This window comes from Roseobacter sp., assembly GCF_039970775.1.
In the GTDB taxonomy this organism is placed as follows: domain Bacteria; phylum Pseudomonadota; class Alphaproteobacteria; order Rhodobacterales; family Rhodobacteraceae; genus Roseobacter.
The window spans coordinates 56,215-170,313 of sequence record NZ_JBDVLG010000063.1; the positions used below are offsets into that span (position 1 = coordinate 56,215).

The following is a 114,099-nucleotide window of genomic DNA, read 5'->3' on the forward strand; positions in this document are numbered from 1 at the left end:
CGGCCAACAATGGCCCCGCGCGGCGGTCGTGGCGATCATGATGATGGGCACGTTGTTCGCGGTGGCTTTTGCGGGGATCGCATTGGCCTATCGCAAACGGAAGGGCTCGAAATGACCGGCAACCGCGCAATCAACATCGCGCTGGCCCTTTACGTGGGGCTGATCTTTGCATTCGTCTTTGCACCGATCCTCTTTAGCATGATGTTTTCGTTCAATTCCCAACGCTTCCCGACGATCCCGTTGGGCGATTTTTCCACCGAATGGTACGCAAAAATCTTGGCCGACCCCGATGTGTGGGAAGCCGCACTCAACAGTCTGATCGTCTCTAGCTGCACCGCCCTGATCGCGACGTTTCTGGGGTTTTGCACCGCCTATTCCGATTTCCGGTATAACTTTCGCCTCAAGGCGCCCTATCTGGCGCTGATCTTGTTGCCGCCGACCATACCGTTGATCATCATGGCGCTGGCGATGCTGGCGTGGTTTTCTAAAATCGGCATGTCGGGGCAGATCTATTCGATCATCATCGCGCATTCGGTGCTGACCGCGCCCTTTGCGATGGCGGTGATCCGGTTGCGTCTAAACCAGATGGACCCTGACCTAGAAGCCGCCGCATGGAACCTGGGCGGGTCCGAATGGCAAACCATGCGCCATGTGATCATCCCGTTTTGCAAACCCGCGATCGCGTCGGGACTGTTTTTAACGGCGGCTGTGTCCTTTGATGAATTCGCCGTGTCGTGGTTTGTGTCCGGCCTCAACAAAACCCTACCGGTGATCATTTTGGAGATCGTGCAGGGCAATATCGACCCACAGGTCAACGCCATCGGCACCTTTGTGTTTCTCATTTCCATGACCCTCGTCGTGCTGGCGCAAGTCTTCTTTGCCAGCCGCCAACTGAAAAGTATCCGATCATGACCGCACCGCTGGTTGTCTTTGACAAAGTTCAAAAACAGTTCGACGATTTCACCGCCGTCAAAGAGCTCGACTTCGAAATCCGCGAGGGCGAATTTTTGGCCATCATGGGCCCGTCGGGCTGCGGCAAAACCACGACCCTGCGCATGTTGGCCGGGCTAGAGGCCCCCAGCACCGGCGAGATCCGCCTGAACGGGCAGGTCATGAACGACGTCCCGCCCCACGCGCGCGATACACCGTTGGTTTGGCAATCACTGGCGTTGTTTCCGTTTTTGACCGCCCGCGAAAACGTGGAATTCGGCCTAAAAATGCGCGGTGTGGACGCGGCCGAACGCAAGGCCCGCGCGCTGCGATGGCTGGAAAAGATGGGCATCCTCGAATTCGCCGACCGCGATATTTCGACGCTGTCGGGCGGGCAAAAACAGCGTGTGGCGCTGGCGCGATCGTTGGTGATGGAGCCGCAGATCTTGCTGTTGGACGAACCTTTATCGGCGCTGGATGCGCATCTGGTCATCCGCATGCAGGCCGTGCTGACGGACCTGCAACGCGAATTGGGCATTACCTTTGTTTACGTGACCCACTCGCAATCCGAGGCCTTTGCCATGGCCGACCGCGTGGTCATCATGGGCAACGGCAAGATCGCCCAGATTGGCACGCCCAAAGACATTTACCGCGCCCCTGCCAACCAGTTTGTTGCCGAATTTGTGGGCCGCAACAATATCCTCACGGGCACCGTAAGCCGTGTGGCGCAAGATACCGCCCAGATCACCACCCCGTCGGGGGATTTTACCGTGCCGATGAACGATGTGACCCTAACACAGGGACAAACCGCCAGTTTCGTGATTTCGGCGGATCTGGTGCATATCGCCATGGACCACCCCACCGGCGACAACACCGCCCAGTGCCGCCTGATTTCAGAGGAATTCGTGGGGTCGATGGTGACGTTGTTTCTCGAAGACGCGCAGGGCCAAGATTTTAAGGTGCAGATGCAAGAACGCGAATTATCGCGGTTTGATCTGAAAGGTGCCGACGGCATTTGGCTGTCGTGGGATACCCAAAGCGCCCATGTCTTGAACGAAAGGTAACACCATGATCCGCAACCCGATCCCGTGGCCCAACGGCGCGAAATGTGCCGTGGCAATCACCTTTGACATGGATGCAGACAGCCTGATCCATATCGCCAAACCCGGTGACAGCCACGATAGGCTTTATCCGATATCGATGGGGCGATATGGCCCGATGGTGGCGATACCGCGCATTTTGGATACCTACCGGCGGTTCGGATTGAAGCAGTCGTTTTTCATCCCCGGTTGGTGTCTGGAAACCTATCCCGATGTAGCCGAAGCGATCCTGAAAGACGGTCATGAAATCGGCCATCACGGGTATTTGCACGAAGACCCCATCGCCACGCGCGGCACCCAACGCGAATGGTTTGAGCGTACGTTAGACGTGCACCAACGTATTTGCGGGCAGGCCCCACGGGGCTACCGTGCGCCGGTGTATAACATCACCCAAGAGGTTGTGGATTTGATGGTCGAACACGGGCTGCGCTATGACAGTTCGATGATGGGCGATGACATCCCCTATCAGCTCGATACGAGCGCCGGGTCGCTTTATGAGATGCCGGTGCATTGGGGCACGGACGACTGGCCGCCCTTTGCCCATTTCGACGAAATCGGGTATATGATGCCGGTCAAATCGCCTTCGCAGGGGCTTGCCGGATTTTGGGAAGAATTCGACGCGCAATACGACGCAGGCGGGTTTTTCATGCTGATCCTGCACCCGTTTTTGACTGGCCGGTTAGCCCGCTGGAAACAGGTCGAGGCCTGGATCGAAAAGACCCGCGCAGACAAAGACGTTTGGTTTGCCACGCTTGATCAGATCGCAGATCATATGGATATGCTAAAACGCGATGGCCTTTGGGCGCCCACCACACAAACGTTGCCCTACTACCCCGGCCCAATTTTAGCCGAAAAGGAAAAGACATGAACGCTGACGACACACGCTTGTTGCGCATCGCCTATGAAGAGGCCAAAGCCGGGTTTGACGAGGGCGGCTGCCCCATCGGGTCCGTTTTGGCACGGGGTGGCGCGGTGGTTTCGCAGGGGCGCAACCAGCGTGTGCAACAGGGCGACCCGATTGCCCACGGCGAGATGGATGCGTTGCGCAAAGCGGGGCGGCAAAAGACCTACCGCGACACCACGCTGTATACATCGTTGAGCCCGTGCATGATGTGCTCAGGCACCATCATCCAATTTGGCATCCCGCGGGTTGTGATCGGTGAAAACACCAACTTTGGCGGCAACGAAGATTTCTTGCGTTCAAAGGGCGTCGAGGTTGTGGTGGCTGACGATCCCGACTGCATCGCCCTGATGCAACGGTTCATTACCGAAAAGCCCGAACTTTGGGCCGAAGACATCGCAGATTAAAACACACCGACCCGCGCCATAGGGGGCGGGTCGGTGCATCCGTGACTTATTCAGATGCGTCGTCGATCAGCTCGGCCATATCCGCATAGGACATGTTAGAGTATCGTTTGCCGTTGATGACAAAGCTTGGGGTGCTTTCAATCCCGTCGGCTTCGGCGTTTTCCTGGTACCAAGCAACCAAAGTACGCGCCTCATCCCCATCCTGAAGGCAGGTTTCCATGGCGTCACCGTCCAACCCGGCCAATGCACCGATCTTGCGCAGTTCTGCAACAATGGCTGCAGGCTCGCCCGCGCGCGACCATGTTGATTGCTCTGCGTAGATCAGGTCTGTCATGCCAAAGAAGCTTTGCGCACGCCCCCCGCACCGCGCGATCATCGATGCCCACAGACCGAACCGGTCAAAATACACCTCGCGGTAGACAAAGTTGATCTTGCCGGTGTCGATATAGTCGGTTTTGAGCTGCTTAAAGGGCCCTGCGTGGAACGCCGCACAATGCGGGCAGGTGAACGACGCATATTCAACCACGGTAACTGGCGCATCGGGGTTGCCAATCGACATGTCCACGATCGTGGAGGTATCAATATCGGCCTCTGTGCCTTGCGCGAACGCCGCGCCTGGCAAGTCAATAGATGTGCCCGATGTCTGCGGGCCCGGCGTAGTCACAAAATACGCCCCCACTCCAAGCACAGCCACAGCGGCAGAGATAATCATCATTCGCGACATCAACGTTTCCTTTTTCAACGGTTTGTCTTGGTCAATATGTTTTCGCCCAGCCGCGCCAGCGCATCGCGCAGTCCATCGTCTTGGACCGGGCCCGCGGTTTGGGCGGCTTTTTGCCGGATATCAGGGTCAACGGGTGCGGCATCTGCGGCGGGTTTCGTCGCCTCAAACGACACCTTCCCATCGGCAAACCCAGTAGCGGCCGTTTGGGTGATCCGAACGCGCGCGATGGCGTTATAGCCGTAGACGGCGTTGACCTTGGCGCGCAGCTTTTCTTTTTGCATCTCTAACATTGGCGCCTGTGCACCGGTGGTCAGTAAGGTCAGCGTGGCGCCCATACCGCCGCGCCCATAGCTGACCTCGACGGGGCGGGAAATCGCCGCGATATCCGTGCCAACGACTTCGGTCCATTGGGTCAACAGGCGGCTTTGGGCGAATCCCCGGCTTTCTGACGCAGCCCGGATGCGACCGGTCAGCAAGCTGGCGGTGCGCGTAAACCCTTTTGTACTGGCGCGTCTGGGTGGCATTGCTATCTTCCCAAAGATCCTATGTCGCAACATAACCGGTCTCGACGACCACAACCAGCCTCAGCATATGGGTGATCATAAATATTGCGTGACTTAATCCAAACACCCGACACATTGAACGCCACGCTTTTGGGGTGGTACGACGTGCACGCCCGCGCGATGCCATGGCGCGTGCCGCCCCAGGCCCGCACCGCAGGGCAGATGCCAGACCCGTACCGCGTGTGGCTATCCGAAGTGATGCTGCAACAGACAACCGTTGCCGCCGTCAAAGAGTATTTCATACGGTTCACCACACGCTGGCCCACGGTGGCAGATCTTGCCGCCGCCCAAGATGCCGACGTGATGGGTGAATGGGCGGGCTTGGGGTACTACGCCCGCGCCCGCAATTTGCTGAAATGCGCGCGGGTTGTTGTGGCGGATCATGGCGGCGTGTTTCCCGCCGATCATGCCGCGTTGCTGACGTTGCCGGGCATCGGGCCTTATACTGCTGCCGCGATTTCATCCATTGCGTTCGATCTGCGGCATGCGGTTCTGGACGGCAACGTCGAACGCGTGATGGCGCGGATGTATGATGTGCACACGCCATTGCCCGCCGCCAAGCCTGACCTGATGCGGCTGGCCGATGCGCTAACACCACAGGCGCGACCGGGCGATTACGCGCAGGCCGTGATGGATTTGGGCGCGACGATCTGCACCCCAAAGTCGCCCGCCTGCGGGATCTGCCCGTGGCGCGACCCCTGTCAGGCGCGCGCGTTGGGGACCGCGCCCGATTTGCCCAAAAAGACGCCTAAAAAGGCCAAACCAACGCGGTCTGGCATTGTCTTTGTGGCCCGCCGTGCGGATGGCGCGTGGTTGCTCGAAACGCGCCCCGACAGCGGGCTGTTAGGGGGGATGCTGGGCTGGCCCGGATCAGACTGGGTAGACACCAGCACCCCATTGCCAGATATCACACCGCCCATCAGCGCCGATTGGACGACCCTGAACACCCAAGTGCGCCATACCTTCACCCACTTTCACCTACAGCTTGAGGTGCGCACAGCACTGTCTCGTCAAGAAACCGCACCCCTGCGCGGCCAATTCATCCCCCCCGTCACCTTTCGCCCCACCGACCTGCCGACAGTGATGCGCAAAGTCTTTGATCTGGCGCGTGGTCAGTTTTGAACGTGGCGTTACGCTTGGCTCTGGGTTGCGGGGGGGCGATAGGTTGCGCCAAACCTCGAGACATCGGACCATGACCGCACAAAGCACCGCCACCCTGTCGCGCCTACCCCACGCCCTGCCATTTTGGGTGTCACTGTTGCTGCTGCCACTGGCATGGCTCAGCGCGACCCAAGGCGGGTGGACCCTTGTGCTATTGCCGCTGGTCGCGTGGTGCCTGACCTCTGTGCTCGACGTGATCCTTGGCAACAACACCAGCAATCCCGACCCTAACACACCCGAGGCCGGGTTGTTTTGGCATCACGCCATCACGACCATCTGGGCCCCCGTGCAGTTTTGCCTGCTGTTCAGCCTGATCTGGTACGCGCCTCAGGCCGACCATCTTAGCACCTTTGAACGGGGCCTGTTGTTTTTTGGTGTCGGCGTGATCACCGGCACCATTGGCATCAACTACAGCCATGAATTGATGCACCAGAAAAACAAATCCGAACGCCATATGGCAGATATTTTACTGGCGATGGTGCTGTATTCGCACTTTCGGTCCGAACATCTGCTGGTGCACCACCGCTATGTCGGCACGCCAAAAGACGCGGTGACAGCCCGCTATAACGAAGGGTTTCACCAGTTTTATCCGCGGGTTCTGGTGCAATCTTTTTGGTCCGCATTTGGTGCCGAAAAAGCGATGCTGGCCCGGCGAAACCGCCCGTGGCATGACCGCAAGAACCCGTTTTTCAAATATTGGGCGCTGCAGGCGGGCATGCTGACGCTGGCGTTTGCGCTTGGCGGCGGGGCGGGTGTGGTGCTGTTTGCGATTCAAGCCGGCACCGCGATCTGGCAATTGGAACTGGTCAATTATATCGAACACTACGGGCTGACCCGCAAACATCTGGGCGGCGGTAAATACGAGCACGTGAAACCGCAGCATTCATGGAACGCAGACCACCGTATGTCCAACTGGCTGTTGATTAATTTGCAGCGGCATTCGGATCATCATTTCAAACCCGACAGGCGGTTTCCGGTATTGCAGACCTATTCAGACACCGACGCGCCACAGCTGCCGTTTGGGTATCCGGTTATGACCATGGCCGCGATGTGCCCCCCTTTGTGGCGGCGCATTATGAACCCAAAGGTAAGGCAGTGGCGCAAGGCCCACTATCCCGAAATCGGCGATTGGTCTGCGTATAATAAGGCGCAAAACCCCCTGCCGCGTTGAGGCGATCATGATATCTTAAATATTATACGCGTAATCTACGAAAGGTGGAGCTATGTGAGAACAGCATAATGTCGCAGCAAATTGCAGCACAACAAACAGGTGCCAATACGAAAACCTGCTTGATCGTCGAAGACAGTGAGTTTGATCAAGAACGGATCAAACGCATCATGAACAAGAGCTTTCAGGGCGTCTTTGTTGCGGTGGCAACAACGATCGAAGAAGCGCGCGAACATATGGCGCGCTATCAAACCAGCATTATACTGCTCGACAATCACCTACCCGACGGCACAGGGGCCAATTTTGCGATGGAATTGGCCGAAAACCCGACATTCGCGCGTATTCCCATTGTCATGGTCAGCGACTGGCCCACGCCATTCATGTTCGACAAAGCGGATTCAGCAGGCGTGATCGATGTGGTCAACAAATCCGACTTTGGCGCGCGCTATATTCACAATGCGCTGAATTATAGCGTCAAACCAAAACGCGTGAACTGACGGGTGGATCTTGGGTCCACATCAGGCCACAGCGCTGGTTGTTCAAAAACCACGCGAGTGAGATGAGCTTGTTCATAGCCAAACGGCCCATTTAGCGGGCTAGCGACACCTGGTATTGCGCACGTTTACGCCGCCCAGTTTCGCCACGCTCGGAACCACCCCAAACGACCGTTTGAACGCCTTGCTGAAATGCGACACATCAGAAAAGCCGAAATCAAACGCAAGGTTCGTGATCGACACATGCTGGTTTTTGGAAAGCTCCATATGTGCCCGATCCAAACGCGCCTGCCACAGCCAACGCATCGGCGTTGTGCCCTGCGCGCTGAATAACCGGTTGAGCGAACGCGCCGATATCCCGTGCTTTGTACAAATGAGGTTGATGTTCAGCTCAGCATTGCCCAAGTTTCGGATCATAAACGCCTGTATATCGCCAAGCTGACGTTCCTTGCGCGATGTTTCGGCAAAATCATCTGTGCAAAATCCATGGTCAATGCTGGAAAAAATCAGATCCAACGCTGATGCTTCGACGGTTTCGGCCAAAGTGTTGTCATGAGCCCCGCAGTTGGGTTGCAGTTGATCCAGAATAAGGCGGGTAAATTTGCCCGCTTGCGAATTCACCGGAACCTTGCGCGCGGTCAGGTCGCTAACACGGCTCAGCCGACTGGCCGCCTGCGGTCTGGGAATGGCGGCAACAAGCCCACGAACGTTACCGATAAAATTCATCTTAAATGCCTTGGACTGGTCATACAGAACCACATCACCGGGCCGCACGGTCACGCTCCTGTCCGATTGCAACAGGCCAATTTTACCGTGCTTGACCGTACAGATCATAATGTGGTCCCGTGGATCTCGGCGAATATCAGACGCGCGCCGCATCAACGGCATATCCGCATCGGATGAATTCGCGGTGATATCGCCAAGCGCGATGGACCCCGAATTCCAGGATTTCACTGTCCCCCTGAAATCAGGATTGTGGATGCTTTCGCATTCAGTTGTCGAAAAATCCCGACACGTCGACTGGTGCCAACTGTCAAATCCCGGAGCCAATCTTTTGGCAGAACCGCTTGTCCCTCCCTGCATCGCGCTCTCCTAACCAGCCTGTCACGTCATGGCCTACAAGAGAAACCAAATGGCACCGGCGCAAGGTTCATCGTCATTTTTAGGCGCGCGCCTTTTCGGCCAAATTTGGCAGTTTGAGACCATTTTTTGGCCAGCAGGTACAAGCGGCGCTCGCGATTTTCTTTTTTACTGCAAGACAATACAGCGCCTGATCACGACAAGGAGTCCCGTCCAACGCCCTGCTACACCGCGCGCGCACGCAGTTCACGACGACCGATTTCATGCATCACAACCGCGTTTTGCCTATTTTTTTGTCGTCTCAAAGCGCCAACGGACATGATTTTGCATATCGCCCCGGCCCGGCTGGATATCAAATTCGGCATCGCGTTACATGCCCGCACGACGAACTCGCCGCGTTCGTGTGGTCGATTTGAAGAGCAGTTCCGGCTGCACGCGTTTCTTTGCCCACCGTGGCAGGCCCCCCCGAAAGGTCGGGTGGAGTTCATAAAAATCTAAGTCTAGCATCAAGCAAGACACACCAACAGAAGGGAAAACCAATGTCAGTTTCACGCCGAAGCTTCCTTAGAAATTCAGTCGCGGGCGGTGTCGCGCTTGCCGCGCCCGCGTTGATTGCCAATGTCGCGCGCGCCGCTGACGGGCCGATCAAACTGGGCAGCCTGCATGACCTGTCCGGCCCACTTGCCGCAACGGGCGAACCGATGGTCTATGCCACCCAGCTGGCGGTCAAAGAAATCAACGCGGCTGGCGGTCTGTTAGGTCGCGAGGTCGAATTGATCAACTACGACACCCAATCCAACATCCAGCTGTATTCGCAGTTCGCCCAACAGCTTGCCGTGCGCGACAAGGTCGACGTTGTGCATGGCGGTATCACGTCCGCCTCCCGCGAGGCGATCCGCCCGATCTTCAACCGGTTCCGCACGCTTTATTTCTACAACACCCTCTACGAGGGCGGCGTTTGCGACCGCAACACCTTCAACTTTGGCACCACGCCGGCACAAACGGTCGAAAAACTGGTGCCTTACGCGATGAACCTGTGGGGCAAAAAGGTCTACATCATCGCGGCAGACTACAACTACGGTCAGATCACCGCGAAATGGATGCGGAAATACGTCGAGGACAATGGCGGCGAGGTTCTGTCCACGGACTTCTTCCCGCTGGATGTGACAAACTTCGGGCCTTCGATCTCGCGCATTCAGGCCGCCAAACCAGACATGCTATTGTCGGCCATGGTCGGCGGCAACCACACCGCGTTCTATCGTCAATGGGCCGCGGCCGGTCTGAAAGATGAGATCCCGATCGCATCCACGACCTTTGGTTTGGTCAACGAACCCGCAACCCTGGAAGCCGCAGAAAGCAAAGGCGTCCTGGGCAGCTACGGGTACTTCGAGGAACTGCAAACCCCCGCCAGCAAGGCTTTCGTCGATGCCATCAAGGCAGACAACGGGGCAAAAACGCCCTATATTGGCGAACCGGCAGCGGCAACCTACGAGGCAATTCACATGTGGGCCAAGGGTGTCACACTCGCAGGCACCGCTGATCGCATGCCGGTTGTAGAGGCGCTCGAAACGGGTGTGTCTTTCGACGGGCCAAGCGGGAACGTCTTGATTGATCCGATAACGCACCACGTGACGCGCAACGCCTTCCTCGCAGAGGTCGATGAAAAAGCATGGAACGTTCTGGAAACCTTCAACGCGCAGCAGCCGCTAGATACAGCAGCCGTGTGCGATCTTGAGGCCAACCCGAACGACACCACGCACTACGAAATCGACATTTAAGGATCTGCAAATGGATATCGCGATCATCGTTGGTCTGGACATCATCAGTGGCATTGCTTCGCTCTTGCTCATCAGCGCCGGGCTAGCGGTGATTTTCGGTATGATGAAAATCATCAACCTCGCGCATGGGGAATTCCTCATGCTCGGGGCCTACACAACCGTCCTGTCGGTGTCGGCAGGCGTCAATATCTGGATCGCTATGTTGGTGATCTCGCCCATTGTCGTTGGGCTCATTGGGGTTATCGTTGAACGATGCCTGATCCAGTTTTTGTATGGGCGCCTCGTCGATACAATGCTGGCGACATGGGGCCTTAGCCTTGTCATCGTGGGCGCAACGACAATGATCTTTGGCAACACGATCGTCGGCGTCGCCTCTCCGTTGGGCAGCTTTACGGTGGGGCAATATCAATCCAGCCTCTACACCCCGTTTCTCGCCGTCATGGCGGTGTTGCTCATGGTGCTTATTTGGGCCGTGATGCGGTTTACCCGCGCAGGTCTGATCGCGCGGGCCGTGATGCAAAACCCTGATATGGCTGCAACATTGGGCGTCGATACAGCCAAAATATACATGGCAACCTTTGGGGCAGGTGCTGCGATGTCCGGCCTTGCGGGCGGGTTGCTGGCCCCTGTTGCAGGCATCGTGCCCACCATGGGCGCGGCCTATATCGCAAAGGCATTTATCACCGTGGTCGGTGGCGGCACGTCCATTCTGTGGGGGTTGATCAGCGCATCAGGGCTGTTTGGCTTTATCAATCAAATAGCGGCTTTCCTCACCACGCCTGTCTTCGGCGAGGTCATATTGTTCGCAGCCGCCGTGGTCCTGATCCGACTGCTCCCGACGGGAATATCGGGTAAATTTTTCAAAGGACGTCTCTGATGCCTAACGTGAACGGAATGAAGGCCGCGCTGATCGGCTCTGCGATTGCGGCCCTGGGCGTGATCACCGCGCCGCTTTATGTTGACCTGTTTCAACTCATGCAACTGACCGTCTTTGCCGCCATGGCAATTCTGGCGCTCAGCCTCGGGTTCATCTGGGGCTACGGTGGCATTTTGTGCTTTGGTCAAACCTCGTTTTTCGGGCTGGGCGCATATGCATACGCCATCGCTGCGATCAACTTTGGCGACAGCACCCCCGCGCTGCTGATCGCGATCCTTGTGCCCGTCATCTTTGCGGCCCTTTTGGGGTATTTCATGATCTATGGTGGCATCAGTGACGTCTATCTTGGGGTGATCACCCTGACGGTGTCCCTTATTTTGCTCAATCTGGTGAATTCCACCGCGGGTGATTTTTACAAAATCGGCAAGGCGCGGTTGGGCGGGTTTAACGGCATTCCCGGCGTGCCAACCATCAATATGCCCGGAAATCCCGGCTATATCCTCAGTCCTGAACAAGCATGGGTGCTCACCGGGCTTGCGTTGATCGCCGTGTACCTCGGCCTGCGCGCATTGATCGCGAGCACCTTCGGCCGGGTCATCATCGCCATCCGCGAAAACGAAACCCGCGCCGCGCTGCTTGGATATGACCCCCGGATCTACAAGCTGTTGACCTTCATGATCGGCGGCGCCGTGGCGGGCTTTGCCGGTGCGCTTTATGTGAATTGGGGTGCATTTGTCAGCCCGACAATCTTTGCGCTGGGACTGTCGGCGCAGATCATCATCTGGGTCATTATCGGCGGGCGTGGCACGTTGATTGGCCCAATCATCGGGTGCTTGTTGGTGCAATGGATGGTCACCGAAATCGGCGCGCAACAAACGTTGGATGCGAATTTCATTCTGGGTGCTGTGCTGATCGGTTTTGTTTTGCTTGTGCCCAAAGGCATCGCCCCAACGGTACGCGATTTCGTCGCCTCGCGGCTGTCGCGCACCAAAAACGCCACCGCAATTGAGGACGTCAAACCATGACCCCGACGCCACTCTTAGAAACCAGCAATCTGACAATCCGTTTCGGCGGTGTCACGGCGGTAAACACTGTCAACTTTTCCCTCAAAGAGCAGGAACTGCGCTGCCTGATCGGGCCAAACGGGGCGGGCAAGTCGACGTTTTTCAAACTGCTCACCGGTCAACTGCAACCCACCGAAGGCCATGTGCATCTGCGCGGCCAAGATATCTCTGGCGCGCTGCCCCACCAGATTTCGCGGTTGGGCGTGGGTATCAAAACGCAGGTGCCCAACGTTTTTAACGCGATGACCGTCGCCGAAAATCTCTGGATCGCTGCGCGTCAAAAGCACACATCGCGTTTCGCGACAGATCTGGCCGACAGCATCATGACGCAGCTGCGCCTGACAGCCATTGCCAAACGCGAGGTCGGACAGTTGTCACATGGTCAGCGGCAGTGGGTGGAAATTGGGACGGTGTTGGCGGGCGAGCCCGATCTCATTTTGCTTGATGAACCCGCCGCCGGGATGACCCACGACGAAGTGGAACGGACGGCAGAATTGATCCTTGAGATCAACAAAGAACGCGCTTTGATCGTTGTGGAACATGACATGCAATTCATCAAGATGATCGCCAAAACCGTGACCGTTTTACACCAGGGTGCGGTGCTCATTGAGGATGATGTGCGCACCGTCCTGCAAGACAAGCGTGTGCAAGACGTCTATCTTGGCAAGGGGGTCGCGGCATGATGTTAGATGTTGACGGGCTCCGTTCTGGCTATGGCCGCATTCCGATCCTGATGGGGGTCACGCTGAACGTCACAGAAGGCGAATTTCTGGGCATTCTGGGCCACAATGGCATGGGCAAGACCACGTTGATGAACACGTTGATGGGGCATCTTCCCACAACCGGCGGCACCATCCGGTTTGCCGGGCAGGACATCACCAAGCTGAAGCCTCACCAAAGGTCCCGGACAGGTTTGGGGCTGGTGCCGCAGGGTCGCCAGATCTTTGCGGACCTCACCGTCTACGAGAATTTGCGCATGGGCATGGCGGGGCAATCGGCCGAAGACACCGCATTTATGGATGACATCCTGTCGTTGTTTCCGCGGTTGCAACGGCTGCTAGACAGGCGCGGCGGGGCGCTGTCGGGGGGTGAACAGCAGCTGTTGGCGCTGGCCCGCTGTCTGTGTTCACGGCCCAAACTGATGCTGTTGGATGAGCCGACAGAGGGTATTCAGCCCTCTATTTTAGACGAAATCATCGAGACCCTTTTGGTGCTGCGCGACCGGGGACTGTCGCTCATTCTGGTCGAGCAGAACCTTGAATTTATTGCCGCGTTGTCCAGCCGTGTTCTGACGATCCAAAAAGGGGCCATCGCAGGCGAAATGAGCCCGCAGGACCTGCAAAACCCAGAGGTCGTTGCCCAATTTGTCGGGATGACGGTTGATTGATGGGCGGACGGGCGGCACCGCCCAATCGCCTGAAAACACATAAAACCAGATCAAAACAGTGGAGAAGATCGTGACCGTAACCAGACCAAACATCGAGCAGATCATCAGCATCGGCGCTGATTTGGGGATGACCCTCACCCACGCAGAAGCCGAAGAATACCTCGGCCTTATGGCCGGTAACTTTGCCGCCTATGACGTCGTTGATGCAGAGCCCGATTTTACCCCACCAGTGACCTACCCGCGCACGCCGGGCGTCGCACTTGCCCCCGCAGACAACCCATTTGGGGCCTGGGCCCGCAAGGTGACCGTGCAAGGCGCCCCCGAGGGCAAGCTCAAGGGCAAATCCGTTGCGGTCAAAGACAACGTGGCCATGGCAGGTGTGCCCATGACAAACGGGGCATCAACGCTGGAAGGGTTCATCCCCGTTGCCGATGCCACCATCGTGACCCGTATGCTGGACGCCGGTGCGACAATCGAAGGCAAGTCTGTTTCTGAATATTTTTGCCTGTCCGGGGGCAGCCATACGTCGAAACCGGGCATGGTGCACAACCCACGCCGGGCGGGGTATTCGGCAGGCGGGTCGTCTTCGGGGTCTGCGGCGCTTGTGGGCGGCGGGCTGGTTGATATGGCAATCGGCGGCGATCAGGGTGGGTCCATCCGCATGCCCGCGTCTTTTTGCGGGATCTCGGGCATGAAGCCCACCCACGGGTTGGTGCCCTATACCGGCGTCATGCCCATCGAATCGACGATCGACCACACCGGCCCGATGACCAATTCGGTCGCGGATAACGCATTGCTGCTAGAAGTTCTGGCCGGCGCCGATGGGTTGGACCCGCGCCAATACGCCCCCAAGGTGGACACCTATACCAAAGGGTTGGACCGCGGCGTGAAGGGCATGAAAATCGGTGTTCTCAAAGAAGGGTTCACCGCCGCCAATCTGATGCCGGGCATCACAGATTCGGTCAAAGAAGCGGCCGAAACCTACCGTGGCCTTGGTGCCATCGTCGAAGAGGTGTCTATTCCCGATCACCTGCTGGCCGCTGCGATCTGGGCTCCCATCGCGCTTGAAGGTCTGCAATGGCAAATGATGCAGGGCAATGGCATGGGCATGAACTGGAAGGGCGCCTATGATGTCGGACTGGTGGATTACCACGCAGGCTGGCGCCAAAATGCCGACGATTTGTCCGAAAGCCTCAAGCTTGCCATGTTGATGGGTCAATACGGGATCGATCATTTCAATGGCCGCTACTACGCCAAGGCGCAAAACATCGCGCGCAAGGTCAAGGCAAGCTATGATGCCGCATTCGCCAACTACGACATTTTACTGATGCCGACCCTGCCGATCACCGCGTCCAAACTGCCCGAAGCCGGGGCGTCTATTACCGAGGTCGCCAACCGCGCCTTTGAGATGATTGCCAATACCGCGCAGTTTGACGTAACGGGGCATCCGTCCATGTCGATCCCCTGTGGTCAGGTCAATGGTCTGCCGGTTGGCTTGATGTTGACGGGCGCAGATTACACCGAAAGCACCATTTACACGGCGGCAGCGGCCTTTGAGGCAACGGTCGACTGGACAGCTGGGTCTGCGACCTAAAACCCACGCGACACCCCAGTGAACCGCATCAGGCCGGGCGGCAATGCCACCGGCCTGATGCCCCGTGCGGTGCCATACCCCGCAAAACTGTCTCGACAAAAAGAGGACCCCCCATGACAATCACCCGACCCACCGTTGAAGAAGTGCAAGCCGCCGCATTGGAGATCGGCATACATTTCGATGCCGCCGAAGCCGCCATCTATCATGAATTGATGCAAGGTCAGCTTGATGCCTACGATCTGGTTGATAGCCTCAAAGCAGATCTGCCCCACGTGGCGTATCCGCGATCTGCCGTGGAAAAACCAGCGCCCGAGGACAACCCCCACAACGCCTGGGCCGTCAAAACGACCCTCAAGGGGGCCGCCACAGGGCCGTTGGCAAACAAACGCATCGCCATCAAGGATAACGTCTGCGTGGCAGGCCTGCCCATGGCAAACGGTACCTCGATTTTGTCGGACTACACTCCCGACACGGACGCCACAATCGTCACCCGTATTTTGGACGCAGGCGGCGAGATCCTTGGGAAATCCAACTGCGAATTCTATTGCGCGTCGGGGGGCAGCCACACGTCCATCAACGGGTTTGTCGAAAACCCCACAGTGCCGGGGTTCAATGCGGGGGGGTCGTCCTCTGGGTCCGCAGCGCTGGTCGCGGCGGGGGTGGTCGACATGGCGACCGGTGGTGATCAGGGCGGGTCCGTACGGATCCCCGCGTCTTATTGCGGTGTCGTGGGGCTGAAACCGACCCATGGGTTGGTGCCCTACACCGGTATTTTCGCCGTGGAACTCACCTTGGATCACGCAGGGCCTATCACCCGCACCGTGGCGGATAACGCGTTGATGCTCGAAGTGATGGCCGGGCCCGATGGTCTGGACCCGCGCCAAAGCGGCGCCCCTTCACAACCCTATACCCAAGCGTTGGATCGTGGCGTCAAAGGATTGCGGGTTGGCATCGTGCCAGAGGGCTTTGGCACACCCGGTGCAGAACCAGAAGTGGATGCGCGCGTGACAGAGGCCGCCGAAAAGCTGGCTGCGGCCGGTGCGATTGTCAGCACGGTATCCGTCCCACTGCATGCTGTGGGCGCGGCAATCTGGACGCCGATCTTCCTTGAGGGTGCGTATGATTTGATGATGCGCCACAATGCACACGGCACCAACATGAAAACCGTGTTTCTTGAGGGCCTGCTAGACGCCCAAAGCGGCTGGAAAGACCGCGCCGACGAGCTGTCAGAAACCATGAAGCTGGGGATGCTGACGGGGCATTTCACGACCACGCGCACCCAAGGCCGGTATTACGGTAAGGCACAAAACCTCAACCGGCTGCTGACCGCAGACTACACACGCGCGCTGTCTGAAGTTGACGTGTTGCTGATGCCCACCACCCCGATGGCGACCACCCGTTTGCCCGCGAAAGATACAGGCCCGGCAGAGGTGATCGCGCGGGCCTTTGAAATGGTCGGCAATACTGCTCCGTCCTGTGCGACGGGCCATCCCGCCATATCGGTGCCTGTGGGAAACACCGCAGACGGTCGACCCATCGGTGCGATGCTGATCGCGGGGCATCACGACGAAATGACGTTGTTCAGCGCCGCGCAAGAGCTGGAAACAGCCTACGCCTAAAACCCCGCTCCGGCAGGCTGTTGCATCACCGGCAGCCTGTTGGGCCTGCACCCCACGGCATGTGTGTCCTGCTATGCCGAGGCCAAAAAAAACCCCGCCACAAAGGGCGAGGTTCAGGTGAGTGCCATCAATGGCCGCCTTTTTCAAAAGGCCGCAGGCACCGGCGGTGTTCGGTAAATGAATAGGTTAGTTGGCCATCTCCGACCGGATCTGCTGGCGCAGCACGTCAATGGGGACCCTCTTGCCATCTTGCTTGAAGGTCCAATACGTCCACCCATTGCAGCTTGGCGCGCCTTCCAGATGGGCGCCAACCTGATGGATAGATCCCTTGACGTCATTGCCGATCAACGTGCCATCGGCACGCACCTTGGCGATCTGACCCCGTGGGGAAAACAGCTCTTCGCCGGGGCGCAGCATACCGCGTTCGACCAATTGCCCAAAAGGGACACGCGGCTCTGCGCGTTTGGATGTCGACACCTGCAGTGCCTCACGGTCGAATTTGCGTACCTTTGAAAGACGTTTTTCTGCGACTTTACGGTAGGCGGCTTCGCGTTCGATGCCGATAAAATCACGCCCCAGCATTTTCGCCACCGCGCCCGTGGTGCCTGTTCCAAAGAACGGATCCAGCACGACATCGCCGGGGTTCGTTGACCCGACCAATACACGGTGCAGCAGGCTTTCTGGCTTTTGCGTCGGGTGCGCTTTGTCGCCCTTTTCGTTCTTGAGACGTTCATGCCCGTTGCAGATTGGTAAAACCCAATCAGACCGCATCTGAATGCCTTCGTTCAACGCCTTCAGGGCTTCGTAGTTGAAGGTATATTTGCTGCCTTCGGACTTACCCGCCCAAATCATGGTTTCATGGGCGTTGGTAAACCGCTTGCCCCGGAAATTGGGCATCGGGTTGGATTTGCGCCACACCACGTCGTTCAAGATCCAGAAGCCCGCGTCTTGCAACGCAGATCCGACCCGGAAAATATTATGATAGCTGCCGATAACCCAGATCGCACCGTTGGGTTTCAACAACCGACGTGCGGCTTTCAGCCACGCACGCGTGAATTTATCGTAGGCCCCAAAGCTCGCGAATTGGTCCCACGCATCGTCCACCGCGTCTACGCGGCTGTTGTCTGGGCGGTGCAATTCACCCTTGAGCTGCAGGTTGTAGGGCGGGTCCGCAAAGATCAAATCGACCGACGCCTCGGGCAGGCTGTTCATCATTTCGATGCAATCGCCGTCCAAAATCGTGTTCAGGGGAAGCGTCGTTTCGCTCTTGGTTTTTATCATATTCATCTGCCTCTGTGCCGGTGCTTTGTGCACTCGTTGCTTGGCCCCAGCATGAGTCATAGGCGATTCGCGGTCAAATTCTTTTTTGAATCAATACCTTAAGTTTTTATCTTGATACAACATATTGTGGACAGGTTTGAACGTACGTCTATGGTGTGGGGTGGGCCCAAGATTTTGAAGCGCCGACATGTGGCTTTTTGATCCATATCCCATGTTGGTTTCCCATCCATAACCCGGATGCTGTTGCGCTAAATCCACCATCAGCCTGTCGCGGGCAATTTTTGCAACAATCGACGCTGCCGAAATCGACAAACACCGGGTGTCTCCTTTGACCACAGGCTGGGCTGCAATGTTCATCCCGCGCGGGATCATCGACCCATCGATCAGCACATGGTCAGGGCCCTGCGCCAACCCCGCAACCGCGCGCATCATCGCAAGGTGACTGGCCCGCAAGATGTTGTGTTGTTCGATCTCTTCGACCGAGGCATGCGCGACTGACACTTGGGCGCAATCCATCAACTGCTCCGCCAGATAGATCCGTTTCTTGATCGATAGCTGTTTGGAATCGTTCAGACCTTCAGGGATCCGCGCGGGGTCCAGCACCACCGCCGCGGCCGTCACCGGCCCTGCCAACGGGCCGCGCCCCACCTCGTCAACGCCCGCGACGCGCAGCGCGCCTTTGTCATATACGGCCTGTTCAAATGCAAAATCTGGTTTCATGCAGAGGTGATCCAACGAACGGCTGCGCAGCACAACCCCGTTCGCGAAAAAACGCGCCCCCCGAAGGAGGCGCGCGGTACTGGTTAAAAATGCAAGAGCACGCCCGAACGCGCCCTATTTGACCAAGGTCAGATCAACCGAAGCCGCCAACCTTAGATCGGCCACGTCATTAGCGACGCGCCAATTGGTATCCCGATTGCCGCAGGCAGCTCAGCTCGTAGCCACGGCCCTGCGCGCCAGCCCCCTGAACGCGCACGGCGCAATGTTGTGGCAACTGCCGAACCTGGGCGTTGCTGTTGCGCAGACATTGGCTGCTGACATACCGGACCCGGCCCGTGTTTGCCTGAACCGACCGCACACAACCGCCCGGCAGTGCCCTTTGACTGGTGCGGTGCCGCGTCGTTTTCGGGGCCGACCGGATGACACGTGGGTTGGCGCGGGTGATCGGCGCGCTCTGATAGTGACGCGTGACGTTGCGATCTTCGGATTTCCGCGCGTTCCGGTCATGGATGACCTTACCCACAAACGCGACCCCGGCGATCGCGGCCAACGCTTTGATGGCATCACTGTCGGCGCGGGCCGGCGCACTGCCAATGACGGTCACGGTCAGGGCGGCGGCAATGATAGACGCGATGAATTTACGGTGCATGAGACGGCTCCTTACGATTGAACGGGACCACGTGCAGGGCGGGTGGCCTTGTCCTGAACCATATGGGCGCGCCCCCCGCAGACAGGCAATATCAGGGGGGTGTTATGCGATAACACGCGCCACAAACCCCTTTTGTTATTGAATATCCTGCCCGCACAGCACAGAATTACCCCATGAAACACTCCGTACGTATTGCCAGCCTGATGATCGCCTTAGCGCTGCCGCATACCGGGCATGCCGCCGACTGTTATGCCGATTACAAAGCCAAACAAGACAACCCGCTGCGCCTGCATTATGGTGTTGCAGCTGTGCGCAACTGTTCGCCAACGGGGGCGCAGGCAGAACTGTCTGCGCGGCTCGCGGCGCAGGGGTGGACGCTACTGAACATTATGTCTGTCTTTGACGACAGCGGGCTGGAAGAAAGGAAACAGAGTGCAGGATCCAACTTCCTCCGCTTCTGATATGCGGCGGTCTGGTGGGCGGATCGTGGTGTTTGGCCTTGCCGCGATTGTCCTGATCTTGCTGATCGCAGCCGTGATGTTGTTCTGGGCGCTGCCCGACGGCAACGCATTTGATGCGCGCGTCGAACAGCTGTTTGTGGAAAACAACGACCTGACCGCGCAGGCCGAGATCAAGCTACTAGAAATTCTGGCGCAATCGGGCACCGCCTTTTCCGACACCTTGATGAGCTACCGTTTGGTGATCTTTGTGCTGCTTATCTTCGCAACGGCGATGTTGATCGCGGCATTGGTGTTTTTGATCATGCTGGTCAGTTTCAACCGTCGCATGGCGCAGATTGAACGCGCGGGCATTCAGGTGAATTCGCTATTGATCAGCCGCGAGGAAAATACCGTTTATCTCAATAATCTCGGGTTCAAGTTGACCGACGCCGCAATGGAAACGATGTCGGTTCTGGCCGAGGCTCGCATGGATGACGACGTGCTGTCTGGCTCGCAGATCGAAGGCGTCATATCGGGGCGCAGTGCGACCGATTGCGAAGAAGCCGCAGGTGCCACCCGGATCAAACGCCTGCGCGACACGTTGGGCAACCAGATCGTATCAGAGCTGTTGGTGAAAAACATCGCGCGGCGCGGCTATATGTTGGCCATCGACAAAGACGTGATCAAGGTTATTTGATCCGCGGCGGCGCGGTGGGTCACGCGGCTGTGTCATCTGCGCACAAGGCGCCACGCCAATCTGGGTTCTGGTCATCCCGTGAAATCTGCGGTTAGTGTTGCGTAACGTATACATTGTCACCGGAGAACCCTGATGCCTGCGCCCCTCAATTCTTTCAAAAAAGCCTTGGCCGACGGGGAAACCCTATTGGGATGCTGGATGAGTTTCGCCGAAAGCATCACCGCCGAGGCCCTGAGCGGTGTGGGCTTTGACTGGCTGTTGATCGACGGTGAACATTCGCCCAACGACATCCGGTCTATCCGCGATCAACTTGTGACGCTGAAAGGCAGCGACAGCCATGCGGTTGTGCGCGTGCCCGTGGGCGAGACATGGATCATCAAACAGGCGTTGGATGCGGGCGCGCAGACAATTTTGGTCCCTATTGTCGAAACCGCCGACCAAGCCCGCGATCTGGTGCGCGCCTGCCATTACCCCCCCGAAGGGACGCGGGGCGTCGGCTATGCCGTTGGGCGCGTGTCGAATTTCGGCCAAATGGAAAACTACGGCCCGACGGCAAACGCGCAAATCTGCCTGCTGGTGCAGGTGGAAACCAAGACCGGCCTTGATAACCTTGACGAAATCCTCGCCGTTGAAGGCGTCGATGGCGTGTTCATCGGCCCGGCCGATCTGTCGGCCAGTCTGGGGTATTTGGGTCAGGCCATGCACCCCGACATGCAGGCCACTATCATGGCCGCGCTGCGCAAGATCAGCGCCAGTGGCAAGGCCGCAGGCATCCTGACATCGGACGACGGGATGATACAGGCGTCTTTGGATGCAGGCGCCCGGTTCGTCGCCGTGGCGATGGATATCGGGCTTTTGGTCAATTCCGCCAAGGCCGTTTGCACCAAGTGGAAGGCCAAGACCGGCTGAGGGTCTTCCCCTTAACCTCCAAGGGGTATAAGAGGCGCGAACCATCCCTTTAACTTGGAGTAAAACAGATGGGTTACCGCGTCGTTGTAGCGGGTGCCACAGGTAATGTGGGCCGCGAAATGCTGAACATCCTTTCCGAACGTCACTTTCCGGTTGACGAATTGACGGTGCTTGCCTCGCGCAAGTCGCTGGGTACGGAAGTGAGCTTTGGTGAGAAGACGCTCAAGACGAAGGACCTTGATACGTTTGACTTCACAGGCTGGGACATTGCGCTGTTTGCTGTAGGGTCCGAGGCCACGAAGAAATACGCGCCTGCCGCCGCCAAGGCCGGGTGCATCGTGATCGATAACTCGTCGCTGTACCGGTATGACCCGGACGTGCCGTTGATCGTGCCCGAAGTGAACGCAGATGCCGTCGAAGGTTACGCCAAGAAAAACGTCATCGCCAACCCCAACTGTTCGACCGCACAGATGGTCGTGGCCCTCAAGCCGCTGCATGACCGTGCAACGATCAAACGGGTTGTTGTGTCCACGTACCAATCGGTATCGGGCGCCGGCAAAGCAGGCGCGGACGAGTTGTGGGATCAGACCAAATCGATCTACAACCCGACCGATGACAAACCGCCAAAGACGTTTACCAAACAGATCGCGTTTAACGTGATCCCGCACATCGACATCTTCATGGAAGACGGCACCACCAAAGAAGAGTGGAAGATGGTCGCGGAAACAAAAAAGATCATTGATCCAAAGATCAAGGTCACGGCGACCTGTGTGCGGGTTCCCGTGTTTGTTGGCCATTCCGAGGCGATCAACATCGAATTCGAAGACCACCTGGACGAAGACGAAGCGCGCGAGATCCTGCGCGAGGCGCCCGGCATCATGGTGATCGACAAACGCGAAGACGGTGGCTACGTGACGCCGGTGGAATGTGTCGGTGATTTCGCCACGTTCATCAGCCGCGTCCGTCAAGACAGCACAATCGACAACGGGCTGAACCTGTGGTGCGTGTCTGACAACCTGCGCAAAGGCGCCGCGTTGAACGCCGTGCAAATCGCCGAACTCGTGGGCAATCGGATCCTGAAAAAGGGCTGATCGCCGCCCAAAACACAAGCCTCTCCTGACTTTCTCCGGGGGGGGCTTTTGCGTAGCCGCGATTATAAACCGACCAATCCAGACAGCTGCCTTAGGGGGTTTACCGCCCCCCCCGTATCGACCACAGATTTGCTGTGCGCGGGCGGGTAACGTCGTTTTGAGCCTTTGTTCTTTCAACTGTTTTTCAAGCGCCCCTACCCTCTAGCAGTGGCTCGTCGCATTTCAAATGTGACGAAACCCAAAGCCGAATGGTGAGTTAAGAGAACCACACAAAACCGAACTACTTTCGCCAATAGATAAATCATTCAAAAACAGTTGGTTACAGAATCCAACCACGCCCGCCCACCTGCCGCATTGCGCGTACAGATAAGGCACCACAAACGCTAGGGTTGGTTAGATTTCGCGGGGGTCTTTGGGTTTACCGGGCCCGAAACGACGCAGGAACGTCACATAAGAAAACCCAAGGTCCGCAGTGTTGCACAGCTTGTGCCCACTGGTTTCGGTATGCAGTGACAGACCGCCCCACGCGATTCTCAGGAAATACCCGTGACTGCGTAGGCGAGCGTCCAGGTCATCCCAATCCTTGGCTTCGGCCATGTCGCGGAACAGCAGCTTTTGCAATGCAAAGATCAATCTCTGATCAACAATTTCAGACTTCTTTTTCTCACCCCGATGCCTCGCGAGATGCGCAATCAGCACATCTTCGACAATCTTGGCGACAGTACCTTCTTGCTCGGTCGCCAAATCATGCACAGCAAGCGCAAGCTCTGCAGGCAATTGGATCGAGACAGTACGTCTGTTCATGCCGCAGAGCATTCCTTAATTTAGGTTTATAAATTGTTAAAACCGCTCGGCGCGGAGCACTTCGCAGTCCACAATTGTTACCACGCCAATGTGGCGGTCCACGACCCCAAAAGCGGCTTCGAGCAAATCATCGCATTTTTCGGGGCGCACGATGCAAATAACCTGCACCATACCGCTGGCTCTGCCTATTTCACCGGCGCGAGTCCAGGCCCCGGATCGGCCCGACCCGCCCAGCACAGGCAAAACCGTAAACCCCGTCACGCCCGCCTTGATCAACGCTTCGGTGAGGCGCGATTGCATGATGGCCTCGATGGTGATTTCAACCCGTTTGGCATGGTGCGTTTGCATGGTTCAGGCTCCTGTTAGCGCCGAGGCGACCGCAACATAAAGTGGGATGCCCAGCGTTAGGTTGAAGGGGAACGTCACGCCCAGTGACAGCGTGAGGTAGATAGAGGGGTTCGCTTCGGGCAGGGCCACGCGCATGGCGGCAGGCACCGCGATATAAGACGCCGAGGCAGACAGCACCATCATCAGCGCCACGCCCCCGGTGGACAGGCCCAATAGCAGCCCTGCCATCAGCCCGCATAGGCTGCCCACGATGGGCATCAATAGCCCAAACGCCAGCACACCGGGCCGCAATACGCCACTGCCCCCTCGCAGCCCGCGCCCCGCAACCAACCCCATATCAAGCAAAAACAAGCACAACACGCCTTTGAACGGCGCTACAATAAAGCTGGAAATTTCCGCCAGCCCGTCTTCGCCAGTGGCCCAGCCGATGAAAAAGGCGCCCACTAGCAGCACAATTGACCCGTTCAGCATGATTTCGCGCCATAGGTCGCTGTCCATGCGTTGCCCCTCGCCGCTGCGCGAGATGAGCCAAAGCGCCGATAAAATCGCGGGGGCTTCCATCGCCGCGGCGACGGCAACCATATAGCCTTCGGCCGCGATGCCGCTACTTTCCAGCACCGAACTGGCCGCAACAAAGGTCACAATAGAGATCGATCCGTAGTGCGCAGCCACCGCGGCCGCGTCCAGACGACTCAGTTGTGTCATCACGTTGAGCAGCGCAAAGGCAATCAACGGCAAGACCGCAGACAGGACAAGCCCGGCGACCAGTGTCAGCCCCAGTTTCAAGTCGATCCCGTGGGCCGATACGCTGACGCCTCCTTTGAAGCCGATAGCGAACAGCAAGTAGATCGACAAGGCTTTGGCGGCGGCTTCAGGGACGCTCAGATCAGACCGCGCCAAGGCAGCGGCCACCCCCAGAGCAAACGACAAGATAATCGGAGACACCAGGTTATTTGCCGCCAATGACAGGATCTGATCCACGTATTACTCCTTGATAGGTGCGGCCGTCACAAGCAGGGTTAGACGCGGTGGAAACTTTGCGTCGTGGAATCAAAACATTCCAGCCCGCCCTCGCCGATATCCGTCCACAGACCATGCAACGTCAATGCGCCCTCTTCCACCTTGTTACTGATGAACGGGAAGGTCATCAGGTTTTCTAGGCTCACCAAAATCGCTTGTTTTTCAAGCTTCTGCGCCTGAATTTTTACATCTGTTTCGGCGGCAACCATATCGTATTTGGGGCGCAGGATATCCATCCACCGCCCGACAAAACTATGCGGGTCTTCCAATTGCGGCGCGTTGCCTTGGCACATGTCGATGCACCCTTTCACGCCCCCACAACTGGAATGCCCCAGCACGATAACATGCGCCACGTGCAACATGCTAACCGCATATTCCACCGCAGCAGACGTCCCGTGGTGGTCGCCATCAGGTTCATAGGGTGGCACCAGATTGGCGACGTTTCGATGGGCGAAAAACTCACCCTGATCAGCGCCGAAAATCGAATTTACATTCACGCGGCTATCGCAGCATGAAATCACCATGGCACGCGGCCGTTGGCCTTCGTTTGCCAGATGCTTGTACCATGCTTTGTTTTCCGCATAGCCGGTCGCTTTCCAGCCATGATAGCGCTGTACCAGGTACTGCGGCAGCGGTTTTGCCTGATCCATATCCATCCCATTTTATCGTTCTGTGGACCGGAACTATACTGTATTCTCATAGAATTCGAGCGAAAATTAGATGCGGCCTCAACACTTTGGATAGGTTTCATCCTCATAAAGGTGCCATGCCGTGGGGGCATAAGAGGTGAGTGAAATGGATCAAGTCCTGAATATCAGGCTGAAAGAAACAGTGCGTGTCGATCAAGATCGACTGGCTGCGTTGTATTTGGAACTCGGCGAGGTCGGGGCCGAAGACGTCGTATGTCGCGCCATGGAAGAAATGGCGTTGCGCCTGTCTCACTGTGGCCGCATGCACACCAGTAGAAACATGAAAGAGCTGCGCAAATGCGCCCGCTCGCTGATCGCGATTGGCGACCAGATCGGGATGCACGCCCTGACCCGCGTCGCAGGCGACGTCACAAATGCGATCGATTCCAGCGACGGCCCCGCCGTATCAGCCACCCTGGCCCGTTTGATCCGGATCGGGGAACAATCCCTGACCGCTATCTGGGATCTACAAGACATCACAATCTGACACCTTGCACGCAGGGCGCGACAGGCTAGGCTGGGGCAAATCTTCCCTCGAAAGGCCTGCGCCCATGCCGCTCCCACTTTTTGCCGATGCAAATGATACCCTCCGCCCCTTGCACGTCGTTGACCAAGACCAGTTTGGCGACTGGCACAGCACGCAACCAGACGATCTAGTCGCGTGGCTTGACGTGCAGGGGTTCACCGGGGCTTTGGGCCAGGCCGTCCTCGTGCCCGGCGCGCCCGAAACCGCGGTGGTGGGGTATGGCACAGCCCGCACACGGGCGCGGGGCCGGTTTCATCTGGCCGCCGCGGCCGCGAAACTGCCCAAGGGCGCCTATGCCATCGCATCGGGCCTTCCCAAAGATCACACCGAAGTCGAAACATTGGGCTGGCTTTTAGCGGGCTACCGGTTCGACCGCTACAAAACGCAACCCCCGATGGCTGCCCAACTGGCCGCCCCAACCGGCATCGATGCACATGCCATCGCCGCCATCGCAACGGGCGAGGCCCTGACCCGCGACCTGATCAACACCCCTGCATCCGACATGGGGCCAGATGATCTGGAACAAGCCGCCCGTGATCTGGCAGTGCAACATGGCGCAGACATCCAAGTCATTCTGGGCGACGACCTGCTGGCCCAGAATTTCCCGATGATCCACACCGTCGGCCGCGCCGCCAATCGCGCGCCCCGGCTGATCGATATGCATTGGGGCACCGACGGGCCGCGCATCACGCTGGTGGGCAAAGGTGTCTGTTTTGACACCGGCGGGCTGAACCTCAAACCCGGCGCCTCTATGGGGCTGATGAAAAAAGACATGGGTGGCGCGGCGGCTGTGTTGGGCCTTGCCCATATGATCATGGCCAGCGACCTGCCCATACAGCTACGCGTCCTGATCCCCGCCGTCGAAAATTCGGTTGCGGGCAATGCCTTCAGGCCCGGTGACATCCTGACCTCGCGCAAGGAGCTGACGGTCGAGATTAACAACACCGATGCCGAAGGTCGCCTTGTGCTGGCCGACGCGCTGGCCTTGGCGCAAGAAGACACGCCAGACCTCATCGTGTCGATGGCCACCCTAACGGGGGCCGCCCGCGTTGCCGTCGGCCCAGATCTCGCGCCCTACTACTGCGATGATACGCAGTTTGTGCAACACCTCGAACAGGCCGCGACCCAACAGGCCGACCCGGTGTGGCGCATGCCATTCCACACCCCCTATGAACCCATGATCGAACCCGGCATCGCCGATCTGGACAACGCCCCCAAGGGCGGTTTTGCCGGTTCCATCACCGCCGCGCTCTTTTTGCGTCGCTTCGTCGAACAAACACCCTACGCGCATTTCGACATCTACGGCTGGCAACCCGGCGATGCCCCCGCGCGCGCCAAAGGCGGGGTGGGCCAAGCCACCCGCGCGTTGTTGAAAACCATCGCGGCACTGTCTGCCACATGACACATGACCCCCGCGATACACCTGATCCCGCGCTGGTGACCCGCGATGACCCGATGCAAATCATCGTCCCCGTGGCCGATCTTATGCGCAAACCCGGCGGCCCCCGTGACCGGCAACTGCTGCTTGGCGATGCGGTCACAGTGCTGCATCACCAACACGAATGGCGGCTGATCCGGGCACATAAAAACGGCTACTGCGGGTATCTTCACGCCACATCCCTTGGCGCGCACGGCAAACCCACCCACACGGTCACGGCGCGCGCTACCCACGCGCATTCCGCCCCCAATATCAAATCTCCCGAACGCACAAGCCTGTCTTTCGGCAGCCAACTCACCGTTCACACACTCACAGATACCTTCGCCGAAACAGACCACGGCTTTGTCCCAAAACAACACATAGATCTGTTGGAAAACACCGCCACAGACCCGGTCAACGTGGCCCACCTGTTTGTCGGGACCCCCTACCTCTGGGGCGGAAACAGCGCTTGGGGCATCGATTGCTCGGGCCTTGTCCAAACCGCGTGCCTGGCCTGCGCCATCCCCTGCCCCGGCGACAGCGACCAACAAGAAACCCACCTCGGCGCGCGCCAACCACCCAACACTGCTTATCGCCGCAATGATCTTCTGTTTTGGGCCGGCCACGTCGCATGGGTGGTCAACCCAACGACATTACTACACGCAAACGCCGGAGACATGGCCGTCGCACAAGAACCCATAGATGCCGCAATCGCCCGGATCGCAGCCCAAGGAGACGGCCCCGTCACCGCCCATAAACGTCTGAATATCGCCTGACACCACCACCCACGCCAAACGCAATCGCCGGAGGCGGTTGCAAATATCGTGTGGCCCGGAACGGGCCTCCGGTCTGCAAAATTCAGTCGACCGCGCGAATGAGCTTTCGCTCCAGCACCCGCAACACCGTCTTCAGGTCATGCCCGCGCCGCAAGATCTGACCATCCATGCCAATCACCGCATACATCCCTTGTTTGTCACGCATCTTTGGGCGTTTTTCGATCCGGTACATCGGGTTTTCCGCTGTCCGCCGAAACACCGAAAACACCGCCACCTCGCGCAGGCACGAGATGCCATAATCACGCCATTCCCCCGCTGACACAAAGCGACCATAGAGCGATAAAATCACCGCCAGCTCGGTGCGATGAAAGGCGACCTGCTGAGGCGGTAGCTGATGCAGGTTATTTGACGGCGGTACCGGGATATTCATAGGGTCAGATTTGCGCTCTTATGCGCACAAATCAAGCCCCCGCACGGGTTGGCCTGCATCCGGGCGCACCAGTTACACACCATAGCGCGCCATAAACGTCTGAACCGCACCATCCACAACCCGCTCGATATCCTCATCCGTCACAGTTTTGGTCATACCAAAGATCAACCGCGGCCAAACATCTGCTTTGCACAATTCGCCAAACTGATCCGCCGCTAGGTTGCGATCTGTGATGCGCAACTCGCCACGGGCCTCCGCCTGTTCAAAATACGCGGCCATTTCCGCGCGCATCACTGCGGGGCCAGAATTATAGAACTTTTGCCCCAATTCGGGAAATCGATCTGCCTCGGCCACACAAATCCGAAAAATCTGCTGGCCAAATTGCGATGTGATAAACCGCAAAAAGTGGCGCCCGGTCTGCTGCAACACTTCCTCGGGCGCGGCACTCATATCAATACTGTCCAGCGCATCGCTTGACTGGCGCTGGCATTCCGTCGTCGCCACTTCCATGAACAACAGCCGTTTATCCGGGAAATAACTGTAAAGCGTGGCCTTAGACACATTTGCCACCCGCGCGATCTTATCAACGCTGGCCCCTTCAAACCCGTCAGCCATGAACACCTGCCGGGCCCCTTCAAGCACCTGATCGAACTTGCGCCCTTTGCGAATAATATCAGCGTTTGATGCCATGGGGCCCTCATCTTGATCCGCCTACCGTATAAACTGAACGGTTCAGTTCCAAGGAAAAATTGCACATCGCGTCTCTTGCGCCGGGTCTTGCGGCCATGCCTCGGGCGCGCTAGCTCAACACATACACCCTCAGCAAAGGACAAAGCCCATGCAAACCCTTTCAGAAAACACCTGCTTTGGCGGCATTCAGGGGGTGTACACCCATACCTCCAAGGTTTGCGCCGGCGACATGACCTTTGGGCTGTTTCTGCCACAAGAAGCGCGCGATGGGCCGGTGCCTTTGCTATGGTTTTTGTCAGGCCTGACCTGCACCCATGACAACGCGATGACCAAGGCAGGCGCGCAGGCTTGGGCGGCCGAACAGGGTATCGCATTGGTGTTTCCCGACACGTCCCCCCGTGGCGACGATGTGGCCAATGATGATGCCTTTGATCTGGGTCAGGGTGCTGGGTTTTACGTGAATGCGACGCAAACGCCGTGGGCGCCGCATTTTCAGATGTGGGATTATATCACCCAAGAACTGCCGCATCTGTTGGGTCAGGAATTTGCATTAGACATGACGCGTCAGGCGATAACGGGGCATTCCATGGGCGGCCACGGGGCGTTGACCATGGCCATGTCCCTGCCGGGTCGGTTCCGGTCTGTTTCAGCCTTTGCGCCAATATCGAACCCCGTTGCAAGCGATTGGGGTCGCAAACAGTTTTCTGCTTATTTGGGCGACGATGAAACCAATTGGGCGGCGCATGATGCGACCCTATTGATGCGTAAAACGGGGTTTGACGGCCCGATGTTGATAGATACCGGCACCAAAGATCAATTCCTTGATTTGCTTATGCCCGAAGCGTTGGCGCAGGCCATTGCCGCGCGCCGACAGCAGGCGACCGTGCGGTTCCAACCGGGGTACGACCACAGCTATTTCTTCATCTCGACCTTCATGGAAGAACACATCGCGTTTCATGCAGACGCACTTTACGCATGACGGCCCTGTATCTGGATGCCGATGCCTGCCCAGTCAAATCCGAGGCAGAAAAAGTCGCAACCCGCCACGGCGTGCGCATGTATGTCGTGTCAAACGGCGGGTTGCGCCCCTCGCAAAACCCACTGGTCGAGACAGTCATCGTGGCCGACGGCCCAGACGTGGCCGACATGTGGATCGCCGACCGCTGCGGCCCCGGTGATGTTGTGGTCACCGGCGACATCCCTCTTGCGGCCAAATGTGTAGAAGCCGGTGCGCAGGTGCTCAAGCATAACGGCGAACCCCTGACCGGCGCGAACATCGGAAATGTTCTGGCCACGCGGGATCTTATGGCCGATTTGCGCGCGGCGGATCCGTTTCGTCAGGGCGGCGGCAAGGGCTTTACAAAGGCGGATCGATCGCGTTTCCTTGACGGGCTGGAACGGGCGCTGCGGACGGCCAAAGCAACCACCAGTCGGTAATTTCAAAGAGGTCCGCATGCCCCCCAAAGCAGTGATTTTCGACATCGGCAACGTGCTGATCGAATGGCAACCCGAACGGTTTTATGATGCCGCCATCGGCGAAGACCGCCGCCGCGCCATGTTCGATGCGGTTGACTTGCACGGCATGAACGAATTGGTCGACCTTGGCGCCCATTTTACCGACACGGTTTATGCGCAGGCTGATGCCACACCCGAATGGCGCGATGAAATCCGCATGTGGCATGACCGCTGGATCGAAATGGCGACCCCGGTGATTGATCATTCTGTCCGACTGATGGCGGCATTGCAGGCACGCGGCGTGCCGGTGTTTTCACTGACCAATTTCGGGATCGAAAGCTACGATTTCGCCGCCACCCATTACCCGTTTTTGCGCCAATTCGACCGGGATTTTATATCAGGCCACATGCGCCTGACCAAACCCAACCCCGATATCTATGCGCAGCTTGAACAGACCACCGGTTTAAACGGGGCGGATCTGATCTTTACCGATGACCGGGCCGACAACATCGCGGCCGCCGCCGCGCGGGGCTGGCAGACGCATCTGTTTGAAGGCCCGCAAGGCTGGGCCGACGCGCTGGTCGAACGTGGTCTTTTGACACCCGCCCAAGCGGTATGACACCGACGGTCATTCCCTTTGCCGAAGGGCAGGCGCACCTTGACTGGATCGCCCTGACGGATGCGTTGGCCGCCGGTCACAGCCTGCCAAAAGCTGAAATCGCAGATACGTTTTTGTACCGCGATCCTGACACGCTGTTGAACCGCGCCGCATGGATTGACGGGTTGGGGTTGGCGGTAAAATCCGCCACAATTTTCCCGGGAAACGCGGCGCAGGGCGGATCAACCGTCAACGGCGGGGTGATGTTGTTTTCCGACCGCGATGGCACCTTGCAGGCAATCGTTGATTTCCATCTGGTCACCAAATGGAAGACCGCCGGAGATAGTCTTTTGGCGGCGCGGCGGTTGGCGCGCCCAGATAGCAAACGCATCTTGATAGTCGGCGCCGGCACTCAGGCGCGCGGCCTGCATGCCGCCTATAGCGCGGCCTTTCCCGGTGCGCAGTTCACCGTGTGGAACCGTACCGCCAAGAACGCCGAAACAGTCGCGCAAGAGCTTGGCATGACCGTTGCGACGTCGCTGCAAGACGCCGTGGCGACCGCCGATATCATCACATCCGCCACCATGTCGACCGATCCGGTGATCCGGGGGGATTGGCTGCAACCGGGTCAACATGTCGATCTGATCGGCGCGTACCGCCCTGATATGCGCGAAGTTGACGACGCAGCCCTGCACCGCGGCACGCTGTTTGTCGATAGTATCGATACCACCATCGACCACATCGGAGAGCTTAAGATCCCGGTGCAGACAGGCGCAATTTCAGCAGATGATATCGTTGCGGATTATTATAATCTCGACGCGTTCCAACGGCGCAGTGACGATGAAATCACGATCTTCAAGAACGGTGGCGGCGCGCATCTGGATCTGATGACCAGTCGCTATATTCTGGACCGTTGGAGCACCCGGTGATCTTGTGGGTTTGCGCCATTGCGGCCCTGTTGATCACCGCGCCGATCCTGCGCGAACGGTTCAAACGCCCCGTAGATGACGCAACCCGCGCCGCAGCGCCGGGCCAATTTGCGCGATTGTCTCAAGGTGTCACTCACTATCAGTGGCACGGGTCCGATGGCCCGATGGTGGTCTGCGTGCACGGCCTGACCACCCCCAGTTTTGTCTGGCAAGCACTGGCGGCGGGGTTGGTGCAAATGGGATTTCGTGTGTTGGCCTATGATCTTTATGGGCGCGGGTATTCCGACCATGTGCCCGGCGCGCAGGATCATGCGTTTTTCCAAACCCAGCTGACCGACCTATTGGCAGATCAAGACGTGGGCGACAACATCACCCTGATTGGCTATTCCATGGGCGGCGCAATCGCGACCGTCTTTGCGGCGCAAAACCGCGCGCGGTTGCGGCGGTTGATCTTGCTGGCCCCGGCGGGGATGAGGCCGGTCGCCACCGGGTGGGTTGGGTCCATGATACGCACACCGCTGGTCGGGTCGTGGTTGATGCTGCTGACATACCCCCGCAGCCTGCGCGCCGGGCTCGCCGCCGAAGCAGACCAACTCACCCATGTGAAAAACATCTCCACCCTGCAAACCGCCGAATTGGGCCGCCGTGGGTTTGTGCCCAGCGTACATGCCAGCCTATGCGGCGCTTTGGCCACAACATTGCACACCGAACACCACGCCCTGCGCGATGCGGGCCTGCCGGTACTGGCGATCTGGGGGGCGGATGATGCGGTGATCCCGCTCGCGGCATCTAAACAGTTGCACCATTGGAACACGAGCGCCCAAACCGCGATCATCGACACCGCGGGCCACGGGCTGCCCTATACACATACGCCAGACGCGTTGGGTCATATCGCCCGGTTTTTACCGCATAGCTGACGACATGCCACAATTTCGCATGATATCCAAAGGTGGCCTTTTCTATGCCACATCGCCGCGCTATTGCGGATAAATGCAAACGCTTGATGACATTTACCAGGGCCTGATCGACGCGGGCTCGCTGCAACCAGATGGCGCGCAACTGACGGTCTTGCCAGAATTCGACCGCATTCGCAGTGCGCTTCATACCCCAGTGAAAAAGGGGCTGTTCCGCAAGGCGCCGCCGCCGCCCAATGGGCTATATCTTTGGGGTGGTGTTGGGCGCGGCAAATCCATGTTGATGGATCTGTTCGTCGAACATATGGGCGATGTACCCGCCCGGCGCGTGCATTTTCATGCGTTCATGCAAGAGATCCACGCCGCGATGCACGAGGTCCGCAAAACCGGGGTCGAAGATGCGATTGCCCCCGTGGCCGCTGATGTCGCCGCATCGGTGCGGCTGTTGGCGTTCGACGAAATGCAGATCACCGACATCACCGATGCCATGATCGTTGGGCGGCTGTTCGAGGCGCTTTTTGCGGATGGTGTGGTGGTGGTGACCACGTCCAACAGATTGCCGGATGATCTGTATTTAAACGGGTTGAACCGCGATTTGTTTTTGCCGTTCATCGGGCTGATCAAGGACAAAATGAACGTGGTCGAATTGGCCAGCCCAACCGACTATCGCCAAGATAGGTTGGGCGGCCAGCAGGTTTATTTCACGCCCATCAACGCAGCCGCACGCCAAAGCATGGATGCGGTTTGGGATGATTTGGCCGGTGGCACGGGCACGCCGCTGGTCCTGAAGGTAAAGGGGCGCGCGGTTGAATTGTCCGCGTTTCGCAATGGCGTCGCACGCACCACGTTCCACGATTTATGTGGTAAGCCCTTGGGCCCCGCAGATTATCTGGCGCTGGCAGAGGCGGTGAAGGTCTTGTTGGTAGACGGCGTGCCTAGCCTATCGCGGGATAATTTCAACCAAGCCAAACGGTTCGTCACCTTGATTGACGCATTATACGAGGCGCGCGTGCGGTTGATCTGTTCTGCCGCCGCAACGCCCGAAATGCTATACCTCGAAGGCGAAGGCACGTTTGAATTTGAGCGCACCGCGTCGCGGTTGCGCGAAATGCAATCAGACGGGTGGGGCGCCTAGCCGTTTTCGCGCAAGACCGCACCGGCCAGATACAGCGACCCGCAAATGAGCACGCGGGCATTTGCGGCACGCGCAGTGATAGCGGCCAATGCGGCATCGACTGTGTCTGCCGTTTGCGCATCAAACCCCGCATCACGCGCAGCCTGCGCCGTATCCGCCGCGGGCAAAGTATTGGCCTCACCGGGAATAGACACAGCGATCAACCCTTCGGTGCCCTTGGCCATGGGTCGCAAATAGCCGCCGATATCTTTGGTATTGAGCATCCCGCAAATCATATACGTTGGCCGACGCGGCAAGCGAGACAGATGGTCCGCCAAGGCCGCCCCTGCTGCGGGGTTGTGGCCACCGTCCAGCCAAATTTCGGCGCCTGGCGCGGCATCACACAGCGGCCCGGTTTTCAACCGTTGCATCCGCGCAGGCCAGTGCGCGCCCGTTACTGCGGCCTCGCAGCCGGTCGGTCCAACCCCCAAACCGCGCAATACGGCCAACGCAGCCCCTGCGTTCATGATCTGGTGTGCACCGGGCAAAATGGGCCGCGGCAGATCCAACAACCCATGATCGTCCTGATACACCATGCCGTCCCGTTCGGGGGTCGCATGCCAGTGCTGACCGTAGGCCAACAGCGGCGCGCCCACCCGCGCGACCACGTCTTCGATGACATCAAGACCCGCGTCTTGTTGCCGGGCCACGACGCACGGCACACCGCGTTTGATGATACCCGCCTTTTCAAATGCGATCTTGGTGATCGTATCGCCCAGAAACTGCTGGTGGTCGATCGACACCGGCGTGATCACTGTCATCGCGGGCTGCGCGATCACGTTGGTCGCGTCCAGCCGCCCGCCCAAGCCCACCTCAAGCAACGTATAATCCGCCGGAGTACGCGCAAACGCCAGCAAGGCCGCGCAGGTGGTAATTTCGAAATAGGTGATGTTTTCGCCAGCATTGGCGGCGTAACATTCGTCCAGGACGGCCGTCAGATCTGCTTCGGTAATCAACGTACCAGCGACCCGGATCCGTTCGTGAAAGCGGGTCAAATGCGGGCTGGTGTAGGCATGCACGGTCTTGCCCGCAGCCTCGAGCCCCGCGCGGATCATCGCCTGCGTCGACCCTTTGCCATTGGTGCCCGCGATATGGATCACGGGCGGCAAATCGGTTTGCGGATTGCCCAAGGCGTCCAGCAGGCGCCACATCCGATCCAACGTCAGATCGATGATCTTGGGGTGCAACGCCATCATCCGGTCTAGGATAACGTCGGACGTGGCCGCGTTCATTTTTTGTCGGTCTTGGCGGGGGGCTCTGCGGTATCAGACAGCGCATGCGGCAGCTCTGCACCCGGTTCTGGCGGCGGTAAATCGCCCCGTACCGCGGGCGGCAATCCCAACAACATCCGAGTTATGATGATAAGTTCATCCCGCATCTGCCCACGGGATGTCACGCGGTCTAACATACCGTGATCCAACAGATATTCGGCGCGTTGGAACCCTTCGGGCAGCTTTTCGCGGATCGTTTGTTCGATCACCCGTGGCCCCGCAAAACAGATCAACGCATTGGGTTCCGCGATATGTACATCGCCCAACATAGCATAGCTGGCGGTGACCCCACCCGTCGTTGGGTGCGTCAGCACTACGATATAAGGCAGGCCTGCTTCTTTTAGCATCTGCACGGCGACCGTCGTGCGCGGCATTTGCATCAAGCTTAGGATGCCTTCTTGCATGCGTGCGCCACCCGCGGCGGAAAACAGGATCAGCGGGCGGTTCAGTTTTACCGCTTCTTGCGCGGCGGCAATGATCGCATTGCCCACATACATCCCCATGGACCCACCCATGAACGAAAAATCTTGCGCGGCGGCCACGATTGGGGTGCGGCCAATTTCGCCACAAGCGACAAGCATGGCTTCGGTCTCGGTGGTTTTCTTTTGCGCTGCCTTCAGCCGATCCGGGTACCGTTTTTGGTCGCGGAAATTCAGCGGGTCGGCCTTGGGGACGTCCACCCCAACCTCAGAAAACACCCCGCCATCAAACAGCGCAGTGAACCGGTCGCGCGGCGTTATGTGCATGTGATGGTTGCAGTTGGTGCAAACATTCAGATTGTCGGAAATCTCACGATGGAACAGCATGGTCCCGCATTCGGGGCATTTCGTCCAAAGGTTATCCGGGGTTTCGCGACGCGAAAAGATCGAATTGATCCGAGGCCGGACGTAGTTCGTGATCCAGTTCATGGTGGTTCCTTTGGGCTGCCGTCCCCCTAGTTAATGCCGTCGTAAAGAAAGTGCAATCAACGGCGCAGGGCCAAACGGGCGGCCAGCCAACTGACAACGATAAATGCGAAATCAACCGGCATCCACGACTGAACGATTTCCGCATCTGCCAACGAAAATGGCGTGAGATACAGCGCAAGGCCAGACATGTCGTCGGGCAGCGAGACGATCAAAATAGCCGTGACGTTGTTGACGAAATGCACAGCAATCGCAGGACCCAACGTACCAGCCCGCGCCGTCAGGTCCGCCATGAGCACGCCAAAAACCGTGGCCCATACGGCGATGGCCTGGGCGTTGGTGCCCGCGTCGTCCGGGATGTAGTGGCCAAGCCCAAACAACACCGAAGGCAGCAATATCCAGACGGCCGGAGACCGGAACCGCGCCGCCAATTGTTGTTGCAGATAGCCGCGAAACAACACTTCTTCGGCGCTGACTTGCACCAACACCGACATCAACGACACCGGCAAGATAACCACCCAAAGGCCTGGGTTCACGTTGGGCACCAGCGGCGCACCCATCCCCCAAGGCGGTAAAATCCAGATCGCGGCGTTGATCACAATCAAGACCGTAAACACCGCACCAAACTGTGCACAACACTGGCGCAGGTTGCCCGTCAGAGTGGTGAATTCGCGTTTATGCGCCACCTTGAGGGCAATCGCGATGCCCAACACCATAAACCCAAAACTGAACAACAACAGATACATAGCAAACGGTGTATCGCCCCGCACCAGATTTTGCGCAAAGCGTTGCGCGTTCTGGCCCTGCCAGCCGTATAACGTTTGGAAAAACGTTTGATTGCACAGCAGATATACCCCTGCGGCGATGCTCATCCCCAGCACCAACCGCCAAATTTGCGCGGTCTCCCGAACCGGAGTGATCAGCGTTTCGTGGGCCCGATACGCACTGCGCCAGAACATCAACCGCCCACCTTAGCTATCATCTTGCGCTGAGGTATCAGTGCTTTGCGGCATGCGCACCTTGGCCTCGCGCAACATTTCCGCCGCACCGGTCAAGTGGCCCGCAACCGTGCGTAGCAAGATCATCAACACATTGGTGTCCGTTTCGATCACCGACCGGAATTCATCGGCGCCAATGCGCAGAAATTTGGTCGTGTCTTGCGCCACCAGATCCAACTGCCGGGGCTCATTCAAAATAATCGCCAGATCGCCAATCAACCGGCCCGGACCCACCGCAGACACATCCCGCCAAACGCCGTCGTCGTCGTGATACCCCATCATCGCAGAGCCCGACAAACACAGATAGGCCGCGTCCGGTTGTTCGCCCTGACTAAAGATACTGGTGCCCGATTTGGCCGTGTACCACTGCGCCGAAAAGGCCAGCAACCGTTGGGATTGCGAATCAAGCCGCCCAAAAAGATCTGTCCGCGAGATCACCTGAATTTTGCGGCGCAAATCATCCGATCCGCTGTCTTCGTAACTTGCCTCTCGTTGTTCGACCCCATCAATCCGGCCATTATTGATTTCGATAAACATGTCATAGGCCGTTGGGTTTTCGAATTTATTTTCCAAAAAGATCATCGTCGCATCGGGCAACAGATCCCGCAGTTTGGCCCGTGTGCGTTTGCGGTTCGCCCCGTCATGGCTTGCCAAAACCGTGTCGAGAATCAAGACATCAGGCCGTTTGATGCCCGCACGACTAAAGGCCGCACGTTCCAGAAACACGCCGGGCAAATTTGCGCCGCCAAGGCCGGTTTTGATATCCAATATCGTTTCCGCAACCTGCCGCTTAAGACCGGATTCCGTCAGCACCTCGGCGACGAGATCTTCGACCAGTTTGCCCCGGACCCCCGCAATGGCCGAAATGCGCCCATACAACGCATTTTCCAGCAACGTCAGGCGGGGCAGGTAGTTTTCCGGCTGAACGGGGATAAACAACTCGCGCATCCGCGTGCGCATTTCTTCGCCTTTGGCTTTGCGGATCTCGACGATCTCTTGCTTGAAACTTTCGGGAAAACCCGGCCCGATTTGTTCGGCGGTGAAAGCAAAAGGCACCGTCAACAACAGCGCAAATTCTTCTTCGCTCAATGCAACGTCGCCCTTATCCCGACGCCGCAACGCAATATCCACCAACTGTTCGTACAGGTCCTCTTCGATCCCCAACGCCGTGAAAAGCGGATGTTTGGTGCCGTCCATGCCGAAGGTCTGGTGCAATGTCTCGATCAATGTCTGCGAAATCGCGATGCCTTGTTCGGCCGCGCCGATTTCGGACAACAGCCCCACCAATCCGCTCTCGCTCACCAACCGCTGTTGCGAAATTTCCCGTTTGGGCGCGGCAAACAACAGATTGCCCCCCAGCGGAATGGACGGGTTAAATTCATCCGGGTGGAACCTGTTCACAAACCGGTCCAGCCCGCTTTCGATCAGCCGCTGGTGAACGCTATCGCGCAGGTCAACAATTGCGGCGGCCAGCTCTGGGTGCAGCTCGACATCCATCTGCGACGTCAGCGTTTTGCGGAACATCAGCTCGTCCACGCCCATCGCTTCCACCAGCTGGAACCACCACCCCCGGATTTCTTCGTTTGTGTTCAGCCCGGCAAGACCGGGGTCGACCCAATCGGCCTTGATACTGTCCAAACTGTTGCCGGAACGGCGCGCCTCAATGCCCTTGCGGTCCTTGCTGTTGGGGTCCCACAACACCGTCTTGGGGCTGGATTTGAGCGGCATCAGCAGGTTGTCCCCCAGGGTGCCGTCAAACAGGTAGGGCCGTGAATGGGCGTACCCGACGCGCGCCGCGATCACCGCTTGGTGCAGTTTCGACAGGTCATGCCCGGCGATCGTCACACTGCCACGTACGGGTAAAATTTCGCGGGTCAGCAGTTCCGCCAGCGCGGTCCGTTCCACCTGGCTGTTTGCTTGAATGGCCACCCGCGCCCCGGCGGGGATTTCGAGCGATAGGTTCTCCAGCACCGCATTGCCGTCAGAATTTCGGACCGTCACATTTTGCATGGAAATGACACCATTCAGATGCGGCACCTCGGTGGGCTCGCCTTCAAACAGGGCTTCGTCGATCATGCCTTTGGGCGCGAACCGCTCCGTCACGATTTCCCAGCGCAGCGACATATCCTGCACCTGATTGTAGTAGGTCAGCAACTCTTTCCACGGGCTCGACAGGTCTTTGTAAGCCGCCAACGCCGCCACCAACGCGCCCACCGTGATATCGCCGCGAATCGCCAGATACCCCCCCGCCGAATAGAAAAAGAACGGTGTAAGCTGGGTGATGAAGTTGTTGAGGAACTTCATAAAGAATTTCTTCTGGTAGATCTGGAACCGAATTTCGAACAACCGCCCCAGCCGGTCTGTGAACCCCGCCAACCGGTACCGCAGCCCGCCATTTGTGCGCAAATCCGCAATGCCTGCCGCCGTTTCGCCGATTTCAGACGAAAAACTGCGCACCTCGACGATGCGTTTCTTGTTCAGCAGGTTGATCTGCCGCTGCAACATCGGGATCAACCACGCCTGCACCGGTATAAGCGCCACACTCGCCAGCCCGAACCAAATGCTTTGCGCGAATAAGAACGCGACGATAATCACCATCTGACCGGCCTGAAACACCGGTTGGGCCACCGCATCCCCCATCAGGCCGCCCATAGGCTCGGCCTCGGACGTCACCATGGAGACCAATTCCCCCTGGCTGGTTTTGCGGAAATACGTGCGCGGAAACCGCATCATACGGTTGATCAATGTGTACCGAAACCGGCGCAGCATACGTTCGGCCAGCACACCTTTCATGGTGTTCAGCCGCATTTTCAGCAACCCATGCACCAGCACTGCGGCCAAATAGACCAAACACAGCGCCATCAGGAATTCCGTCTGACTTAGGGTCAGGCTAAACACCTTGATCTGATCGCTGGACGCGCCGATGGCATCATTGATGATACGCTTGGGCAATTCCAACGTGGCGTACAAAAACGGGAAAGTGAACAGCGTAAAGAACAGCAAAAACAGCTGTTCGCGTTTGGAATATTTCCAGATGAACGCAAACAGAGAATATTCCATGCAAGTGCTTTCGATTTCAGCTTGGCGTCACACCTCGTGCAGCGCGTCAGGCGTGCACAGATAGGCATTTTACAAACTTAGGGTCGCAGTTACGCCAATACAAGCACACATATGGTTAACGGGTTGTGCGTATCCGAACGCTTGTGCCTTGCGGGGCCGCCGACGGTTGGCTATTCGAAGGATACGTATTTGAAGGGGGGAACCAGCCCATGACTAGCCAGCGCTTTGACAAATCCAGATTGCCCAGCCGCCATGTGACCGAAGGGCCCGCGCGCGCGCCGCACCGGTCGTATTACTATGCCATGGGCATGACCGACGAAGAAATTCACCAGCCGTTGGTGGGTGTCGCCACCTGCTGGAACGAAGCAGCCCCTTGCAACATCGCGCTGAACCGTCAGGCGCAGGCCGTTAAGATGGGCGTCAAACGCGAAGACGGCACCCCGCGCGAATTCACTACAATCACCGTCACCGACGGGATCGCCATGGGCCACGAAGGCATGCGGTCGTCGCTGGCATCGCGCGAGGCGATTGCCGATACGGTTGAATTGACCATGCGCGGGCATTGCTATGACGCGATTGTGGGTCTGGCGGGCTGTGACAAATCCCTGCCCGGCATGATGATGGCGATGATCCGTTTGAACGTGCCGTCTGTTTTCCTTTACGGCGGGTCGATCCTGCCGGGGCGGTTGAACGGCAATGACGTGACCGTACAAGACGTGTTCGAGGCCGTCGGCCAGCACCAAGCGGGCAACATGACCACCTGCGAGCTCGAAAAGCTTGAAGCAGTAGCATGCCCGTCGGCGGGGGCCTGTGGTGGGCAGTTTACCGCCAACACCATGGCCTGCGTGTCCGAAGCAATCGGCCTGGCGCTGCCCAATTCCGCAGGCGCACCCGCACCCTACGAATCTCGCGACGCCTATGCCGAAGCATCGGGTGCCGCAGTGATGCACCTGATCGAGAAAAACATCCGTGCGCGCGACATTGTCACACGCCAATCGTTGGAAAACGCCGCACGCATCGTGGCCTGCACGGGCGGATCCACCAACGCGGGCCTGCACCTACCGGCGATGGCACATGAGGCGGGCATTGATTTCTTCCTCGAAGACGTCTGCGAAATCTTCCGCGACACGCCATATTTCGTCGATATGAAACCGGGTGGCGCCTATGTCGCCAAAGATCTCTACGAGGCGGGCGGCGTGCCTGTCGTGATGAAAGAGCTGCGCAAGGCCGGTCTGATCCACGAAGATTGCATGACCGTCACGGGCTATTCCATGGGCGAAGAGCTCGACAAGGTCAGCCTAGAGGCCGACGGCCGTGTGATTTACCCGGTCGAAACACCGCTGTCGAAAACCGGCGGCGTTGTGGGCCTAAAGGGCAACCTTGCCCCCGAAGGCGCGATCGTGAAGATCGCAGGCATGGAGCCGCAGCATTTGTTGTTCACCGGCCCCGCACGAGTGTTCGAATGCGAACAAGACGCCTTTGATGCGGTGCAAAACCGCGCCTACGAGGAAGGCGACGTCTTTGTGATCCGCAACGAGGGCCCATCGGGCGGCCCCGGCATGCGCGAAATGTTGGCCACGACGGCGGCGCTGTCTGGTCAGGGGATGGGCAAAAAGGTCGCATTGATCACCGATGGCCGGTTTTCGGGCGCGACGCGGGGGTTCTGCGTGGGCCACGTGGGGCCAGAGGCAGCACACGGCGGGCCGATTGCCCTGCTGAAAAATGGTGACGTGATCACCCTGAACGCCGTCGAAGGTACGATATCTGTAAACATATCTGACGATGATATGGCAGACCGCAAAGCAGCCTGGACCGGCCCGCGCCCCACGATCTATGGCGCAGGCGCGTTGTGGAAATACGCCAAACTGGTCGGACCAACCTATCTGGGCGCGGTGACCCACCCCGGCGCCAAAGAAGAAGGCCATGAATACATGGCTCTGTAATCTGGCATCAGGCCCCTGCATCCGCGGGGGCCTTTTTCGTTCGGGCCTGCAACAGGTCTGAAAAAACACACGACCCGCTGTTATTTCCGGTTTATCCCTGCGCACGCACATCGTTACATGGACCAAGGCCAGCAACAGCGAGACAGCCACCCATGCGCAAAGGCACAGACAGCTTCTGGGGCGCCGCGATATACCATCAGGCGCTGAGCCGTTGGGCCAAGTCCGTCCGTGATGCGGGCACCATGCGGATCGGGGCGTTGCGTGCCCAACGGACCCGCGCCAGACAGTTGCGCACGCATCTTGACCGTTTCATTCATGCCGCCGATGAACGGCTCAGCAACCCAACGGGGCAACTCAACACCACGCCTTCTGTTTACAATTCGGACTGGACGTGGCGGCCAAGCCTATGGCGCGCGCGGCTTGCCGTACCGGGGCTGTCGGCGCTGGCCCAAAAAGCGCCGCTGGGGGATGACCTGTCCTTTCATCATGACTGCACCCGCTCGGAAATCACTGTCCGGCAACTGCGCAACGCATTGCCCAGCGATCAGGCGCCCTACGGGTTGCAGATCGATATCTGTCATTTCCATGGGTCGTTCTTTTCCATGGCCATCGATATCCCCAACCCCATCGGATCAGACCTGAAGCGCACCCAAGTCGTGGGTTTGCAGTGCCAGATCAACGCCGAACGCCCTTTGCGGATTTTTGCCCGGCTCAACCTGCGCCACGGTCCCAACGCAGAACAGATCACCCGCGAGGTCGACCAAAGCGGCCCCGAGGCCGAGGTTGCCTTTGATCTGGCCTTTGCCAAGCTCCATGAAGCGCGGCTCGAAAAAGCCTGGATTGATCTGATTTTCGAACATCCGCAAATGAATCAATTGATCCTGCGGGATATGGTCCTATTTCGCCACCCACGTGCGCAACTCTAACCGGGGCGACTGATGCACCAGCTGAGCGTTATAAAAACTACATTGGAAAACGGGCATTGGCATGGGCTGATATCTGGGCCGCATGGCGCCGAACCGGCGATCAGCGTCACGCATCTTGGGGTGCCAGTGCCCGATGTTGCGGTGGCCGCGGTGCCTGATGGCACTGGGTGGTCGCTAGATATTCCGATCCCCGCCACCGCGATTGCCGACGGAGTGCAGACGATCCTGATCACCGATACCCGGACCGGGATTTGCCTTGAAAGCATCACCTTAATCGCGGGTGAAATCACGGGCGATGACCTGCGTGCTCAGGTCGATTTATTGCGGTCAGAACTAGAAACGTTGAAACGCGCGTTTCGGCAGCATTGCGCCGACACCACCTAAACAAAAAGCCCCGCCACCGGGTGGCAGGGCTTGTATCATCACAGGCGTAGGCGCGGGTTATTCAACCGGCACCAGCGCGCTGAGACCTTTCAGGATATCAATGGCATAGGCCAGTTGGTAATCCTCTTCACGCAGGGCGGCTGCGGCTTCTGCCTTGTCGCGGTCTGCTTCGATCTGCTTGATCTCATCTTCTGACAAGCTGTCGTTGTTCAGGCTACCGCGCAAATCGGCCTCGGACCGCAATGCCCGTGGGCTTTCATCTTCGGCTTCATCCGCGTTGGGCCGGGTACGCGGCTGTTGCACAATGATGTCCGGAGACACGCCCAGCGCCTGAATAGACCGACCCGACGGTGTGTAATACCGCGCCGTCGTCAACCGCATCGCGCCGTCGCCGCGCAAAGGCATGACCGTCTGCACAGATCCTTTGCCAAAGCTTTTGGTGCCCACAACAATCGCGCGCCGGTGGTCCTGCAAGGCCCCCGCGACGATTTCAGATGCCGACGCAGACCCGCCGTTGATCAAAACAACAATCGGTTTGCCCTGCGCCAGATCGCCATCGGTTGCGTTAAACCGCTCGCCGTCCTGAATTTCGCGGCCCCGCGTGCTGACGATTTCGCCCTCATCTAAGAACGCATCCGATACCCGGATCGCTTGGTTCAGCAAACCGCCCGGGTTGTTGCGCAGATCAACGACGATACCGTTGATGTTGTCGATGCCACCAGCGTCTTCGATCTGCTTTTCCAAACCAGAGGCAAGGTTGGCGTAGGTTTGGTCGTTAAACGTCGTGACGCGCAACACCACGGTGTCGCCTTCCGTACGGGTGCGTACAGCTGTCAGCTTGATGGTGTCGCGGATAATCGACACGTCGAACGGTTCGGTTTCGCCTTCACGCACGATGGTGATCAAGATCTCGGACCCGACCGGGCCGCGCATCATTTCCACCGCTTCGTCGAGCGTCAGTCCCAGAACAGAATCGCCATCAACGTGGGTGATAAAATCGCCCGATTCGACACCGGCATCATCAGCCGGGGTGCCATCAATCGGCGACACAACTTTGACAAAGCCCTCTTCTTGCGTGACCTCGATACCCAGCCCGCCAAATTCGCCACGGGTTTGCACCCGCATCGCCGCCGCATCATCGGGCGACAGATAGCTGGAATGTGGGTCAAGCGATGTCAGCATGCCATCAATCGCCGCCTCGATCAGCTCTTTGCTGTCGACGTCTTCGACGTATTGGGCGCGAATACGCTCAAAGATATCACCAAACAGATCCAGCTGTTCATAGACGTTGCTGGATTTCGCGGTCTCCTGCGCCAGCAAGGGGCCAACAACCTGCGTCGTAGCGATGATGCCAGCAAGGGTGCCGCCCACAGCTGCCATGGCAAACTTTTTCATGTCTCTATCCATCCTTATCGGTTCGGAACCAGAGGCTCGGGTCCTCGGGCGCATTCTTGTCTCTTACTTCTATATAGAGCGTTTCTGACCGGCCTGTGCCAGTGTCATCACCATCAATTGACAATTCTCGCCTGCTTTGTGCGCCAGCGTCACCCATAAGACCCAGTGGCGCACGCGCGTCAATGACATCTCCCGCAGTTCCGTAAACAACACCTAAACCTGCCAAAACAAACAGCACGTCCGCCTGTGGTTCGAGAATCACCACCTGCCCCAGGTCAAGCAACGGCCCCGTATAGCGGATTGTCGCGGCCACCGGGCTGGTAACGATGGCATCGGGGCGGGTGGCCATAATGATGCCCGGTCGCGCAATGCCGGCCGCATCTGTTGCTCCGGCGCGGTGCAAAATGACCCCCTGAACCGGCAACGGCAGATCACCCTTTTCGCCACCTAGATCAACAGGCGCGGGGCGGGTCTCGTCGGCAATGACCTGCGACAAACCACGCGCAAAACTATCCAACGTGTCGGTCGATGCCAGCAAGATCGCCTCGCGGACCGGGTCTTGGGTGAACCGTTGGGGCAGCGCGGTACGTTCGGCAATGGCCTGATTTAACGCGGTGCGGGCGGCCTGCAATTCTGTCAGCCCGCCGGTCAGCTGTTCTGCGGCGTCCGTTTGCATCTGGCGCAGGGCTGTCAGGTCATCCAGATCACGACGCAAAGCGCGCGCGCTGGTGTTCAACGCGGGGGTCATTTCGGCCAACAACATACCCGACCGGACCGTCCCTATCGGCCCGCCGGGGTGCAACAAAGCCACCGGCGTTTCCTGCGACCCGATGCGCTGAAGCACCGCCAACAACGTCGCAATTTCCGCGTCGCGGGCCTGCAACTGTGCGGCCAGACGGGTCTCGCGTACGGCGGCTTGTCGCAAGCCGCTGCGCAAGGCTGCCAACCCGTCTTCAAAGGCCTGAATGGTCTCTGTCAGCGCGCGCACCCTGTCTCGTGCGGTGTCGGCGGTGTTCAATTGCTGTGCGGCGGCCTGCAACATCTGCATGGCGGCGCGCGCACGATCTACCGCATCTTGCTGGGCGGCGGCACTGACAGGCGCCAATAACGCGACACTCAGCGCCAGCCATTTCATGTAAACAGGCACCGCCCCGTCATCTCGGCAGGCGGGTCGATCCCCATCAACCGCAGGACGGTGGGCGCCAGATCGGCCAAACGCCCATCTGTCATCTGCGCGCCATCCGGGCCGCCGACCAACACCACCGGCACCGGGTTCAGCGTATGCGCGGTATGCGCCCCCCCTGTTTCGGGGTCGATCATCACATCGCAATTGCCGTGATCCGCCGTGACCACCATGGCCCCGCCCACAGCGTTCAACGCATCAAGCGCTTGGCCCAACCCATGATCAACCGCTTCGCACGCACGGATCGCCGCCTGCACATCGCCGGTGTGGCCGACCATGTCCGGGTTGGCGTAGTTCACAACGATCAGATCATACCGCGCATTGATCGCCTCAACGAGGGTCTGCGTGACCTCATCAGCCGACATTTCGGGCTGCAAATCATAGGTGGCCACATCGGGTGATTTCGGCATCTTGCGGTCTTCGCCCGCAAAGGACACCTCTTCGCCACCGTTCAGGAAAAACGTCACATGGGGGTATTTTTCGGTTTCGGCCAAACGGAATTGCCGCAGCCCTTTTTGCGCCACCCAATCGCCCAACGTGTTCACGATTTCGGGTTTCGGATACACCACCGACATATATTTGGAATGGGCCTCCGAATATTGCGCCATGCCCATCAAGGCCGCCCATTCAGGGCGCGCGCCCGTTTCAAAGGCCTCAAACCCCGGATCACCAACCGCGGCCATAATCTCGCGGGCACGATCGGCACGGAAGTTCAGGCAAAACATCGCATCGCCCGTTTTCGCGCCAGTGTAGCCACCCAGCGCCGTTGGTACGATAAATTCGTCGGTTTCATCCCGATCATAGGCCGCTGCCACCGCCGATGCTGCATCGGGCGCTGTGGCCCCTTGGGCCGTGACAATCGCGCCATAGGCTTTGGACACGCGGTCCCACCGGTTATCGCGGTCCATGGCGTAATAGCGCCCCGTCACGGTGGCAATCTGCACCCGATCTGGCAACGCGGCAGTCAATGTTTCGAAATACCCCAGCGCCGATTTAGGCGCCACATCGCGCCCATCCGTCAGTGCATGGATCACCACCGGTACGTCGGCGTCATCCAATGCGCGAACGGCGGCGATCATGTGGCTCAAATGTCCGTGCACCCCGCCATCGGACACAACGCCCAACAAATGCGCCGTCCCGCCTGTGGTTTTGAGCTGAGCAATGAACGCTTGCAGGCGGGCATTTTGCGCGAATGTGCCTTCTTCGATGGCCAGATCAATCTGACCCAGATCCATCGCCACCACGCGCCCCGCGCCAATGTTGGTATGACCCACCTCAGAATTGCCCATCTGGCCTTTGGGCAACCCAACATCGGGGCCAAAGGTTGTCAGCGTGGCATGGGGACAATCAGCCATGATCGCGTCCATGGTTGGCGTTTTTGCCAACAGCGGCGCGTTGCCATCGCGCTGGTCGCTCAACCCCCATCCATCAAGAATACACAACACAACGGGGGTCTTAGGGGTCATGGGCGGGGCTCCGGTTTGGGTGATTGGTCACCTTCTAGCGATTGTGCGCCCCGCCGTGAACCCCACACGCACCAGACAGAGACTTGCGACCCGCCAACGCATTGGTCATAACAGCATGGCAAGCCAGAGGACGTTCGCCATGCAACAGCCCCCCGAGACCAAAATCGTCGACACCTACCGGATCGCCTGTGATGGCGGCGAAGGGGCGTTAGGCCATCCGCGCGTCTGGTTGCAGATCCCCAAAGACACCGGTTGGGTGGAATGCGGCTATTGCGACTGCAAATACATCCACAAGGATTACGCGCCCAAAGACTGATCAGCTGAGGGGAATGGGGATACCGTTGCACATCAGGCGCGTATCCAAATCGCCGTTATCGGTCATGACAAACTGGTCAATGGCACGGCCTGACCATACCCGGATCTGAACGCCGTCCTCAGTCACCCCTGATCCAAACGTCGTGCCTGTCGAGGGATCAACAGAGGTGTAGGTCAGATGTCCCTGACGCCCGTCTTCGCATGCAAAACTGGCACGGCCAAAACCAAGGTCTGTATTCGACACCCAATTGCCCTCGCAGACGATCCCTTGATTTGTACGACCATAAATAAGGCCATTCGGCGCCCCGGCCCCGGTCGCGCGACCAATGAACGTGACATTGTTGCTGTCATCAAAGCAGCCGACCACCGGGACACAATACTGCGTTCCATTCGGCGGGTCATCGCAGACCGTGTTTAGGGCCCACTCCGCCGTGACGGTTGAGGCAAGAAGGGTCATTGCAGCGGTGGCTATGATACGGGATAACGTCATCGAGTTTCCAAAATTGGTCAGCTGAGGGCACCCTACAATGAACACCGCATTCGGCAAAGGCCACCACCTTCATCTGATCGACGGGTCGGCCTTTATTTTCCGCGCATATCACGCGCTGCCGCCGCTTACGCGGAAATCCGACGGGCTGCCCATTGGCGCGGTGGCGGGGTTTTGCAACATGCTGCAACGCTATGTGGAAACCAACACCGGCGATGACGCCCCGACCCATGTCGCCGTGATTTTCGACAAAGGCAGCCATACGTTTCGCAACGATATGTACGACCAATACAAAGCCAACCGCGACGCGATGCCCGAAGACCTGCGCCCGCAGATGCCGCTAACCCGACAGGCCACCATGGCCTTTAACATCGCCTGCGAGGAAAAAGAGGGCTTTGAGGCCGACGATATCATTGCCACGCTGGCCGTTCAGGCGCGTGCCGCCGGTGGGCGCTGTACCATCATCAGTTCAGACAAAGACCTGATGCAGTTGGTCGGGGACGGGGTCGAAATGTTCGACGCCATGAAAAACAAACGCATTGATCGCGACGGCGTGTTTGAGAAATTCGGGGTTTATCCTGACCGGGTGGTCGATGTGCAGGCCTTGGCCGGTGACAGCGTTGACAACGTGCCCGGCGCCCCCGGTATCGGGATCAAAACCGCCGCGCTGCTCATCAACGAATACGGCGATCTCGAAGCGTTGCTGGAGCGTGCGAGCGAGATCAAGCAACCCAAGCGCCGGCAGACGTTGATCGACAACGCAGACCAGATCCGCCTGTCGCGCCGGCTGGTCCTGCTGGACGAAGCCACCCCCCTTGATTTCACGCTGGACGATCTTGAGGTTCGCACGCCCGACCCCGAACGGTTGCTGCAATTCTTGGCCGAAATGGAATTCCGCACGCTGACCAAACGTGTCGCGGATCAGCTGGACGTCGCAGCGCCCACCATCGACGACACTCCCGCCACCCCCGATGCCCCGCAAGTCGAAGCCGTGCCGTTTGACCGCGCGGGGTATTCCATGGTCAGCACCGCCGACGCGCTGCAAACGTGGATCGATCAGATTTATGAGCGTGGCTATGTCGCCGTAGACACCGAAACCACCGGCCTGAATGACATGGTCGTTGATCTGGTGGGTGTGTCGCTTTGTGTCGAGGCGGGGCAGGCGTGCTACATACCGCTGATCCACAAGGCCCACCGCGGCGATGATTTATTTGGGTCGGATGACCTGGCCGAAGGACAAATGCCGTTGGATACGGCCTTGGCGATGTTGAAACCGATGCTAGAGGATCCATCGATCCTGAAAATCGGGCAGAACATGAAATATGACCTCAAGATTTTCGCCCGCTATGATGTGGCTGTCGCCCCCATCGATGACACGATGCTGATGTCGTACGCCATGCACGGCGGGCTGCACAATCACGGCATGGATACCCTGTCGGACCGGTATTTGAACCACACGCCTATTCCGATCAAACCGCTGTTGGGGTCCGGCAAATCCGCGATCACCTTTGACAAGGTGCCGCTGGAAGACGCGGTGCCTTATGCCGCCGAAGACGCCGATATTACCTTGCGGTTGTGGCAGCTGTTCAAACCCGGTTTGCATCGCACCCAAGTGACCCGCGTGTACGAAACGCTCGAACGTCCGTTGGTGCCCGTGCTGGCGCAAATGGAACGCAATGGCATCAAGGTTGACCGCGATACGCTCAGCCGCATGTCGAACGCGTTCAGCCAAAGCATGGCCGGGCTAGAGGACGAAATACACACCTTGGCCGGGCGGAGCTTTAACGTCGGATCCCCCAAACAGCTGGGCGAGATTTTATTTGACGAAATGTCACTGCCAGGCGGGAAAAAGGGCAAAACCGGCGCCTATGCGACCGGTGCGGATGTGCTCGAAGATCTGGCGACAGAACACGATCTGCCCGCCCGCGTGCTAGACTGGCGGCAACTGTCCAAGCTGAAATCCACCTACACCGACGCCTTGCAGGACCACATCAACGCCGACACGGGCCGCGTGCATACGTCGTATTCGATCGCAGGGGCATCCACCGGACGGCTGGCCTCAACCGACCCAAACCTGCAAAACATCCCGATCCGGTCCGAGGAAGGCCGCCGCATCCGCGAGGCCTTTGTGGCCGAAGAGGGCAAGACGTTGGTGGCGCTGGATTACAGCCAGATTGAACTACGCATTCTAGCCCATATCGCCGACATTCCCGCCCTGAAAGAGGCCTTTGAACGCGGCGATGACATCCACGCCATGACCGCGTCAGAAATGTTTGACGTGCCGATGGATGAGATGACCCCCGATATTCGTCGCCGTGCCAAGGCGATCAACTTTGGTGTGATCTACGGCATTTCTGGTTTTGGGTTGGCGCGCAATCTGCGCATCCCACGCGGCGAGGCGCAGGATTTCATCAACCGCTATTTCGAACGATTCCCCGGTATTCGCACCTATATGGACGACACCAAGGCCTTTGCCAAAGAACACGGCTACGTCCAAACGTTGTTTGGCCGCCGCATCCATACGCCCAATATCGGGGCCAAAGGGCCGCAAGCCGGGTTTGCATCGCGCGCCGCGATCAACGCGCCCATTCAGGGCACCGCCGCCGATGTGATCCGGCGTGCGATGGTGCGCATGCCTGCGGCCATCGCGGATTTGCCTGCCAAGATGCTGCTACAGGTGCACGATGAACTGTTGTTTGAGGTGGAACAAGGCGCCGAAGACGCGCTGATCGCCGCCGCGCGGGACATCATGGAAAACGCCTGCGATCCTGTTGTACGTCTGGACGTAAAGCTAAGCGTCGATGCCGGGCAAGGCCCCAATTGGGCCGTCGCGCATTAACGTTCTTCGGGGCGCACCATCTTGGCCACAAGGCGACGCGCAAGAGGCGCCACAACCAAGACAGTCGGAAAGGCAACTGACCAGCTTGGCAGCCAGGTCATGATCCAGACCGGGAAAAACCCATCAATCGGGCCCAGCGTGCGCAGGGTTGCAATGCCCGACACCAAAAAGGACATAAGGCCCGACAATATCAAACCGAACAATATGTGTTGATAACGTGCAGGTATCATCCCGCTCCCCCCGTGCTGAACGCGCGGATCATACCCAAAACGCCGCGCGATACCAGACGCAGCCATGCACAGGCTATGCTGTTTGTCCGCGCAATGGGCGCATCCGTTCAAGGTGCTGTTCAGGGGCGGCATTCGCGTCACAGGCGACGCCAACCCAGCCGTCATATGCAATGTCATACAACCCCACATACAGCGCTTGGATATCGGCCTCGCCCTCCGGGGGGTCAGCCACATGCACGTGTCGGATCAGCTTGGCGTGTTGTTCCAAAACCGCGATCGGGTCGCCATGCAGGACCGCCGCCTCGTAGGTGTTAAACTGCAACGCCACATTGGGGGCATCAACCGCATGCAAAACCTCTGCGGCTAAATCATAGCTATCCAAGAAAGACCCCGGCAGATCTATCGGGTTTGACGGGCTGATCGTGATCAAAAGGCCCTTGGGCGCGACCTCTGCTGCGGCTTTGAGGTTTTGCACCAGCGTGTCATGCGCCGCATCGCCTTGGGCGGCGCCAACAAGGATCTGTAGCACCGGCACACGCAGCGCCTGACAATACCGTATCGCCCGCCGCAGGTCATATTTGAACCGGTCCGCGGCCTCGGGCACCGCCGCGAACCCCCGCGCACCGCCGGTATAATTGGGGGGCGGCGCCGCCAGCAGCACCATCGACAACCCCATGCGCAACAATGCCCGCTGGGTTTCCTTGGCAGGCATGTCGTAGGGAAACAGCACTTCGACCCCGTCAAACCCCGCCTGCGCCGCCGCCTCGAAACGGTCGAGATACGGCAAGTCAGGCCAAAGCACGCTTAGATTTGCGGCAGTTTTCATTCAGATCGTCCCGTCCCACTCAGGGGTTACCGTAAAACGGGACCGCGCACGCCGCCAAGCGGTTTTCCGTCAGAGCAGCTCGGCGCTTGGAATGATCGGAAAAAAGGTGCCTTTTGACCACACCCCAAACCAACCGTCATGATGCGCGCCCAGATCGACCAACCGGTAAAAGCTCTTGCGGTCAATCAAGGCATCCAGGTTCGCCCGCACCCGCACATAGGGCGATGGTTCGCCTGTGCCCGGATCACGCAAAACGGTGATCGGCAGGTCGGCACTGGCGGTTGCGCGGTCTTCGACTTGGGTCTGAAACGTCAGGGTTTGGTCGGCCCCCGCGCCCTGCACGTCGAAATCCACAGCCACAAACGGGGCGTCATCCACGGTGATTCCCACCTTTTCGACCGGGGTGACCAAAAAGTAGGCGTCCCCCTCTTTCTTGAGAACCGATGAAAACAATTTGACCAAACCGGGCCTGCCAATTGGGGTGCCTTCATAAAACCACGTGCCGTCCCGCGCGATCCGCATGTCCAGATCACCGCAAAACGGCGGATTCCACAGGTGAACGGGCGGCAAACCGCGTGTTTTCGTGGCGGTGATCGACGCCGCGAGCCCAGATGCCGATGGTGTCACGGTTTTTTGTCTACTCATTGTTTTTGCCATTTCCCCCAAGCGCGATAGACTTACACTACGTATATAAATCATCGGAGCACGTTGTCATGAGCGAAGCGGAAGACATGGTCACAGAAATCGAAGCACTGGGGGCCCAGTTGGCGCAGGCCAAGGCGTCGATCACCAACCGCTTTATCGGGCAGGAACGCGTTGTTGACCTGACATTGACGGCGCTGTTGTGTGGCGGACACGGGTTGCTGATTGGTTTGCCCGGTCTGGGCAAAACACGACTGGTCGAAACCGTATCGACCGTGATGGGTTTGCACGGCAACCGGGTGCAGTTCACGCCAGACCTGATGCCCGCCGACATTCTGGGCTCTGAGGTGTTGGACACCACCCCAGATGGCGCGCGGGCGTTTCGGTTCATCGAGGGGCCGATTTTCTGCCAATTGATGATGGCCGACGAGATCAACCGCGCATCGCCGCGCACGCAATCGGCACTGTTGCAGGCGATGCAAGAAAAAACCGTGACTGTGGCGGGCGAAAACCGCGCTCTGGGCGTGCCATTCCATGTGCTGGCCACGCAAAACCCGATTGAACAAGAAGGCACCTACCCGCTGCCCGAGGCCCAATTAGATCGCTTTTTGGTGCAAATCGACGTGGCCTACCCCGACCGCGACACAGAGCGTGATATCTTGCTGGCCACCACCGGTGACACCGACGCCGAAGCGACCGAGGTCTTCACCGCCGATCAATTGCTGGCCGCCCAACAGTTGCTGCGTCGGATGCCCGTGGGCGACAGCGTGGTCGAGATGATCCTTGATTTGGTGCGCGCCTTCCGCCCCGAAGAAGACGGTGTATCGGCGCAGGTGCGCGATACCGTTGCATGGGGCCCCGGCCCGCGTGCGGCGCAGGCGTTGATGCTGACGGTGCGGGCGCGGGCGTTGCTGCAAGGGCGGTTGGTTCCCTCCGCCGAAGACGTTCTGGATATGGCGCGGCCTGTCCTCAGCCACCGGATGGCGCTGAATTTTGCGGCGCGGGCGCGAGGCGATAGCCTTGCAGATCTGATCGACACCACCGCCACGAACCTAACCGGGGCGCAGGCCGCCGCGTGACCCCTCTCGCGCCCTCCCTCACCCCGTCTGACCTGCGCGCGCGGGCGGAAACAGCCGCCGCCCGCCTGCCTGCGCTATTGGCGCGGGCCGAACATTTGGCGGGGGCCGTCCTGCTGGGCGATCACGGGCGCAGACGTGCCGGTATGGGCGATGATTTCTGGCAATACCGCCCGGCGCAAATGGGCGACAGCCGCCGCATGATAGACCATCGGCGGTCGGCCCGTGGCGATCAGGAATTTGTCCGCGAACGCGAATGGCAGATCGCGCAATCGGTGATGTTATGGGTCGATCAAGGCGCGTCCATGCGGTTTTCCAGCGATGACAAGGTGCACACCAAAGCAGACCGCGCGCGGCTTTTGGGGCTGGCCACCGCGATCCTACTGGTGCGGGGCGGCGAACGCGTTGGACTGACCGGCACCGCCCTGCCGCCGCGCCGTGGCAACACACAGATCTTGCGTCTGGCCGAAATGTTCTGCACCGATGCCGCCCACGACTACGCGCCCCCCGAACACCGTGCGATGATCCCGTCGGCGCGGGCCTTGTTCATTTCGGATTTCATGGGGGATTTGGATGAGATCAAACTGGCGCTCACCAAAGCCGCCGACAGGGGCGTGCGCGGCGTGTTGATGCAGGTGCTTGACCCCTCCGAAGAGGCGTTTCCGTTTCGCGGGCGCACCATATTCGAAAGCATTGGCGGCAGTCTGCGGCATGAAACGCTCAAGGCGAACGACCTGCGCGACCGGTATCTGTCACGTCTGGCTGACCGCAAATCAGAGCTGCAGGCGCTCTGCGCGGTGACCGGCTGGCAATACGGGCTGCACCACACCAACAGTGCTGCGCAATCGGCGTTGCTGTGGCTGTACCGGGCATTGGATACAGGGGGCGTGCGATGACGGTTCTGGGTGGTATCGGCTTTACGGCCCCTTGGCTGTTGCTGGCGTTGCTGGCGCTGCCGATCTTGTGGATCCTCCTGCGCGCGGTGCCCCCCGCCCCGACCCGCAGGCGCTTTCCCGGTGTTGCGCTGCTGTTGGGTCTGCGTGATGACGAAGCGGTATCTGACCGCACGCCGTGGTGGCTGTTGTTGCTGCGCATGTTGGCGGCAGCAGCGGTTATTTTTGGGCTGGCCGGGCCGGTGCTAAACCCCGCAGACACGCAGGCCCAAGGGCGCGGGCCGCTGCTGATCGTGCTGGATGGCAGCTGGGCCGGTGCCACCCGCTGGTCCGACCAACAAGACGCGATCGCCGCGCAGCTCACCCGCGCCAGCCGTGCCGAACGGCCCGTTGCGTTTCTCAATCTGGCCCGCCCGCAAGCGCCCGTTTTCCAAAGCGCCGATGCATGGCGCAGCCGCCTGCCGGGGTTGCAACCGGCCCCGTGGCAACCAGATCAGGCCCGCATCGCACAGGCGATCGCTGCCCTGACCGACATCCCTGATTTCGACACCCTGTGGTTTAGCGACGGGTTGGATTACCCCGGCCGCGATACCGCCCTTGCCACCTTCGAGACCCGCGGCAATGTCGATGTATACCAGACCGCCGCCAACGTGTTTGCCATGGCCCCTGCGGGGTTCGAGGATGGCGCGGTACAACTGCGCGCGCTGCGTGCCACCGCCGGACCTGACCGCGAGATGACGGTGCAAGCGCGCGGCCGTGACCCAGCCGGAAACGCCCGCATTCTGGCCACCGCCACGGCGACATTTGCCGCCGGTGAAACAACAGCAACAACCGCGCTGGCGCTTCCGGCGGAACTGCGCGCGCGCATCACCCGGTTTGACCTGCAAGGCCAACGCTCCGCAGGCAGCACCACCCTCGCCGATGACAGCCTGCGGCGCCGCGAGGTTGCATTAATTGCCGGACGCGAAAGCCGCGAGGGCCTCGAGCTGCTATCGCCCTTGCACTATATTGAACAAGCGCTGGCCCCAAACGCAGACCTTATCCGCGGTGCGATCAGCGATGTGTTGCCCGCAAACCCTGACGTGATCGTGTTGGCCGATGTGGCGACCCTGTCGCCCGCTGAAACCGCCAGCCTCGGCGCATGGATCGACGCAGGCGGCCTATTGGTGCGGTTTTCCGGGCCACGCGTTGCCGCCAGTGATGTCAGCCGCGACGACGAAGACCCCATGATGCCCGTACGCCTGCGCTCCGGTGGGCGCACGGTTGGCGGCGCCATGAGCTGGGGCGAACCCAAAGCGCTAGCACCTTTCCGCGAGACATCCCCGTTCTTTGGGCTTGCGATACCGGGTGACGTGCAGATCACCAGCCAAGTCATGGCGCAACCCGACCCAACATTGGCCGAGCGGGTGATCGCAGAGCTCACCGATGGCACACCGCTGGTGACGCGCAAGGCCCGCGAACAAGGGCAGATTGTGCTGTTTCACATCACCGCCACCGCTGATTGGTCCACCTTGCCGCTGTCGGGGTTGTTCGTGCAAATGTTAGAACGCCTCGCCGTGTCCAGTTCATCGGCACAGCCCGATGCCACCCAGCTGGATGGCACCACATGGACGCCCGACATGGTGATGGACGGGTTCGGCACGCTACGGGATGCGGGCAATTTGCCCGGCGTTGCGGGGGCCGATCTTCTGACCGCGCCGCCCGGCCCCGACATGCAACCGGGTATCTATGCATCGGGCGACCGACGTCTGGCGCGCAACGTTATCGGGCCGGATGCCACGCTGACACCTGCCGCGTGGCCTGCACGCATCCCGGTCACGGGCTTTACCGTGCCGCCGGAGCAGCCTATTGCCGGTTGGTTGCTTAGCCTGTCTATCCTGCTTTTGGTGGCGGATGTGGTGGCGTCTTTGGCCTTGTCCGGGCGTCTGTTGGGGCACGCCAACCGGGCCGTCGCCATCATGCTAACAGCCGCGATGCCCATGGCGATGCCCTATGATACACACGCGCAAACCGCACAAGACGACACCTTTGCGTTGAACGCCACGTCTGAAGTTGTGCTGGCCTATGTTCGCACCGGCAACCGCAACGTCGATGACCTGTCAGAGGCCGGGTTACGGGGCCTATCCGACACGTTGTATTTCCGCACGTCTGTTGAACCCGCCGCCCCTGTTGGGGTCGACCTAGAACAAGACGAGCTGGCGTTTTTTCCCATTCTGTATTGGCCGGTCACGCCTGACCAACCGCGCCCCTCGGCGGAATCATATGCCAAGCTAAACGCCTATCTGCGATCTGGCGGGTTGATCTTGTTTGACACCCGCGACGCGGATGTCGCACGGTTCGGCACGACAAGCCCCAACGGCCGCAAACTGCAAGATCTCGCAGCACCGCTGGATATTCCGCCGCTCGAACCGCTGCCGGCTGACCACGTGCTGACGCGCACGTTTTACCTGTTGCAGGACTTTCCCGGCCGTCACAGCAGCCGCGATGTTTGGGTCGAGGCCGCGACCCCCGGTGCCGAACAAGTCGAAGGCATGCCGTTTCGCAACCTCAACGACGGGGTAACCCCGGTGGTGATTGGCGGCAATGACTGGGCGTCGGCGTGGGCGGTCACGGCCAATGGCGCACCGATGGTCCCCATCGGGCGTGGTTTTAGCGGAGAACGCCAGCGCGAACTGGCCTTTCGGTTTGGGGTGAATTTGATCATGCATGTGCTGACCGGCAACTATAAATCAGACCAGGTGCATGTGCCTGCGCTCCTTGACAGGCTCGGCCAATGACGGGTGCTGTTGTCTTTGATCCGCTGATCCCGTGGGCCCTTCTGGCCATCATCGCGGGGGTTGCGGGTGTCGGTGTTGTGCTGGCCGGGCTGCGTGGCCTAAACAGCTGGCCACTGCGCGCACTGGCGGCTTTGGTGGTGCTGGCGGCCCTCACCGGCCCGTCCTACCAACAAGAAGATCGCGCCCCGCTGACAGATATCGTCATGCTGCTCGAAGACCAAAGTGCCAGCCAGACCTTGGCCGACCGGCCCGACCAAACCGCGTCTGCCGCCGATACGTTGGCCGCCCAAATCGGGGCCCGCGCCAACACCGAAGTGCGCCGCATCACGGTGCCAGACGGCGACGGCGACGCGGGCACGCAACTGATGACAGCCCTGTCTGCCGCGCTGGCCGAAGAACCCCGATCGCGCATCGCGGGAATCCTTGCCCTGACCGATGGACGCATCCACGACGCAGGTCTGCCGCTGGATCTGCCCGCCCCCATGCACGTGTTGATGACAGGAAAATCCACCGATTGGGACCGCCGGCTGAGCATCCGCAACGCGCCCGCCTTTGCCATCATCGACGAGCCCGTCACGCTGACCCTGCGAATCGAAGACATGGGGGCCGCCCCGCAATCAAGCGGTGTTGCGCCGTTGGAAATTTCGGTGGATGGCGCGCCACCCCAGACCTTTCAAGTACCGCTTGGGCAAGACATCGAGCTGCCCGTCACCCTGCCCCACGGCGGGCGCAACGTGATCCAATTTACCGTGCCGCAGGCCGATGGTGAACTGACCGACCGCAACAACACCGCGTTGATCCAGATCAACGGGGTCCGCGACCGGTTGCGCGTGTTGTTGGTATCAGGCGAACCCCACCCCGGCGGGCGCACGTGGCGTAACCTTTTGAAATCAGACAGTTCTGTCGATCTGGTGCACTTCACCATCCTGCGCCCCCCAGAAAAACAAGACGGCGTCCCCGTCAGCGAACTGTCGTTGATCGCCTTTCCCACCCGCGAATTGTTTCTGGAAAAGATCGACGACTTTGATCTGATCATCTTTGATCGCTACAAACGGCGCGGCATTTTACCCGCGCTCTATCTGGAAAACGTGGCGAATTATATCCGTCAGGGTGGCGCGGTTCTGGTGGCCGCGGGCGCTGATTTTGCCGGTGCCGATAGCATCTTTCGCACGCCTTTGGGGGGGGTACTGCCCGCGTCGCCCACCGCGCGGGTGATCGACGCCCCATACCGCCCCACCGTCACCGATTTGGGAGACCGGCACCCCGTGACCACAGGCCTGCCCGGGCGTGGTGACTGGGGGCGTTGGTTGCGTCAAATCGACGTGACGGCGTCGCGTGGTGATACCGTCATGACCGGCATAGATGACAGGCCCCTGTTGATCCTCGACCGGGTCGGCGAGGGCCGCGTGGCCATGTTGGCGTCTGATCATGCGTGGCTGTGGAACCGCGGGTATGAAGGGGGCGGCCCGCAATTGGAGCTGCTGCGGCGGTTGGCGCACTGGATGATGAAAGAACCCGAACTGGAAGAAGAAGCCCTGACCGCAGAGGCCATCGGCCAGACCATGCGCATTCAGCGGCGCAGCCTGTCGGCGGATGTGCCCCCCGTGACCATCACCGACCCTTCGGGCAACACCGTCGTGCTGGAACTGACAGAAACCAGCCCCGGTATTTTCGAAACACCCTTTGAGGGCCCCGAGATCGGCCTCTACCGGCTGGAAAACGGCGACGAGATGGCCGTGATTGGCCTTGGCCCTGCAGCACCGCGTGAATTTGAACAAACCATCGCAACACCCGACGTTCTGGCCCCGGTCATTGCAGGGCTGCGGGGGGGCGCGGTGGCAGTCGAAGACGGTCTGCCGCGGTTGCGAAACGTGCGAATCGGCAGGCCAGCCGCCGGACGAGGCTGGATCGGCCTGACCCCTCGCAACGCATTTGAAACACGAGACCTGCGCCGAACGGCTTTGTTGCCCGGGTGGTTGGTCTTGTTGCTTTCATTGGGTTTTTTGACGGCAGCGTGGCTGCGCGAGGGCCGTCGTTGAGCATTTAGAGCCATCTTGATGCCCTGAACCTTGAGATTCACAGACCCCTCTGCGGCGTGGTTAAACAGTTATTCACCTCGACTGTAGAGACTGCGGCACAAGGGTTTCAAGGATACCGGTGAACCGATGACACTTGCCACGAAACTGGCAGAAGAACGGCGTGGGCGACTGGCCGCAGAACGCTTGCTTGAACTCAAGCAGGCGGAACTTTTTGCTGCGAATCGCAAACTTGGGGAACACGCCAAAAAATTGTCCCACGAGATCGTTGAAACACGCGCCGAAGTCGCCAACGTGCGCAACGAAAACCAGCGGGTCAAATCTGACCTTTCTGCCGCGCATGAAAAAATCGAAATCGTGGAACGTCGGCTGTGGCATTCTATCACCACGATCAACGATGGGTTTGCCTTTTTCACACCCGACCTCGAAATGATCATGGCCAATAGTGCCTATTTGGCGGTTTTCGAAGGGTTGGAAGACATTAAACCCGGCGTCAGTTACGTCACGATCCTACAGATCCTAACCGACGAGGGGATCGTGGATATTGGCGAAACGCCGCCCCCCATTTGGCGCCAACAGATGATCGACCGGATCCAGCAAGTCGAGCCAGAAGAGATCGTGATCCGCCTGTGGAACGGCGAATACATCAAAGTCATTGATCGGCGCGGGCCAGACGGCGATATTATTTCGCTTGGGCTCAACATCTCTGAGAGTGTGAAATACGAAGAGCAGCTCAAGACAGCGCGCGCCAGTGCCGAGGCCGCGAATCAGGCGAAATCGGCGTTTCTGGCCAATATGAGCCATGAGATTCGCACCCCGATGAATGGCGTTGTGGGCATGGCGGACGTGCTGGTCGATACGGTTTTGGATGACGAACAGCGGTTGTATGTCGACACGATCAAAAACTCTGGTGAAGCGTTATTAGTGATCATCAACGACATCCTCGATTATTCCAAAATCGAGGCTGAGCGGTTGCAGCTGCATTCCGAAGCCTTTGATCTGGAACACTCTATTCTCGAAATCATGATGTTGCTGCAATCGTCTGTGCGCGACAAAGGATTGCAACTGCTGTTGGATTACGACCTGTTCCTGCCGTCTGGTTTTGTGGGTGATCCCGGCCGCATGCGACAAATTTTGACCAACCTGGTCGGCAATGCCGTCAAATTCACCAGCCAAGGTCACGTGACGATCAAAGTCCGCGGCGATCCCGGCAATGACGCGGGCACTGTCGCGCTAAATGTCACCGTTGAAGACACCGGAATCGGCATCCCTTCGGATATGATCGAACATGTCTTTGGCGAATTCAATCAGGTCGAAAGTGAACGCAACCGGCAGTTTGACGGAACCGGTCTTGGCCTCGCGATAACGCGCCACCTGATCCGTATGATGAACGGGGAAATCTGGCTCACGTCAGAAGAAGGCGTAGGCTCATGTTTCGGGTTTAAAGTGACCTTCCCGACGGATGAAACGGTGCCGTTGACCCATCCGCCGTTGCCGGAACAATTGCGCCATGTGATGGTCGTCGACAACGTCGAGGCGAGCCGCACGATATTGTCGTTGCAGCTGGAACAGCTGGGGCTCAAAGTCACGCCCTGCGCAGATGCGGCCACTGCACTGGGGCTGTTGGATCGAAGCGTCGATCTGGTGCTGGTTGACCACATCATGTCGGACATGAACGGATTGCAGTTTGCAAAGACAGCGCGGGATGCCGGGCACCGCATGCCTATGCACCTGCTCAGCGCCAACATCGGCTATGCCGCGGCAGATCCCGCCAAAGAGAACGTCGACGGTATTTACCAGCGCCCCTGCGCTCGCCGGGATATGTTGGAATGGTTGGCCGCGTGGAGCGCGCCAGATACAGACGCCGACGAGACACCCTCAATTGACGTTCCGCAACAGCCAGAACAAGGTGCGACAGAACCGCGACGCATGCGGATCTTGGCCGCAGAGGACAACAAAACCAACCAACTGGTTTTCCGCAAGATGCTCAAGACCTTGGACGTAGATCTGAAATTCGCCAATGATGGCCTAGACGCCGTCGAAGCCTACACCGATTTTACGCCTGATCTGGTCTTTATGGATATTTCGATGCCTCGGATGGATGGCAAAGAAGCCACGAGACAGATCCGTGCGCTCGAACAGGCCTCGGGCCGTCAGGTGCCTATCATCGCGTTGACGGCCCACGCCATGGAAGGTGACAATGTCGATATCCTAGCCGTGGGGTTGGATCACTACATGTCAAAACCCGTGCGTAAGGCCGAATTGCACGCGCATATCCTAGACTACTGCCCCGAAAATGCGTTGAACCCCAAACAAGAGCTACCCGATCAAGCCGCCGGATGATCGCGTACAAACACAGGTTTTTCAGACCCGGACAGATCGTCCCGATACACATACCCATCCACGTCAAAACCTTGCACATCATCTGCGTTGGTCAACCGATTTTGGATGATGTGCCGCGCCATTGCGCCGCGCGCTTTCTTGGCAAAGAAACTGATGATACGGGGGCCTTTGCCGTCGTTTTTGTCTTCCATAAAGGCAGGGTTCACCACGCGCAGACGCAACGCCTTGGTTGGAACCGCGCCAAAATATTCCTGACTGGCGCAATTCACCAGAATGTCTGCGCCAACCGTGTCGCCCAAGGCATTCAGGCCGTTCGACAGATCATCGCCCCAATAGTCGTACAAATTCCCGCCGCGTTGGTTTTTCAACCGACTGCCCATCTCTAGACGGTACGGTTGGATGGCGTCACATGGGCGCAAAAGCCCGTACAAGCCCGACAGAATGCGCAGATGGTCCTGCGCCCAATCCATATCTTCGGCGTTCAAGGTTGCCGCGTCCAACCCTTGATACGTATCGCCCGCAAACGCCAAGGCGGCCGGGCGCGTAACCTGCGCGTCTGGTGTGTCTTGGAAGGCGGCAAAGCGGTCGCGGTTCAGTTGCGCCAAATCATCCGACAACCCCATCAGGCTTTTGAGGTCCCCCAACGTCAGCGCACGCGCCGTCTCGGCTAGACGAATCGCATCGTCTTGAAACGCAGGATCCGTCATCGCCACGTCACGTTCTGCCCAATCCAGCCGTTTGGCTGGTGAAATTGCCACCAACATTCGTCGATCCTTACTTTTGTTCATCCGGTTCACGCAGGACTTAGCCCGCCTGACGCAACACGTCCAGAAAGGCCGGACCAAAACGTTCTGCACGTCGGTCACCCAGCAGTCGTTCCAAAGCAGGCGCATCCGGCGATGGCATCTGTGCCACCTTCGCCAACAGTGACGCAGAGCAGCTCAGAGGTTTGTCCACACCTTCGGCGCCGCGGGCCAAATCAGCCTGCGCGGCAAGTAGTTGATCATAGACAGACCCGGCCTCGCGCCCGGCCAATTTGCGCCGGGTTGGGTGCATCTGCTGCGCCTCACCCACGATAACCTCTAAGAAATCAGCGCCATAGCGTTCTAGTTTCTTGGCGCCAACCCCGCTGATCCCGGCCATGTCATCCAACGTTTGCGGGCGGGCCTGCGCCATCTCGATCAGGGTGCGGTCGTTGAAGATCACATAGGCGGGGACGTTGGCGGTTTCTGCAAAAGCGCGACGTTTGGCCTTGAGCGCGGACAGCAGCGGCGCGTCTTCTTCGGCCACCATCGCCTTGACCGCCGGGCGCCGCGATGCGGTTGCGGCCCGGATACTATCGCGGCGCAGCGAAATTTCTGCCTCGCCCCGCAAAATCGGCAGCGCCACATCGGTCATCCGCAGGGCACCGTGCCGTTCCGGGTCAGGGCGCACCAAATCATGCCCCATCATCTGCCGAAAAACAGCCTGCCAACCGCGCCGGTCATATTCCTTGCCCACCGCAAAGGTCGGCAGGCTATCGTGCCCACGTTGGCGGATTTTATCCGTCATGTTGCCCAGCAAAATATCGATCAGATGCCCGGCGCCGAACCATTCATCCGTGCGCAGGATCGCCGATAGCGCCTTGCGCACCGCTGTCGTCCCGTCGAACACGTCTGCAGGCCGGTCGCATAAATCGCAATTGTTGCAGGTCACGCCGTGTTCGTCGAAATACCCCAACAACGTGGCGCGGCGACATGTCAGCGCCTCGGCCAAACCCAACAATGCGTTCAATCGCGCGTGGTCTGCGGCGCGTCGTTCTGGCGGGGCCAGACCTTCGTCAATCTGCGAGCGGCGCAGGCGGATGTCTTCGGGCCCAAATAACGTTAACGTTTCGGCGGGCGCGCCATCACGCCCCGCGCGACCGATCTCTTGGTAATACGCTTCGATAGATTTGGGCAGATCGGCGTGGGCCACCCAACGGATATCGGGTTTGTCGATGCCCATGCCAAAGGCCACCGTTGCCACGACGATCAGCCCGTCTTCGCGTTGAAACCGGGTTTCGGCATCGCGACGATCGTCGGCCTGCATGCCCCCGTGGTAGTGCATCGCGGCATGCCCGGCGTCACGCAACGCCTTGGCGAGGCTTTCTGTTTTGGCCCGCGTTCCGCAATAAACGATGCCCGATTGGCCTTTGCGCGCGGATGCAAAGTCGAGAATCTGCCGCCGGGGGCCATCCTTGGCGGCAAAGGCCAGATGGATATTGGGCCGGTCAAACCCACGCAGAAATGCACGGGGGGCTTCGCCATCAAACAGTTTTTCAACGATTTCAACGCGCGTTTCGGCATCCGCGGTGGCGGTAAACGCCGCCAAAGGCACGTTTAGATCGCGGCGCAACGCGCCAATGCCCAGGTAATCGGGGCGAAAATCATGGCCCCATTGGCTGACGCAATGTGCTTCATCGACGGCGATCATAGACACGTTGGACCGCCGCAATAGCCCCACGGTGCCGCCCGCTGCCAACCGCTCTGGCGCCATATACAGCAGCTTGAGCCGCCCCTCGGCGAGCGCATCAAACACCGCATCGGTTTCTTCTGGCGTATTGACGGATGTCAGCGCGCCCGCGACCACGCCCGCCTCTTGCAGGGCGCGCACCTGATCGCGCATCAACGCGATCAGCGGCGAAATCACCACAGTGACGCCATCACGCATCAGCGCAGGCAATTGGAAACACAGGGATTTACCGCCACCCGTCGGCATAATCGCCAGCACGTTTTCGCCTGCGGCCACGGCCTCGACGATTTCACCCTGACCCGGACGAAAGCTCTCGAAGCCAAAGACAGTGCTCAACAGCTCCGACGCGCCCGACATGCCTATTCCTTATGATTGATCTGCTGTTTGCCGCAGACTCACATACTCAGGAATCGCGAGCAAGCCCCGATAGCCCATCGGCCCACACTGCGGTCAGACGCTAGAGAAACAGCGCGTAGTTGTTCACCAGCACGATCCGCAAAATCGCGACCGCCAACAGCACTGCCAGCGGCGCAAGGTCGATCCCGCCCATCTGCGGCAAAATCTGACGCACCCGGCTATAAATCGGGTCAAGGATACGGTTCAACATATGCCAGATCTGCGCGACCAACTGTTGTTGGGTGTTCAACACCTGGAAATTGATCAGCCAGCTCATGATCACATGCGCGATGATGAAAAACCACAGCACGTTCAGCAGCAACATCAGGATTTCGAACAGCGATTGCATCGGCAGACCTCTCTTTGCGTGATGTCCAGTTAAGCAACGCGCCCGCATTTCGCAAGGCCGCAAGCCCGTCATGGTTGATCAAACCCAAAGCGAGGCTTGCCTGATACGGTTACGCCTGCTCTACCTGCGCCACCAAAACAAGGCAGGCATCCGCGATGAACACCGCACGCAAACGCATCTGGGGGTGGTACGCCTTTGATTGGGCCAGCCAGCCGTACAACACCTTGTTGATCACGTTTATCTTTGCCCCCTACGTGGCCGAAATCATGCAAGACGGCGCGCAGGCGCAGGCGGCATGGGGGTTTGGCATTGCCGCGGCGGGCATTATTATTGCCGTGCTTGCCCCCGTTTTGGGCGCGATTGCCGACACAACGGGCGGGCGGATCCGGTTCATTTGGGGGTTTTCGGCGCTGTATGTTGTGGGCAGTGCCGGGCTGTGGTTGGCCAGCCCTGATGCGTTTAATCTACCGCTGGTCTTGGGCCTTTTCGTGCTGGGTCTGATCGGGATGGAATTCGCGACGATCTTTGTAAATGCTATGTTGCCCGATCTGGGCCCGCGCCAAGACATCGGCCACATTTCGGGTACCGGGTGGGCCATCGGCTATGTTGGCGGGCTGGTCACTTTGGTGGTTATGCTGCTGTTGTTCGCCGAAAACGCCGAGACGGGCAAAACGTTTATCGGGCTGGACCCCGCGCTGGGGTTGGACCCGGACACCCGCGAGGGCACGCGGTTTTCCGGCCCGCTGACCGCGCTGTGGTACATCGTTTTTATGGTCCCGTTCTTTGCGTGGGTGCGTGACCCAAAACCATCCGCGCCCGCAGCCGGGGCCGTGCGCGCCGCACTAAGTGATCTGCGCGCCACCCTGCGCCATTTACCCAAAACGCCGTCGCTGTTTTCGTACCTTGGGGCGTCGATGTTTTACCGCGATGCGCTCAACGGGATCTATGCGTTCGGGGGGATCTACGCGCAGGGCGTGCTGGGCTGGTCGGTGGTGGACACAGGGGTGTTCGGGATCGTTGCGATCATTGCGGGTGCGTTATTTGCATGGTTGGGCGGCAAAGCCGACGTCTATTTTGGCCCGGCGTGGGTGATCCGACTGTCTATCGTTGTGCTGACCGGCGTCGCCATCGCTATTGTTTTCGTGTCACGCGACAGCCTCTTTGGCATCGCCGTGCCCACAGGCAGCAGCGCGCCCGACATCGCATTTTACGTCATCGGCGCGCTGATCGGTGCCGCTGGTGGCACGTTGCAATCGGCAAGCCGCACGATGATGGTACGGCAAGCCAACCCAAAACGCATGACCGAAGGGTTTGGGCTATATGCGTTGTCCGGCAAGGCGACCAGTTTTCTGGCGCCGCTTCTGGTCGGCATTGTTACCGCCATAAGCGGGTCTCAGCAAATTGGCGTCACGCCGATTATCGGACTGTTCATATGCGGGTTGATCCTGTTAGCTTGGGTCAAGCCGAATGGAGATTTCAGCACATGACACTCCGCCCTCTTGCCGCCGCCCTTGCCCTGACGGTTGGTCTTGCCGCGTGTTCGGACGGGACCCCACAATCGACGACGCAGGCCTCGGCGATTTTGCCCACCATCGGCACATCGGGGCACGCGCAAAGCGACAAACCCGCCAAACAGCTTTTTGGGGCGAAACAAGCCGCCTCGGCCGGGACGCCTGCGCCCTTTGGCAGCTATGCCAAGGGATGTGTTGCAGGCGCCGCGCAGTTGGCCGAAACGGGCCCCACATGGCAGGCCATGCGGCTGTCGCGAAACCGCAATTGGGGCCACCCTGCCACCGTCGCCTATGTTCAAGATCTCAGCCGCGCGGCCGCGCAGCAACCCGGCTGGAACGGGCTCTATGTCGGCGATTTAAGCCAGCCGCGAGGGGGGCCGATGCTATCTGGGCACGCCAGTCACCAGATCGGGCTTGATGCCGATATATGGCTGCGGCCTGCCGATAATCTTGCGCTGTCTGTGCCACAACGTGAAAGCATTTCTTCCATTTCCTTGCGCCGTGATCGCGGCGCGTTTGTGAACGAAAACTGGACCCCACAGCACCACGAAATCCTGAAAGCGGCCGCTTCTGACCCACGCGTTGCGCGGATTTTCATCTTTCCCGGCGCCAAAGTTCAGATGTGCAAAGACGCCACGGGCGACCGCAGTTGGCTCAATAAAATCAGGCCGTGGTATGGGCACCACTATCATTTCCATGTGCGGCTGGCCTGCCCGGACGGGGCGAAAGGCTGCATTGATCAGGCACCACCCCCCGCAGGCGACGGATGCGCCGATGCGCAGGCTTGGGTCAACAACATCCTGAACCCGCCACCACCCGACCCAAACGCCCCGGCACCCAGACCACGCCGCCAAATCTTGCTTGCCGATTTGCCCCAACAATGCGCCGACGTCTTGCAGTAACGCTGCTGACAGGTTTAGGTCTCGGTGGCGTGCTCTGGATTCTAACGGCGTATCCGGGCCCATGGGAAGGTGACCAACCTGCGCAGCATATTAGCAGTTTCACGTGGGACGTTCCGCGCACGTGGTTCGGTGGCCTTTCGGGTATCGAAATGACCGACGACGGCGCAAACATCACGGTTGTCGCTGATACTGGGTTCATGGTGTCGGCGACCTTAAAGCGCCGCGATGGGCACATCACAGACGTCAAAATTCAAGATATCGCACCCCTGAAAGTTGACAGATCCAAACGCGCAAATCGCACGTACACCGATGCCGAAGGCTTGGTCACCTTACCCAACGGTATGGTGATGATCGCATTCGAACGAGAACACCGCGTGCAACGCTTTGACATGGATGGAGCGCCGCAAAGCCCCCCGCTACGTCCGCCCAGCAGTTTTGGACTGGACCATAATGCAGGGTTCGAAGCCTTAGCCCGCCACCCTGACGGCGCGCTTTACATGCTTCCAGAACGTACGATCTGGTCCCGTACCCCGATCCCGCTCATCCGGTACGACGGCGCCTCATTTGAGCAGGTCGGCACGATCCCACGGCGCGGCAGTTTTCTCCCCGTTGGGGCAGATTTTGACGAAAACGGGCGCCTGTATGTCCTAGAACGCTCGGTCACACCGCTCGGCTTTCGCACGCGTGTGCGCCGGTTTGATCTGAACGCCTCGCCCTATTCCGAAGAAACATTGCTCATGACCGGCCCCGGCATCCATGATAATCTCGAAGGCCTCAGCGTCTGGCACGACAACACTGGCGTGCGCCTCATCATGGTATCCGACAACAACTATCAGTTCTTCCAACGGACCGAATTGGTCGAATACAGCCTTACTGAGTGACTTGCACCCGCGCGTCAGACCACATAAAGACCCATCGTCGGTCATGAGATCCGACCAAGTGCCGCACCCTTGCCAAAACGGATACATCATATGACACGTGCTCACCTTCCCGGTATTCTTGCCATGGCCGCCATTGTCGTGGCCTCCAATATTCTTGTTCAGTTTTTGTTCGGCCAATGGCTGACGTGGGGGGCGTTTACGTATCCGCTCGCGTTTTTGGTGACCGATGTCATGAACCGCGTTTACGGCGCAGGCCCCGCGCGGCGCGTTGTATTGGTCGGGTTCTTGGTCGGGTTGGTCTGTTCGTTGATCGGCACCCAGATTATCGGTGAATTCGGCCCACTGGTGACCGTGCGCATCGCGCTTGGTTCTGGGTTGGCATTCTTGACCGCACAACTGCTGGACGTGGCGATCTTTTCGGCGCTGCGCGACGGGCGGTGGTGGCGCGCGCCGCTGGCCTCGACCCTGATTGGCAGCACCATAGACACCGCGCTTTTCTTCACCATTGCCTTTGCCGCCAGCCTTACGTTTATCGAACCCGGCAATGATGTCAGCTGGGCCGGGGATATTTTGCCTGTTCTGGGTGTGGGCCCCGCAGCACCGCTGTGGGTGTCACTGGCGGTCGCGGATTGGGCGGTCAAACTGTCGCTCGCGCTGATCGCGCTGGTGCCCTTCCGGCTCATTACCGCTCGGCTCGCCCCCGCGCATTAAGGTTTTGTTTACAAAAAATCGCTTGGTGATTTCTGAAACCTGTGCGACGTTTCTTATATCAGAAACAGATAGGTAAAGGAGGTGATCCAGTGTCAAGAACGGTATTGGAGCGAGGTGTCGGAACAGCTTTGGAGGTCGCCTGCTGAGGCAGCCCTTGATGGGCAGAACTCCTGAGTGGACATCGGTCTAACCGATCCCCCTCCTGAAACCATTCGATTGGGCCGTACTGCAAAGTGCGGCCCTTTTTCGTGGCGTCATTTCGTGCCAAAAGGCAGATATGTTGCGCATCAACGAACATATTAGCATCGACGACTGGGAACTGACCGAGAACTTTGTCCGCGCCTCTGGGCCCGGCGGGCAGAACGTCAACAAGGTCGCCACCGCCGTGGAACTGCGGTTCGAGGCGGCCCGATCTCCGTCTTTGCCTGACCCGGTCAAGACGAGACTAAAGCGGCTGGCAGGCAGACGGTGGACAACCGAAGGCGCGCTGATCATCCAATGTGACGAAACCCGCAGCCAGGCGCGCAACCGTGACATCGCCCGCGATAGGCTCGCCGACCTGATCCGCAAGGCGCTTGTGGCCCCCAAAAGACGCATCCCGACAAAGCCAACATTTGGGTCCAAAAAGCGCCGTCTCAAGGCTAAGAAAACCCGTGGAGAGGTCAAAGCAATGCGCGGCCCGATCAAAGATACGGACTGACACGGGTACGAAAAACCGGGCGCATTTTCTGCAACTGCACGGTACGTAATGGCCCCTGTATGGGGCACTATTAGCCGAATAAAATGCCCAAATTCATGGTTGATAAAAAGTTAATATTGTTACGGTGCAATATTTTAGCACCAATCAAGAGGTACGCACCTCAAAAATATATCGACATGAGGTACGCCCCTCATCTAGCGTCGAGCTGTCCAGATGCCGAATCGGGGGGGACCGATTGGGCGGGGCAATAGGGAGGTATCATATGACATATTCAAAACTGACGGCCGTCAGTGTGTTGAGCTTGGTTGCAACAGGCTTTGGCGCATCCGCACAGGCCGATGATCTAACATTGTGTTGGGCGGCTTGGGATCCGGCAAACGCATTGGTCGAGCTTAGCAAAGAATTCGAAGCACAATCCGGCCACACAATGAACTTTGAGTTCATCCCATGGCCCAACTTTGCCGACCGGATGCTGAATGAATTGAACTCGAGCGGCGACCTTTGCGATTTGCTGATCGGCGACAGCCAATGGATCGGCGGCGGCGCGGAAAACGGCCATTACGTCAAGCTGAACGATTTCTTTGCCGCCGAAAGCATCGCAATGAGCGACTTTGCCGATGCGACGGTTTACGCCTATTCCACGTGGCCCAAAGGGTCCGAAAATTACTACGCACTGCCCGCCATGGGCGACGCAAACGGGTGGTTCTACCGCAAAGACTGGTTTGCGCGCGAAGACATCCGCGCCGCATTCAAAGCAGAAACCGGCCGCGAATTGGCCGAGCCCACCACCCAGCTCGAACTGCTCGAGGTTGCGCAGTTCTTTCAGGAACGCGAGATCGACGGCAAAACCGTTTATGGCGCTGCGATCTTCACCGAACGTGGGTCAGAAGGCATCACCATGGGCGTGACCGGGGCGCTGTACCCGTGGGGGTTCAAATACGAAACGACGCCCGGTTCATACGATATGGAGGGCGCAGTAAATTCGCCTCAGGCCGTAGAAGCGTTGGAATTCTATAAGGAATTCTACGAAACTGCGACACCGCCCGGCTACACGAATTCCTATATGGGTGAATCGCTGGATGCGTTCAAATCGGGCCAGGTTGCGATGGCAATGAATTGGTTCGCGTTCTTTCCGGGGCTTTACGCCGATCCAAACACCGGCGGCGAAAAGATCGATTTCTTTGTGAACCCGCCGCAAAATCAGGCCGGGTCGACATTGGGCGGTCAGGGGATCTCGGTTGTGTCTTATTCCGAAAACCAAGACGCCGCGCTTGAGTATATCAAATGGTTCGCCAACCCCGAGGTTCAGCAAAAGTGGTGGGATCTGGGCGGGTACTCTGCCCACAATGATGTGCTGGAAAGCCCGACCTTCAAGGACAGCGCGCCCTTTGCAGGTGACTTCCTAGAGGCCATGGGTGCCGTGCAGGATTTCTGGCAAGAACCGGCCTATGCCGAACTGTTGCTGGCGATGCAAAAGCGGGTCCATGACTATGTCGTCGCCGATCAGGGCACAGCGCAAGAAGCGCTGGATAAACTGATCGAAGACTGGACCGAAACCTTCGAAGACGAAGGCAAACTCTGACCCGACCCACATGGGCGGCATAACCCCCGCCCTGTCCGATCTCTCAACCCGTAGGGTGCGCCTTTGGGCCACCCTACGCCGGGAAAGCTGTGCCAGATGACTGAAACCCCACTCGACCGTGTTGCGGCGACAACGCCACCAGCGATGGCCCGCAAGATCAAAGGCCTGAGCGACCGCGCCATTGCCTGGATCTTTGTCGGGCCCACGATTTTTCTATTGCTCGCGATCAATATCTTTCCGCTAATCTGGACGATAAATCTCAGCTTTACGAATTTCCGTGCCAACCGTCCCAACCGCGACGTCGAATACGTTGGCTTGCGCAATTACGAACGCATCCTGAACGATTCAGACATCTGGCTGAACATGCAGGCCACGGCGCATTTCTTGTTCTGGACCATTGCGTTGCAAGTTTTGATTGGGTTCACCCTTGCGTATCTGATCAACAAGAAATTCAGAGGCAATGATCTTTGGACGACCATTATCGTCCTGCCGATGATGCTGTCGCCAGCCGTTGTCGGGAATTTCTGGAAATTTCTGTACCAACCGCAGATTGGCCTGTTCAACTACATCATTGCGTTTTTCACCGGCAAGGAACCATCTAGTTTCGAAATGCTCGGATCTGTTGATCTGGCCCCGTGGTCTATCGTGATTGTCGACACCTGGATGTGGACGCCCTTTGTGATGTTGATTTGCCTTGCCGGGCTGCGGTCCATTCCCAACTACATCTACGAAGCCGCCGAGGTCGACCGCGCGTCCAAACTGCGGCAGTTTTGCACGATCACGATCCCGATGATCTTGCCGTTTCTTATGCTGGCTGTGCTGTTCCGTGGGATCGAGAACTTCAAGATGTTCGACCTGGTTGTGCAACTCACTGGCGGTGGGCCCGGCTCCACGACCGAACTGACGTCTATCAACCTCAAGCGTGAGGCGTTTGAGAAATGGCGCACGGGGTATGCGTCGGCCTACGCGATCATCTTGTTTGTCACGGTGTTTGGTCTGGCCAGCATCTACGTCAAAGCACTGAACAAAGTGAAGGAGCGGTGATGCCCACCCACCAAGCACACCTGTCCAAACGCATCACACGAGACGTCGCCGTGCTGTCCAAGGCCGCGGCAGCCTGCGCCGCCATGGCCCACCACGCAAACACCAACGCAACCCCCGACCCTGCGGAGACCCCGTCATGAGCAGTTTCTCGGTCACCCGCCCCAGCGCCCGATCCAAGTGGTTCGCGGGGTCTCTTGTGATCCTATACGCATTGATCACCATGATACCGCTGGCGTGGATCATGCTGACGGGTTTCAAATCACCCGCCGATGCGATCAGCTACCCACCCAAGGTGTTCTTTGAGCCGACCCTCGAAGGATACGTCAACCTGTTCACCACCCGCACCCGCCAAACCGAAGAATTCCTCGCCGCCAACCCGTCACAAACGTGGTACGATGACATCGTGCGCCAATACGATATGGTCATCGCTGGCCCCTCTAAATTCGGCGAACGGTTCCTGAATTCGGTGATCATCGGCTTTGGCTCGACCTTCCTGAGCATTTTTCTAGGGACCCTCGCCGCCTATGCGTTCAGTCGGTTCAAAATCCCGCTGGCCGATGATCTGTTGTTTTTCATCCTGTCCACACGGATGATGCCGCCCATTGCCGTGGCGATCCCGATTTTCCTGATGTACCGCCAGCTGGGCTTGTCGGACACGCATTTCGGTATGATCATGCTGTATACGGCGGTGAACATCAGCCTCGCGGTTTGGCTGCTCAAGGGGTTCATCGACGAAATCCCCCGCGAATACGAAGAGGCCGCGTTGATCGATGGCTACACCCGTTTTCAGGCGTTCTACAAAGTCGTGCTGCCACAAGCCGCGACAGGCATCGCCTCGACCGCGATATTCTGCCTGATCTTCGCCTGGAACGAATACGCCTTTGCGGTGCTGCTGACCTCGGGCACGGCACAAACGGCGCCACCCTTTATCCCCACAATCATCGGTGTTGGGGGGCTCGACTGGCCCGCCGTCGCCGCAGGTGCCACGATCTTCCTACTGCCTGTCATGATATTCACCGTGGCCCTGCGCAAACATCTGCTGCGTGGCATCACCTTCGGAGCCGTACGGAAATGAGCACCTTTATATCCGGTCTTTTGCGCCTAAAACGCGGCCCTTGGGAAATCGTCGCGACGATCCTGATCGCGCTTGGGGTGTTCATGCTGATGCAACCCTTTGTGATGTGGGGGTTCACCTATTCCTTCATCACCACACTTATCGGCACGGTGATGTTTATCATCGTCAGCCACTTTCCGGAGTAACCGCGTGGCCCAGATTATCATCAAAAACGTCCGCAAGGATTTTGGCGCGTTCACTGCGGTCAGGGAATCCAGCTTTACCATCGAGGACGGCGAATTTTTCATGCTGTTGGGGCCGTCGGGCTGTGGCAAAACCACAACCCTGCGCATGATCGCCGGGCTGGAACTGCCCACCGGCGGCGAGATTTACCTCGACGGCGAAGAGATCAGCCAAAAGCCCCCCAGCCAACGCGACATCGCCTTTGTGTTCCAGATGTTCGCGCTGTACCCGCATATGAATGTGCGGAAAAACCTCAGCTATCCTTTGGTCAGTCAGGGCATGCCGCGCGCCGCCGTCAAGGCCAAGGTCCACGAGGTCGCCGAGATCCTTGGCATTACCGACATCCTGAAAAAACCCGTGGGCGGCCTGTCGGGCGGCGACCGTCAGCGCGTGGCCCTTGGGCGTGCCATCGTGCGCGACCCCAAGGCCTTTATGATGGACGAACCCCTTGGCGCGCTGGATGCAGAGTTCCGCGAACATATGTCTGAAGAACTGCGCGCCCTGCACGACCGCATGGGCGCCACCACCGTTTACGTGACCCACGACCAACTAGAGGCAATGCAGATGGGTGACAAGATCGTGGTGATGAACAACGCGGTCGTCGAACAATTCGGCACACCGCAAGAAATCTACGACAAGCCCGCAACGATGTTCGTGGCCGATTTCATTGGCTCGCCGTCGATGAATTTTCTGCGGTTCAACGGTGCGGTGGCCAACGGCGCAGACAGGGTCGACCTGCATGGGAATTCCATGGCCGTGCCCCTCCAAAGACAGGGCGCGTCTGGCAAGCTGGTGTTTGGCGTGCGCCCCGAACATGTCACGTTATCTGATGCGGGCACTTACCGTGGCGAGGTGCTAGCCACCGAATACCTGGGCACCACGCAGATCATCACGCTAGATACCCCCAACGGCGAACTAAAGGCGCGCGTGCCTGCCGGTCAGGTCGCAACTGTGGGCGAAAACATCGGGCTGCGGTTCAAACCCGACACCATCACGTTGTTCGATGAAACCACCGGCGGCGCGCTCCGCTCTGCGCTCAACGAAGGGAGCCTCGCCCATGGCTGAAGTCATCCTGAAAGCGGTGTCCAAATCCTTTGGCGATACGGCGGCTGTGGCGGGCATAGACATGACGATCCCCGACGGGGCGTTTGTGGTGCTATTGGGGCCGACAGGGGCTGGCAAAACCACCACCCTGCGCCTGATTTCCGGGCTGGAAACGCTGGACGCGGGCAGTATCAGCATTGGCGGGCGCGACGTCGCCGACGAAACGCCCGCCCAGCGCGACGTGGCGATGGTGTTCCAGCAATATTCGCTTTATCCGCATCTGACCGTGCGCGAAAATCTGGAATTTCCGCTGAAATCGCCTATTCTTAGCACGCCCAAAGACGAGATCACCCGCAAGGTCAACGAAGTCGCAGAGGTGCTGCAAATCGCGCACAAACTCGACAACAAAGCGACGGCCCTGTCGGGTGGTGAAATGCAACGCGTGTCTATCGGGCGGGCCTTGGTGCGCGAGCCACAGGTCTATTTGATGGACGAACCCCTAAGCTCGCTTGATGCCAAATTGCGCACCGACCTGCGGATCGAGCTCAAGCGCATTCAGGCCAGCCTTGGTGCCACGATCTTGTATGTGACCCACGATCAGATCGAAGCGATGACCATGGCGACCCACGTGGGTGTTCTAAACGAAGGACGGCTGGTGCAGTTCGGCACCCCGCGCGACATCTACGAAAACCCCAATTCCGTCTATGTTGCCTCGCGTTTGGGTCAACCGCGCATCAACATCCTGCCGGCCGATCTGTTTGGCACGGCCCCCAAAGGCGCGCATCACATCGGGTTGCGCCCCGAACATGTGACCCAAGGCACGGGCCGCGCCGCCCGCGTCACCCGGCTGGAACGACTGGGTGATCACACGCGCCTGCACCTTCACCTCGATGGTCATGACATCATCACCCTGGCCGACCCCCACGCCGATTACACCCCCGGCAACGAGATCCAGATTACGCCGCAAGACCCCTTGTGTTTCGACACACACGGCGGCCGTATTTACGAATAAGGAACCGATCATGGCACAGTTTATCAACGGCAAAGACACATTGGTCACCGACGCCATCGATGGGCTTTTGGCGACATCAGGCGGCGCGTTGCACCGGCTCGATGGGTATCCGCATATCAAGGTGGTCTGCCGCAGTGACTGGGATAAATCACGCGTCGCGCTGATATCGGGGGGCGGGTCCGGGCACGAACCTGCCCATGCGGGGTTTGTCGGCCCCGGTATGCTCACCGCTGCCGTGTGTGGCGAAGTCTTTGCCTCGCCGTCGGTGGATGCGGTCCTTGCGGGTATTTTGGCCGTCACGGGGGCTGCGGGCTGCTTGCTGATCGTCAAAAACTACACCGGCGACAGGCTGAACTTTGGCCTCGCCGCAGAGCGTGCGCGCGCGTATGGATTGCAAGTGTCCATGGTGATCGTCGATGACGACATCGCCCTGCCAGACCTGCCGCAACCGCGCGGTGTCGCGGGCACATTGTTCGTGCATAAAATCGCGGGGTATCTGGCCGAAACCGGCGCCGATCTGGCCACCGTGGCACAGGCCGCCCAAGACGCCGTGACCGACATGGCCTCTATCGGGACATCGCTGGATACATGCACCGTTCCCGGTTCGCCCAAAGAAGACCGCATCGCCGCTGGCATGGTCGAGTTGGGCTTGGGTATTCACGGCGAGGCCGGGGTGCAACAGGTGGCCTTTGACGGCGCCGCATCCGCGATGGGCATGGTGCTAGACAAGCTGGCACCACATATGGACGGTGATCGCCACGTGGCGCTTGTGAACAATCTGGGGTCAACCACGCCGCTGGAAATGGCCGTGTTGGCCCATGCGCTGACGACCTCGCAAAAGGCCCGTCAGATCACCGCGGTGATCGGCCCCGCCCCGATGATGACATCGCTGGATATGCATGGGTTTTCCGTATCGGTCTTGCCGCTCACGCCCCAGCGGGAGGCCGCGCTGTCGCACCCCGTGCCGATGCACGATTGGCCGGGGATGACGGCGCTGGCACCTGTGACCGTCAAACCCCTTCCAGATGGGCTAAGCCCGATCCAGCCGATCCCGTCCGAAAACCCAGCCACCCGTCACCTGATCGAAACCTGTTGCGATCTGTTAATCGCAGCCGAAACGGACCTGAACGCGCTTGATGCGAAATCGGGCGATGGCGATACCGGCAGCACGCTAGCCACTGCGGCGCGCGCGTTGAAAGGATCCATGGACCGGATGCCACTGGCGGACCTGACGCAGCTTTTCCGTGCGGTCGGGAACGAGCTTAGCCAGACCATGGGCGGGTCATCTGGTGTTATCCTTGCGATCTTCTTTGGCGCCACCGGCGATGCCTGCGCCAGCGGTAAACCCACCACCGAAGCCTTGAAAACCGGCCTTGAGCGGATCAGTCAGGTCGGCGGCGCCCAGCAAGGCGACCGGACCATGATTGATGCATTGCACCCCGCGCTGAATACGCTGCATATAGGCATTGCCGACGCCGCGCGCGCCGCCCGCACAGGTGCAAATACCACCGCAACCATGGGCCGCGCTAAGGCCGGGCGCGCCGCATATGTCCCCGAAGAAAACCTGATCGGGCACACGGACCCAGGCGCCGAAGCCGTGGCCCGCCTGTTTGAAGGACTGGCCACCACGATGGATGGATAACACGCCCCTATGAAGCCCGGCCGCGACACGCCTTTAAACCCAACTGTAAACGACATTGCCCGCGTGGCTCAGGTTAGCCTTGCCACCGTCGACCGTGTGCTGAACGAACGCCCCGGTGTGCGCAAAACAACCGTTGAAAAGGTCAACCGCGCCATCGCCGATCTGGGGTATGTGCGCGACACAGCCGCCGCCAATTTGGCGCGTCGCCGGATCTACCGGTTCTTGTTTATCCTGCCCGCAACCAACAACGAATTCGTCGACCTGATCGAACAGCAGGTCAATGACCTGTCACAGGGGCTCAAGCGGGACCGAACCCAAGTGTCTTGCCTGCGCGTGCCCGCGTTTGACCCCATGGCGTTGGCCGATGCCATCAATGCGCTGAACCCCGCGCAGGTCGATGGGGTGGCGATTTTCGGGCCCGAAACGCCATCAGTCCGGGACAGTATCTCGCGATTGCGCGCGCATGACGTATCGGTGGTGTCGCTGGTGTCCGACATTCCCAGCTCGGAACGCAACGCCTACGTGGGCATCGACAATATCGCGGCCGGGCGCACGGCGGCCCAATTGATGGGGCGGTTCTTGGGGCCCGTCACGGGCGACGTGCTGGTGATGACGGGCTCTATGCTGGCGCGCGACCACCTTGAACGGCGGCTGGGGTTTGACGAAGTCATGGCCCGCGATTTCCCGAACCTGACGGTTTTGGCATCCCTTGAAGGCCGCGATGACCCCGACCTGATCGAACGGCTTTTGCCCCAAGCCCTGGCCTCTGGGCGCGATATTCTGGGGATTTATTCATCAGCTGCGGGCAACGCCGGGCTGGTCCGGTATATTGATCACCATCGCGGGCCCACACACCCTATTATTATCGCGCATGAACTCACGCCTCTGTCGCGGATGGCCCTAGGGGGCGGGCTGTTTGATGCGGTGATCAGCCAAGATTCGGGTCATTTGGTGCGCAGCGCCGTGCGCATCATGCGCGCCCACAGTGACAATGCGCCCATCAACATGGCCCAAGAACGCATCCGCATTGACGTGTACATCAAAGAAAATCTGCCGCCCGATCCGGGCAGCACAACGGGAGGATAACATGAAAACCATCAAGGGACCGGCGCTGTTTCTAGCGCAATTCGCAGGCGACGACGCGCCATTTAATTCGTGGGGCGCCATCACCAAATGGGCAGCCGACTGTGGCTATAAGGGCGTTCAGGTGCCCAGCTGGGACGCCCGCCTGTTTGATTTGGACACGGCCGCCACCAGCGTGGATTATTGCGACACCTTCAAGGGCCAAGCGGCCGAAAACGGCGTAGAGGTCACGGAACTATCGACCCACCTGCAAGGGCAGTTGGTCGCGGTGCATCCCGCCTATGACACCACCTTTGATGGCTTTGCCCACCCGTCCGTGCACGGCAACCCAAAGGCCCGACAAGAATGGGCCGTAGATCAGGTGATGAAAGCCATCAGCGCCTCGGCCAACCTTGGCATCAAGAACCACGTGTCGTTTTCCGGCGCATTGGCCTGGCCCTATATCTACCCGTGGCCGCAACGCCCCGCCGGGCTGATCGAAACTGCCTTTGACGAACTGGCAAAACGCTGGCGCCCCCTGTTGGATCACGCCGAAGACAACGACGTAAACATCTGCTACGAAATCCACCCCGGCGAAGACCTGCACGATGGTGTGACCTTTGAAATGTTCCTCGAGCGGGTCGACAATCATGCGCGTTGCAACATGCTGTATGATCCGTCGCATTACGTGCTGCAATGTCTGGATTATCTCGATCACATCGACATCTACAAAGACCGGATCAAGATGTTCCACGTCAAAGATGCCGAATTTAACCCAACGGGTCGGCAGGGCGTTTATTCGGGATACCAACCTTGGGTTGATCGTGCCGGGCGGTTCCGTAGCTTGGGCGACGGGCAGGTCGATTTCGCCAGCATTTTCTCCAAGATGGCCGCGAATGACTTTGATGGCTGGGCCGTGGTCGAATGGGAATGCTGCCTGAAACACCCCGAAGACGGCGCCCGCGAAGGCGCGCAATTCGTCAAGGATCACATCGTCCGCGTGACCGAGCGCGCCTTTGATGATTTCGCAGATGGTGGTGCAGACGACGCCACAAACCGCAAAATGTTGGGGCTATCATCATGACAAACCGTATTCGATTGGGAATGGTCGGTGGCGGAAACGACGCCTTTATCGGGGCCGTGCACCGCATCGCGGCCCGGCTGGACGACCGGTACGAACTGGTTGCCGGGGCGCTGTCGTCGACACCCGAAAAGGCGCGCGCCTCTGGTGCGGCGTTGGGGCTGCCGCGCGTCTACGATGATTTCAAACAGATGGCGATCCGCGAGGCGCGCCGCAAAGATGGCATCGAAGCGGTCGCCATTGTCACCCCCAACCACATGCATTTCGCCGCCGCGCGCGAGTTTCTGAAACGCGACATCCATGTGATCTGCGACAAGCCGCTGACCTCGACAATGGCAGACGCGCGCAAGCTGGCCACGGCCGTAGAGGCCTCAAACGCGCTGTTTGTGCTGACGCATAATTACACCGGCTATCCGATGGTGCGCCATGCCCGCGAGATGATCGCGGCTGGCGATATCGGCAAGATCCGTGTGGTGCAGGTGGAATACCCCCAAGACTGGCTGACCACCGCGCAGGATTTCAAACAGGCCGAATGGCGCACAGACCCCGCGCGGTCTGGCGCGGGCGGGTCAACCGGCGACATCGGCACCCACGCACATAATTTGGCGCGGTTTGTCACTGGGCTTGAGGTCGCGAGCCTCGCCGCTGATCTGGATGCATTTGTCCCCGGCAGACCCGTGGATGACAACGGCCACGTGATGCTGCGGTTTCACGGCGGGGCCAAAGGCATGCTGTGGTGCAGTCAGGTCGCGCCCGGCAATGAAAACGCACTGCGGATCCGCGTGTATGGCGAAACGGGCGGGTTGGAATGGGCGCAGGAAGATCCCAACGCCCTTTGGCACACACCCTTTGGCGAACCCAAGCGCGTTATCACCCGCAATGGCGCAGGTGCAGGCGACGCCGCCGCGCGTCTCAGCCGCGTGCCCCCCGGCCACCCCGAAGGCTACCTAGAGGGATTTGCCAATATCTACAGCGAGGCGGCAGATGCTATTGTGGCGCAACGCGACGGGCAGCCGCCGGCCAGCGACGTCACCTACCCAACCCTCGACGACGGGTTACGCGGCATGCATTTTATTGATGCCTGCGTGCGGTCGTCGGCGCGCAATGCCGCGTGGGTGACCTTGCCTGATTAACCATATTCCGCATTGGTTACAGATTGAAAACAATGTGTTTTCTACGCAAATCAGGATACCTGTGGGGTGATATTTTCACGGGTATCTACTTGTACTTAAAGACAAACATGGGCCTGCATAGGGGCGCATCATTTCGCAGTTGCAGCATGTCTAAAATCTACCGAAAACCCGCTTTAGTTTGGAAACCTCTCGGCAATTATTCTGAGTAAAACTTAGCGTCCAAATGATTGAGAGGCCAAATGTTAGACACCAGCTCCGCAGACAAGCTCGCGGCCATTCTGGGCCAATTCTCAGTCCCGATGTTTGCCGCCGACCGCGCCTCTGCAACGAGTGACTTCAAGGTCGTATGTATCAACCAAGCCCATGCCACGGCCAGCGGTCTGGAACCGGCCGCCCTCAAAGGCGTATCTATAAGGTCAATCTTACCCCGCTCCGAAGCCGACATTCTGATAGACCATTACGTCGAATGCGCCCACAACCGCGCGCCCCTGCGGTACCTCGTCACGCTGACCCTGCCCGACGGTATAAAGCAATGGGACACAACAATTCAGCACGTTCCTCTCGCTTCGGGCGGCGACCGCGTGGTAGGAACCGGCCTGCCCTTGGCCATCGACGCCGCGAAAGCCGGCACGCAGATGACCTATGACAACGTCCGCTATTTCTCTGCGCTGGCCGATATGCAATTGCAGAACCTGGTCTCGATGTTCGAAACCGCACACCAACAGGGACTGTTCAACAGCAATAGCACGTCCCGCGTGGATCAGCTTTGCGGGATCTGCCGGACCGTGCAGCGGTCGGTTGAGGATATCCGTGAAACCATTCGCCGGGCTGACCCGCATAAACCCCCGACCCGCGCCATCAAAAAGGGCGATGTCGGCGAAAGCACGCTGCGCGCTTTGTGCGAAACCGCGCTTGCCAAAGGCTAACCATCTGCCGGGTTTGGCACCGCCTTGGGTGGCCAAATCATGCCGGTCTTTCCCCCCAACCCATGCTTTCACAAGCGCCCAAGGCAAGCTATAGGGAAGCATGACACACAGCGTTTACAAAAATGACTTGCCTGATAATCTGGACCTTGGGCCGATGGTAGCAATTGACTGCGAAACGATGGGGCTCAGGCCGCATCGTGACCGGCTGTGCGTGGTCCAACTCTCAAGCGGCGACGGCAAAGCGCATCTGGTGCAGATCGCCAAAGGGCAAACCGACGCCCCGAACCTATGCGCGCTGCTGGCTGATCCGAAGGTGCTGAAGCTGTTCCACTATGGGCGCTTTGACATCGCCGCGATGCACAACGCCTTTGGCGTGACGGCTGCACCCGTCTATTGCACCAAAATCGCCAGCCGCCTGGTGCGCACCTACACCGACCGCCATGGCCTGGCCAAACTGCTGCAAGAGCTGCTGCAAACCGACATTTCAAAACAACAACAATCCAGCGATTGGGGTGCCGAAACCTTGACCCCCGCACAGATCGACTATGCCGCGTCAGACGTTCTGCACCTGCATAAACTGCGCGATGCGCTCAACGCCATGTTGCAACGCGAGGGCCGGATGGACACCGCGCAGGCGTGTTTCGACTTTCTGCCAACCCGCGCGCAACTGGACCTAGCCGGTTGGCCTGATACGGATATTTTTGCACACTCATGAGTGACACCTTTCTTGATACCGCCCGCCGGGTGATCCGCGCAGAAGCCGACGCTCTTGGCACCTTGGCCGAGGGGCTGACGGACACCTTTGGGGACGCGATCAATCTGCTGTTAAACGCTAAGGGTCGAGTGATCATCACCGGCATCGGGAAATCGGGGCATATCGCGCGTAAAATCGCCGCGACACTGGCCAGCACCGGCACGCCCGCGCAATTCGTACACCCCGCCGAGGCCAGCCACGGTGATTTGGGCATGATCACCAGCGCCGATGTCGTTCTGGCGATTTCAAATTCGGGCGAGGCGCCTGAGTTGGCCAATCTGATCGTATATTCGCGGCGGTTTGACATCCCGCTGCTGGGCATCACCAGCGTTGCGGGGTCCAGCCTAGGGCGCGAATGCGATGTGGTTTTGCTATTGCCTCGCTTGGGCGAAGCCTGCGGCACCGGCGTTGTGCCCACCACCTCAACGACCATGACATTGGCTATGGGCGATGCGCTGGCGGTTGCGCTGATGGAACATCGCGCCTTTACCCCTGAGAATTTTCGCGCCTTCCATCCCGGCGGCAAATTGGGCGCGCAGTTGAGCCGCGTGTCCGATCTGATGCACACGGGCGACCAACTGCCCCTGATTGCGCCCAGCACACCTATGTCGGACGCCTTGATCGAGATCAGCCGCAAGGGGTTTGGCGTTGTTGGCATCAAAGATGCCTCTGGCCATCTGGCCGGAATTATCACCGATGGCGATTTGCGGCGCCATATGGATGGGCTTTTGTCCCTAACGGCGGCAGACGTCATGACGGCATCCCCCGTCACCATCGCCCCCGGCGCATTGGCCCAAAAAGCCGTGGCCATGATGCAGGACCGCGAGATTACCAGCCTGTTTGTGATGGACCCTGCTGGCCAACCCACACCACTGGGCTTGATCCGCATTCACGACTGCCTGCGCGTCGGGTTGGGGTGATCCACCATGAGAGGGGGGGACCGCTATTCACGCGCAGTGGCTTGGCTCAAGGTGGCATTGCCGCTGGCCGCGCTGGCGTTGCTGTCTACCTTGTTTTTGCTGTCGCGGGTCGTGGACCCATCCGACGCGATCCCCTTTGCCGACACCGAAGTGCAAGACCGGCTGCTGAACCAGCAGATTTCGGGGCCGTACTATTCCGGCACCACCCCCGACAATGATCAAATCGCCTTTGTGGCCGACACTGTGACAAGCCCCAGAGGCATTACAGGCGCCACCCAAGCCAAAGACGTTTTCGTAAAGATCGAAACCCATGCAGGTGCCGTCATAAACGTGACATCCGACACCGCATCAATTGACGTCGGTGAAGACGTTGCTAACTTGACAGGGAATGTCGTCGTCACCACCTCACAGGGGTATGTTATGACCAGCCAAGCCATATCTGCGCGGGTCACCGTTTTGGACGTAAGATCGCCCGACACAGTGTTCGGCACAACGCCCGGGGGCGAACTGGTTGCTGGTTCTATGCACTTATCCACCCCGCAAACAGGTGGCGCGGCCCAATTGGTTTTCACAAGTGGCGTGAAGCTGGTATACGACCCAAAACAGGTGGAAGACTGACCCGTGAAAATAACAAGATTTATCGTGCTCCCGTTGGTTTTATTGACCTTGGCAACCGCAACATTTGCCCAAGGGACCCAGATCGCGTTTGGCGCGGTCAAGCAGGACCCCGATCTGCCTGTCGAAGTCACAGCTGAAAATCTATCTGTCGATCAAGAAACCGGGCAGGCGGTCTTTACGGGCAATGTCGTCGTGGGTCAGGGCGTGATGCGCCTGTCATCAGACCGGTTGTTGGTAGTCTACCCCGAAGACACCAAGGGCATCGAACGTATGGAAGCCACCGGCAGTGTCACGCTGGTCTCTGGGCCAGATGCAGCCGAAGCGGAGCGCGCCGATTATAATGTGCGTGACGGTGTCATCGTGATGACCGGCAATGTGTTGCTTAGCCAAGGGCCGCAGGTGCTGACGGCTGACCGCATGACCGTAGATCTCGACAGTGGCACCGCGAAAATGTCCGGGTCTGTCAAAACAATCCTGCAGACGGGCGACTAACATGGCGCGCCCTACCCTGACGGTCTCGGACGGTTCTGCCGGGTTGCGCATTGATCATTTGCGCAAATCCTACCGTAAAAAGACCGTCATTCGTGACTTTTCGATGCATCTCAACCGCGGAGAGGTCGTGGCATTGTTGGGGCCCAACGGGTCCGGCAAAACCACAACCTTTTACGCCGTGGCCGGGTTGGTCACGCCCGAGGGCGGCACCGTCGTGGTCGATGGTCAAGACATCACCGCCTTGCCCATGTATCGCCGCGCGCGGCTGGGCATTGGCTATTTGCCGCAAGAAATGAGCATTTTTCGCGGGCTGTCTGTGCAAGACAATATCAGCGCCATCCTCGACATCACCGAATCCAACCGGCACAAAAGACGCGAACGCCTCGAAGAACTGCTTAGCGAATTTTCCATCGAACATCTGCGACGTGCGCCCGCGTTGGCCTTGTCTGGGGGCGAACGGCGGCGTGTAGAAATCGCGCGGTGTTTGGCTGCGAGCCCCAAATACCTGCTGCTTGATGAACCTTTCGCGGGGGTTGATCCGATCTCGGTTGGGGATATCCGGCATCTTGTTGCCGATCTGAAAAAACGGGGCATCGGCGTTTTGATCACGGACCACAACGTGCGGGAAACGCTCGAAATTGTGGACCGGGCCTATATTTTGCACGAAGGCCGCGTTTTGATGTCGGGCACCCCAAACGAGGTCGTCGAGAACGAAAACGTGCGCCGCGTTTATCTTGGCGACAACTTCAAGATTTCCTGAACGAGCCCACCAGCATAAAAACACTTTTAAGCGAATGCATCCGGCTTTTGTTTGACTCTGGTACCTGTTTTCGGGCTCAATGCTGATATGGCTTTTACCAGTCTTTGTCTGACCCCACATCGGCTTGCTTGGCAGGGTACCGACGATCAGCATCGGGTATTTGGCTATTTTCCACGATCCTGAAACGATGCACCGGAGGGGACAACCCCCCCGGCGCGTTGGTGCAGGGTCGACCACATCAAGGAGTGACTATGCGGTATCAAATCAGCGGCAAACAAATCGACATCGGCGAAGCTCTACAAACCCACGTAAAGGATGAGTTGAGCGTGTCGGTTCAAAAATACGCCGAACGCCCGACCGAAGCAGTGGTGGTGTTCTCTAAGTCGGGGCACGAGTTTGTCTGTGAAGCGACCGTTCATTTGTCCACCGGGTTGACCGCACAAGCCAAAGCACACCAGACAGAAATCTACGCTGCATTCGATGGGTGCTGTGAGAAAATGGAAAAACAACTGCGACGATACAAGCGCAGATTGAAGGACCACCACAAAGATCGGGTCGAACCGGTTGAAATCTACGGCGCATCCTCTTATATCCTCGCATCAGATGCGGACGCGGAGTCTCAGGAGCCAGAGACATTGCAGCCGATTATCGTGGCAGAGATGGAAACAAAAATCCCATCCTTGTCGGTCGGTGAGGCCGTGATGCAGATGGAGCTCGCAGGAGCGCCTGTTCTGGTCTTTAGAAACGAAGGCAAAGAGGGTTTGAATGTTGTCTACCGTCGGGATGACGGAAACATCGGTTGGATAGACCCGCAATAGGATTTCTCTGAGGCGTAACCGTCTCACAAACAGTGCGAGCAGTATGGATTTTAACAAACTCCTCAAACCAGAGGCGGTGAAGGTATTGACCGCCTCTTCAAGCAAAAAGCGGCTGATGCATGATCTTGGTGATCTTGCAGAGCATGCCTATGGCATGAAATCTGGTGATGTTCTGGACGCATTGTTGGAGCGTGAAGCCTTGGGCCCGACGGGTGTTGGGCATGGCATTGCCTTGCCCCACGCGCGCCTAGGCGGGTTGACGTCAGTGGTCGGCGCGTTTGTATTGCTGGACAAACCGATTGATTTCAATGCAGTAGATCGGCAACCTGTTGATATCGCTTTTGCGTTGTTTGCCCCGGAAGACGCCGGTGTGGAACACCTAAAGGCACTGGCACTGGTGTCGCGGACCCTGCGCGACCCCGGCATCTGCACCAAGCTGCGCGCCAATCCAAATGCGGCCACGCTTCATACCATTTTGACATCTGGCGAGGCCGAACAAGCCGCGTAACCTGTTCGATTTATCGGATAAGGTAGGGCTTTGGCGGTTTGTCCTGATCATGCTGTTCGGCTGTGGAGTCGACCGGGAAATCCCCCATCAAATACGGATGCATGCCTTGGTTTTTGAGGTTTTGCAGAAACTGCCCAAACCCATCCAAATCCACCATGCGGGGTACTTCGGACAGGCGCGACTGACCTTGCGGACCGAACTGCTCGAGGACAGTTTGCAATGGTTCCATCGGCGCTTCGATGAAATCTGTCATTGTCCAGATCCGAACGCGGGCCTTTACGCTGGGTTTGCGCAGCCGATCCAAATGCACGCTCTCCACTCTTTGCAACCCCGCCGCTGTCCTGCGCAGATCCGCAAAATTGGCGTTTGACCGGAACAACGGAACCGCCCACGCGCCGCTGATCACACAGATATGCGCGTTTGGATCCCGCATCATCATCTCTGTGATCGCCTGATTGTCGCCGGGCCCAAACTGAAAACACTGGCGCATACCGCGTGTGTTCCAGATCAGATTTCTTAAAAAGCTATTGGGGTTATAGTCCCGCAGTACGGCATTGTTGGACAAAGCACCGTTTATGATCGCTTCACCATCAGCAAAATGCGCCTGATCCGGGGCGAACAAATGCCCGTGCACCCGACCATGGATCGTTTTGGACAGCCACCCTTCGAAATCTTCAAACAATTCGGAAAACCCGTGTAACACCGAATAGGGCGCGGCTGTCGGTGCGATATCGCGGTTCTTTGCGGGAAAGCGGCTTTGCATGCAAAGACCCGCACGACCTCGTGCGCGTCGTTCTAAAGCTTTGGAGAAAATGCGGTCAATTTTACCCGGACTTGGTTCTTTTTTCGCCAAAGCACGGGCAGGTTCGGCCAGAAACGCGTCATAAAGGCCGTCTGCCCGCGGCCAAATTTTGCGCGCGACAAAGCAATCCGACCGGCGCAGCAGTTGCAGGTGGTCATCATAAAAGATGTGGGGTTTGCCCTGAAAATCAAACTTGGACAACGTCAGTGACCGGCTTTCAATGCGCACCGCATGCAGGCGGGCAAGGGTTTGGAAATAGCTTTCGTCGGGGATCCAAACGCGTTTGAAATACCGATCGAACCGCGCACGGTTCGGGTCGTTCAAAATCGCAGATAGCGTATTTCGGGTCAGGCACCACCATTGTGACCCCATATGCGGGCGCAATTCTGCAGGCACCCGGCGTTTCAGCCCCAGCCGCTGCTGCAATGCGACATAGCGATCAAACAAAAACCGCTGACGTTTCCACGAAAACGGAAACCACAGGGTGAACCGTTCGGCATCCAGCCCGCCGATCGTCCATGGCACGTCCGATGTTGTGGCGCTTTCAATGAAATCTGTCTGTGCGCGTGCCGCCAAATATGCGACCAATTCATTCACAGGGCGCAACGGCAGACACGCGCCAGACGCCAGGTACACGTGACCCACATCGGGATGCTGCGCTAACAAATGGCCCGCTGCTGCCTGCGTCGCCGCAACAATGCCCCAGGTCCCCCATTCGCAGCGATATCGCGTGCAGAACGACACGTTTGGAACAGCCGCCAACGCGCTTTCAAACGCGGCGTATGTGTCCTGCGGGACGCGTTTATCCACATGCACAACCACCGGGCATCCTGCATCCGCCCAATGGCGCACAACCTGTTCGGCGCGAACCAGCGCAGTGTGCACCAACATGACGACGCCGACGCTCATGCCCAGTTTCCTTTGGACATCAGGCCAAGGATCTCAAGCTGGCGCCAGTTGATATATTTTTCGGACCACTTGCACCAAAGCTGCAGGTCCCCCGACATTTCGTTGACATAGGTCCGATACTGATCTGGGTCGGCATGGTGCTGGTTTCGCACGACCTCTTCGGCGGCCTTGGCCGTGAAATTATCAAGAAACTTGGCGTGCAGCAAAATCCCCGATGCCTTTTCGCCACCGGCGCTATCGTACACACGGTTTAGCGCGCTTGGCAGCAACATATGAGTCGAATTCACGTAGGCGTAGCGCCTGTCCCATTTAACCAACGGGATCTTGTTCAATGCCGGGGCGCGCCGGGGTTGATTGTCGAAAAACACACGGCTGCGCGGACCACCCTGAATCCACAGATTACCATAGATTGGGCCGGGCCTAACCGTGTAGTTACCGCTGTCAAACCAGCCGGTGATGTCCATCGGGTTCTGGCCGCGCTGATAACTGTGGTCCACCAGCCGGCCTTTGGGATACATGTCCAACAACATCGTCGAAAACGACTTGATCTCACAGCTATCAAGCCAATCGGTCAAGGCGTGCAACGGACGTGTATCGCAGAACGGATAAATCAGAAATTCATCCGCGTCGACGACCACACACCAATGACCATGGGCATATCTGCTTTGCAGATCGTTCAACCAATCGACACCATAGCGCGCGGCTTTATAACTGGCGCCGGTGTGCCAGAGCGACACATCAGGTTGGCCCGCCAGATAATCGGCCGACCCGTCTGTGCTGTCATTGTCTACGATGCAGAAATGCGAAACCCCCAGATCACGGTAATACTGAAGGAAATAAGGCAACCGCAGATTTTCGTCGCGCATTACCGAAAACAGAATGATATCATCAGGTTGTAGGTTAGACGTTCGATCAGCAACCGGGGTAAGCTTCCGACCCACGCGACGGGCCCGAAACCGCAGACGCTTGCGCGCCCATCGCATCCGGTAGGATTTCAGAACTCCCAAATCTCAACCCTTCTCCCGGCTTCCGGCACACGCAGCTCAAGGCTCCCTCCCCGTTATCCGGCACTCTTACACGTAACGTTTTCTGGTTAACGCTGGCTTACAGACATTTTATTGCCGAAAGATGCCATTTTCGAAATTATATTAAGGGCTTTGATCTAAGTGTGTGAAACTTACAACACTACCAATCGCCACGTGACATCAACCGCAGTCGTACCAATTGCCGCCAGCCAGAAAATTTGAGCGATTCTGGCGCCCATAAATCAGGGCTTTTTGCCACCGCGCCGTAGTAATCATCATACAGCGCCGAATTTGAAAAATGTTCCTTGCGGATCTGTTCTTGGCGGGCGCGCGCGGCTGCATCGGGCAGGAATTTGCTGTGCAACAACACCCCGCTCACCGGTTCGCCATTGCCGGTATCGTAGGTCTCGTTCAACCAAGTGGGCAACGCGTCATGCATCGAATTCATATAGACGTAGCGACGACGCCATTTGACCAACGGGGTCTTGTTGAGCGTCGGCGCTCGGGTGGTGTCTTCGGCAAAAAAGCATCGTGCACGTGGCCCGCCCTGTAGTGAAACATTGCCAAGTTTGGGGTACTTTTGCACCCAATACCCGTAGGCGTCGAACCATGGTAGGGCCAGCGTCGGGTCATCGCCAGCGACGTATTTTACCTCGTCGGTGGGGCCCTTGGCGTAAAGATCCAGCATCATCGCGCCCATCATCATCTGCCCGCGGCGTTCCATCCATTGGGTCAGTTCAGGCAAGGCACGTTGGTCATAATCGGGGTATATCAACAGTTCATCTGCATCGGCCGTCACCGTCCAATGCCCGCGCCCATAGCGCATCAACAGCCAGTTCAGCCAGTCCATCCCAAACCGCGACGCCTTGTAGCTATGGCCCGTTGACCAAAGCGACACATCCGGTTGACCCTGTAACAACGACAGCGTTTCGTCATCGCTGCCGTTGTCGACGATCAAGAAGTGCCGCACCCCCAAAGCGCGGTAATGCTTCAGGAAATACGGCAAACGCAGGGCTTCGTTGCGCACGCAGGCGAACATCAAGATATCATCACGCGCGATAACACGGGTCTGGTTTTGCAGCGCTGACAACTGGTGCCGGCTGCGAAACGCCCGCCACAGCATCTTTTTGCGCCGAAGCCGGTGCTTGTATCTGGATAAAAGTGAGGACAGCACCACAAGGTCCCCTTTGAAAACACTGAACTGCATCGCCATATTGCGCGAATGATGTGTTGCGCCAACCGAAAATTGCGTGGTGCCACAAAAACGGCGCAAAGGATGCCCCTTGCGCCGTCATGTCTTGTGTAAATGTCGCGGTTTATTCGGCAGCTTTACCCATGCTGACCACGTCATTCAGGTAAGCTGACAGGTCTTCGCGCAGGTCTTCCCGTTCGAGGCCAAAGGCCACGGTTGCCTGCAAGAACCCAGATTTGGACCCACAATCAAACCGTTGACCCCGGAACCGATACCCATACACGTTGCCGGTATTGTTGATCTCTTCTGCGATTGCATCCGTCAGCTGGATCTCTCCACCGGCCCCAGAGCTCATCGTGTTGAGGTTGGTCAGCACCGACGGCGACAGAATATAACGCCCGATCACAGCAAGGTTAGATGGCGCTTCTTCGGCTTTGGGCTTTTCGACCATACCCCGAACCTTCACCATCGACCCCATGTCTTCGGAAACATCCAACACCCCGTAAGAAGACGCCTTTTCCGGTGCGACTTCCATTGCGGCGACCATATTGCCACCCGTTTCCGCGTAGGCCTCAACCATTTGCTGCAAACATGGCTTGTCAGCCGCGATCACATCGTCTGGGAGGATCACGGCAAAGGGTTCGTCGCCGATCAAACGCCGCGCGCACCAGACCGCATGACCCAGGCCCAGCGCTTTGTGCTGGCGGATATATGCAATCGCGCCGCTGTCCATGTTGGTGTTTTCAAGAACCTCGAGCAAATCGGTTTTGCCCTTTCTTTGCAGTTCTTGCTCCAACTGTGGCGCGTGATCAAAATAGTCCTCCAATGCGCCCTTGCCGCGGGAGGTTACGAAAATGAACTCTTTGATGCCTGCCGCACGGGCTTCATCGATCGCATATTGGATCAATGGCCGGTCAACCAGTGTCATGATTTCCTTGGGGACCGATTTGGTCGCGGGTAAAAACCGCGTTCCCATTCCTGCCACCGGAAAAATCGCCTTCGTTACTTTGCGGTTCATACTATTGCCCTCACTCTTAAATCCAAAATCACACCCCGTGCGATGCTACATAGCGCCCAATTGCGTCGAAAACACGACTGAGCTGCCACATAAAGCGATTTCATTCGCATCGTAGTATAACCCTACAAAATATCTTTGGGGGCCGCCAGCATACACGCCACAGCTGTATGATTTTCGGCAGCTTTCCAACAATCTGTTGCAATATTTGAGCTATTGGGGGGTTTACTTGCCCAAATCTGTCTCATTTTGGCGTCAATCAATGCCCATCTCGACCATCATACGCTCAAGCTTGGGCACATCCTGCGGGTTATTCAGTTCCCAGAAATGACGACCTTTGGCGGCGACTTCGACGCATAAGACCGAACGACCGTTTTCCATAAACCGCAATTGCTCTAACCCTTCAAGGCGTTCCAGAGGTCCTGTGGCCCACGTGGGATAGGCCGCCAATGCGTCTGGGCGGTAAGCATAGACCCCGACATGGTGGAAAACCGGCGTTTCATCATCATCCGCATAGGTCGCAGATGAAAACGGGATCACTTCTTTGGAGAAATAGAGCGCTTGGTGTGCGGTATCAAAAACCGCCGTGGTGCCACCAACCCGCCCCGCCTTACGATCGTCCAGCAACCCGTTCAACGTGGCGGCGTCACACCGCAACACGGGCGTCGCGATTTCGGCCTGTGGTGCGTCGCGCAAACCGTTGACCAGATCTTCGATGAACCAATGCGGCGTCAGCGGCGCGTCGCCTTGCAGGTTCACAACGGTGTCGTACCCTCCGCCCAAAACCGCATGCGCCTCAGCGCAACGTTCTGTCCCGTTCATCCAATCTGGCGAGGTCATGACCACCTCTGCGCCAAAGGCTTCGGCGGCATCCTTGATCCGGTCGTCGTCGGTGGCAACCACCACGCGCGCAACCCCCGTGACCTCTTGTGCGGCCCGCCAGCTGCGTTCGATCAGGCTGCGGGATTGGCCGGACGCCCCTTTCAACCCCACCAAGGGTTTGCCCGGATACCGGGTGGAGGCGTAACGCGCGGGGATCACGATCAAAACTGACATCAGCTATCTTTCAATACAACAGACGGTGCAGCCGCGATAAAGAACGGGTTGGCGTACCCATCCTTGCCATACATCAAGGGCGTCAGGTCATCAAAACGGACCACGACGCCACCAGCCCCGGACAGAACCGCGTGACCCGCCGCCGTGTCCCATTCCATCGTTCGGCCGACGCGTGGGTATAGGTCTGCCTCTCCGGTTGCGACGAGGCAGAATTTCAACGAAGATCCGGCGCTTTTCATATCCTTGACGGCGTATTTGTTAATGTAGTCATCCGTCGCCTGATCCCGGTGCGATTTCGACGCAACCACCATCAGCGCGTCGTTTTGCGCATCCGAAACAGAGATCTTCTGGGTCGGACCCACCTGATCAACGGCCAACGCACCGGTTTCTTCGACAGATTGCCCAGCGGCATCGGTATAAAACATCCGCCCCTTGGCCGGCGCAAAGACCACACCCCGCGTCGGCACACCGCCTTCGACAAGGGCGATATTCACAGTGAAATCACCGCGGCGGTGGATGAATTCTTTGGTCCCATCAAGCGGATCAACGATAAGGAACGTATCGCCCGAAATGCTGTGGGTGTCGGATTGTTCTTCTGTCACGAGCATAACATCGGGAAACGCCGCGCGCAGACCGGCCGAAATCAACGCATCCGCTGCCTCATCCGCTGCGGTAACAGGGCTGTCGTCTGACTTAACCTTTACGTCAAAATCATCGGCCTCGTAGATCTCCATGATCCGGGCGCCCGCCTCGATCGATAGACGGCGCATCACTGTGACCAATTTATCGTAATCCATGTTTATACCCGCTCGCTGCACAATCGTTGATGTTGAAAACGAGGACCCTTATGATGAACCTCTAACGGAACAGCAAGAATTCCGTGAGACAGTTGCATTCATCACAAGGCAAAACGGTCATGTTTCAAGCAACTCCAAGGAAAGACAGCGGGCTGGTCTCGGCGCTTACCCTCATGGTGCTGGTCTATCACGCCACCGTCAGATCAATACGCAAGAGCCACAACAACGCCTTTATGGCGATTTTTATAAATGTTCTGCAGATGCTCATTTTTGTGTTGGTGTTCTTTTTTATCTTCACAATCTTGGGGCTGCGCGGCTCCGCCATTCGCGGTGATTTCCTGCTCTATATTATGTCGGGCATTTTCCTGTTTATGACCCATACCAAAGCCATGGGAGCCGTCGTCGGGTCCGAAGGCCCGGCCAGCCCGATGATGCAACACGCCCCCATGAACACGATCATCGCCATCGCATCTGCTGCGATTGGTGCGCTTTATGTGCAGGTCCTGTCGTTGGGCATTATCCTGCTGGGGTATCATGTGGCGGTTAACCCGGTCGTCATCGAACACCCCCCCGCCGCCTTTGGGATGTTGATGATCTCTTGGTTCACCGGCGTTGCTTTGGGCATCGTTTTATTGGGAATAAAGCCGTGGTTTCCGCAATTTGTAGATATTTTCACACAAGTCTACAGGCGCGCGAATATGATCGCCTCGGGCAAAATGGTGGTCGCAAATAGCCTGCCCGGGTCGTTGCTGGTTCTGTTTGACTGGAACCCTTTGTTTCACGCAATCGATCAAGCCCGCGGCTTTGTTTTTATCAACTACAACCCGCATTACAGCGACTGGCGCTATGCCGTATGGGTCGGCGTTGTGCTGCTCACAATTGGATTGATGGGCGAATTTTACACACGCCGCCACGCCTCGATCAGCTGGAATGCGCGCCGCTAAATCGCTCCGGAAATTCAATCATAGGTTGAAGTTTTGATTTTGATAAAACTTAGGCGCTTTTCTCCGCCGCATATTCACATATTATCTACCTTAAAAATGGTAGATGTTATCCCCAGTTCGATTGGCGGAAAAAAGAGATGATCGCTTCAGAAAAGCAACACATATGGCGCGCGTATGTCTTGAATGCGCACGTCGTTTTCTTTCTGTCTGCGGTTGTCGCATGGCGGCTCATCGCCCCGTTGAACCTAGCCGAATCGTTTTATGCCTACTTCCGAGCCCACGATGAATGGGATCGCCACGAAATCGGTGTTTTGATCGTCACCCTGTCCATCGCACTTGTGTTATCTCTGGTCCATAAGTCACGGCAGCTACGCAATGTGATGCGAGAGCGCGAGCACGAGCACCACCGCGCCGAACGCAACGCACGGCACGATTCGTTGACCGGACTGGTTAACAGGCGCGCGTTTGCCCAGACATTAGAACGTTTTGTGGCCAAACCCCAAACCCACGACCGGTTTATCGCCATGATCGACCTAGATCGTTTTAAACCAATCAATACGCACCAAGGCCATTCGGTTGGCGATTCGGTGCTCCAAGGCGTCGCGGCCCGTCTGGATGGGATGGTTGGCGGCAAAAACACCCTCGCACGTCTTGGCGGCGACGAATTTGCGATCATATTTCACTCAGGCCACACGGCGTTGAGCGTCGAACGGATTGCCCGTCGCTTGCTGCACGCAATGGAACAACCCTTCGTTTTTCAATCCCACCGGCTCTACGTCAGTTTCAGCGTGGGCCTCGTCAATTGGACCCCCGATATAACCCCATCGCAGGCTCTCGGCCGGGTAGATAAAGCGTTGGCCGCAGCAAAGGATCAGGGGCGTGCACGGTTTGCGTGGTATGACGCAGAGCTTGATCGCGCCTCGCTAAATCGTGCCCAAATTGAAAGTGATCTCAGAGACGCGATACGGAACGATAAAATCGAACCCTGGTTTCAGCCCATTGTCGACATGGTAAACAACCGCGTCACCGGTTTTGAAGTTCTCGCCCGATGGTACCACCCTGACAGGGGGTTTATTTCTCCGGGCGTTTTCATCGAAATCGCCGAAGACAGCGGTCAAATCTCGGCCTTGGGGCACAACCTTCTTAAACAGGCCTGCCTAGCGGCAAGCGAATGGGAAGATGATCTATCTCTATCCATCAACGTCTCCGCCTTGCAGTTTCATGATCCGTCTCTGGTGGACAACATCAAAGACATATTGGACGCTAAAAATTTCGACCCCCGGCGGCTGACCATCGAAATCACCGAAAGTTCGGTCATACGAGATTTCCAAACCGCGCGAGAAAAGCTTGAGGCGCTAAAGGCCATAGGCATTTCCGTCGCCTTAGATGACTTTGGAACTGGGTATTCTAGCCTCGCCAGTCTCAGACAATTGCCTTTTGACCGCATCAAAATCGACCATAGTTTCATCACTGATATAACAAGGCAGCCGCAGAACCAGAAAATTGTCACCGGGATCATGTCATTGGCGCGGGGTCTAGATCTGGATGTCACTGCCGAAGGGATTGAGACGATACAGGACCTGCAATTTGTGCGGTCTCTGAATTGCGTTTTGGGTCAAGGGTTTCTCTTCGACAAAGCCGTCCCCGCCAGAGACATTCCATGGCTGCTCGAAACAAAATGGAGCGATCTGCATAGATCCACCACCCAAACGCCTGACATCCCGACCATTGATTGCAAGACCCGCCGCTAGTAACGGGTCGCGAGGCACCACTCAACTGACAACTCGCAGCGTCAGGTTGATCCGCCCGCCTTTGGGCAGCAACGTGCTAGACCCAAACCGAATACGGTCCACACCGTGATGGGCAAGCCGGGCAGCGCCATCCATCACCACCACATCGCCAGATTGCACCCAAATCGACTGGGTTTTGCCGCCGCGCGCAACTCCCCCCATGCGAAACAGACCTTCATCACCAAGCGACACCGAAACAACGGGCCAATCAAAGCTCTTTTCATCTTTGTCTTGATGCAATCCCATGCGCGCGCCTTCCCCATAAAAGTTGATCAAACAACAATCAGGTTCGCGGTCATACCCGGTAAGTTCATTCCAGATGCGCAAAATGTCCTCGGGGATTTCAGGCCACGGCGTGCCATTCGGATGCATCGGATCATACCGATATCCCTGTTGGTCTGTGATCCACCCATATCGCCCGGCCGCCGTCATGCGGACGGACATTTTTTTGCCCCCCGGCGTGGTCAGCGCCATCAGCGGCGCTTTTGTGACCAGCCCGCGCACAACATCCAACAGCGATTTCTGCGCCGCCAAATCCAAATAAGATTTATGTACATCAAAGCCCGCAACCCTAAGATGCGCCATGCGCGCCCTGCCTTTCTGGAAAAATACCCTAAATTCACCACAAGAATTCGGATCGTGCGCGTTCCAAAAGGTTGCAGCGCCCCGAGCCCCTCCTTATATACGCTGCGAACCGCATGAAGCGACCCGCTTCATGTGTTATCCAGATCGGGACAACGGCGCCATAAAGGGTCGTTCGTTCCGCGTCATCGCCTTAATATAGAGGGATCTAAAAATGGCCAAAGTGATTGGTATCGACCTTGGAACCACGAACAGCTGTATTTCCATCATGGATGGCAGCCAACCCCGTGTAATTGAAAACTCCGAAGGCGCGCGGACGACCCCGTCTATCGTTGCTTTCACCGAAGACGAGCGCCTCGTGGGTCAGCCCGCGAAACGGCAAGCCGTCACCAACCCTGAAAACACCGTTTTTGGTGTCAAGCGTCTGATCGGTCGTCGCAATGACGATGCGGACCTGGCCAAAGACAAGAAAAACATGCCGTTCAATGTGATCGACGGCGGCAACGGCGACGCATGGGTCGAGGCGCGCGGCGAAAAGTATTCGCCCAGCCAGATTTCTGCGTTCATCTTGGGCAAGATGAAAGAAACCGCCGAGAGCTATTTGGGCGAAGACGTCACCCAAGCCGTGATCACCGTGCCTGCATATTTCAACGACGCCCAGCGTCAGGCGACCAAAGACGCCGGCAAGATCGCCGGTCTCGAAGTTTTGCGCATCATCAACGAGCCGACAGCGGCGGCGTTGGCCTACGGTTTGGACAAAGAACAAACGCAAACCATCGCGGTCTATGACCTTGGTGGCGGGACGTTCGATGTGACCATTCTGGAAATCGACGACGGTTTGTTTGAAGTTAAATCCACCAACGGGGATACGTTCCTGGGCGGTGAAGACTTTGACATGCGCATCGTGAACTACCTTGCGGATCAGTTCAAAAAAGAACACCAGGTTGATCTGACACAAGACAAAATGGCCCTGCAGCGTCTGAAAGAAGCCGCGGAAAAAGCCAAGATCGAACTGTCGAGCGCCAGCCAGACAGAAATTAACCAGCCGTTCATTTCGATGGGTGCCAACGGTCAGCCGCTGCACATGGTTATGAAACTGACGCGCTCCAAGCTGGAAAGCCTGGTCAACGATCTGATCAAAAACTCGATCAAGCCGTGCCAAGCAGCGTTGAAAGATGCAGGCCTGTCCCCATCCGATATCGACGAGGTTGTGTTGGTTGGTGGTATGACCCGCATGCCAAAAGTGGTCGAAGAAGTGACCAAGTTCTTTGGCAAAGAGCCGCACAAGGGCGTGAACCCAGACGAAGTGGTGGCCATGGGCGCCGCGATCCAAGCCGGTGTTTTGCAGGGCGACGTCAAAGACGTTGTGTTGTTGGACGTCACGCCATTGTCCTTGGGCATCGAAACATTGGGCGGCGTTTTCACCCGCTTGATCGATCGCAACACCACCATCCCAACGAAGAAGTCGCAGATCTTCTCGACCGCAGAAGACAACCAGAACGCTGTGACGATCCGGGTGTTCCAAGGTGAACGTGAGATGGCCGCGGACAACAAAATCCTCGGGGCGTTCAACCTCGAAAACATCCCGCCCGCGCCACGTGGTATGCCGCAGATCGAAGTGACCTTTGACATTGATGCCAACGGTATCGTGTCGGTTGGCGCGCTTGATAAAGGCACCATGAAAGAACAGAAGATCACCATTCAGGCTTCTGGCGGGTTGTCGGATGCGGACATCGACAAGATGGTCAAAGACGCCGAAGAAAACGCCGAGGCGGACAAAGAGCGCCGCGAGCTGATCGAGGCGACCAACCAGGCGGAAAGCCTCATCCATTCGACAGAAAAGTCGATGGAAGAGCATGCCGACAAGGTTGATCCGACCACCGTCGAAGCGATTGAGTTGGCGATTGCCGCGCTTAAGGACGAGTTGGAAACAGAGAACGCCGAGAAGATCAAATCGGGCATTCAGAACGTCACCGAAGCCGCGATGAAGTTGGGCGAGGCCATTTACAAGGCCGCGCAAGCGGATGGCGAAGACATGGCGGCCGCTGCTGACGAACCACAGGGCGGCGACGATGACATCGTCGATGCCGAGTTCGAAGATCTCGACGACGACAAGCGCGCGTAAGCGAAGCGTAACCGGGAACTATTGCATAGGCCGACCTCAGGGTCGGCCTGTCACGTTCCAGCGAGAGGACTTACCTCATGGCAAAACGCGACTATTATGAAGTGCTTGGCGTCGCCAAAAGCGCCTCTGCGGATGAGATCAAAAAGGGCTACCGAACCAAAGCCAAAGAGCTTCATCCCGACCGAAATGCAGACAACCCCGAGGCCGAATCACAGTTCAAAGAGGCCAACGAGGCCTACGAAGTCCTGAAAAGCGCCGACAAGAAAGCCGCCTATGACCGCTATGGTCATGCGGCATTCGAAGGTGGCATGGGTGGCGGTGGTGGCCGCCCCGGTGGTGGTCAGGGTGATTTCGGGTCGGCCTTTTCGGACGTGTTCGATGATTTGTTTGGCGACTTCATGGGTGGCCAACGCGGCGGTGGCGGCGGAGGGCGGCGCGCATCACGCGGGTCAGACCTACGCTATAACCTGCGCGTCACATTGGAAGACGCCTTTAGCGGCCTGCAAAAGACGATCAACGTTCCCACGTCTGTAAGCTGCGACAATTGCAACGGGTCCGGCGCAGAAGGCGGCGCAGAACCAACCACCTGCCCCACGTGTTCCGGCATGGGCAAGGTCCGGGCGCAACAGGGGTTCTTTACCGTTGAACGCACCTGCCCAACCTGTTCTGGCCTTGGGCAAATCATCAAAAATCCATGCCATGTCTGCAAAGGCGCGGGCCGGGTCGAAAAAGATCGCGCGCTAAGCGTTAATATCCCAGCCGGGGTAGAGACAGGCACGCGTATTCGTCTGTCAGGCGAAGGCGAGGCCGGCATGCGTGGCGGGCCAACCGGTGACCTGTATATTTTCATTGATGTAGCCGAACATCAGCTGTTCTCGCGTGAGGGTGGCAATCTGTTTTGTCGCGTGCCCGTATCCATGGCCAAAGCGGCGCTTGGGGGGTCGATCGAAGTGCCCACCATCGACGGCGGCCGTGGGCGTGTGCAAATCCCATCTGGCAGCCAGTCGGGACGTCAGATGCGGTTGCGTGGCAAGGGAATGCCGGCGCTACGTGGCGGCGGATCGGGCGATATGTTCATCGAACTGGCCGTCGAGACACCTGTGAACCTCACCGCACGGCAAAAAGAACTGCTGGCAGAGTTCGAAGACCTTTCGGAAAACAACAACCCCGAAACATCGAGCTTCTTTTCGTCGGTCAAGAGCTTTTGGGACAGTATGAAAGGGTAATACCCCCCTTTATACGGCCACCCCATCGGTTATTTCATTCCCCACCTCACCTGCGTAATTTCAGGTTGGGTGGGCTTTTTTCGATGTATATGGTGCTGTTTTGCGCCTTGGTTAACCAAACCGAAACCATGATTTCGCAAGGTTGACGCATGACACATGAGCCCAATACCTTTGCCGAAAGCACATTGCCGCTTCTTTTGGACGAAGCTGAGCCGGTACCGCTTCCGGCGGGGAAGGTGCCGTCCTACCTTCTGGACCACCGCAAACGGTTGCGCGCGCGCTTTATGCAGGGTGGTGCGGACCCGATGCCCGATTACGAATTACTGGAACTTGTGTTGTTCAGGGCGATCCCCCGGCGCGATGTCAAACCGTTGGCCCGGCGCCTGATGGATCGTTTCGGTGATTTCAACCGCGTCTTGACCGCACCCATTGAACGTTTGCGCAGTATTTCAGGTGTCGGTGATGCGGTTGTCACAGAATTGAAGTTGGTAGAGGCGTCGGCCCATCGCATGGCGCGGGCGCGCATCATCCAGCAGAATGTCGTCAGCAGCTGGGACGCGCTGCTGGATTATTGCCACACCACAATGGCCCACCGCGAGACAGAACAGTTTCGTGTGCTTTACCTTGACCGCAAAAACGTTGTCATCGCGGATGAGGAACAGGCAAAGGGCACCGTTGATCACGTGCCTGTCTACCCCCGAGAGGTCGCAAAGCGCGCGTTGGAATTGAACGCCAGCGCGCTTATTTTGGTGCACAACCACCCCTCGGGCGATCCGACACCATCGCAAGCCGATATTGCGATGACAGACCAGATTAACAACGCCTGTCAGGCGCTTGGCCTTGTTTTACACGACCACCTGATCATCGGAAAGTCGCAAGAGCTCAGCTTCCGTGGCGACGGCTATTTATAAGCCGGTTACCGGACCCAAACCTCGACACGCCGGTTGGTTTTACGACCCCAGCTGCTGTTGTCACACGCCATCGGCATGGCCTCTCCGAAACCATCAACAGCCAATGTGACGCGGTCAATATCGGCAGTTTCAGCCATTTCGATAACCGCACGGCGCACGGCCTCTGCGCGCTTCAACGCGATGCTTTTGTTTGTTGCAGCCGGGCCCTCGGCATCGCTGAACCCAACAAACACCACCTCGCGCGCGTCGTAGCGACCTTGTTCTAAGGCCCGCGCCAGTTGCTGTATGTTTGACCGCGACTGTGCATCCAGCCTGACAGAGCCCGGCTCAAACCGGAATGAAACCGTCAATCGTTTCATTGGGGATAAGGTCCGCACCATGCGCTGCAATTCACGCAAAGACACGCCCTGACCCGCTGCACCAATCGCGTTGGAAAACCGATTTCCTTGTGCGTCGATGGGCACTTCTTCCAACGCCTGATCGACAAAACCGGCCCGTCGGATAACAATCTGCGCCGCGGGCCCACGGGTATACGCCAGAAATTCGCGTGCTATTTTCGGCAAACGCCGTGCAGGCAGATACAAAAACATCGGCGCCGTTAATGGGTAATCTTCGGTTTTGACGGTCCGCCGTGTCGCGTGCAATGTCCGGCCGCAAGGACCTGTCAACGCCAATGGCTGCGCCCGACCTACTTCGGCAAAGCTGACCAACCCCAGGGCAAAGCTGTCTGCGGCGACCTGTTCAGACACCGAAATACCGCGCGTATGGCGCGTGATATCGCCAGACATGTCCAACCCCGTCGGGCGGATGATCATATCTTCAATCGCCTGAGCCAGCCCGGTTTGCCGTGCCGGTGCATGCAGCGCAATCGGCGCATCAGGCCCCCCAAGGTCAGACCAATTTGTGATCTGCCCCGCATAGACCCGCGCCAGATCCAGCGGCGATATGTCCCGCACCGGATTGCGCGGCGCGACGATCGGCACCAAGCCATCCAACGCAATGACACGGCTGCGTTTGCCGTCCGCAAGGTCGCCAAGGCCAGCGTCTTGTGCCAGCAGCTGTTCATCCGGGCGGATTTCACGCAAGGCCATCACGATATCGGCTTCATTGGCCAAAAGGTCTGCGAACCCTTCGTCGGTATTTGTCACCCGAAACGAAAAGATCGCGGCGTCTTTGTTGGTGTTTTCATCGACCAAACGATAGCTAAAATGCGTCTTATCAAGCGTCAGCCGCAGCGCGTTATACCCATTCCGCAGGGCAAAAGCCTCGACCAAAGCGGGCATCATCACCGCCCCCATCGTCGCCGACCCAGAAATATTCAATTCGGCCACATAGTCTTGCAGGTTCGGGCACGCAGGCCCGTCGCACAGCACACCTGACCCATCCAACGTCAGTTCGCCATACACCGTATCGATCCGGTAAAATTCGCCGTCAAACCCAAGCAACGTGCCCGTCAGCGCGATGTTGCCATCACGTGATGTCAGGGTCACATCCTGTGCCGCAATTGGCTGTGCGACCAGCGATAACATAAGTGCCGCGAAGACCGCCGCACGTCGCAGTTTCATGTGCAAGACGCCCCGCTATCGTCAAAATCTGACAGAATTCTCTGCTGTTACAGCAGATTATACAACCGCAGAATATCGACACCGGCACAAATCACCGCACTGGAGCCGTTATGTAAGGCGCCCGTGGCAATGTTTGAATTTCTTACCAGACCCGCAAGGGCAAAGGTCATTCCGACCCGGATTACCCCATGTCGTTGGGTCGTCTTCCACAAACCCCGGTGCGGCTTCGCCTGCTTCGGCCGCTACCGTCACGGCACCAGCCGCAGCCGCCATTTGGGTCGCTTGCTGCGCGCGGATCTGATCCAACATCTCGCGTTGTTCGTCTTCGGACAGCGGACGGATCTGCGACAGTTTTTGCGTCACGTCAGACCGCAGGCCATCCAGCATACTTTCAAACAACTGAAATGATTCGTTTTTATATTCGTTCAGCGGATCACGTTGCGCATACCCCCGGAACCCAACGACAGACCGCAGGTGTTCCAGCGTCAACAAATGTTCACGCCATTTGGCATCGATCACCTGCAACAACAGCTGTTTTTCGATGTTGCGCATGTTGTCAGAGCCAAATTGCGCCGCCTTATCCGCCATAAACGTATCGCTGGCCGCAACCAACCGGTCACGGATGGCTTCGTCATCTACACCTTCTTCTTCGACCCAACCCGCAACAGGCGCATCAATGCTAAGCTGCTCTTTGACGGCCGCATAAAGCCCATCTGAATCCCACTGATCGGCGTAGGTGTTGGGCGGCAGATACTGGTCGATCATGTCGTCTATGACCTGATGGCGCATATCGGTGGTGATCTCGTTAAGATCCGCCGCCTCCATGATATCGCGGCGCTGGGTAAAGACCACTTTGCGCTGCTCGTTCATCACATCGTCGAATTTCAACAACTGTTTCCGGATGTCAAAGTTGCGCCCTTCGACCTTGGCCTGCGCACGTTCCAGCGATTTGTTCACCCAAGGGTGCACAATTGCCTCGCCTTCTTTTAGGCCCAGTTTCGTCAGCACTTTTTCCAACCGCTCAGACCCGAAGATCCGCATCAGATCGTCTTCGAGGCTCAGATAAAACGACGACCGCCCTGGGTCACCTTGGCGGCCCGACCGGCCGCGCAGCTGGTTGTCGATGCGGCGACTTTCATGCCGTTCAGAGGCCAAAACATACAGACCACCGGCCTCTAGCACCTGCGCCTTTTCGTCGGCGTGCCGGGCTTCGACCTTGGCGCGGATCGCTTCTGGGTCGGCGTCCGGATCCGCGGCCAGCGCGTCCATCACCTGCATATCAACGTTGCCGCCCAACTGAATATCAGTACCGCGACCAGCCATGTTAGTGGCAATCGTCACCGCGCCCAGCTTACCAGCATCAGCCACGATCTGCGCTTCTTGCTCGTGTTGGCGGGCGTTCAAAACGCTGTGCTTGATGCCTGCATCGGTCAACATCTGGCTCAGCACTTCGGATTTTTCAATCGACGTGGTGCCGACCAACGCAGGCTGCCCTTTGGCGTTGCTCTTTTGGATCTGCTCCAGCATCGCGCTGTATTTTTCGCGTACGGTGCGGTACACCTGATCGTCGTCATCGACCCGCGCGATGGGTTTGTTGGTCGGTATTTCGACCACCCCCAACCCGTAGATTTCGGCAAATTCTTCGGCTTCGGTCAACGCCGTGCCGGTCATTCCTGCCAGTTTGCCATAGAGCCGGAAATAGTTCTGGAACGTGACAGAGGCCAACGTGACGTTTTCAGGTTTGATCCCTACATTTTCTTTGGCTTCGATCGCTTGGTGCAAGCCATCCGACAAACGGCGTCCCGACATCATCCGACCGGTGAATTCATCGATCAGCACAACCTCGTCGTCGCGCACGATGTAATCTTTGTCGCGTTGAAACAGCTTGTGTGCGCGCAGGCCTTGGTTGACGTGGTGTACGATTGTTGTGCTTTCGGGGTCGTAAAGCGTCTGATCGTCTTCGAGCAAGTCACGCGACCGCAGCAGGTTTTCAAGAAACTCGTTGCCGTCATCGGTGAACGTCACGTTGCGGGTTTTCTCGTCGAGATCAAAATGCGTGTCGTCAAGCTCGGGGATAACCGCGTCAATGACCTTGTACATATCCGACCGGTCCTGCGCGGGGCCCGAGATAATCAAAGGCGTCCGCGCCTCGTCGATCAAGATCGAATCCACCTCATCGACAATCGCGAAATTGTGATGTTTCTGGAAGATCTGATCCAGCTCAGATTTCATGTTATCGCGCAAATAATCGAACCCAAGCTCGTTGTTGGTGGCATAGGTGATGTCGCAGGCATAGGCGTCACGCTTGGCCTCTTCGGGCATATCCGCATGGGCAACGCCGGTGGTCAAACCAAGCGCGGCGAACACTTGCGCCATCCACGCCGCATCGCGTTTGGCGAGATATTCGTTTACCGTAACGATATGCACGCCCTTGCCGGTGAGTGCATTAAGATAGGCCGCAAAGGTCGCGGTCAGGGTCTTGCCCTCGCCGGTCTTTTGCTCAGCAATATTACCCTGATGCAGGAAAATCGCGCCTGTCAGCTGGGTGTCAAAGGCGCGCAAGCCCAAGGCCCGCCGGGCCGCTTCACGACAGTTAGCAAAGGCTTCGGGCAGCAGGCTATCCAGGCTTTCACCATCCAGCGCGCGCTGACGCAGCGCTTGTGTTTTGTCTTTGATCCCATCATCGCTCAGCGGCTCGAACTCGGGCTCCAGCGCATTGATTTTGTCAATGAGAGGCCGGATCGCTTTGACTTTGCGATCATTGGGTGTCCCAAAGACCTTTTTTGCGAGTGTACCGATGCCCAGCATGCGTTCTCCAGCCGATGTTCAAGTATTGGCGCTGATGTGCTTGCTCGTCTGCGACACAGCCCATAAATAGAAAGGGAACGCAACACTCTGGCCGCGCCCATAGGGCGATGTAAGGGTCACGCTAAACCGTGTCAATGTCGCGGACCCTCGCGGCGCAACCCTAGGACGAATCCATGCAGAAACACCTCAGAATTCTGGCGCCTGCAACGCTTTTGATCTGCCTTGCCACCGCATCCTTTGCGCAAGATCCGGCCGCCGCAGAAGAAACAACGGCAGAAACGGTTGTCGCCACGGTAAACGGGCAAGAAATCACGTTGGGGCACATGATCGCGGCCCGGGCCGGCCTGCCGCCCGAATATCAACAGCTGGATTCAGCGGCGCTTTATAATGGTATCCTTGAGCAATTGGTGCAGCAAAGCGCGCTGGCACAGACATTTGAGGGCGGTGCGCCCCTGCGTATCACCAAGGCGTTAGAAAACGAAGAACGGTCATTGATGGCCCGCGAAGCCATTGAGGCCATTCTAGAAACCGCCGTTTCCGAAGAGGCCCTGCAAGCCTTGTATGATCGCCAATTCGGCGACATCGACCCCGAAGAGGAATTCAACGCGTCCCATATTCTGGTCGAAACCCAAGAAGAAGCGCTGGCCGTCAAAGAAGGCATCGACGGGGGCGCGGATTTTGGTGCGACTGCGCGCGAGTTTTCGACCGGTCCGTCCGGGCCCAACGGTGGCCAACTTGGGTGGTTTGGCATCGGCATGATGGTCCCTGAATTCGAGACGGCCACAAAAGCATTAACGACCGGTGAGGTGTCTGCGCCCATCCAGACCCAATTTGGTTGGCATATCATCAAGCTGAACGAAAAGCGTCAGGCCAACATCCCAACGCTCGAAGATGTGCGCGAAGATTTAGCCGCGGAAATCAGACAGATGGCCGCGCAGGAGGCCATTGCTGCATCCACCGACGCCGCCGATGTTAAAATTCGCGCTGACGTAGAGATCGACCCCGCGATATTGCAACAAACCGAACTGTTGGACTAAACCACTATGGCTTCGATCACTGCGGTGTCACCTTTGGCGCCAGGTTCCTTTCCCGATCTACCTATTGTGGATGGTGTCGCGTTTTCGACTGTTGCGGCGGGGGTTCGGTACCAAGGCCGCGACGATGTGATGTTGGCGAAACTGATCCCCGGCACCACAATCGCCGGGGTCTTTACAACATCGGCCACACGGTCCGCCCCGGTTCTGGATTGTCAGGCAAAACTGGGGGTGACCCCCCAGGATGGCGCGGCGTTTTTGGTGAATTCCGGCAATTCCAACGCGTTCACTGGGCGCAATGGCGTGGACGCCGTGGACGCCATCGCGCACGCGACCGCCAAGGCCTGCGACATTCCCCAAGAACGGGTTTTCACCTCGTCTACCGGGGTCATCGGAGAGCCGCTGCCGTTCGAGAAAATCACCAGCCATCTGGATACGTTATCAGCGACCACAACCCCTGACGGCATCCAAGCCGCGGCGCAGGCCATCATGACAACCGACACCTTCGCCAAGGGCGCGGGCGTGACCGTACAGACCAAAGACGGGCCGGTCACCATCGCCGGGATCGCCAAAGGGTCAGGCATGATCGCACCCGATATGGCGACGATGCTTGTCTACATTTTCACCGACGCGGTGATCAGCCAACCGCAGCTGCAAGAATTGGTCGCGCGGCATAACGCCAAGACGTTCAACTGCATCACAGTCGACAGTGATACCTCTACGTCCGACACCCTGCTAATGGCGGCGACCGGCGCGTCAGGGATCGATGTCAGCGATGATGCTGCGTTCTCGCAAGCGGTGCACGACGTTATGCAAACGCTCGCGCATCTGGTGGTGCGCGATGGCGAAGGGGCCACAAAGTTCGTCGAGATCAACGTGACGGGTGCGGCATCCGACGCAGACGCCAAGATACATGCGTTATCGGTGGCCAATTCGCCGTTGGTCAAAACAGCGATAGCGGGCGAAGACCCCAACTGGGGTCGTGTCGTAATGGCCATTGGTAAATCCGGCGCCGCCGCCGACCGCGATCTGCTATCCATTCGGTTTGGCGACGTGTTGGTTGCGGAAAAAGGATGGGTCAGCGCGGGCTACGACGAAGCAAAAGCAGCCGCCCATATGAAAGGCCAGACGCTGTCTATTGGGGTCGATATCGGGCTAGGCAATGGGGCCGCGACCGTGTGGACCTGCGATTTGACCCACGGCTACATTGATATCAACGCCGATTATCGATCATGACCGACATGAAACTGGTTTTGGTGTCTGCGGTTGCCCTGATTGACGTCGACGGACGGGTCCTATTGGCGCAACGCCCCGAGGGCAAATCCATGGCCGGGTTGTGGGAATTTCCGGGTGGCAAAATTGAACCGGGTGAAACGCCCGAAGCGGCATTGGTGCGCGAACTGCAAGAAGAGCTGGGCATCAACACGTGGCAATCCTGTCTCGCGCCACTAACCTTTGCGAGCCACAGCTATGATAACTTTCATTTGTTGATGCCTCTGTTTGCCTGTCGAAAATGGGAAGGCACTCCAATTCCCAAGGAAAACCAACAACTTAAATGGGTAAAACCGGCGGCATTGAAAGATTACCCCATGCCAAAGGCAGACATCCCATTGATTTCGGTCTTGCGTGATTGGTTATAGGTATTATTACCTATAACGAGTTAGCCTGCGGTTTTTCGCCTATAGGTAGAGTAATCAAATTTATTTATGGTTTTTTAACCAGTTCTCGATAACCTAAAATTAGTCATGATCCTGGGGAGGAGACCGACAATGTTACGCACGATCACACTAGGCAGTGCTGTGTCTATTCAAGGACTTTACGTCAGGGCTCTGCCCGATGGGCGGATTGTCGTTAAGGTAGATGACACAAGCTATACGGGCGCACCCGTCACCAAGGTCGCCTAAGCAAGCACTTTTAAGTCACAAGGAAAAGGGGCCCGGCAGTTTTGCCGCGCCCCTTTTTTTGTCGCGTACGCTCAATATCAGCTGAGCGTACGTGTGATTTCTTCGCGTTCGAAAATCTCGATGACGTCATCGGCGCGGATATCATCGTAGTTCTCAAATGCCATACCGCATTCTTGACCCGACTGAACCTCGGCGACTTCGTCCTTGAACCGCTTGAGCGTTTTCAACGTGCCCTCGTGGATCACAACGTTATCCCGCAGCAACCGCACGCCCGCAGACCGGCGCGCGACGCCTTCGGTCACCAAACAACCGGCAACTTTGCCGACGCCTGTCACCTTGAACACCTCTTTGATGTTCGCGTAACCGATAAAGTTCTCGCGGATTTCTGCGCTGAGCAGGCCAGAGGCTGCGGCTTTCACGTCATCCACAAGGTCGTAGATCACCGAATAATACCGGATCTCCACGCTCTTTTGGTTGGCGGTGTTCCGTGCCGAGGCATTCGCCCGGACGTTAAAGCCCATGATCGGCGCGCCAGAGGCTTCGGCCAGACCCACGTCTGTTTCGGTGATCGCGCCAACGCCAGAATGCAAAACCCGCACCCGGACCTCATCGTTGCCGATTTTCTCCATCGCCTGAACGATCGCTTCGGCAGACCCTTGCACGTCCGCTTTGACCAAGATCGGCAGTTCCGACACGTTTTCATCCGCCTTGGCATTCGCCATCAACTGTTCCAGCGTCGTGGCCGCACCGGCCGCTGCGCGTTTGTCTTTCGCAGCATTCGCACGGTATTCCGCGATCTCGCGGGCCTGTGCTTCGGTTCCGGTCACGTTCAAAACATCGCCCGCTTCGGGTGTGCCGTTCAGACCCAGCACCTCAACAGGTACGGATGGCCCGGCTTCTTTCACGCGCTCGCCTTTGTCGTTGATCAGCGCACGAACCTTACCGTACTGCTCGCCGACAACAAAGATATCGCCTTGGCGCAACGTCCCGTTTTGAACCAGAACGGTCGCGACGGGGCCGCGGCCCACATCCAACTGCGCCTCGATCACCGCACCAACCGCAGCACGGTCAGAATTGGCTTTCAGTTCCAGAATTTCAGCCTGCAGCGCAATGGCTTCCAGCAGTTGGTCCAGACCTTGCCCAGTGATGGCAGAGACCTCAACGTCCTGAACTTCACCAGACATCTGCTCCACGATCACTTCGTGTTGCAGCAAATCGGTGCGCACTTTGGTTGGGTCGGCTCCCGGACGGTCAATCTTGTTGATCGCCACAATCATCGGAACCTTGGCCGCTTTGGCGTGGTTGATCGCTTCGATGGTCTGCGGCATCACCGCATCATCAGCGGCCACAACCAGCACGACAATATCCGTAACTTGCGCACCGCGCGACCGCATCGACGTAAACGCCGCGTGGCCCGGTGTATCCAAGAAACTCAGGACCTGCCCGCCGTCGGTTGTCACCTGATACGCACCGATGTGCTGGGTGATCCCGCCCGCTTCGCCAGACACGACCTTGGCATTCCGGATCGCATCCAAAAGCGACGTTTTACCGTGGTCGACGTGGCCCATGATGGTGATCACAGGTGGACGCGACGACAGATCTTTTTCGTCGTCTTCAACTTCTTTGATCACATCTTCGACGTCGGCGTCAGAAACGCGCACAACCTTGTGGCCAAATTCTTCGACGATCAATTCGGCGGTATCCGCATCGATGGTCTGGTTTTGCGTCACCATCATGCCGTTGTTCATCAACGCCTTAACGACTTCGCCCACCTTTTCAGACATCCGGTTCGCCAGCTCAGACACGACGATCGCCTCGGGCACCTGCACGTCGCGCATCACTTTTTCACGTTCGACCTGACCACCCATGGCTTTTTGACGAGCGCGCTCTTGCTTACGCTTCATCGCTGCCATGGACCGCTGACGGCCACCTTCGCCACCAGACAGCGCCTGGTTCAGCGTCAGCTTGCCGGAACGACGGTTGTCATCGCCGCCTTTGTTGCCACGACGGTTATTGTCACGGTCACGATCTTGCTGTTTGCGTGGGGCATTGTCGGGGGCCTTGGCACTCGCAGGGCGCGCAACAACAGGTTCCGCCGCAGGAGGCGCAGCCGCTGCTTTGGCAGCAGCTTCGGCTTCTTCTTTGCGGCGCGCGTCTTCCTGGGCCTTGGCCTTCAGGCTTTCTTCGCGCTCACGCTCGGCACGTTCTTTTTCTTCGATCTCGGCACGACGGCGCTCGCGGTCTTCGGCGCGCGCTTTTTCTTCGGCGGCGCGTTGCGCGGCCTCTTCGACTTCACGCGCCTTGGCGGCCTGAACCGCCTTTAGCCGACGTTCCATCTCTGCGTCGGAAATACCCGCAGGCCGCCGCGACGGATCACCCAAAGAGGATGACCCAGAGCCGCCTTTTCCGGCACCCGGCTTGGGCACCACAACACGCTTGCGCTTGGTCTCCACCACGACGTTTTTGGTCCGCCCATGGCTAAAGCTTTGCTTTACGTTGCCCGGACGCGCGCCACCGCCACGCAGACCCAATGTTTTTTTGCCGTCAGTATCGCTCATGAAGCTCGTCTATCCTTTCGAGTGGCCGATGCCACCCTCGTTTTCGCGCACGCCTTTAAGTCTGTTGGCTTCCTCTACAACACGTTGCGTGAGTCCACCAGAGGCGAGCGCCCCATGTATCACAGTTTGGCGTCCGAATGCCAAACCCAATTCATCTGCCGTCAGCCAGCCAATGTAATGACCGTAGTGCGGCGTGCTTAGTTTCGATTTGCCGCGCCCTGATCCATCAACCGCCTGAACCAGAACTTCGGCTTCTTCCATCTGAAGCCAGCTCTTAACTTTTTCGTACCCAGCGACCGCCTTGCCAGCCTTACGTTGCAAGGAAATCAGATCAACCACACGGCGCGCCAGTTGTTGTTCAACTTCATCCACCAGACCATCCGAAATGGTCACCGTTCGTTTGGCGCCACGCGCAAAAAGCCGCTTATCCACCGCTTTGGTCAATGCGGCGCGATCTGCTGCCACGTAAATCCCGCGCCCGGGCAGTTTGCCAAGGATATCCGGCACAATCTGCCCTTCAGGGCCCGCAACAAACCGGATGAGCCCATACTTAGGCTGCACCTCGCCCGTGGCAATGCACTTGCGTTCGGGACCGTCACCGCGGTCTTTCGGAGCGCCACCGCGTCCCATCAGGTAAGCCCGAGGCCTGCGATCAGGCCTCGGCCTCCTCGACGGTTGCGTCGTCTTGCTCGTCTTCGGCTTCTGGTTCCAAATCGGCCGGATCAACCCAACCCAGCATAATGCGTGCGGTCATAATCATATCCTGTGCATCTTCAAGCGAGACATCAAAGGGCTCTAGCACCCCATCATCCTTAACACGCTCACCGTTGGCAGTGGTCCAGCCACCCGCCAATTCCCAATCCGCGCAGGTTGCGAAATCTTCGAGCGTTTTAACATCGTCCTTGGCCAGCGCTTCGATCATTTGAGGGGTCAGACCTTCAAATTCGACCAAGCTATCCTCGACACCCAAGCTACGGGCACTTTCAAGGGCTGCTTTATTCTGCGCCTCAATCACGTCACGGGCACGGGCCTGCAGCTCACCTGCGGTGCCTTCGTCCACACCATCAATGACCAACAGCTCGTCAAGTTCGACGTAGGCGACTTCTTCAAGGTTCGAGAACCCTTCCGACACCAGCAGCTGCGCAAAGAACTCATCGAGGTCCAAATTATCCACGAACAACTTGGTGCGCAGTTCAAATTCGGCCTGACGGCGCGCGCTTTCTTGCTCTTCGGTCATGATGTCGATGTCCAGCGCAGTCAGCTGGCTGGCCAAACGGACGTTCTGACCACGGCGACCAATCGCCAAGCTCAGCTGCTCTTCGGGCACCACAACTTCGATCTTGCCGGCTTCTTCATCCAAAACAACCTTGCTGACCTCTGCAGGTTGCAACGCGTTCACCAAGAACGTCGGCTGATCTTCGTTCCACGGGATGATGTCGATTTTTTCGCCCTGCAGTTCGTTCACAACGGCCTGAACACGGCTACCACGCATACCAACGCAGGCACCCACGGGGTCAATCGACCCGTCATAAGAGATCACCGCAATCTTGGCGCGGCTACCGGGGTCGCGGGCTACGGCTTTGATCTCGATGATGCCGTCATAAATTTCGGGCACTTCCATCTTGAACAGTTCGGCCATGAATTCTGGCGCTGTACGGCTCAGGAAAATCTGCGGGCCGCGTTGCTCGCGACGCACGTCTTTGATGTACACACGAATACGGTCATTGGGGCGGTAGCTTTCGCGGCCGATCTTTTCATTGCGGCGCAAAATCGCTTCGCCCGCGCCCACGTCAACAATGACGTTGCCGTATTCTTCGCGCTTGACCAACCCGTTGATGATCGTGCCTGCGCGGTCTTTGAATTCCTCGTACTGACGGTCGCGTTCGGCTTCGCGCACCTTTTGCAAGATCACCTGCTTGGCGGATTGCGCGGCGATGCGGCCCATTTCAACCGGGGGGACTTCTTCGATGAATTCCTGCCCAACCTCGGGGTTGGCCATGTACTGCTTGGCTTGCTCGACGGTGAATTCAGCCTGATAGTTTTCAAGCTCTTCTTCGTCGACAACCGTCCGCACACGGGTGAACGTCGCCTTGCCGGTTTTGCGGTCAATCGACACGCGGATGTCCATTTCTGCGCCGTAACGAGATTTGGCCGCCCGCGCGAGCGATTCTTCCATCGCGTCGACCACCAAACCCGGGTCGATCATCTTTTCGCGCGCAACCGCCTCGGCGGTCTGCAGCAGCTCAAGCTGGTTTGCGGATGTGATTGCCATCTAGATTTCTCCCTCAGCAGAAACATCCGTATCAGTCTCGTCGGATATTTCGTCAAATTTCGTCTCGTCAATCGCGCCTGCGGCTTTGCGTTGACGTAGCATTTCCTTGATCAGATCGTCGGTCAGCACCAGCTTGGCATCGCTCAGCCAATCAAATTTCAAACCAATCGTGCCCTCAGTCACGTTGAGCAAAATTTCATCGCCTTCAACACCGGCCAATTCGCCCTTAAAGCGACGGCGACCGTCGATCATATCGCCTGTTTCGATCTTGACCTCGTAGCCTTCAAACATCTCGAAGTCTTTGATCCGCGTCAATGGACGGTCGATACCGGGGCTCGACACTTCTAGTGTGTATTCATCCAAGATCGGGTCTTCGACATCCAAAATGGCGCTGACGGCTTGGCTGATCTGGGCGCAATCGTCGACCTCGATACCACCATCAGGCTTGTCGGCCATGATCTGTAGAATCGTCGATTTGCCAGACATCAGGCGCACGCGCACCAGTTCAAACCCCAAGTCCTCGATCACCGGGGTGATGATCTCGGCCAT

At 58.2% G+C, this 114,099-nt stretch carries 110 protein-coding genes (2 of these 110 cut by a window edge); 71 read left to right on the forward strand and 39 right to left on the reverse strand.

Annotated features, from left to right (window positions below):
- The 5 genes in view from ABJH13_RS16600 to ABJH13_RS16620 are tightly spaced (at most 4 nt apart) and all read left to right on the forward strand, a layout consistent with a single transcriptional unit that may run on beyond the window.
- Positions 1-115, forward strand: partial view of an ABC transporter permease gene (locus ABJH13_RS16600; RefSeq protein ID WP_348407324.1) — the 3' portion only. Its footprint begins 740 nt before the window's first position; only the last 115 of its 855 coding nucleotides appear in the window; its start codon lies off the left edge, out of view; the stop codon is at positions 113-115.
- The gene (locus tag ABJH13_RS16605; RefSeq protein WP_348407325.1) at positions 112-912 is read left to right on the forward strand and encodes an ABC transporter permease; all 801 of its coding nucleotides are present in this window, start codon (positions 112-114) and stop codon (positions 910-912) included. Before ABJH13_RS16600 ends, ABJH13_RS16605 begins: the two co-directional genes overlap by 4 nt.
- Positions 909-1,994 (forward strand): ABC transporter ATP-binding protein, encoded by a 1,086-nt coding sequence (locus tag ABJH13_RS16610; protein WP_348407326.1) that lies wholly within the window; start codon positions 909-911, stop codon positions 1,992-1,994. The genes ABJH13_RS16605 and ABJH13_RS16610 overlap by 4 nt, the downstream gene beginning before the upstream one ends.
- Before the next feature lie 4 nt (positions 1,995-1,998).
- Positions 1,999-2,898 (forward strand): polysaccharide deacetylase, encoded by a 900-nt coding sequence (locus tag ABJH13_RS16615; protein WP_348407327.1) that lies wholly within the window; start codon positions 1,999-2,001, stop codon positions 2,896-2,898.
- Positions 2,895-3,338, forward strand: coding sequence for a nucleoside deaminase (locus tag ABJH13_RS16620; protein ID WP_348407328.1), 444 nt, complete (start codon positions 2,895-2,897; stop codon positions 3,336-3,338). The genes ABJH13_RS16615 and ABJH13_RS16620 overlap by 4 nt, the downstream gene beginning before the upstream one ends.
- A gap of 46 nt (positions 3,339-3,384) precedes the next feature.
- Here the strand turns inward: ABJH13_RS16620 and ABJH13_RS16625 are convergent, their stop codons facing one another.
- Complete coding sequence (locus ABJH13_RS16625; RefSeq protein ID WP_348407329.1) at positions 3,385-4,062, reverse strand: DsbA family protein; 678 nt, start codon at positions 4,060-4,062, stop codon at positions 3,385-3,387.
- A gap of 14 nt (positions 4,063-4,076) precedes the next feature.
- Positions 4,077-4,586, reverse strand: coding sequence for a DciA family protein (locus ABJH13_RS16630; RefSeq protein ID WP_348407330.1), 510 nt, complete (start codon positions 4,584-4,586; stop codon positions 4,077-4,079).
- 84 nt (positions 4,587-4,670) lie between these two features.
- Between ABJH13_RS16630 and mutY the strand changes: the two genes are divergently transcribed.
- The 3 genes from mutY to ABJH13_RS16645 all read left to right on the forward strand — a co-directional run bounded on the left by mutY (position 4,671) and on the right by ABJH13_RS16645 (position 7,451).
- Positions 4,671-5,747 carry an A/G-specific adenine glycosylase gene (gene mutY / locus ABJH13_RS16635; RefSeq protein WP_348407331.1) on the forward strand — a complete coding sequence of 359 codons (1,077 nt, stop codon included), beginning with the start codon at positions 4,671-4,673 and terminating at the stop codon, positions 5,745-5,747.
- Between the two features lie 70 nt (positions 5,748-5,817).
- Positions 5,818-6,957: an alkane 1-monooxygenase gene (locus ABJH13_RS16640; RefSeq protein WP_348407332.1), complete on the forward strand. Its 1,140-nt coding sequence runs from the start codon at positions 5,818-5,820 to the stop codon at positions 6,955-6,957.
- Positions 6,958-7,025: 68 nt separating this feature from the next.
- Entirely contained in the window at positions 7,026-7,451 is a 426-nt protein-coding gene (locus tag ABJH13_RS16645; RefSeq protein WP_348407333.1) for a response regulator, read from the forward strand.
- A 99-nt stretch (positions 7,452-7,550) separates the two neighbouring features.
- Here ABJH13_RS16645 and ABJH13_RS16650 read toward each other — a convergent pair whose 3' ends face one another.
- Complete coding sequence (locus tag ABJH13_RS16650; RefSeq protein ID WP_348407334.1) at positions 7,551-8,531, reverse strand: helix-turn-helix domain-containing protein; 981 nt, start codon at positions 8,529-8,531, stop codon at positions 7,551-7,553.
- A gap of 536 nt (positions 8,532-9,067) precedes the next feature.
- Between ABJH13_RS16650 and ABJH13_RS16655 the strand changes: the two genes are divergently transcribed.
- From ABJH13_RS16655 to ABJH13_RS16685, 7 genes are all read left to right on the forward strand, one after another.
- The gene (locus ABJH13_RS16655) at positions 9,068-10,306 is read left to right on the forward strand and encodes an ABC transporter substrate-binding protein (protein WP_348407335.1); all 1,239 of its coding nucleotides are present in this window, start codon (positions 9,068-9,070) and stop codon (positions 10,304-10,306) included.
- Positions 10,307-10,316: 10 nt separating this feature from the next.
- Positions 10,317-11,183 (forward strand): branched-chain amino acid ABC transporter permease, encoded by an 867-nt coding sequence (locus ABJH13_RS16660; protein WP_348407336.1) that lies wholly within the window; start codon positions 10,317-10,319, stop codon positions 11,181-11,183.
- Complete coding sequence (locus ABJH13_RS16665) at positions 11,183-12,208, forward strand: branched-chain amino acid ABC transporter permease (protein ID WP_348407337.1); 1,026 nt, start codon at positions 11,183-11,185, stop codon at positions 12,206-12,208. The genes ABJH13_RS16660 and ABJH13_RS16665 overlap by 1 nt, the downstream gene beginning before the upstream one ends.
- On the forward strand, positions 12,205-12,930 hold the full coding sequence (locus tag ABJH13_RS16670) for an ATP-binding cassette domain-containing protein (RefSeq protein ID WP_348407338.1): 726 nt from the start codon (positions 12,205-12,207) through the stop codon (positions 12,928-12,930). Before ABJH13_RS16665 ends, ABJH13_RS16670 begins: the two co-directional genes overlap by 4 nt.
- Positions 12,927-13,634: an ABC transporter ATP-binding protein gene (locus ABJH13_RS16675; protein WP_348407339.1), complete on the forward strand. Its 708-nt coding sequence runs from the start codon at positions 12,927-12,929 to the stop codon at positions 13,632-13,634. The genes ABJH13_RS16670 and ABJH13_RS16675 overlap by 4 nt, the downstream gene beginning before the upstream one ends.
- 70 nt (positions 13,635-13,704) lie before the next feature.
- On the forward strand, positions 13,705-15,228 hold the full coding sequence (locus ABJH13_RS16680; protein WP_348407340.1) for an amidase: 1,524 nt from the start codon (positions 13,705-13,707) through the stop codon (positions 15,226-15,228).
- Between the two features lie 113 nt (positions 15,229-15,341).
- Positions 15,342-16,847, forward strand: a complete 1,506-nt coding sequence (locus ABJH13_RS16685; protein ID WP_348407341.1) for an amidase — start codon at positions 15,342-15,344, stop codon at positions 16,845-16,847.
- A gap of 186 nt (positions 16,848-17,033) precedes the next feature.
- On the opposite strand, the gene ABJH13_RS16690 is transcribed toward ABJH13_RS16685, so the two are convergent.
- The 3 genes from ABJH13_RS16690 to ABJH13_RS16700 all read right to left on the reverse strand — a co-directional run bounded on the left by ABJH13_RS16690 (position 17,034) and on the right by ABJH13_RS16700 (position 19,497).
- Positions 17,034-18,134, reverse strand: a complete 1,101-nt coding sequence (locus ABJH13_RS16690; protein ID WP_348407342.1) for a site-specific DNA-methyltransferase — start codon at positions 18,132-18,134, stop codon at positions 17,034-17,036.
- A gap of 84 nt (positions 18,135-18,218) precedes the next feature.
- Positions 18,219-18,848, reverse strand: a complete 630-nt coding sequence (locus tag ABJH13_RS16695; protein ID WP_348407343.1) for a ribonuclease HII — start codon at positions 18,846-18,848, stop codon at positions 18,219-18,221.
- 169 nt (positions 18,849-19,017) lie between these two features.
- Positions 19,018-19,497, reverse strand: a complete 480-nt coding sequence (locus ABJH13_RS16700; protein ID WP_348407344.1) for a hypothetical protein — start codon at positions 19,495-19,497, stop codon at positions 19,018-19,020.
- A gap of 173 nt (positions 19,498-19,670) precedes the next feature.
- Here ABJH13_RS16700 and ABJH13_RS16705 point away from each other — a divergent pair, with 173 nt between their 5' ends.
- From ABJH13_RS16705 to ABJH13_RS16720, 4 genes are all read left to right on the forward strand, one after another.
- The gene (locus ABJH13_RS16705) at positions 19,671-19,958 is read left to right on the forward strand and encodes a hypothetical protein (RefSeq protein WP_348407345.1); all 288 of its coding nucleotides are present in this window, start codon (positions 19,671-19,673) and stop codon (positions 19,956-19,958) included.
- A complete protein-coding gene (locus tag ABJH13_RS16710; protein ID WP_348407346.1) occupies positions 19,930-20,634 on the forward strand; it encodes a hypothetical protein in 705 nt (234 codons plus the stop codon). The genes ABJH13_RS16705 and ABJH13_RS16710 overlap by 29 nt, the downstream gene beginning before the upstream one ends.
- Positions 20,635-20,766: 132 nt before the next feature.
- Complete coding sequence (locus ABJH13_RS16715) at positions 20,767-21,543, forward strand: HpcH/HpaI aldolase/citrate lyase family protein (RefSeq protein WP_348407347.1); 777 nt, start codon at positions 20,767-20,769, stop codon at positions 21,541-21,543.
- Between the two features lie 68 nt (positions 21,544-21,611).
- A complete protein-coding gene (locus ABJH13_RS16720; protein WP_348407348.1) occupies positions 21,612-22,634 on the forward strand; it encodes an aspartate-semialdehyde dehydrogenase in 1,023 nt (340 codons plus the stop codon).
- Between the two features lie 393 nt (positions 22,635-23,027).
- On the opposite strand, the gene ABJH13_RS16725 is transcribed toward ABJH13_RS16720, so the two are convergent.
- The 4 genes from ABJH13_RS16725 to ABJH13_RS16740 are packed head-to-tail and all read right to left on the reverse strand — an operon-like array spanning position 23,028 to position 25,456.
- Positions 23,028-23,438, reverse strand: coding sequence for a hypothetical protein (locus ABJH13_RS16725; protein ID WP_348407349.1), 411 nt, complete (start codon positions 23,436-23,438; stop codon positions 23,028-23,030).
- A 36-nt stretch (positions 23,439-23,474) separates the two neighbouring features.
- Positions 23,475-23,786, reverse strand: coding sequence for a transcriptional regulator (locus ABJH13_RS16730; RefSeq protein ID WP_348407350.1), 312 nt, complete (start codon positions 23,784-23,786; stop codon positions 23,475-23,477).
- Between the two features lie 3 nt (positions 23,787-23,789).
- Complete coding sequence (locus tag ABJH13_RS16735) at positions 23,790-24,767, reverse strand: sodium-dependent bicarbonate transport family permease (protein WP_348407351.1); 978 nt, start codon at positions 24,765-24,767, stop codon at positions 23,790-23,792.
- Positions 24,768-24,805: 38 nt separating this feature from the next.
- Positions 24,806-25,456: a carbonic anhydrase gene (locus ABJH13_RS16740; RefSeq protein ID WP_348407352.1), complete on the reverse strand. Its 651-nt coding sequence runs from the start codon at positions 25,454-25,456 to the stop codon at positions 24,806-24,808.
- 145 nt (positions 25,457-25,601) lie between these two features.
- Between ABJH13_RS16740 and ABJH13_RS16745 the strand changes: the two genes are divergently transcribed.
- The 3 genes from ABJH13_RS16745 to ABJH13_RS16755 all read left to right on the forward strand — a co-directional run bounded on the left by ABJH13_RS16745 (position 25,602) and on the right by ABJH13_RS16755 (position 28,214).
- A complete protein-coding gene (locus tag ABJH13_RS16745; protein ID WP_348407353.1) occupies positions 25,602-25,982 on the forward strand; it encodes a hypothetical protein in 381 nt (126 codons plus the stop codon).
- A 64-nt stretch (positions 25,983-26,046) separates the two neighbouring features.
- Entirely contained in the window at positions 26,047-27,423 is a 1,377-nt protein-coding gene (locus tag ABJH13_RS16750; RefSeq protein ID WP_348407354.1) for a leucyl aminopeptidase family protein, read from the forward strand.
- A complete protein-coding gene (locus ABJH13_RS16755; protein WP_348407355.1) occupies positions 27,420-28,214 on the forward strand; it encodes an NlpC/P60 family protein in 795 nt (264 codons plus the stop codon). The genes ABJH13_RS16750 and ABJH13_RS16755 overlap by 4 nt, the downstream gene beginning before the upstream one ends.
- A gap of 82 nt (positions 28,215-28,296) precedes the next feature.
- Here ABJH13_RS16755 and ABJH13_RS16760 read toward each other — a convergent pair whose 3' ends face one another.
- Entirely contained in the window at positions 28,297-28,644 is a 348-nt protein-coding gene (locus ABJH13_RS16760) for a DUF2794 domain-containing protein (protein WP_348407356.1), read from the reverse strand.
- A 72-nt stretch (positions 28,645-28,716) separates the two neighbouring features.
- Positions 28,717-29,334: a TetR/AcrR family transcriptional regulator gene (locus ABJH13_RS16765; protein WP_348407357.1), complete on the reverse strand. Its 618-nt coding sequence runs from the start codon at positions 29,332-29,334 to the stop codon at positions 28,717-28,719.
- A 148-nt stretch (positions 29,335-29,482) separates the two neighbouring features.
- Between ABJH13_RS16765 and fghA the strand changes: the two genes are divergently transcribed.
- The 6 genes from fghA (at position 29,483) to zapE (ending at position 34,365) form a co-directional block, all read left to right on the forward strand.
- On the forward strand, positions 29,483-30,313 hold the full coding sequence (fghA, locus tag ABJH13_RS16770) for an S-formylglutathione hydrolase (protein ID WP_348407358.1): 831 nt from the start codon (positions 29,483-29,485) through the stop codon (positions 30,311-30,313).
- Complete coding sequence (locus ABJH13_RS16775; RefSeq protein ID WP_348407359.1) at positions 30,310-30,771, forward strand: YaiI/YqxD family protein; 462 nt, start codon at positions 30,310-30,312, stop codon at positions 30,769-30,771. Before fghA ends, ABJH13_RS16775 begins: the two co-directional genes overlap by 4 nt.
- A 16-nt stretch (positions 30,772-30,787) precedes the next feature.
- Positions 30,788-31,408 (forward strand): HAD-IA family hydrolase, encoded by a 621-nt coding sequence (locus ABJH13_RS16780; protein WP_348407360.1) that lies wholly within the window; start codon positions 30,788-30,790, stop codon positions 31,406-31,408.
- Positions 31,405-32,316 carry an ornithine cyclodeaminase gene (locus tag ABJH13_RS16785; RefSeq protein ID WP_348407361.1) on the forward strand — a complete coding sequence of 304 codons (912 nt, stop codon included), beginning with the start codon at positions 31,405-31,407 and terminating at the stop codon, positions 32,314-32,316. The genes ABJH13_RS16780 and ABJH13_RS16785 overlap by 4 nt, the downstream gene beginning before the upstream one ends.
- The gene (locus ABJH13_RS16790) at positions 32,313-33,233 is read left to right on the forward strand and encodes an alpha/beta hydrolase (RefSeq protein WP_348407362.1); all 921 of its coding nucleotides are present in this window, start codon (positions 32,313-32,315) and stop codon (positions 33,231-33,233) included. Before ABJH13_RS16785 ends, ABJH13_RS16790 begins: the two co-directional genes overlap by 4 nt.
- Before the next feature lie 73 nt (positions 33,234-33,306).
- Positions 33,307-34,365: a cell division protein ZapE gene (zapE, locus tag ABJH13_RS16795; protein ID WP_348407363.1), complete on the forward strand. Its 1,059-nt coding sequence runs from the start codon at positions 33,307-33,309 to the stop codon at positions 34,363-34,365.
- Here zapE and ABJH13_RS16800 read toward each other — a convergent pair.
- The 4 genes from ABJH13_RS16800 to ABJH13_RS16815 are packed head-to-tail and all read right to left on the reverse strand — an operon-like array spanning position 34,362 to position 40,638.
- The gene (locus ABJH13_RS16800) at positions 34,362-35,636 is read right to left on the reverse strand and encodes a folylpolyglutamate synthase/dihydrofolate synthase family protein (RefSeq protein WP_348407364.1); all 1,275 of its coding nucleotides are present in this window, start codon (positions 35,634-35,636) and stop codon (positions 34,362-34,364) included. The genes zapE and ABJH13_RS16800 overlap by 4 nt on opposite strands.
- A complete protein-coding gene (accD, locus tag ABJH13_RS16805; RefSeq protein ID WP_348407365.1) occupies positions 35,633-36,583 on the reverse strand; it encodes an acetyl-CoA carboxylase, carboxyltransferase subunit beta in 951 nt (316 codons plus the stop codon). The genes ABJH13_RS16800 and accD overlap by 4 nt, the downstream gene beginning before the upstream one ends.
- 56 nt (positions 36,584-36,639) lie before the next feature.
- Positions 36,640-37,539 carry a CPBP family intramembrane glutamic endopeptidase gene (locus ABJH13_RS16810; RefSeq protein WP_348407366.1) on the reverse strand — a complete coding sequence of 300 codons (900 nt, stop codon included), beginning with the start codon at positions 37,537-37,539 and terminating at the stop codon, positions 36,640-36,642.
- Between the two features lie 12 nt (positions 37,540-37,551).
- The gene (locus ABJH13_RS16815; protein ID WP_348407367.1) at positions 37,552-40,638 is read right to left on the reverse strand and encodes an ABC transporter transmembrane domain-containing protein; all 3,087 of its coding nucleotides are present in this window, start codon (positions 40,636-40,638) and stop codon (positions 37,552-37,554) included.
- 209 nt (positions 40,639-40,847) lie between these two features.
- On the opposite strand from ABJH13_RS16815, the gene ilvD reads away from it, so the two are divergent.
- The 3 genes from ilvD to ABJH13_RS16830 all read left to right on the forward strand — a co-directional run bounded on the left by ilvD (position 40,848) and on the right by ABJH13_RS16830 (position 43,891).
- Complete coding sequence (ilvD, locus tag ABJH13_RS16820) at positions 40,848-42,581, forward strand: dihydroxy-acid dehydratase (protein ID WP_348407368.1); 1,734 nt, start codon at positions 40,848-40,850, stop codon at positions 42,579-42,581.
- Between the two features lie 152 nt (positions 42,582-42,733).
- Positions 42,734-43,507, forward strand: coding sequence for a DUF6478 family protein (locus ABJH13_RS16825; protein WP_348407369.1), 774 nt, complete (start codon positions 42,734-42,736; stop codon positions 43,505-43,507).
- A gap of 12 nt (positions 43,508-43,519) precedes the next feature.
- Positions 43,520-43,891 carry a hypothetical protein gene (locus ABJH13_RS16830; RefSeq protein ID WP_348407370.1) on the forward strand — a complete coding sequence of 124 codons (372 nt, stop codon included), beginning with the start codon at positions 43,520-43,522 and terminating at the stop codon, positions 43,889-43,891.
- A gap of 57 nt (positions 43,892-43,948) precedes the next feature.
- Here ABJH13_RS16830 and ABJH13_RS16835 read toward each other — a convergent pair whose 3' ends face one another.
- Genes ABJH13_RS16835 through gpmI form a run of 3 tightly spaced genes read right to left on the reverse strand, consistent with a single transcriptional unit; the run spans position 43,949 to position 47,935 of the window.
- Positions 43,949-45,286, reverse strand: a complete 1,338-nt coding sequence (locus tag ABJH13_RS16835; RefSeq protein WP_348407371.1) for a S41 family peptidase — start codon at positions 45,284-45,286, stop codon at positions 43,949-43,951.
- Positions 45,287-45,290: 4 nt separating this feature from the next.
- Positions 45,291-46,433, reverse strand: coding sequence for a peptidase M23 (locus ABJH13_RS16840; protein WP_348407372.1), 1,143 nt, complete (start codon positions 46,431-46,433; stop codon positions 45,291-45,293).
- Positions 46,418-47,935, reverse strand: coding sequence for a 2,3-bisphosphoglycerate-independent phosphoglycerate mutase (gpmI, locus tag ABJH13_RS16845; protein ID WP_348407373.1), 1,518 nt, complete (start codon positions 47,933-47,935; stop codon positions 46,418-46,420). The genes ABJH13_RS16840 and gpmI overlap by 16 nt, the downstream gene beginning before the upstream one ends.
- Before the next feature lie 139 nt (positions 47,936-48,074).
- On the opposite strand from gpmI, the gene ABJH13_RS16850 reads away from it, so the two are divergent.
- Positions 48,075-48,251 carry a zinc-finger domain-containing protein gene (locus tag ABJH13_RS16850; RefSeq protein WP_348407374.1) on the forward strand — a complete coding sequence of 59 codons (177 nt, stop codon included), beginning with the start codon at positions 48,075-48,077 and terminating at the stop codon, positions 48,249-48,251.
- Here the strand turns inward: ABJH13_RS16850 and ABJH13_RS16855 are convergent, their stop codons facing one another.
- Positions 48,252-48,740 (reverse strand): hypothetical protein, encoded by a 489-nt coding sequence (locus ABJH13_RS16855; protein ID WP_348407375.1) that lies wholly within the window; start codon positions 48,738-48,740, stop codon positions 48,252-48,254.
- 37 nt (positions 48,741-48,777) lie between these two features.
- Between ABJH13_RS16855 and polA the strand changes: the two genes are divergently transcribed.
- On the forward strand, positions 48,778-51,576 hold the full coding sequence (gene polA / locus ABJH13_RS16860; protein ID WP_348407376.1) for a DNA polymerase I: 2,799 nt from the start codon (positions 48,778-48,780) through the stop codon (positions 51,574-51,576).
- Here polA and ABJH13_RS16865 read toward each other — a convergent pair.
- The 3 genes from ABJH13_RS16865 to ABJH13_RS16875 form a co-directional block, all read right to left on the reverse strand.
- Positions 51,573-51,806 carry a DUF2798 domain-containing protein gene (locus ABJH13_RS16865; protein ID WP_348407377.1) on the reverse strand — a complete coding sequence of 78 codons (234 nt, stop codon included), beginning with the start codon at positions 51,804-51,806 and terminating at the stop codon, positions 51,573-51,575. The genes polA and ABJH13_RS16865 overlap by 4 nt on opposite strands.
- 73 nt (positions 51,807-51,879) lie before the next feature.
- Positions 51,880-52,632 carry a TIM barrel protein gene (locus ABJH13_RS16870; RefSeq protein ID WP_348407378.1) on the reverse strand — a complete coding sequence of 251 codons (753 nt, stop codon included), beginning with the start codon at positions 52,630-52,632 and terminating at the stop codon, positions 51,880-51,882.
- 69 nt (positions 52,633-52,701) lie between these two features.
- On the reverse strand, positions 52,702-53,277 hold the full coding sequence (locus ABJH13_RS16875; RefSeq protein WP_348407379.1) for a DUF1285 domain-containing protein: 576 nt from the start codon (positions 53,275-53,277) through the stop codon (positions 52,702-52,704).
- Positions 53,278-53,345: 68 nt separating this feature from the next.
- On the opposite strand from ABJH13_RS16875, the gene ABJH13_RS16880 reads away from it, so the two are divergent.
- From ABJH13_RS16880 to ABJH13_RS16900, 5 genes are all read left to right on the forward strand, one after another.
- Positions 53,346-54,353, forward strand: a complete 1,008-nt coding sequence (locus tag ABJH13_RS16880) for a MoxR family ATPase (RefSeq protein ID WP_348407380.1) — start codon at positions 53,346-53,348, stop codon at positions 54,351-54,353.
- Positions 54,350-55,246: a DUF58 domain-containing protein gene (locus ABJH13_RS16885; protein ID WP_348407381.1), complete on the forward strand. Its 897-nt coding sequence runs from the start codon at positions 54,350-54,352 to the stop codon at positions 55,244-55,246. Before ABJH13_RS16880 ends, ABJH13_RS16885 begins: the two co-directional genes overlap by 4 nt.
- On the forward strand, positions 55,243-58,020 hold the full coding sequence (locus ABJH13_RS16890; protein WP_348407382.1) for a DUF4159 domain-containing protein: 2,778 nt from the start codon (positions 55,243-55,245) through the stop codon (positions 58,018-58,020). Before ABJH13_RS16885 ends, ABJH13_RS16890 begins: the two co-directional genes overlap by 4 nt.
- Entirely contained in the window at positions 58,017-60,059 is a 2,043-nt protein-coding gene (locus tag ABJH13_RS16895; protein ID WP_348407383.1) for a glutamine amidotransferase, read from the forward strand. The genes ABJH13_RS16890 and ABJH13_RS16895 overlap by 4 nt, the downstream gene beginning before the upstream one ends.
- Positions 60,060-60,185: 126 nt before the next feature.
- Positions 60,186-62,399: a response regulator gene (locus ABJH13_RS16900; RefSeq protein ID WP_348407384.1), complete on the forward strand. Its 2,214-nt coding sequence runs from the start codon at positions 60,186-60,188 to the stop codon at positions 62,397-62,399.
- On the opposite strand, the gene yaaA is transcribed toward ABJH13_RS16900, so the two are convergent.
- From yaaA to ABJH13_RS16915, 3 genes are all read right to left on the reverse strand, one after another.
- Positions 62,384-63,163 (reverse strand): peroxide stress protein YaaA, encoded by a 780-nt coding sequence (yaaA, locus tag ABJH13_RS16905; protein ID WP_348407385.1) that lies wholly within the window; start codon positions 63,161-63,163, stop codon positions 62,384-62,386. The genes ABJH13_RS16900 and yaaA overlap by 16 nt on opposite strands.
- 40 nt (positions 63,164-63,203) lie before the next feature.
- Positions 63,204-65,249, reverse strand: a complete 2,046-nt coding sequence (gene recQ, locus ABJH13_RS16910; RefSeq protein ID WP_348407386.1) for a DNA helicase RecQ — start codon at positions 65,247-65,249, stop codon at positions 63,204-63,206.
- Between the two features lie 100 nt (positions 65,250-65,349).
- Positions 65,350-65,637 carry a YggT family protein gene (locus tag ABJH13_RS16915; RefSeq protein ID WP_348407387.1) on the reverse strand — a complete coding sequence of 96 codons (288 nt, stop codon included), beginning with the start codon at positions 65,635-65,637 and terminating at the stop codon, positions 65,350-65,352.
- A 155-nt stretch (positions 65,638-65,792) separates the two neighbouring features.
- Between ABJH13_RS16915 and ABJH13_RS16920 the strand changes: the two genes are divergently transcribed.
- From ABJH13_RS16920 to ABJH13_RS17035, 24 genes are all read left to right on the forward strand, one after another.
- A complete protein-coding gene (locus ABJH13_RS16920) occupies positions 65,793-67,124 on the forward strand; it encodes an MFS transporter (RefSeq protein WP_348407388.1) in 1,332 nt (443 codons plus the stop codon).
- Positions 67,121-68,050 (forward strand): penicillin-insensitive murein endopeptidase, encoded by a 930-nt coding sequence (gene mepA / locus ABJH13_RS16925; protein ID WP_348407389.1) that lies wholly within the window; start codon positions 67,121-67,123, stop codon positions 68,048-68,050. The genes ABJH13_RS16920 and mepA overlap by 4 nt, the downstream gene beginning before the upstream one ends.
- 29 nt (positions 68,051-68,079) lie before the next feature.
- Positions 68,080-68,931, forward strand: a complete 852-nt coding sequence (locus ABJH13_RS16930) for an esterase-like activity of phytase family protein (RefSeq protein WP_348407390.1) — start codon at positions 68,080-68,082, stop codon at positions 68,929-68,931.
- 90 nt (positions 68,932-69,021) lie between these two features.
- Positions 69,022-69,642: a queuosine precursor transporter gene (locus ABJH13_RS16935; protein WP_348407391.1), complete on the forward strand. Its 621-nt coding sequence runs from the start codon at positions 69,022-69,024 to the stop codon at positions 69,640-69,642.
- Between the two features lie 277 nt (positions 69,643-69,919).
- Entirely contained in the window at positions 69,920-70,342 is a 423-nt protein-coding gene (arfB, locus tag ABJH13_RS16940) for an alternative ribosome rescue aminoacyl-tRNA hydrolase ArfB (protein WP_348407392.1), read from the forward strand.
- A gap of 262 nt (positions 70,343-70,604) precedes the next feature.
- Entirely contained in the window at positions 70,605-71,924 is a 1,320-nt protein-coding gene (locus ABJH13_RS16945; protein ID WP_348407393.1) for an extracellular solute-binding protein, read from the forward strand.
- Between the two features lie 96 nt (positions 71,925-72,020).
- Complete coding sequence (locus tag ABJH13_RS16950; RefSeq protein WP_348407394.1) at positions 72,021-72,968, forward strand: sugar ABC transporter permease; 948 nt, start codon at positions 72,021-72,023, stop codon at positions 72,966-72,968.
- Positions 72,968-73,108, forward strand: a complete 141-nt coding sequence (locus ABJH13_RS16955) for a hypothetical protein (protein WP_348407395.1) — start codon at positions 72,968-72,970, stop codon at positions 73,106-73,108. Before ABJH13_RS16950 ends, ABJH13_RS16955 begins: the two co-directional genes overlap by 1 nt.
- A complete protein-coding gene (locus ABJH13_RS16960; RefSeq protein WP_348407396.1) occupies positions 73,105-74,043 on the forward strand; it encodes a carbohydrate ABC transporter permease in 939 nt (312 codons plus the stop codon). The genes ABJH13_RS16955 and ABJH13_RS16960 overlap by 4 nt, the downstream gene beginning before the upstream one ends.
- The gene (locus ABJH13_RS16965) at positions 74,040-74,228 is read left to right on the forward strand and encodes a hypothetical protein (RefSeq protein ID WP_348407397.1); all 189 of its coding nucleotides are present in this window, start codon (positions 74,040-74,042) and stop codon (positions 74,226-74,228) included. The genes ABJH13_RS16960 and ABJH13_RS16965 overlap by 4 nt, the downstream gene beginning before the upstream one ends.
- Positions 74,229-74,232: 4 nt before the next feature.
- Positions 74,233-75,330, forward strand: a complete 1,098-nt coding sequence (locus tag ABJH13_RS16970; protein WP_348407398.1) for an ABC transporter ATP-binding protein — start codon at positions 74,233-74,235, stop codon at positions 75,328-75,330.
- Positions 75,323-76,321 carry an ABC transporter ATP-binding protein gene (locus ABJH13_RS16975; RefSeq protein ID WP_348407399.1) on the forward strand — a complete coding sequence of 333 codons (999 nt, stop codon included), beginning with the start codon at positions 75,323-75,325 and terminating at the stop codon, positions 76,319-76,321. Before ABJH13_RS16970 ends, ABJH13_RS16975 begins: the two co-directional genes overlap by 8 nt.
- A gap of 10 nt (positions 76,322-76,331) precedes the next feature.
- Positions 76,332-77,963: a dihydroxyacetone kinase subunit DhaK gene (locus ABJH13_RS16980; protein ID WP_348407400.1), complete on the forward strand. Its 1,632-nt coding sequence runs from the start codon at positions 76,332-76,334 to the stop codon at positions 77,961-77,963.
- Positions 77,964-77,972: 9 nt separating this feature from the next.
- The gene (locus tag ABJH13_RS16985; RefSeq protein WP_348407401.1) at positions 77,973-79,049 is read left to right on the forward strand and encodes a LacI family DNA-binding transcriptional regulator; all 1,077 of its coding nucleotides are present in this window, start codon (positions 77,973-77,975) and stop codon (positions 79,047-79,049) included.
- A gap of 1 nt (position 79,050) precedes the next feature.
- The gene (locus tag ABJH13_RS16990) at positions 79,051-80,109 is read left to right on the forward strand and encodes a sugar phosphate isomerase/epimerase family protein (RefSeq protein ID WP_348407402.1); all 1,059 of its coding nucleotides are present in this window, start codon (positions 79,051-79,053) and stop codon (positions 80,107-80,109) included.
- Positions 80,106-81,239, forward strand: a complete 1,134-nt coding sequence (locus ABJH13_RS16995; protein ID WP_348407403.1) for a Gfo/Idh/MocA family oxidoreductase — start codon at positions 80,106-80,108, stop codon at positions 81,237-81,239. The genes ABJH13_RS16990 and ABJH13_RS16995 overlap by 4 nt, the downstream gene beginning before the upstream one ends.
- Before the next feature lie 239 nt (positions 81,240-81,478).
- Entirely contained in the window at positions 81,479-82,165 is a 687-nt protein-coding gene (locus ABJH13_RS17000; protein ID WP_348407404.1) for a PAS domain-containing protein, read from the forward strand.
- Positions 82,166-82,265: 100 nt separating this feature from the next.
- Entirely contained in the window at positions 82,266-82,880 is a 615-nt protein-coding gene (locus tag ABJH13_RS17005; RefSeq protein WP_348407405.1) for a ribonuclease D, read from the forward strand.
- Complete coding sequence (locus ABJH13_RS17010; RefSeq protein ID WP_348407406.1) at positions 82,877-83,839, forward strand: KpsF/GutQ family sugar-phosphate isomerase; 963 nt, start codon at positions 82,877-82,879, stop codon at positions 83,837-83,839. Before ABJH13_RS17005 ends, ABJH13_RS17010 begins: the two co-directional genes overlap by 4 nt.
- A 6-nt stretch (positions 83,840-83,845) precedes the next feature.
- A complete protein-coding gene (gene lptC, locus ABJH13_RS17015) occupies positions 83,846-84,457 on the forward strand; it encodes an LPS export ABC transporter periplasmic protein LptC (protein WP_348407407.1) in 612 nt (203 codons plus the stop codon).
- A gap of 3 nt (positions 84,458-84,460) precedes the next feature.
- Entirely contained in the window at positions 84,461-84,949 is a 489-nt protein-coding gene (gene lptA / locus ABJH13_RS17020) for a lipopolysaccharide transport periplasmic protein LptA (RefSeq protein WP_348407408.1), read from the forward strand.
- A 1-nt stretch (position 84,950) separates the two neighbouring features.
- Positions 84,951-85,709: an LPS export ABC transporter ATP-binding protein gene (gene lptB / locus ABJH13_RS17025; RefSeq protein WP_348407409.1), complete on the forward strand. Its 759-nt coding sequence runs from the start codon at positions 84,951-84,953 to the stop codon at positions 85,707-85,709.
- 251 nt (positions 85,710-85,960) lie between these two features.
- On the forward strand, positions 85,961-86,527 hold the full coding sequence (gene raiA, locus ABJH13_RS17030; protein ID WP_348407410.1) for a ribosome-associated translation inhibitor RaiA: 567 nt from the start codon (positions 85,961-85,963) through the stop codon (positions 86,525-86,527).
- A gap of 43 nt (positions 86,528-86,570) precedes the next feature.
- Positions 86,571-87,035 (forward strand): PTS sugar transporter subunit IIA, encoded by a 465-nt coding sequence (locus ABJH13_RS17035; RefSeq protein WP_348407411.1) that lies wholly within the window; start codon positions 86,571-86,573, stop codon positions 87,033-87,035.
- A gap of 10 nt (positions 87,036-87,045) precedes the next feature.
- Here ABJH13_RS17035 and ABJH13_RS17040 read toward each other — a convergent pair whose 3' ends face one another.
- The 6 genes from ABJH13_RS17040 to cysQ form a co-directional block, all read right to left on the reverse strand.
- Complete coding sequence (locus tag ABJH13_RS17040) at positions 87,046-88,746, reverse strand: beta-1,6-N-acetylglucosaminyltransferase (protein ID WP_348407412.1); 1,701 nt, start codon at positions 88,744-88,746, stop codon at positions 87,046-87,048.
- Positions 88,743-89,729, reverse strand: coding sequence for a glycosyltransferase family 2 protein (locus ABJH13_RS17045; RefSeq protein ID WP_348407527.1), 987 nt, complete (start codon positions 89,727-89,729; stop codon positions 88,743-88,745). Before ABJH13_RS17045 ends, ABJH13_RS17040 begins: the two co-directional genes overlap by 4 nt.
- Positions 89,730-89,931: 202 nt before the next feature.
- Positions 89,932-91,044, reverse strand: coding sequence for a glycosyltransferase family 2 protein (locus ABJH13_RS17050; RefSeq protein WP_348407413.1), 1,113 nt, complete (start codon positions 91,042-91,044; stop codon positions 89,932-89,934).
- A gap of 43 nt (positions 91,045-91,087) precedes the next feature.
- Positions 91,088-91,981 carry a UTP--glucose-1-phosphate uridylyltransferase GalU gene (gene galU / locus ABJH13_RS17055; protein ID WP_348407414.1) on the reverse strand — a complete coding sequence of 298 codons (894 nt, stop codon included), beginning with the start codon at positions 91,979-91,981 and terminating at the stop codon, positions 91,088-91,090.
- A 252-nt stretch (positions 91,982-92,233) separates the two neighbouring features.
- Positions 92,234-93,034, reverse strand: coding sequence for a manno-octulosonate cytidylyltransferase (locus ABJH13_RS17060; RefSeq protein ID WP_348407415.1), 801 nt, complete (start codon positions 93,032-93,034; stop codon positions 92,234-92,236).
- The gene (gene cysQ, locus ABJH13_RS17065; RefSeq protein ID WP_348407416.1) at positions 93,034-93,831 is read right to left on the reverse strand and encodes a 3'(2'),5'-bisphosphate nucleotidase CysQ; all 798 of its coding nucleotides are present in this window, start codon (positions 93,829-93,831) and stop codon (positions 93,034-93,036) included. The genes ABJH13_RS17060 and cysQ overlap by 1 nt, the downstream gene beginning before the upstream one ends.
- A 119-nt stretch (positions 93,832-93,950) precedes the next feature.
- Here cysQ and ABJH13_RS17070 point away from each other — a divergent pair, with 119 nt between their 5' ends.
- Together ABJH13_RS17070 and ABJH13_RS17075 are read left to right on the forward strand one after the other, a co-directional pair.
- Positions 93,951-94,775, forward strand: coding sequence for an ABC transporter permease (locus ABJH13_RS17070; RefSeq protein WP_348407417.1), 825 nt, complete (start codon positions 93,951-93,953; stop codon positions 94,773-94,775).
- Between the two features lie 137 nt (positions 94,776-94,912).
- Positions 94,913-96,526, forward strand: a complete 1,614-nt coding sequence (locus ABJH13_RS17075) for an EAL domain-containing protein (RefSeq protein ID WP_348407418.1) — start codon at positions 94,913-94,915, stop codon at positions 96,524-96,526.
- Between the two features lie 21 nt (positions 96,527-96,547).
- On the opposite strand, the gene ABJH13_RS17080 is transcribed toward ABJH13_RS17075, so the two are convergent.
- Positions 96,548-97,150, reverse strand: a complete 603-nt coding sequence (locus tag ABJH13_RS17080) for an alpha-ketoglutarate-dependent dioxygenase AlkB (protein WP_348407419.1) — start codon at positions 97,148-97,150, stop codon at positions 96,548-96,550.
- 211 nt (positions 97,151-97,361) lie between these two features.
- Between ABJH13_RS17080 and dnaK the strand changes: the two genes are divergently transcribed.
- The 3 genes from dnaK to radC all read left to right on the forward strand — a co-directional run bounded on the left by dnaK (position 97,362) and on the right by radC (position 101,409).
- Positions 97,362-99,272: a molecular chaperone DnaK gene (dnaK, locus tag ABJH13_RS17085; RefSeq protein WP_348407420.1), complete on the forward strand. Its 1,911-nt coding sequence runs from the start codon at positions 97,362-97,364 to the stop codon at positions 99,270-99,272.
- Between the two features lie 77 nt (positions 99,273-99,349).
- Positions 99,350-100,498: a molecular chaperone DnaJ gene (gene dnaJ / locus ABJH13_RS17090; protein ID WP_348407421.1), complete on the forward strand. Its 1,149-nt coding sequence runs from the start codon at positions 99,350-99,352 to the stop codon at positions 100,496-100,498.
- A gap of 149 nt (positions 100,499-100,647) precedes the next feature.
- Entirely contained in the window at positions 100,648-101,409 is a 762-nt protein-coding gene (radC, locus tag ABJH13_RS17095; protein WP_348407422.1) for a DNA repair protein RadC, read from the forward strand.
- A 5-nt stretch (positions 101,410-101,414) separates the two neighbouring features.
- On the opposite strand, the gene ABJH13_RS17100 is transcribed toward radC, so the two are convergent.
- Both ABJH13_RS17100 and secA read right to left on the reverse strand, forming a co-directional pair.
- Positions 101,415-102,974, reverse strand: a complete 1,560-nt coding sequence (locus ABJH13_RS17100; RefSeq protein WP_348407423.1) for a phosphate ABC transporter substrate-binding/OmpA family protein — start codon at positions 102,972-102,974, stop codon at positions 101,415-101,417.
- A gap of 108 nt (positions 102,975-103,082) precedes the next feature.
- On the reverse strand, positions 103,083-105,782 hold the full coding sequence (gene secA / locus ABJH13_RS17105) for a preprotein translocase subunit SecA (RefSeq protein ID WP_348407424.1): 2,700 nt from the start codon (positions 105,780-105,782) through the stop codon (positions 103,083-103,085).
- A 173-nt stretch (positions 105,783-105,955) separates the two neighbouring features.
- Between secA and ABJH13_RS17110 the strand changes: the two genes are divergently transcribed.
- The 4 genes from ABJH13_RS17110 (at position 105,956) to ABJH13_RS17125 (ending at position 108,720) form a co-directional block, all read left to right on the forward strand.
- Entirely contained in the window at positions 105,956-106,819 is an 864-nt protein-coding gene (locus ABJH13_RS17110) for a peptidylprolyl isomerase (protein ID WP_348407425.1), read from the forward strand.
- Positions 106,820-106,825: 6 nt separating this feature from the next.
- Positions 106,826-108,052 carry a bifunctional glutamate N-acetyltransferase/amino-acid acetyltransferase ArgJ gene (gene argJ / locus ABJH13_RS17115; RefSeq protein WP_348407426.1) on the forward strand — a complete coding sequence of 409 codons (1,227 nt, stop codon included), beginning with the start codon at positions 106,826-106,828 and terminating at the stop codon, positions 108,050-108,052.
- 5 nt (positions 108,053-108,057) lie between these two features.
- Positions 108,058-108,456 (forward strand): 8-oxo-dGTP diphosphatase MutT, encoded by a 399-nt coding sequence (gene mutT / locus ABJH13_RS17120; RefSeq protein WP_348407528.1) that lies wholly within the window; start codon positions 108,058-108,060, stop codon positions 108,454-108,456.
- Between the two features lie 129 nt (positions 108,457-108,585).
- The gene (locus ABJH13_RS17125; protein WP_348407427.1) at positions 108,586-108,720 is read left to right on the forward strand and encodes a hypothetical protein; all 135 of its coding nucleotides are present in this window, start codon (positions 108,586-108,588) and stop codon (positions 108,718-108,720) included.
- A gap of 77 nt (positions 108,721-108,797) precedes the next feature.
- Here the strand turns inward: ABJH13_RS17125 and infB are convergent, their stop codons facing one another.
- The 4 genes in view from infB to rimP are tightly spaced (at most 22 nt apart) and all read right to left on the reverse strand, a layout consistent with a single transcriptional unit that may run on beyond the window.
- Complete coding sequence (gene infB, locus ABJH13_RS17130) at positions 108,798-111,278, reverse strand: translation initiation factor IF-2 (protein WP_348407428.1); 2,481 nt, start codon at positions 111,276-111,278, stop codon at positions 108,798-108,800.
- Positions 111,279-111,287: 9 nt separating this feature from the next.
- On the reverse strand, positions 111,288-111,908 hold the full coding sequence (locus ABJH13_RS17135; RefSeq protein ID WP_348407429.1) for an RNA-binding protein: 621 nt from the start codon (positions 111,906-111,908) through the stop codon (positions 111,288-111,290).
- A gap of 22 nt (positions 111,909-111,930) precedes the next feature.
- Positions 111,931-113,550: a transcription termination factor NusA gene (nusA, locus tag ABJH13_RS17140; RefSeq protein WP_348407430.1), complete on the reverse strand. Its 1,620-nt coding sequence runs from the start codon at positions 113,548-113,550 to the stop codon at positions 111,931-111,933.
- Positions 113,551-114,099, reverse strand: the 3' portion of a protein-coding gene (gene rimP, locus ABJH13_RS17145) for a ribosome maturation factor RimP (protein ID WP_348407431.1). Its footprint extends 42 nt past the window's final position; 549 of the gene's 591 nt are visible here — the last part of the coding sequence; its start codon lies off the right edge, out of view; the stop codon is at positions 113,551-113,553.

What these genes read in the sequence shown, in the direction of transcription:
- ABJH13_RS16605 (WP_348407325.1), top strand. Translation starts at nt 112, where the DNA reads ATGACCGGCAACCGCGCAATCAACATCGCGCTGGCCCTTTACGTGGGG.
- ABJH13_RS16610 (WP_348407326.1), top strand. Translation starts at nt 909, where the DNA reads ATGACCGCACCGCTGGTTGTCTTTGACAAAGTTCAAAAACAGTTCGAC.
- ABJH13_RS16615 (WP_348407327.1), top strand. Translation starts at nt 1,999, where the DNA reads ATGATCCGCAACCCGATCCCGTGGCCCAACGGCGCGAAATGTGCCGTG.
- ABJH13_RS16620 (WP_348407328.1), top strand. Translation starts at nt 2,895, where the DNA reads ATGAACGCTGACGACACACGCTTGTTGCGCATCGCCTATGAAGAGGCC.
- ABJH13_RS16625 (WP_348407329.1), bottom strand. Translation starts at nt 4,062, where the DNA reads ATGTCGCGAATGATGATTATCTCTGCCGCTGTGGCTGTGCTTGGAGTG.
- ABJH13_RS16630 (WP_348407330.1), bottom strand. Translation starts at nt 4,586, where the DNA reads ATGCCACCCAGACGCGCCAGTACAAAAGGGTTTACGCGCACCGCCAGC.
- ABJH13_RS16640 (WP_348407332.1), top strand. Translation starts at nt 5,818, where the DNA reads ATGACCGCACAAAGCACCGCCACCCTGTCGCGCCTACCCCACGCCCTG.
- ABJH13_RS16645 (WP_348407333.1), top strand. Translation starts at nt 7,026, where the DNA reads ATGTCGCAGCAAATTGCAGCACAACAAACAGGTGCCAATACGAAAACC.
- ABJH13_RS16650 (WP_348407334.1), bottom strand. Translation starts at nt 8,531, where the DNA reads ATGCAGGGAGGGACAAGCGGTTCTGCCAAAAGATTGGCTCCGGGATTT.
- ABJH13_RS16655 (WP_348407335.1), top strand. Translation starts at nt 9,068, where the DNA reads ATGTCAGTTTCACGCCGAAGCTTCCTTAGAAATTCAGTCGCGGGCGGT.
- ABJH13_RS16660 (WP_348407336.1), top strand. Translation starts at nt 10,317, where the DNA reads ATGGATATCGCGATCATCGTTGGTCTGGACATCATCAGTGGCATTGCT.
- ABJH13_RS16665 (WP_348407337.1), top strand. Translation starts at nt 11,183, where the DNA reads ATGCCTAACGTGAACGGAATGAAGGCCGCGCTGATCGGCTCTGCGATT.
- ABJH13_RS16670 (WP_348407338.1), top strand. Translation starts at nt 12,205, where the DNA reads ATGACCCCGACGCCACTCTTAGAAACCAGCAATCTGACAATCCGTTTC.
- ABJH13_RS16675 (WP_348407339.1), top strand. Translation starts at nt 12,927, where the DNA reads ATGATGTTAGATGTTGACGGGCTCCGTTCTGGCTATGGCCGCATTCCG.
- ABJH13_RS16685 (WP_348407341.1), top strand. Translation starts at nt 15,342, where the DNA reads ATGACAATCACCCGACCCACCGTTGAAGAAGTGCAAGCCGCCGCATTG.
- ABJH13_RS16690 (WP_348407342.1), bottom strand. Translation starts at nt 18,134, where the DNA reads ATGAATATGATAAAAACCAAGAGCGAAACGACGCTTCCCCTGAACACG.
- ABJH13_RS16695 (WP_348407343.1), bottom strand. Translation starts at nt 18,848, where the DNA reads ATGAAACCAGATTTTGCATTTGAACAGGCCGTATATGACAAAGGCGCG.
- ABJH13_RS16700 (WP_348407344.1), bottom strand. Translation starts at nt 19,497, where the DNA reads ATGCACCGTAAATTCATCGCGTCTATCATTGCCGCCGCCCTGACCGTG.
- ABJH13_RS16705 (WP_348407345.1), top strand. Translation starts at nt 19,671, where the DNA reads ATGAAACACTCCGTACGTATTGCCAGCCTGATGATCGCCTTAGCGCTG.
- ABJH13_RS16715 (WP_348407347.1), top strand. Translation starts at nt 20,767, where the DNA reads ATGCCTGCGCCCCTCAATTCTTTCAAAAAAGCCTTGGCCGACGGGGAA.
- ABJH13_RS16720 (WP_348407348.1), top strand. Translation starts at nt 21,612, where the DNA reads ATGGGTTACCGCGTCGTTGTAGCGGGTGCCACAGGTAATGTGGGCCGC.
- ABJH13_RS16725 (WP_348407349.1), bottom strand. Translation starts at nt 23,438, where the DNA reads ATGAACAGACGTACTGTCTCGATCCAATTGCCTGCAGAGCTTGCGCTT.
- ABJH13_RS16730 (WP_348407350.1), bottom strand. Translation starts at nt 23,786, where the DNA reads ATGCAAACGCACCATGCCAAACGGGTTGAAATCACCATCGAGGCCATC.
- ABJH13_RS16740 (WP_348407352.1), bottom strand. Translation starts at nt 25,456, where the DNA reads ATGGATCAGGCAAAACCGCTGCCGCAGTACCTGGTACAGCGCTATCAT.
- ABJH13_RS16745 (WP_348407353.1), top strand. Translation starts at nt 25,602, where the DNA reads ATGGATCAAGTCCTGAATATCAGGCTGAAAGAAACAGTGCGTGTCGAT.
- ABJH13_RS16750 (WP_348407354.1), top strand. Translation starts at nt 26,047, where the DNA reads ATGCCGCTCCCACTTTTTGCCGATGCAAATGATACCCTCCGCCCCTTG.
- ABJH13_RS16755 (WP_348407355.1), top strand. Translation starts at nt 27,420, where the DNA reads ATGACACATGACCCCCGCGATACACCTGATCCCGCGCTGGTGACCCGC.
- ABJH13_RS16760 (WP_348407356.1), bottom strand. Translation starts at nt 28,644, where the DNA reads ATGAATATCCCGGTACCGCCGTCAAATAACCTGCATCAGCTACCGCCT.
- ABJH13_RS16765 (WP_348407357.1), bottom strand. Translation starts at nt 29,334, where the DNA reads ATGGCATCAAACGCTGATATTATTCGCAAAGGGCGCAAGTTCGATCAG.
- fghA (WP_348407358.1), top strand. Translation starts at nt 29,483, where the DNA reads ATGCAAACCCTTTCAGAAAACACCTGCTTTGGCGGCATTCAGGGGGTG.
- ABJH13_RS16775 (WP_348407359.1), top strand. Translation starts at nt 30,310, where the DNA reads ATGACGGCCCTGTATCTGGATGCCGATGCCTGCCCAGTCAAATCCGAG.
- ABJH13_RS16780 (WP_348407360.1), top strand. Translation starts at nt 30,788, where the DNA reads ATGCCCCCCAAAGCAGTGATTTTCGACATCGGCAACGTGCTGATCGAA.
- ABJH13_RS16785 (WP_348407361.1), top strand. Translation starts at nt 31,405, where the DNA reads ATGACACCGACGGTCATTCCCTTTGCCGAAGGGCAGGCGCACCTTGAC.
- zapE (WP_348407363.1), top strand. Translation starts at nt 33,307, where the DNA reads ATGCAAACGCTTGATGACATTTACCAGGGCCTGATCGACGCGGGCTCG.
- ABJH13_RS16800 (WP_348407364.1), bottom strand. Translation starts at nt 35,636, where the DNA reads ATGAACGCGGCCACGTCCGACGTTATCCTAGACCGGATGATGGCGTTG.
- accD (WP_348407365.1), bottom strand. Translation starts at nt 36,583, where the DNA reads ATGAACTGGATCACGAACTACGTCCGGCCTCGGATCAATTCGATCTTT.
- ABJH13_RS16810 (WP_348407366.1), bottom strand. Translation starts at nt 37,539, where the DNA reads ATGTTCTGGCGCAGTGCGTATCGGGCCCACGAAACGCTGATCACTCCG.
- ABJH13_RS16815 (WP_348407367.1), bottom strand. Translation starts at nt 40,638, where the DNA reads ATGGAATATTCTCTGTTTGCGTTCATCTGGAAATATTCCAAACGCGAA.
- ilvD (WP_348407368.1), top strand. Translation starts at nt 40,848, where the DNA reads ATGACTAGCCAGCGCTTTGACAAATCCAGATTGCCCAGCCGCCATGTG.
- ABJH13_RS16825 (WP_348407369.1), top strand. Translation starts at nt 42,734, where the DNA reads ATGCGCAAAGGCACAGACAGCTTCTGGGGCGCCGCGATATACCATCAG.
- ABJH13_RS16830 (WP_348407370.1), top strand. Translation starts at nt 43,520, where the DNA reads ATGCACCAGCTGAGCGTTATAAAAACTACATTGGAAAACGGGCATTGG.
- ABJH13_RS16835 (WP_348407371.1), bottom strand. Translation starts at nt 45,286, where the DNA reads ATGAAAAAGTTTGCCATGGCAGCTGTGGGCGGCACCCTTGCTGGCATC.
- gpmI (WP_348407373.1), bottom strand. Translation starts at nt 47,935, where the DNA reads ATGACCCCTAAGACCCCCGTTGTGTTGTGTATTCTTGATGGATGGGGG.
- ABJH13_RS16850 (WP_348407374.1), top strand. Translation starts at nt 48,075, where the DNA reads ATGCAACAGCCCCCCGAGACCAAAATCGTCGACACCTACCGGATCGCC.
- ABJH13_RS16855 (WP_348407375.1), bottom strand. Translation starts at nt 48,740, where the DNA reads ATGACGTTATCCCGTATCATAGCCACCGCTGCAATGACCCTTCTTGCC.
- polA (WP_348407376.1), top strand. Translation starts at nt 48,778, where the DNA reads ATGAACACCGCATTCGGCAAAGGCCACCACCTTCATCTGATCGACGGG.
- ABJH13_RS16865 (WP_348407377.1), bottom strand. Translation starts at nt 51,806, where the DNA reads ATGATACCTGCACGTTATCAACACATATTGTTCGGTTTGATATTGTCG.
- ABJH13_RS16870 (WP_348407378.1), bottom strand. Translation starts at nt 52,632, where the DNA reads ATGAAAACTGCCGCAAATCTAAGCGTGCTTTGGCCTGACTTGCCGTAT.
- ABJH13_RS16875 (WP_348407379.1), bottom strand. Translation starts at nt 53,277, where the DNA reads ATGAGTAGACAAAAAACCGTGACACCATCGGCATCTGGGCTCGCGGCG.
- ABJH13_RS16880 (WP_348407380.1), top strand. Translation starts at nt 53,346, where the DNA reads ATGAGCGAAGCGGAAGACATGGTCACAGAAATCGAAGCACTGGGGGCC.
- ABJH13_RS16890 (WP_348407382.1), top strand. Translation starts at nt 55,243, where the DNA reads ATGACGGTTCTGGGTGGTATCGGCTTTACGGCCCCTTGGCTGTTGCTG.
- ABJH13_RS16895 (WP_348407383.1), top strand. Translation starts at nt 58,017, where the DNA reads ATGACGGGTGCTGTTGTCTTTGATCCGCTGATCCCGTGGGCCCTTCTG.
- ABJH13_RS16900 (WP_348407384.1), top strand. Translation starts at nt 60,186, where the DNA reads ATGACACTTGCCACGAAACTGGCAGAAGAACGGCGTGGGCGACTGGCC.
- yaaA (WP_348407385.1), bottom strand. Translation starts at nt 63,163, where the DNA reads ATGTTGGTGGCAATTTCACCAGCCAAACGGCTGGATTGGGCAGAACGT.
- recQ (WP_348407386.1), bottom strand. Translation starts at nt 65,249, where the DNA reads ATGTCGGGCGCGTCGGAGCTGTTGAGCACTGTCTTTGGCTTCGAGAGC.
- ABJH13_RS16915 (WP_348407387.1), bottom strand. Translation starts at nt 65,637, where the DNA reads ATGCAATCGCTGTTCGAAATCCTGATGTTGCTGCTGAACGTGCTGTGG.
- ABJH13_RS16920 (WP_348407388.1), top strand. Translation starts at nt 65,793, where the DNA reads ATGAACACCGCACGCAAACGCATCTGGGGGTGGTACGCCTTTGATTGG.
- mepA (WP_348407389.1), top strand. Translation starts at nt 67,121, where the DNA reads ATGACACTCCGCCCTCTTGCCGCCGCCCTTGCCCTGACGGTTGGTCTT.
- ABJH13_RS16935 (WP_348407391.1), top strand. Translation starts at nt 69,022, where the DNA reads ATGACACGTGCTCACCTTCCCGGTATTCTTGCCATGGCCGCCATTGTC.
- arfB (WP_348407392.1), top strand. Translation starts at nt 69,920, where the DNA reads ATGTTGCGCATCAACGAACATATTAGCATCGACGACTGGGAACTGACC.
- ABJH13_RS16945 (WP_348407393.1), top strand. Translation starts at nt 70,605, where the DNA reads ATGACATATTCAAAACTGACGGCCGTCAGTGTGTTGAGCTTGGTTGCA.
- ABJH13_RS16950 (WP_348407394.1), top strand. Translation starts at nt 72,021, where the DNA reads ATGACTGAAACCCCACTCGACCGTGTTGCGGCGACAACGCCACCAGCG.
- ABJH13_RS16955 (WP_348407395.1), top strand. Translation starts at nt 72,968, where the DNA reads ATGCCCACCCACCAAGCACACCTGTCCAAACGCATCACACGAGACGTC.
- ABJH13_RS16960 (WP_348407396.1), top strand. Translation starts at nt 73,105, where the DNA reads ATGAGCAGTTTCTCGGTCACCCGCCCCAGCGCCCGATCCAAGTGGTTC.
- ABJH13_RS16965 (WP_348407397.1), top strand. Translation starts at nt 74,040, where the DNA reads ATGAGCACCTTTATATCCGGTCTTTTGCGCCTAAAACGCGGCCCTTGG.
- ABJH13_RS16975 (WP_348407399.1), top strand. Translation starts at nt 75,323, where the DNA reads ATGGCTGAAGTCATCCTGAAAGCGGTGTCCAAATCCTTTGGCGATACG.
- ABJH13_RS16980 (WP_348407400.1), top strand. Translation starts at nt 76,332, where the DNA reads ATGGCACAGTTTATCAACGGCAAAGACACATTGGTCACCGACGCCATC.
- ABJH13_RS16985 (WP_348407401.1), top strand. Translation starts at nt 77,973, where the DNA reads ATGAAGCCCGGCCGCGACACGCCTTTAAACCCAACTGTAAACGACATT.
- ABJH13_RS16990 (WP_348407402.1), top strand. Translation starts at nt 79,051, where the DNA reads ATGAAAACCATCAAGGGACCGGCGCTGTTTCTAGCGCAATTCGCAGGC.
- ABJH13_RS16995 (WP_348407403.1), top strand. Translation starts at nt 80,106, where the DNA reads ATGACAAACCGTATTCGATTGGGAATGGTCGGTGGCGGAAACGACGCC.
- ABJH13_RS17000 (WP_348407404.1), top strand. Translation starts at nt 81,479, where the DNA reads ATGTTAGACACCAGCTCCGCAGACAAGCTCGCGGCCATTCTGGGCCAA.
- ABJH13_RS17005 (WP_348407405.1), top strand. Translation starts at nt 82,266, where the DNA reads ATGACACACAGCGTTTACAAAAATGACTTGCCTGATAATCTGGACCTT.
- ABJH13_RS17010 (WP_348407406.1), top strand. Translation starts at nt 82,877, where the DNA reads ATGAGTGACACCTTTCTTGATACCGCCCGCCGGGTGATCCGCGCAGAA.
- lptC (WP_348407407.1), top strand. Translation starts at nt 83,846, where the DNA reads ATGAGAGGGGGGGACCGCTATTCACGCGCAGTGGCTTGGCTCAAGGTG.
- lptB (WP_348407409.1), top strand. Translation starts at nt 84,951, where the DNA reads ATGGCGCGCCCTACCCTGACGGTCTCGGACGGTTCTGCCGGGTTGCGC.
- raiA (WP_348407410.1), top strand. Translation starts at nt 85,961, where the DNA reads ATGCGGTATCAAATCAGCGGCAAACAAATCGACATCGGCGAAGCTCTA.
- ABJH13_RS17035 (WP_348407411.1), top strand. Translation starts at nt 86,571, where the DNA reads ATGGATTTTAACAAACTCCTCAAACCAGAGGCGGTGAAGGTATTGACC.
- ABJH13_RS17040 (WP_348407412.1), bottom strand. Translation starts at nt 88,746, where the DNA reads ATGAGCGTCGGCGTCGTCATGTTGGTGCACACTGCGCTGGTTCGCGCC.
- ABJH13_RS17045 (WP_348407527.1), bottom strand. Translation starts at nt 89,729, where the DNA reads ATGCGATGGGCGCGCAAGCGTCTGCGGTTTCGGGCCCGTCGCGTGGGT.
- galU (WP_348407414.1), bottom strand. Translation starts at nt 91,981, where the DNA reads ATGAACCGCAAAGTAACGAAGGCGATTTTTCCGGTGGCAGGAATGGGA.
- ABJH13_RS17060 (WP_348407415.1), bottom strand. Translation starts at nt 93,034, where the DNA reads ATGTCAGTTTTGATCGTGATCCCCGCGCGTTACGCCTCCACCCGGTAT.
- cysQ (WP_348407416.1), bottom strand. Translation starts at nt 93,831, where the DNA reads ATGGATTACGATAAATTGGTCACAGTGATGCGCCGTCTATCGATCGAG.
- ABJH13_RS17070 (WP_348407417.1), top strand. Translation starts at nt 93,951, where the DNA reads ATGTTTCAAGCAACTCCAAGGAAAGACAGCGGGCTGGTCTCGGCGCTT.
- ABJH13_RS17075 (WP_348407418.1), top strand. Translation starts at nt 94,913, where the DNA reads ATGATCGCTTCAGAAAAGCAACACATATGGCGCGCGTATGTCTTGAAT.
- ABJH13_RS17080 (WP_348407419.1), bottom strand. Translation starts at nt 97,150, where the DNA reads ATGGCGCATCTTAGGGTTGCGGGCTTTGATGTACATAAATCTTATTTG.
- dnaK (WP_348407420.1), top strand. Translation starts at nt 97,362, where the DNA reads ATGGCCAAAGTGATTGGTATCGACCTTGGAACCACGAACAGCTGTATT.
- dnaJ (WP_348407421.1), top strand. Translation starts at nt 99,350, where the DNA reads ATGGCAAAACGCGACTATTATGAAGTGCTTGGCGTCGCCAAAAGCGCC.
- radC (WP_348407422.1), top strand. Translation starts at nt 100,648, where the DNA reads ATGACACATGAGCCCAATACCTTTGCCGAAAGCACATTGCCGCTTCTT.
- ABJH13_RS17100 (WP_348407423.1), bottom strand. Translation starts at nt 102,974, where the DNA reads ATGAAACTGCGACGTGCGGCGGTCTTCGCGGCACTTATGTTATCGCTG.
- secA (WP_348407424.1), bottom strand. Translation starts at nt 105,782, where the DNA reads ATGCTGGGCATCGGTACACTCGCAAAAAAGGTCTTTGGGACACCCAAT.
- ABJH13_RS17110 (WP_348407425.1), top strand. Translation starts at nt 105,956, where the DNA reads ATGCAGAAACACCTCAGAATTCTGGCGCCTGCAACGCTTTTGATCTGC.
- argJ (WP_348407426.1), top strand. Translation starts at nt 106,826, where the DNA reads ATGGCTTCGATCACTGCGGTGTCACCTTTGGCGCCAGGTTCCTTTCCC.
- mutT (WP_348407528.1), top strand. Translation starts at nt 108,058, where the DNA reads ATGAAACTGGTTTTGGTGTCTGCGGTTGCCCTGATTGACGTCGACGGA.
- ABJH13_RS17125 (WP_348407427.1), top strand. Translation starts at nt 108,586, where the DNA reads ATGTTACGCACGATCACACTAGGCAGTGCTGTGTCTATTCAAGGACTT.
- infB (WP_348407428.1), bottom strand. Translation starts at nt 111,278, where the DNA reads ATGAGCGATACTGACGGCAAAAAAACATTGGGTCTGCGTGGCGGTGGC.
- ABJH13_RS17135 (WP_348407429.1), bottom strand. Translation starts at nt 111,908, where the DNA reads ATGGGACGCGGTGGCGCTCCGAAAGACCGCGGTGACGGTCCCGAACGC.
- nusA (WP_348407430.1), bottom strand. Translation starts at nt 113,550, where the DNA reads ATGGCAATCACATCCGCAAACCAGCTTGAGCTGCTGCAGACCGCCGAG.